Origin of the sequence: Paraniabella hibiscisoli, from assembly GCF_022512515.1 — a bacterium.
GTDB classification, from domain to species: domain Bacteria; phylum Bacteroidota; class Bacteroidia; order Chitinophagales; family Chitinophagaceae; genus Niabella; species Niabella hibiscisoli.
Window position 1 is genome coordinate 1230510 of the sequence record NZ_JAKWBK010000001.1, and the last position, 111118, is coordinate 1341627.

Below are 111118 nucleotides of genomic sequence, written 5' to 3' on the forward strand. Positions count from 1 at the left end.
GCATGTTGCGCTACCTTTTCGTTAAACTTGGTTTCCTTCAGCGTTTTCCAGCGCATTTCGTCAAAGAAGTTTACTCCTTCATTTACAAATTCCCGGCGACGTTCGTCCCGCACATAATTGCGCGCAAGGGTTTGATCAGAAAAAGACAACGCCATTGTAGGTATTCCTGCGCGATTCTTACCAGCTTTACCTTCTCCATTGCCCCATTAAGATCATTTTTTCTACCAGGGCTTCTGCCCACATCAGCAGAACATCAGCATATCGGATAATGGGCTCATCTACAGGGTTACTTTGCCTGCGGGCATATTCAAGGCCTTCGCCTACAAACTTGCGATGAATGTACTTGAACTCTGCCTGGGCATTACAACTACCCGAAGTATAGTAGGTCGCGGGCAGGCTCTTGTTCAGGTTAGGCTCAGCGCTTGCCTGGTCTGAATAATACTTACCAGTCAAAGGAAACCTGTAAGTATACATACCTTCGGCTGTGGAATTGCTGTTTACACCCTTAAAGTCCGCATAGGGTGTAACTACATTATATGCTAAGCGTGGATCCCTGTTGGCGTATGCCTTTTTAAGACGCGCTTCGTTTCCTTCCGGCAGATACAAGGCCTTTACCGTTGCATCCAATTTATTCAGCTCTGTATTAATAGCTGTAGTCACGGTGGCGTGCACATCTGCGCCGTTTACTTTCTGGTCACGGATAAAGAAAACTTTCCTGTTTGCAGTTGCGGACGCACTAACGGCATTCCATTGAGGTAAATAATCTGACCAGCTAAACGGTTTTACCGTATTAGCATCTACTATTACTTCATACAAATTTACTACGGCAGGTGTTACCTGCAGGTCTGTCCAGCAGCCCCTGCTGTCTTTAGATCCCTGGTTCCACGCGGCGCAATATTTTTGCAGGCGCGAACCATACCCGTCAGGTTCCTCAATATATTGTACGCTCATGATCATTTCCTCACAACGCTCGTTGGCTACTTTAAAAAGATCTTTATAGTTTGGAAAAAGCTTGTATCCCATTTCTCCAACTTTAGCGAAATCTGCTACCGCCTGGTCATATTGCTTCGTTAAGAAATATGCTCTCCCCTTAAAGCATAAGCAGCACCCTTGCTGGTTCTACCTTCGCCGTTGATCTGGTTGTTGGGTAGATTAGGATCATTAATGGCATTAAGATCCTGGATGATCTGTGCCCAAACCTCAGCCTCAGGGCTTTGACCTTTGTTGGCTTCCGAAGGGTCTATGGGTTCTGTATAAACAGGTACGCCCAGGCCATCCCTGCCATACAATTCATTCAGCCGCATATAGAAAAAGCACGCAATACTTTACATTCAGCTACCAGGCGATTTTTCTTTGCATCGTTCATGGGCGCCGCAGGTATGTGCGCAATAGCATCGTTAGCGCGGTGTATACCGTCGTAAAGCCATTTCCATTGAAAGGTGAAAGTACCATTGCCCGGATTGACAGCGCTGGAGAACAGATTGTTCAGGTTGTATTCGCCCTGACCACTCATGCCCAACGCTTCAAAACCATAGTAACCCATATTAGCCGCTTCTCCCACAATGCCGGTACTCGGTACAGGCCTTTGTAAAGAATAATAAACCCCTATCACCCCCTGGTCAACCAGGCTCTCGGTTGTCCACATGGTCCCAGAAGAAATCTTGTCGTTTGGAGAAAGATCCAAGATTTTCTTGCAGGATGACATGCTTCCCAACATACCAATTATTGCTATCGAGTATAGTATACTTTTCATGTCTGTATTTTTATTTTTTGGCCATATAGCATCTGCATAAAACCTCTTTACTTTAACCAGGTAAATGGCAGAAACTTTTTATTCTAATTCTTTTGTGTTTGTTAGATCGAGTTGATTAAAAACTAAGCGATATACCTGCTGCGAATAATTTAGCAATAGGGTAAACGATTAGTGAGCTGCCCAATTCAGGATCTACTCCTTCAAAAGCGCTGCTTTTAAAAGTTACCAGGTTCTCCCCGAGAAGAAGATTCGCAGATCATTTATTCGCGCCCGGCCAACCCAGGATTTGGGGAATGTATAACCAACCTGTAAAGATTTTAGCCTGAAATAAGATGAGTTATACAGGTAAAAAGTATTGGAGCTCATTATAGAACTTGCGGAGAGCAGCCTTGGAAACTTTGCGTTAATATTTGCATTGGGATCCGTAGCCGGGTCATAATTTGCGTAATCTGTATGCGCTTTTACAGCGTCATAAGAATAATATTTGGTCCAGGCGTCGGCAGGCATACCATCTCCGGTATTGGCCAGAATGGAACCGTTAGCCCCCGTTCATTAATGTAGTGATAAGAGCCCGTGCGTCCGGCCCAAAGCATATTCAGGTCGAAGCCTTTCCATGCCGCTGTTGTATTAAAACCAAAAGTAAGTTGTGGTGTAGTAGATTTTCCGGTAAACTCCCGGTCGTCGTCATTACCATACCTTCCATCGCCGTTTACGTCGGCCATTAGCGTTTGACCATACCAGATATTGGCGGCACCGGAGCCAACCGTATTGCCCGCTCCGTTACCAAAGCGGTATCCTGCAGCAATCATAGACTTAACCCATTCCAGGTCGGCTTTAGTACGTATCATTCCATCTTTAGGACCTCCGTTGGGATTTACCGATCCGTCGGCATTGGTATAAGTTGCTGTTCCGGAATAAGGTCTGCGCAGGAACCATTCGTCGATCATATGCCCCTCTACGCGGCGGGTATCACCTCCGGTAGAAACATCGGCCAGGTTAATATAGCGCCAGGTAGGATTTCCCCAGATGTCAAGCGTTGCCGGGTCCTGCTCATACTTTAGCGTGCCTTTAAATTTGGTAACATTATTTATATTATAATTCCCATTGATGCTGATGCCATACCTGAAATCACCTACTTTATCATTCCACCCAAGCGTTAAATCAATCCCTGTATTTCCTAAAGAGGCTGTGTTAGACATGGGAGCACTAATATTTCCCATGGTCTGGTAAATAATAGCCGCTGTAAGAATATCTGATGTATGGCGGTAGTACATATCTGCTTCCAGGTTCAGACGTTGCTTTAAAAACCTGGCTTCCAAACCCGCGTTGTACGTTGTCAGCTTCTCCCAGGATAAACCCAGATTTTGAATGGTTTGCTGTATTACGCCATTAGCAACCTGTTCATTAAATACATTGTTCACTTTTTGATACAGGGTTTGCCAGTCGTAATTGCCACCAACCGTATTTCCTAATGTACCATAAGACGCCCTTAATTTCAAGTAGTTAACTGAATTTTTAGCTCCGCTAAAAAAGGCTCATTGCTGATAACCCAGCCGGCAGAAAAAGAAGGAAAGAGGCCGGTGCGGCGACCCGGAGCAAATTTCGAAGAAGCATCTGAGCGGAAATTAGCCTCAAACAGGTATTTGCTGTCGAAAGCATAATTTACTCTTCCGAAGTAGGAGATCATTGAATTCTCTTCTTTTGCGGACCCGCCAATGGCTTCCATTGTAGCTCCGGATGTGATATCCGTTATACTCCAATCGAGCAAACCTCTTTTGGTTGCACTAAACCCGGAATTTTGAGCATAGTATTGCTCGTATCCCAACAGTCCACCAACATCGTGCTTTCCAAATGTTTTTGCATAACGTAATAGAAAGTTGGTAGTATAGCTGGTAGACCTGTAAGAATAACGATAACTGGTAGCCTGGTCTAAATTCCCGATTCCTTCTTTTGGCGTTTCAAAACTTTCGCGAAAGCTGTACCGGGGCAGGTTTTGGCTGTAGTTCTCATCTTCACGCATATACTCACTATAGTTAAACCGGGCTTCTGCCACAATACCTTTCCAGATATCGGCATTAGCATACCAGGTGGTATTGATCCGGGTAAAATTATTCATCCCGCCGTTGGAAGCTACCTGCTGAAGGATATTATCCTTCTGGGTGGTATTAGGTCTTCGCTGGCCCCATATTTTCCATCGTAAATGGGTGTAATTGCAGGAAACGCCTGAAGCAAATAGGTCATTGATGTACTGCCCGGCTGCTTAAACTCTTTGGTAGCGTAGGTTTGCGTACCAAAAGTGATAAGATCTGCAATTTTGGTTTCCAGGTTCACACGCATATTATAGCGTTCCATTCCTGTATTAGAGAGGGTCCCCGGATTGTTTTGATAGCCCAGGGACATAAGATAGGTTGAAGCTTTGCTTCCTCCAGTAACAGACACTCCGTAGCGCTGATAGTATTCCGGCTGGAAAAGGATCTGGGCCCAATCGGTATTTGGATAAGCCAGCCAGTTGGGTATTGTTTGCCCCGTAACCGGATTGGTATAAATACCTCCGGGGTTGGATTCTGCAGCACGCCACTCCTCAATTGTTGCGTAAGCATAATCAGGCGAAGTAGTGGTGGGGTTGGCATTTACCTTTGCTATATTATGTAACTCCATCCAGTCTGCAGTATTGGACATAAACTTCAGATCTGTAATTGCCCTTTCCCTTGCATACAAAGTATTAAAAGTTACCCGGGGTGCTTCATTTTTTTGCCCCTTTTAGTAGTTACCAGAATAACACCGTTGGCGGCACGCGATCCATAGATAGCCGCAGAAGAGGCGTCTTTAAGAATAGAAATACTTTCGATATCGTCCGTATTCACCGGCACCATATCTGCAATGATACCATCCACCAATACCAGGGGAGCGCTGTTATTGAATGAACCGGTACCTCGTATTCGAATAGCAACACTTTCGCTTCCCGGATTTCCATTTCCCTGGGTTACACTTACTCCCGGAGCAGTACCGCCTAAAGCAGCAGCCAGGTTCATGATGGGGCGATTGGTTACTTTATCTGCGCCGACGGTTGAGACCGAACCCGTCATGTTTATTTTTTCTGGGTTCCGTAACCAACAACGACGACGTCTTCCAACGAACCCGATACGGCCTTTAATACAATAGTTATTTCTCCCTGGTCACCAACCATCTGTTCCACAGGTTCATATCCTACGTAAGAAAAACCAATACGCTGCCTTTAGCAGCATTGATGCTAAATACTCCCTCCTCATTGGTATTAGTACCGGTAGCAGCTCCTTTAATAATTACGGATGCTCCCGAAACCGGTTTTCCCTGATCATCCAGCACCGTGCCCGAAACAGGTCCGGTTTGAGCAGCGGCTAAAATGGGCATACAAAACAATAGTTTAAGCAGGACCAAAAAGCGGATCGGTCCAAAAATCTGCATCGTTCTTTTAAATAGCATAGTGATGATTTTTAGAAGTACTGTGTGGTTTTAAGTAGTGCGATCTTGTCGCAGGCAATCTGTTGCAAGATGGTTGCTGTCAATCGTGGGTGGGGGTAATTTCTTAAACGATTAGGGTGAATTTCTTAAACACTATCACAATAGGTTGATTATCAAATAAATTACTTTTTAAACGAAGGCATCTTCTGCTTATTTGCACAAATGTTTTCCTTATTTTGTAACGGTAATCCCGCTCATATATGCCTTTGGTCAGATTGTTTGGATTTTTCTTTTTCTGTTTTGTATCCAACACAGTTGGTGCTCAACCAGTGTCTTTTCATCATTTTTCTGTTGAACAAGGACTGCCTAATTATAGCGTCATTTCTCTTACCCAGGACAAACTGGGTTTTATGTGGATCGGCACGGTTGATGGCCTATGCCGGTACGATGGCCTGCGATTTAAAGTGTACCGGTATAATGCCAAAGACAGTACTTCTTTATCCAGCAATCACGTTATTTCCTTGTTTACTGATTCAAAAGGAGTCGTTTGGGCAGGCACTTCTGCCGGATTGAACAGGTACAATGTAAAACTTGACCGATTTGACCGCATCCCCTTGAACAAGGCAAGAGCGGGTGGTGTTTTTTGTATTTATGAAGATTCACAAGAAAGGATATGGGTAGGTTCTATCATTGGTTTATTTATGATGGATGAAAAAGGAGGCTCAGTAGTTTCCTTTCAAAATAAAACAGCGGGAAATATTATAAAAGCTATTTCTGAAGATAAAAAAAACGGATATGGATTGGCACAGACCAGGGACTTACCTGCATAGAGCCCGCAAAAGAGCCATATCGGTTTTCTCATTTCAGCCCTTTAAAAAGCGGGGCCGGATCACAAAATGCGAATGCTGTAACGGCCATTACACAAGATGAAAATCAGGATCTTTGGGTTGGAACGCTTAACAATGGTATTTATCAATTTAATACGGTTTCAAAAACCGCTTCCATTTTCCAGAGTTCGGGTAAAAAAGTTCCCGGACTGGTTAATAATAATGTGCGGTGTCTCACCTGGCGTAACGGTCAATTATGGATTGGTACACAGGAGGGCATCAGCATTTTAAACCCGTTTTCCAAAACATTTCAAACGGTTGTGCATAAATCCACAGATAAAGCCAGCCTTAGCCAGAATTCTGTATATGCCATTTATAAAGATTCCAACAGCTCCTTATGGATCGGCACTTACTTTGGTGGTGTAAATATCAGCTATGCTTATGATACGCCTTTTTCGGTTATACAAAGTGCCGATGAGCAAAATAGCCTCAGCAATAATGTTGTTAGCAGTATTGTAGAAGATGCGGCACATAATTTATGGATTGGTACTGAAGGAGGAGGCATTAATTACCTGAATAGAAAAACAGGGGTTTTCACTAATTATAAATACCGGCAGGGGCAGGCTAATTCTCTTCGCTCCAACCTGGTGAAAGTATTATACGTTGACGCCGACAACAATCTTTGGGCAGGCACCCATGGCGGCGGATTGAATGTTTTGCAGCCGGGTAGCAATAGCTTTAAACAATATCTCTTAGATACAATTAACAGATCGGAAAATGAGATATCCTCGATTGTTGAGGATTCGCTTCATAATTTTTGGGTTGCATCTAATAGGGGCATCCGGCTATTTAAACGTAATGGCGCTTCATTGATCAACCAGGCATTGGCGAATATAAAGGTTAGAGGTGTTGGAAGACACTTATATAAAGATCGCTTTAATCAAATCTGGATGGCCGGATCGCCAGGCGTTTCCGTTGTTACAGGCTTTGTTTCAAAAGAAATAGATAGTGTTTTGTATGTAAACTGTTTTGCTGAAGGCTATAACAATGAAATTTGGATGGGTGCCGGTGGGGCTGGGGTTGCCTGTTTTGATAGAAGAACACAGCGACTTACAAAATACACGAACACGTTTTTAAATTCACTTAATATTCTGGGCATAATTCCGGGTAATGACCGTTCCTTATGGCTAAGCACCAATAAAGGACTGGTTCATTTTAACCCCAACCTCAATACCTATCAGCTCTATACAAAAAATGATGGTATCGCCGGAAATGAGTTCAACTATAATTCCTTTTTAAAAACCAGTGACGGACTATTCTATATGGGGGGTACAATGGTATAACTTATTTTGATCCCCGCAGCATTAAAAGAAATCCATATGTTGCCCCACTTATTTTTACAAGTCTGAAGCTGAATAATGAAGAGATCGGGATAAAAGATCAGCAAAAGATCCTGGATGAAAACATCGCTCTTATGCCTGACCTGATTTTCGCTCACGATCAAAATGTTTTTACAATAGACTTTGCGCTGCTCAATTATGTAAAAACAAAGAAAAACCGGTACCGTTATATGCTGGAAGGCTTTGACAAAGACTGGAAAGAAACAGCCGAAGGCTCCGTAACTTATACCAACCTGCCACCGGGCAAATACCGTCTGCTGGTTAAAGGAGCGAACAACGATGGGCTTTGGAGTAAAACCGCCGCTTTATCAATAAAAATAAAACCTCCCTTCTGGCTTACCTGGTGGGCTTATTGTTTATACTTTTTAGCAGCGGCAGCCATTGTTTTTATTATTGCCCGTTTTTTCTTTCTCAGAGAGGTAATAAAAAAGAAGATGAGCTGCACCAGGCTAAGCTTAATTTTTTCACCAATGCCTCTCACGAAATACGCACCCACCTTACGCTGATCATGGCTCCGGTAGAACGGCTGCTTTCAGAGAATAAAAAAGAGTCTTTTATACAACAACAACTTACCCAGGTAAGATCTAATACTAACCGGCTTCTAAACCTTGTAAGTGAACTAATGGATTTCCGAAAAGCAGAAACCAACCATCTCCAGCTGAACCCTAAAAAGCAGAACCTTATTTCTTTTTTACAAGATATCTATGAAAGCTTCAGGGAAATGTCGCAATCCAAAAACATTCACATGTCTTTTGTGCATGACACCGATTTTGCGGAGGTAAATTTTGACGAGCAACAACTGGAAAAAGTATTTTTTAACCTCTTAGCCAATGCATTTAAGTTTACTCCCGAAGGTGGCCATATACAACTGTATGTTGCTACTCAAAAAAATGATATCACTATAAAAGTAACAGACAATGGTCGCGGCATTGCTCCTCAATACCTGGATAAACTGTTTACGAACTTCTTCCAGGTAGCCGATCATGGTTTACAAAATACGGGTTATGGAATCGGGCTGGCCCTTTCGAAAAATATTGTAGCACTGCACCAGGGCAGCATTGCTGTGGAGAGCACTCCAGCTCAAAACGATACGGGCGGGCAAACCATATTTACGGTCGTGCTGCCGCGCAATGCGCAGTTTCCCGGGATCGATATAGAAACGGCTGCTGCACCAAGACCCACCCTTATCACTTCCGCCTCGATTAATGATACATTTTCTGAAGCGAATGCTACGGATGCTTCTGATGCAACCCCTCAAACAATTCTTATTGTAGAAGATAATGCAGAACTAAGACAGTTAGTGAGCGAAACGCTTTCTCATCGTTATCGTATTATAACTGCGGAGAACGGCCTGCTGGGCTGGGACGCAGCCTGCACTGAAATACCCGATATCATCATCAGCGATGTAATGATGCCGGAAATGGACGGCTATACGTTTTGCAAAAAAATAAAAACGGATGAAAGAACCAGCCATATTCCCGTTATTCTGTTAACAGCCAAAAGCTCTCAAAACGAACAGGTAACGGGGCTGGAACAGGGTGCCGATCTATACCTCACCAAACCGTTCAGTACAAAAGTGCTGGCACTTAGCGTGCTCAATTTATCAACAGCGCAGGAAAAGCTAAAACAAAAAATTACAAAGGAGCTAACAATCCTGGACCCCCTGCATACAAAACCCGATGATGTATTAGCAGCAGGCACCATTAAAGAAATAGACAAGGCATTTTTGGAAAAGGTTATCGGCCTGATTGAAGAACATATAGATGATCCTTTATTTGGCGTAGAACTCCTTTCAAAAAAGTAGCGATGAGCGCTCCTGTGCTCTATAAGAAATTAAGAGCGCTAACCAGTATGTCGGTAAACGAGTTTATTAAGCTTCACCGGTTTAAAAAAGCCGCCGCCTTATTACAGCAAACTGACATGACAGTGAACGAAGTTTCTTTCGCGGTCGGGTATGATGACAGAAAATATTTTAGCCGCGAGTTTAAAAAATTCTTTCACCTTACACCCAGTGAGTTCAGCGCTAAATTCAAACACTAATACTCCTTCCATTATTGAACCTTTGCTATGGTATAACTATACTTGCCTTTTAACCTGGGGCTTTTAACCACCAATTTTACGCGGTATATTTCGCTTCCCCAAACATTGGAGAGTCTTTTGTCATCTAACGGTATCTTATCTACTAAAACATTGAAAATAGCTTTGGAATAATGAAGTGCTACTTTTTGATTGTTTTTTTCCAATAACACAATTCCTTCTTTGTCAGTAACAGGTTTTGCTGAAACCAGGAAGTGTATTGCTGAAGGCTCTTTTACAGCGGCCAGATCAAATGCGTCTTCTATCGTCAGTTCTTTATCAGATACTGTGTAACTGCGTTGCCAGCTTTTTACCGCTGCTTCCTTATTGTAGGCTCCACTAATATCCAGGCTAAATTTTTTGTGCCGCTGCTAAAACTAACATTACTTGATTTATACTTTGCTCCAAATTGCTGCGCCTCTCCGTTAATCATTGGCAGGCTATGATAGTTGCTTTGCATGGTCCATATAGAATACCGTTCGCGGCCAAAAGTTTGCCGGGTATAAGTACCAACGCCGGCATCAATAAAAAACGGTATGGTATCTACATACAAAGAAAATGTTCCTACATCGTTATGGTTATGGCTTTCATTATTGAAACCTCCTTTTGCAGCAAAGAAGTAGTTTTTTTTTTTACATAACAGAACTCTGTTTGTGGATACCAGGTATAGGGCGCTGAGGGTAAAGCAGGCGTTACATTAATCATCTCCTTATTATAAGCAATGCTTTGCAGGGTTCTAAATATATCGCGGCCAGCTCCAACCCCCAGGTTTCCATTCTGTTGCTGAATAAGATATGCCGCGAAGGATTCCATCTCTTTACTATTCACTGCTTTTCCAAAACGATAGATCAACGGCGCATCACCTCCACCTATTGCCGATGCATCAGCAAAATTCACCACCCAGCCATTACCTACATAACTCCGTGCAATATACTCGCCCATGTTCTTAATAAGCGGCTCCTTAAAGATGGAGATCTTTCCCCGGTGATATCAGACAAAATCTGCAGGTAGTCGTAAAGTTTACCTGCCGCATGGCCCCAGTAAGACGGTCCTTCTTCACAGGCGCCATCTCCTTTATTATAGTCAATAAAAAGGTCAACCGACCTCATCGTTTTATAAACAGCTTTGGCCAGTTGTTCTTTGTCTTCTTCTATCAAAGCAAAGGCCTGCAGTACATTGCTGTTACACCATACATTCCAGTTGTTCACCACGCGTGATGTGCCGAGCTCAAAACCCATCCACCAAAAATGATTCAGGTTCATATAGGGCTCCAATATTCTTCTCTTTATTTCATACTTCAGGCGTTGAGCAATCAGCGGATCGGCTTTGTTAAATTCTTTATTCAGGAAAAAATAGATCCAGGAGAAGGTCGACCCTACATCACCGGCAACCAGGTCAATGATCTGTTGATTATGATCGGGAAAGTGTTTATTTTTTAATTGTATAGAAAGATGGGCGGATAGGGACCAGGAAGTCATTTCGCAGGCAGCAAATACCCCGTTGATCAGTTGATCCATAAACCGGCCCTTGCCCTCGGCCATTTCTGCCAGGAACAAAGTGGCGATAGCGTTAAGATTTTGATTGTAGGGTTCCTCCATTATTACACGGGAGCCGCTGCGGGAAAATTCAAGATAATCCGTGGCTGTTACTACCTGCCATTTATAACCCAGCTGAGCTTCACCCGCTTTAATAATCCCCTCCTTGTTCGCACCCAAAAATTGGTTCCACCCGTTTCTATCGTTATATAAAGGATACTTTATCCATTGCTCCTTTGATAGCAGCGCTTGTTTTACGCCCTGTTCATCCGCCTGCTTTTGTAAAAGGTTTCGCGGTGTTGATCCCAGCACAGTACCAAACAAAAAGATAAAACAGCTTAGAATAAAAAACGATTTGAGGGCGAAGACAATCTTGGTCACACTATAAATTTTACGGGTAAGTTATAAAAAATTGTCGGGGTTGGCCTGATCAACCGTTTGCTCAAGCTCTTTTTTCGGAACATCTATATTATTTAAACAGGTTCCCGATGAATAAAGACTTCGGGGTCTTAAAGAAATGCAATAAATTTATAGTCCCTAAAACTCATCCTATGTCTGTAAAAAAGAAGATGTTCAGCAAGCCGTTTTTGATCTTTATGATGATTATGCCCACAACCGTATCAACCGTCGCGACTTCGTACAAAAGCTCTCGATCTATGCAGTGGGAGGATTGACCGTTACTTCGCTTATGAGTTTCTTAATGCCGGATTACAAGGGGCAGGTACAGATTGCTCCTGAAGATGCACGCGTTAAGTCTGAATATATTGAATATAAATCTCCCAAAGGAGGTGGTACCATCAAAGGGTTGCTTTGCATGCCAGCCGATAACAAAAAAACTGGGTGGGATAGTGGTAGTGCACGAAAACAGGGGACTAAACCCGCATATTGAAGATGTAGCCCGGCGCGCGGCCCTGGCGGGTTTTATTGCTTTAGCACCCGATGCGCTTACGCCATTAGGTGGCTACCCAGGTACCGATGATGCCGGGCGCGAACTACAGGCCAAACGGAACAGAAACGAAATGTTGGAAGATTTTATAGCTGCTTATGATTACCTGAAAAATAATCAGCACTGTAATGGGAAAGTAGGTGTGGTGGGTTTTTGTTTCGGTGGATGGATCGCCAATATGATGGCAGTAAGAATTAGTACGCTAAACGCAGCTGTTCCTTTTTACGGGGGACAGCCAGCTGCTGAAGATGTTCCAAAAATTAAAGCCCCTTGTTAATTCAGTATGCAGAGCTGGATACCCGTGTAAATGAAGGCTGGCCGGCTTATGAAGCTGCATTGAAAGAAAACAATAAGACCTATACGATGTATATGTATCCCAAAGTGAATCATGGGTTTCATAACGATACAACTCCCCGGTATGATAGGGCGGCTGCAGAGCTTGCCTGGAAAAGAACTGTTGATTTCTTTAAGGATAAATTGAAATAGTCCATGGTCTATTGCCCATGGACTATTGATTTATTTAAAACTCCGCGCTCTTCGGCGTTCTTGGGAAAGCAATTACATCGCGAATATTGCTCATACCCGTAACAAACTGTATCATCCTCTCAAAGCCTAATCCAAATCCGGCGTGAGGTACTGTACCAAAGCGGCGGGTATCCACGTACCACCACATTTCCTCCATAGGAATGTTCATCGCCTTCATTTTTTCGAGCAACACATCCAATCTTTCTTCTCTTTGAGAGCCTCCCACAATTTCACCAATGCCGGGTGCCAGGATATCCATTGCTGCCACGGTTTTCCCATCTTCATTCAGCCTCATGTAGAAAGACTTGATCCCCGCAGGATAATCTGTTAGTATTACAGGTTTTTTAAAATGCTTCTCTACCAGGTAACGCTCATGTTCGCTCTGCAGGTCCATACCCCATCCGGTGATAGGGTATTGAAATTTCTTCTTCTTATTGTGATTGCTGTTGGCCAGTATGTCTATCGCTTCAGTATATGTCAATCTTTGAAACTCGTTGTTGATCACAAATTCCAGCTTTTCGATTAATCCCATTTCGCTGCGCTTGTCCTGCGGTAATTGCTTTTCTTCTTCTGCCAGTCTTGTTGCCAAAAAGTCAAGGTCTTCGCGGTTGTTCTCCAAAACATATCGAATGATGTACTTGATGAACTCCTCGGCAAGATTGGCATTGTCCTCCAGGTCATAAAAAGCCATTTCCGGCTCGATCATCCAGAACTCTGCCAGGTGGCGCGCCGTATTACTGTTCTCTGCCCTGAAAGTAGGACCAAAAGTATAAATTTCACCAAACGCTGTTGCCCCCAATTCACCCTCTAACTGACCACTCACCGTAAGATTGGTCGATCTTCCAAAGAAATCTTCTTTAAAGTTGACAGATCCATCTTCATTTCTGGGCGTATTTTCAAAAGGCAGGGTCGTTACCCTGAACATTTCCCCGGCGCCTTCGGCATCACTCGCCGTAACAATCGGCGTATGTAAATACACAAAGCCTTTGTCATTAAAAAATTTGTGCACCGCAAAAGCCAGGGCATGCCTGGTACGAAAAACAGATGCGAATGTGTTCGTTCTAAAACGCAGGTGCGCCTTTTCTCTTAAAAACTCCAGGGAGTGCTTTTTAGGCTGCAGCGGGTAAACCTCCGCATCGCTATCTCCCAGTATTTCAATAGAAGCTGCTTTCAACTCCATAGTCTGCCCCTTTCCTAAAGAAGCAACAATAGCTCCCGTTACTTTTAAAGAAGCAGACGTGGTGATCCTTTTCAAAAGCGATTCGTCAAACTTTCCAAGCTCGGCCACAACCTGCAAATTGGTATTCGTGCTTCCGTCATTTAAAGCTATAAACTGGTTGTTACGAAATGTACGTACCCAACCCATTACCGTTACCTCCTGCTCCCGATAGCTTTCGGGATCCTGCGCCAAAAGCGTTTTAATTTTGATCCTTTTGTTAAACATCTCACTTTATTTAGGGTTGCAAAGATAAGATGAGCAGCCCGTATCCCTGTTTCTGAGATAAAATGCCGGAAAATTTTGCGTTTCTTCCTACAGAAAATATCCGGCAGATACAGTTCTGTCGTAATTTTGCATCGCTGTTATGAGGAACGCTGCTTTTTTACTGTCAATTTTTTTGTGGTGCTCCTGCTCACAATACCCCAAAGCGCCCATTGCTGCTGCGGCAAAACCCAGCCAGGAAAGGGATTCGCTCATTAGTATTATTGCAGTAGGGGATATGATGTTAGGTAGCAATTATCCAAATTCAAAGAGATTGCCAGGCCGGAATATCCTTCACAGGTTAAAAGATACGCTTCAGGATGCAGACATCACCATCGGCAACCTGGAAGGCGTTATTGCAGACTCCACTACGATTACCAAAAAATGTAAAACGGGTAATAATTGCCATGCTTTTAGAATGCCTCCTCATTTTGCGGCTTACTTCAAAGACGCCGGTTTTGACTTTTTGAGCATTGCTAACAATCATAGCGGCGATTTTGGAGACGAAGGCATTGTACAAACCAAAAAAGCATTAGAAGATCAGGGTATCGCATTTTCTGGTCTTAAAAATGATTGTGAAATTGCCTTATTGCAAAAAGGCAGTTCAACACTGGCTTTTATTGGTGTAGGGCACGGCGGCCGGCATGTTTACATTAATGATTATAAGAAAATAAGCACCGTTATAAAAGAAGCCAAAGAGGTGGCAGACATTTTAATTATATTTTTTCATGGGGGGCAGAAGGGGCTCATGCTGAAGCCGTACTGAGAAAGCAGGAAACCAGCTTTAATGAAAGCCGTGGTAATGTATATGAAATGGCGCACCATTGTATTGATGAAGGGGCCGACCTGGTAATCGGTAGCGGGCCTCATGTTACCCGGGGAATGGAAATTTATAAAAACAAGCTGATTGCTTATAGCCTGGGAAACTTTGCTACTTATGGTAATATGTCCTTACACGGACCCATGGGTTATGCGCCATTGCTGAAGATTTACCTGAATAAAAAGGAAACTTCGTAAAAGGTTCTGTTGTTCCCGTTATACAAAAACCGGGAAATCCGATGTACCCGGCCGCTGATACTGAAAGGAATGCAATCACCAAACTTCAGTTTTTAAGTACCCGGGACTTTCCTTCCAGTGTGTTAAACATCGATAGTGAAGGATTTTTAACAATTAAAAATTTTTGAAGGTTGTCGATTTCTCCCTAATTTCGCAAAAGAAATGACCCGAAGGCTTGTGATCATCTCTGCTAATTATTGATTTTCATTTCAATAAGCGTTCACCAAAAAACAATTTCAATCATTTTTTTTGTTAATCAGCATGCTAAAGCCGGTATTTGATTAATTAAGATTACCCTTATGTATGATATTTTACAATTGAACGACATGCTCGTTCCGGAACTGTTGGATATTGCCGAGCAGTTAAATATTCCTGATGCGAAGAAATTAGATAAGCAAACCCTTGTTTACCAAATTTTAGATAACCAGGCAATTGCAGGGTCTAAAACCGCCTCCACGGATGCTAAACCTAAGAGAAAACGTATTGTTAAAGCCACCACCTCTATCGGAACCGAAGAAGCTTTTGTTGAAGACGATGGAACTGAAGAAAAAGAGGAAAAGTCTAAAGGAACTTCTTCTGACAAAGCTAAAGCCCCGGCTAAAAAAGCCAAAGCTGCAGCTAAAAAGAAAAAGCTGTGTCTAAAAAAGATGATGTAGCTGAAACAGGAGATCTTTTTGATGAAGATAAAGGAGTGGAAGAGTATACTGAAGAATCTGCTGGTGATAAAGATGAGTTTAGCCTCGACCCGGCTACTGCTTCTTTTATTGAGCTGGCATTTAAAGCCACAGAGAAATTTGCCAACCCGGCACCTGTTGTAATAGATGAGCCTGTTGTTAAAAGTTTCACACCAAGAAAAGAAAAAGAAACAGCTTTTAACGTAGAATTCGATGGTGTTATTTTAAGTGAGGGCGTTTTGGAAATGATGCCTGATGGTTATGGGTTTTTAAGATCCTCAGACTACAACTATCTTTCCAGCCCTGATGATGTATATGTATCTCCATCGCAGATAAAACTGTTTGGTTTAAAAACGGCGATACGGTTCATGGAGCCGTACGTCCCCCCGCGAAGGTGAAAAATATTTTGCGCTGTTAAAAGTTGATACGATCAATGGTAAAAGTCCTGAAGAAGTGCGCGACCGGGTACCATTCGACTATCTAACTCCTTTATTCCCGTACGAGAAACTGAACCTGTTCACACGTCCGTCAGATCTGTCAACCCGTATCATCGACTTATTCACACCGATCGGTAAAGGTCAGCGTGGTTTGATCGTAGCACAACCGAAAACCGGTAAAACGATGTTGTTGAAAGCTGTAGCTAATGCTATTGCCGAAAACCATCCCGAGTGTTACCTGATGGTAGTACTGGTAGATGAAAGACCGGAAGAGGTTACTGATATGGAAAGAAGCGTAAAAGCAGAAGTAATCGCTTCCACCTTTGATGAGCCTGCTGAAAAGCACGTTAAAGTATCTACAGTAGCCCTGCAAAAAGCAAAAAGGCTGGTAGAATGCGGACATGATGTAATTATTCTTTTAGATTCTATCACACGTTTGGCCCGTGCACACAATACTGTATCTCCCGCATCTGGTAAAGTGTTAAGTGGTGGTGTTGAAGCCAATGCGATGCAAAAAAAACCTAAACAGTTTTTTGGGGCTGCCCGTAAAATTGAAAATGGTGGTTCATTAACCATTTTGGCTACAGCGTTGATCGATACCGGAAGTAAAATGGACGAGGTGATCTTTGAAGAATTTAAAGGTACCGGTAACATGGAGCTTCAGCTGGATAGAAGATTAGCCAACAAACGTGTTTACCCGGCTATTGACCTGACCGCTTCGTCTACACGCCGTGATGATCTGTTATTAGACAGGGATGTGCTGCAAAGAATGAACTTACTGCGCGTTTACCTGGCTGAAATGAAAACAGAAGAGGCAATGTCGGAATTACTGAAGCGCATGAAAGGAACCAAAAGCAATGAAGAATTTTTGGCGAGTATGAACTCTTAATTATAAAACATTTATAGTTAAAGCCCGGTACCGTCAACGTACCGGGCTTTTTTAATGCCGTAGAAAAACCACTAAAATGAAAACAAGGAAATTTTTTAATTTATATATAGACTCTTACCGGGGTTTATCCACTCCTGCCTGGATGCTGGCCCTGGTAATGTTGATCAACAGAACCGGCGCTATGGTGCTACCCTTTATGGCCATCTATATGCGCGACCACCTGCATTTTTCGCTAGAACAAGCCGGTATTGTTTTGAGCTTTTTTGGACTTGGTTCTTTGCTGGGAAATATTGCCGGTGGTTGGCTCACCGATAAGTTTGGCAGCTTCAAAGTGCAATGCCTCAGCTTATTCCTGGCAGCACCCCTGTACGTTTTAATCGGAAAGCTTCATACAGTAGAAGCACTGTCTGCAGGGATTTTTATACTATCATTTATTGCAGACCTGTTTAGGCCGGCCAATTCTGCAGCAATTACCAGTTATGCCAAACCGGAGAATATTACCCGCGCTTTTTCATTAAACAGAATGGCTATTAATCTTGGGTTTTCCTTCGGTCCTTTTTTGGGTGGTTTGATGGCTGCTATTTCTTATGATCTGCTGTTTTGGGGTAATGCCATTGGGTGTTTTATAGCAGCCATACTTTTTTACAGCTATTTTAATAACAGGCGGGGCAGCAATAATAAGCCTGTTGTAACAGTGGCGCCCAAAGAAAACAATACCCGGCATTCTTCCGCATATAAAGACGTTCCTTACTTATTTTTCGCTTTTATCTGTATGCTATATTTTATCCCTTTCTGCCAATTGCTCAATGCAATGCCTCTATTTTTCGACGAAAAAGCAGGCATGAGTAAAGAAGCTATTGGCACATTGATGGGCTATAGTGGGTTTATTATTGTATTAACAGAAATGGTAATCGTGAGTTTGGTTCAAAAACGCTTTTCTATTTACAACAGTATTATACTGGGTACTTTGTTTATTATTCCCGGGTTTTTAATTTACTTGCTTACTACAGAGTTGTGGGCTTTATACCTGGCTATTTCACTAATCAGTTTGTCTGAAATATTGGTACTGCCCTTTACTTCTACTGTTGGTGCCTTGCGCGCAGGATCTAATAATAAGGGATCTTATATGGCGCTGAACTCACTTGGATTCTCTATGGCTTTTATTATTACGCCATTTCTGTCAACAAAAATAATAGAGTCGTATGGATATTACTATTTATGGCTGACCGATGTGCTGTTTATTGTTGCGGCGCTTGCAGGTTTTATTCTTATAAAAAGATGATGCCCCTGAAAGAATACCGGATCGATGCCACAGAAAGTAAAGAGCGGCACTTGAGAAAGCCTGCTAAAACAGAAACCCGCGCCAGTAGACGCGGGTTTCTGTTGTTCTATAAATTGATTACGAGTATTTAATCCTGATCACATTAAAGGAATATCCCTTTACAGTTATTTCCTGTTTTTTATCCGAGATTTTAATTTTATTTTCTTTTGGCGCTACAGCTTCCGGTTCAGCAATTGTATTGATCTTATTGAGATCATCATTTTGTAAAATGGTATGAACTGCAGTACCGGCCAGTTTTTTTACGCCTTCAAAATTCAATGCAATTTTTTGTTCGCCAGGTAGCGCATTCACCACCTTAACGATAATCTCTTTTGATCTGGCGTCGATCGCAGCCGTGGCGTATAAGCTGTCTTTACCATCTATAATTTTGCTATCTCTTTGAATGGGTATCACTTCTGTACCCTTGTTCAAAGAATACAGCTTTTGTACATAATAACTGGGCGATCCTATTATTTGAAGATTATTCAACCATATTAGATCCGGCGCCCACTGCCATCCATCGTAATGTGCAAATAGTGGTGCATAAGATGCCATTTGAACCACGTCAGCATTGCGTTCCAGGCCTGTTAAAAATGCAGCTTCAGAAAGAGCGGCCTGCCAGTTACTTTTTACAGCCCCGTTGGTGTTGGGTACATGTGAAGCATACTCGCCGGCAAAAACCTTCGACCCGTTTCTTGGGTAGTTATCATAGCGGTTGATATTGCTGAAAAAGAACTGGGGAGGACGATAATAGTGTTCATCTATAAAATCGGTATTAATTGCGCGTAGCTCCGTATTCAATAAATTAAACCTATCACCTACGGGGTCTGTGCCCGAACTGGCGATTAGTTTTATTTCAGGATACTTTTCTTTTAACACTTTTTGAAAAACTTTGAAGCGCTCCAGGTATTGTGGTCCCCAATTCTCATTACCCACACCCAGCATTTTCAAATGAAAGGGTTCAGGATGTCCCATGTCGGCACGCAGTTTTCCCCATTTGGTAGTAATAGCACCATTGGCAAATTCTATTAAATCTAAAGCATCATCTATGTAAGGCTGTATCTGATCCAATGGTACTACTTCGCCCGAATTAAACTGGCAGGCCATACCGCAATTTAAAATGGGGAGCGGCTCAGCGCCTACATCGGAACACAGCTGAAAGTATTCAAAAAGCCCAGTCCAAATGTTTGAAAATAATCCGGTGCTGGGCGATGAGCAAATTCTGTGTTCCAGCGGTTAATTATTAATTGCCTTTCCTCAAGCGGTCCCACCGTCTTTTTCCACTGGTATCGCTGTGCCAGATCAAACCCTTCCACAATGCAGCCTCCGGGGAAACGTATAAAGCCAGGTTTCATATCAGCCAGCATTTGCACCATATCAGCTCTCATACCACCCGGGCGATTTTTCCAGGTATCTCCCGGAAAAAGAGAAATCATGTCAAGGTCGATAACACCATTGCCTTCAAAAACCAGTCGCATCGAACCTTTTTCCTCCGTTTGATTGGCAGAAAAACTGGCAGCCATTTTTGACCAGTCTTTCTTTTCGCCGGGAACTATTTCGGTGCTACCTATAATTTCTTTATTAGCATTCAGCAGTTCGACATGCATTTTTACCTTGCCGGATACCATCTTGTACAAAACAGAAAAATCATAACGCAGCCCTTTCTTAATCCCCATTCCTCTAAATCCTTCGTTGGTTAAAGAAAGTGTGCCCTTGTTCCGGTTATTTACGGTTACCCTTACAAAGCGGGGATTGGAATTATAAATACCTGTACGATTTTGAATCAGTACAACACCCTCCTCAACCGGCTGCTGATCTACCTTCCATCCCATCAACGGCCTGGTAAACTCGAAAGAACGGTTTTTAACCATTTCAGCATAAATGCCTCCATCTGCGCCAAAATTAATGTCCTCAAAAAAACACCCCACATGGTAGACTGGATCGGGGCGATGGGTTTATTTACCGAAACAACAAAAGTCTTATCCTGGGCCTGTGTGTAAACCCCGGTTATTAATACCAGTAGCAGAAAAACATTTCTAAGCATTTGTGGTTTTGTTTTTAGAGATGATGCAAATCTTTATTTTAGCGCAAACGCAATTCGTTAAACAAGTGGATCAAATTTAATTGTTTTTATGACAAATAAAATCATTTATTTTTGTCTTTTATTTTTACTTTCATATTCTTTATAACCTTTAATCCATTCAAGCTTTGACTAAGGAGAAAAGATATCAGCACATCACCAAGTTTACCGTAGCTGTAGACTGTATTGTTTTTGGCTTTGATGGAACAAGGCTAAAAATTTTATTGGTAAAACGTGGGCTAGAGCCAGAAAAAGGTAAGTGGAGTTTAATGGGTGGTTTTGTAAACGACAGTGAAAGCACAGACACAGCAGCCAATCGTATTTTAAAAAGCCTGACTGGTTTAGAAGGGATTTACCTGGAGCAGTACCATACATTTTCTTCCCCTGACAGGGATCCGGTGCAGAGAACCATCTCTGTTGCTTATTTTGCGCTGATTGACATCAACAAGTACCAGGAGTCCATCAATACTGATTTTGAAGCGCAATGGTTTAATATCAAAGAGTTTCCGCAGTTAATTTTTGACCATAACGATATGGTGCACCTGGCACAGAAAAAACTACAATACAAAGCAGCTTCTCACACCATTTTGTTTGAACTATTGCCAGAGAAGTTTACGCTTCCTTTATTGCAAAGTTTATTTGAAGATGTTTTTAATACAAGTTTCGATAAAGGTAATTTCAGTCGCAAGATGTTATCTACCAAACTCCTGATCAAACAAAAGGAAAAAGATAAAAGCAACTCTAAAAAAGGCGCTTTTTATTATAAGCTGGATAAAAAGCATTACCAGGAAAACCTGCACAAGATTTTAAAGCTGATCCCTAATCCAAACCAGATTTTATAAGTTATTATAAAAGAAAAAGGAAGCCGGCCGGCTTCCTTTTTGATATAGTACAGCACTACGACTAACTCTTCGGTGGTTCCGTTTCAGTATCTGTTGCCGCTGTTGTGGATTCTTTATTACCAAAAATATCATTCATCCATTTTTCGGCTCCGGGAAAATGCTCTTTAATAGCATCGGTTCCTTTAGTAGTCAGTTCAGAAAAATAGTCTTTTGCCTGCCCTGCAGTTTTTACGGCATCTTCTTTTAGGTTGTTGGCTTTCTCTTTTAAATTGGCCATCATTTTTTCCTTTTCTTCATCACTCATGCTGGCGTATTTACCAGCGGCTAGTCCGGCAAGGGCACCCAGGATAAAAGTTGCAATGTGTTTATTGTTTACCATAGTTGTACTTTTTAGTTTTTCTTAAAGTTAGCGAAATTTTCCGGGCTTACTTTTTTGGATACACCAACTTCATTTCTTTTACCAAATGCCCTGCTCCTGCAAACTTATCCACGATAAACAGCACATATCTGATGTCCACCATAATATTCCTGCAAATAGAAGGATCATAATTCACATCGCTCATAGTGCCTTCCCAAACCCGGTCAAAGTTTAAGCCTACCAGGTTTCCATACGCATCCAGTGCCGGACTGCCGCTATTGCCTCCGGTGGTATGATTGGATGCTATAAAACAAACCGGCATCTTTCCATTCACTCCATATTTTCCGTAATCTTTCTTTTTATACAGTTCCTGTAATTTTTCAGGTACATCAAATTCGTAATCTCCTGGTTTATATTTCTCCATGAGCCCATCCATGTAGGTATAGTATTCATATTTTTTTCCGGTGGGGAGGAATAACCATTTACATTTCCAAAAGCTACTCTTAAGGTGCTGTTGGCATCGGGGGTAAAAAGTCTTATCGGTAAATACTTCCATCTGTGCTTTCATATACTGCCTTTGTAGCTGGTTGATGGATGTCTGTATTTTATTTAGTTCAGGCGCTACCTCATTGTCATATAAATTAGAAATAGACAAAACCAATTGGGCACCCTCATCGGTAGCCAATGCTTCAAATAATTTTTCGGGTTGGGTATTCAACAGCTCCTTTATTTTTTGTTGATTGGCAAAAAGGCTTTTCCCATATAATTCATTGGCCCAGACTTTATAATCTTTAAATTTTGCATACTCCTCTTTTGCCCGCGGTGCGATATACTCAGATGGTTGTTCGAGGTATAATTTCATCATGGCGGAAAAGATGTCTTTATCCACCGTAATGTTCATTTCCTTTAAATAATTGTCCATCCACTTAATTTCTGCTATCAGCGCTTCAGCGTACTCGGGTTTATTTTTTTGGAATTTAAAGCCCGAATTCTTTGTACCACATTGAATAACTCAATTTTGCTGGTCGTTTCAAGATAATAATCGCGCGTTAGCGCGAAATTTTTTATCTTTTTATAGGCCTCATTGAGCTGGTTGAGCACATTACCGTAGTTGGCTTTCAAAGCGGGGTTATTATTTAATAACCGGCTATACTCGGCTTCATAGTTTTGTTTTTTGGCTAAGGCATTGGTATTCGTCAATCCTAAAACCTCTCCCTGCCATTTTTTCCAGGCATTGCTGATGCTGGCATACTTGGAAGCATACTGAATTTTAATAGCTTCATCCGAACGCATATATTGATCAATAACGGCCAGGGCCTTATCTCTTATCGAAATTTTAGCCGGATCATTTACCGTCATTATCTGGTTAACTGCTTCGCTAGGTAAATATTCTGTAGTACGCCCGGGGAAACCAAAAACCATCGTAAAATCACCTTCCTTCATTCCATTCATGGCAATGGATAATGACTTTTTAGGTTTATACGGCACATTTTCGGGCGAATAAGCTGCCGGTTTATTGTCTTTGCCTGCATAAATCCTGAACATACTAAAATCACCGGTATGTCTTGGCCACATCCAGTTATCAGTATCTTTTCCAAAATTACCTATGGAAGATGGCGGCGCACCCACTAGACGTACATCATTATAAGTTTCTGTTACAAACAGGTAGTATTTATTACCATCAAAAAAGGCCGGATAAAGGCGCCCTCGTAAGCTTCTTTTTTACTTCGTTCAGCCTTTGTTTGGCATTTTTATCTACCAATGACTGGCGCATGTTTTCAGCCAGGGAATTATTCACATTTTTCAACACGGCATCCGTCACATCTTCTATTCTTACAATAAAAGTTACAAATAAACCGGCGTTGGGTAATTCTTCGGCATTAGACTTCGCCCAAAATCCGTCTCTTATAAAATTATGGTCGAGTGTAGAATGATTCTGGATGGCGTCAAACCCGCAATGGTGATTGGTTAGCACCAAACCCTGATCTGAAATAACCTCACCGGTACAAAAGCCTCCAAAACTTACAATTGCATCTTTAAGGCTTCCTTTATTCACATTATATATATCACTGGCATCCATTTTCATACCCAGCGACTTCATTCGTTTTTCATTTAAGGCGTCCAGCAGCTGTGGCAACCACATTCCTTCATCTGCTTTAGCAAAAAAGGAAAATAACAGAACATAAAAAATAAAAATTAACTTCTTCATACTAACTTTTTTTGAAAATTTTACCTGCTTATCAACAGGAAGGTCGTTGTACACAACCAGGTTACAGGATTAAAATTAAAAGATGTCTTGCAGCAGGCAACAGGCATAAAGCGACCATTTTTGAAACACTCAGTATTGAAAGAACGGTGTTTATGCCACTATTTCTCCCCAAAGATATGTGAATAGGCCTTCAAAAATGTGGATATCCCCCTGTGGAACGTTTATATGAAATGTGATTATTAGGTCGTAAAAAGTGGACTGCGCTATGAGCCCCGAGAAAAAGTGAGTTACCGTAAAATTATACCTCAGATATTAACACAATGTAAAATTAAAATGAACCGGAATTTTATTAAGAATACATAATCCACATTTTTGTGTATAACAGGGCTAAAATGAGGGCAGGCACCAAATGCCTATGTTAATTACTATTGATTTCCTGTGGAAAACAATAAACTTCTAATTTTGTAATAAATGTGAATTACGAGTTATCCACTAATTCACAATGCTAATAATAATAAGTTTTCTTTTTAAAATAATATATATAATTATTATTAGGATAAAAGGGAAGAGAACAAAAATTGTTTCAAAAAATTTCAAGTTGCAACGTATCATTGCACCGGATTTAAAACTTTTATACCATGGAAGCAGGAGTATTGGAAAGCGCAAAACAGGAACTGGAAGCCAAAGGTTTTTTGGATGTTGATGTGGATCCTACATTGGATCTTTTCGAAGAGATCAACAAACTGAAAAAGGAAAAGAATGCAGTGATCCTGGCGCACTATTACCAGGAGCCGGATATCCAGGATATTGCGGATTACATTGAGATAGTTTGGGCCTGGCGCAGGAAGCTGAAAAGACTGATGCTGATATGATCGTTTTTGCGGGTGTGCATTTTATGGCTGAAACTGCCAAGATTTTGAATCCAACCAAAAAAGTGGTGATCCCTGATTTTAAAGCGGGATGTTCCTTAAGCGATAGTTGTCCGCCACCCTTGTTTCAAAAGTTCAAAGAACAACATCCTGATCATGTGGTGGTAAGTTACATCAACTGCAGCGCTGGCATTAAGGCATTGAGCGATGTGATTGTAACGAGTAGCAATGCACGTATCATTGTAGATAGTTTTCCGAAAGATCAGAAGATCATTTTTGCGCCGGATAAAAACCTGGGAGCTTATATCAACAAGGTAACCGGGCGCGATATGTTATTGTGGAACGGAGCCTGCATGGTGCACGAGATTTTCAGCCTGGAGCATATCACCAAGCTGAAGCAGCAGCATCCGGATGCGAAATTCATTGCACATCCTGAATGTGAGGAGCATATACTGAAAATTGCAGACTTTGTAGGATCTACTACAGGTTTATTGAAGTATACGATCGAAAACGAAGCTACCGAGTTTATTGTGGCTACCGAAACAGGTATTTTGCACCAGATGGAGAAATATAGCCCGAACAAGAAATTTATACCAGCTCCTCCTGATAATGGTTGTGCCTGCAATGATTGTCCGCACATGAAACGCAATACACTGGAAAAGATTTACCTGTGTATGAAATATGAAACGCCCGATATTATTATGGAAGAAGAATTAAGACTGGCAGCAAAAAAGCCTATTGACCGGATGTTGGAGATAAGCAAGCAGGCAGGATTATAAAAAGAAATGATTATAAATAAAAGAGGCAGTAATATAGTACTGCCTCTTTTATTTTATTATAAACTAACTACTCTTTTTCCTTATTACTTAGCAATGCAGCATCTATAATACGCATGGTCAACACAGCATCTGCTGCAGGCACAGGGTTGGATTTGCCATTAGCTAAGGCCTGGTATACATCTTCGTAATACTGCATGTAGTTACCCATTTCAGAACGTGTTTCTTTGCGTACCGTTTCGCCATTGATGGTAGTATGTAAAAGACCATCGAAACCTTCGGGAGTAGGTATCCAGGTTTCTAAAGAAGGTATAGTATCTTCCAGCAGTTTTACCTCCTGAAGGTCTGAGCGTTGCTGCATGAATGTTCCTTTAGAGCCATTGATAATATAGGCAAAGTAGGATTCGCGGGCAAATACAGTTCCCTTTATTCTTACGCGAAAAGGTTTTGGATAATACAGCAGCACTTCAAAATAGTCATTGGCAATCATGTCGTCACGCATGGCAAAAACATCAGCAAATACTGCTTCGGGAAAACCAAATAGCTGTATGGCCTGATCAATGATATGTGCACCCAGGTCATGCAGGTTGCCTGCTCCCGGTTTGTCACCCTCTTTATGATCTTTACCGCTATGACCGGTACGGTAGCGATCAAATCTCATTTCTGCTTCCTTTAGCTCTCTAAGAGATTTTCCTGTACTACATCTTTTATAGCTCTATAGTCGCCATCATAGCGCGGTTTTGATATACTACTAACAGTAAGTTTTTGGCTTTTGCCAGTTCATACAATTCTTTAGCTTCTGCAGCATTTACGGTAAAAGGTTTTTCCACTACAATATGCTTGCCCGCATTCAAAGCAGCTTTAGCATATTCGAAGTGAGTTTGAACGGGTGTGTTTACAACAATCAGTTCCAGTTCATCATCTGCTATCAATTCCTCAAAAGACCGGTATAGTTTAGAATCAGGATATTTGATCCTGGATTCTTCTTTGTTTCTTTCAACAATGGCGCTTAATTCTAGATGAGGGTGAGCCTGTATAAAAGGAGCATGAAACAATTTTCCGCTCATGCCGTAAGATGCGATACCAGTTTTAATAATGCGTGACATAATCTACAGAGTTAATTTAATAATAGAAGTTTAGTATTATCGCTGTTGCGCCCTGAACCATCTTTCAGGTATTTCGTTACTGCCAGCGGCGAGATAATCTTTATAACTGCAGGGAATAAATGTTTTGTCTGGTAATTGCATCCACCAACGCCTTGTTTTCTTACTTTGTAAAAAAGTAGATTCTATTTCGGCAAAAGCCATCTGGTATTCGTTGAAATGTTCCAGCTGATCAAAAGAAGCTTCTTTTAATCGGCGATGGCGACCATCAATAGTATACCAGATCATGTGGCTGATTTGTTTGGCAGTTAACTCGTCACGGTCTTGCTGAGGATTATAGCCATAAATTCCTATGGACTGCATATTGGTGCTCATGCCGGCGTATTGCATTAGTATGCATGCTTCCTCTCCGTTAAAGCCATTTGGTGTAAGTTGGTTGGATGGGGCATAGGCGTTGGCAATAGCATTAATGTCGAACGAAAAAAGATGACTATTGCGTATGGCTGGTTCTACTTCTTCCATATCTTCTTTTACATGCCCAACTCTGAAGAAATCAAATTTAAGCTTGTCTAAGGTTTGCAACATACCAGGGTGTACCAGGTAACTTTGAAAGCCCAGGTGGTTGTAATGTTTTACATAATTAGGTTCACCTGTAAATATCTCCATCAGGAAATTATCGCTTCTGAACGGTGATTCCATATCAAGATCTATAACAGAATCAACGCCGGTTATTTCTACTAACTGTTTAATATTTTTAGAAGCATTGTATTGTGCCAATGTAAGATCCTGCGACCCACCTATAATGATCACTGTTTTATGAAGTGATTGTAATTCTTCCAGCACGGTTTGGAGGGCCGCCAATGTATCATTATAAGTGGCGCCGTGTTTTATATTGCCAATGTCTGCAATTTTTATTTTTTCATGCCAGTAGAAAAGATTGTATAAATTTTTTCTTACCATTTCGGGAGCGTTGCTTGCCGGACCCAGGTAACCACGTCCTCTTTGTTCACCACATCCTACCAAAATAATATCAGCATTTTCTATATCAGGAAAGGTTTCTGTATAGATGTCGATAGTATTACCCAATTGACCGGGTTTATAAGAATCATCACCAATAATATCTGTGATATTTATTTCACTTAAAAAATCAATTATAGACATGGGCGCAATATAGTTTATTTTGATAGTGGTTGATGAGGGCGGCAATTAAAAGGAAATGCAAAAGAATAATTACTTTACTTTGCAAGCATACTAAACATTGTACATGATGAAACTTCTTGAGAATAAAGTTGCGATTGTAACCGGTGCTGCCAGAGGAATTGGCGAAGCTATAGCTATTAAGTTTGCAGAACAGGGTGCTCATGTAGCATTTACTTATGTAAGTGATAGCAGTGCAAATAAGGCAAAAGCTCTTGAAGAGAAGTTGACAGCATTTGGTGTAAAGGCAAAAGCTTATAAAAGCAATGCGGGCGATTTTGAACAATGTGAAGTGTTTGTAAATGATGTTTTAAAGGAGTTTGGTGTTATTGATATCTGCGTAAATAATGCAGGTATTTCGAAGGATAACCTGTTGCTTCGTATGACGCAGGATCAGTGGAATGATGTGTTAAACATTAACCTGAACAGCGTTTTTTATATGACCAAGCAGGTTATTAAACCAATGATGAAGGCCAAAAGCGGTAGTATCATTAACATGAGTTCTGTAATAGGAATGATGGGTAATGCGGGGCAGGCAAGCTATGCAGCCAGTAAAGCGGGTATCATCGGATTTACCAAGAGCGTGGCAAAGGAATTGGGAAGCCGCAATATACGTTGCAATGCTATAGCTCCCGGCTTTGTAGAAACAGATATGACCAGCTACCTGAACGATAATGCAGGAGCAGAAAAGTATTTGTCCGACATTCCTTTGAATCGATTTGCAAAAGCAGAAGACATCGCTAACGTTACTTTGTTTCTTGCTTCAGATATGAGCAGTTATATCACAGGACAAACAATCAGTGCCTGCGGAGGTCTTAATATTTAGAACCTGAAGTCATACTAGATTTCAATAACCCTGAACGATTTGAACAGGTTATTTAAATATTTATTTTTTTATTATATATTATTACTGATTCGTCTGGGGCTTTAGCTCAGACGCAATATGATTATCACCTGGAGGCCGCGCGGGCAACAGGGATACCCCCTTTAAAAAACCAGGCTCATGTAACATCGCTGGTAAGTAAGAAAAAGCTCGTGCTTATTTTTGCCGGTAGAGGTTACACTATTGCAAAGCTCACACATAGCCGCCCTTATTTAAATCCCCGTTCTTATAAAGCGTTAAAAGAAATAGGTGCTGCCTTTTACAACAGGAGTAAGAAAAAGACGTTTACGGTTACTTCCGTTACAAGAACTTTGTATGATCAAAAGAGGTTATCCCGTGTGAATAGTAATGCGGTAACCAGTAAACTCAGTTCTCATAATTATGGATGTTCCTTCGATATATCATATATCCGTTTTAACAGGAGGAAGGCACCCAATGCAAGATTGGAAAAAGCGTTGCAGGATATCCTTACCCAAATGCAGCGCCAGGGAAAGATCTATTTTATTAAGGAATACAGAGAGAAGTGTTTTCATGTAACCGTTAGATAGATAAGTACCACCAATTATTTGATACATTTTTAGGGAGAATCTTTTACCTTTAAGAAGATTATTTATTTATCATTTTCGGCTTCATGCTGCTCCGACATCTTCATTTTTTAAAGCTGGTTTTCTTGCATAGTTTAACTGCCTTTGGTGGTCCACAGGCTCATTTGGCTATGATGATGAAAACCTTTGTAAAGAAGACGCCTTATGTTACCGAACAGGAGCTGATGGAGTACAATGCATTTTGTCAGCTTTTGCCAGGAGCATCTTCTACGCAAACTCTAACACTTATAGGTTATAAAAGAGGCGGGCCTGTTTTGGCAGCGCTTACATTATTGATCTGGATTTTGCCTGCCTGCACTATTATGTGTGGCTTATCTTTTTTGTAGAATATGTGGAAGGTACCACTAAGCACTTCGATGTATTTAAGTTTATCGTACCAATGGCAACCGGGTTTCTGATTTTTGCCTGTATCAGCTCTTTGCCTTATTCAGTAAAAATCTGGTTACATCCCTGATTGCTGTAGGATGTGGTATAGCTACTTTCTTGTTTTTTGGAAAACCTTTTTTGTACCGATCCTGATCTTACTAGGTGGTTTTATTACTAATCTTAGTAGTAAAAGGATACCGCAAATAGATATAAAACCGGGAAAAATAAGGTGGTGGAATATCTGGTTATTCGGAATTATTTTTATAGTGGCCGGGGTGGTAAGCGAGTTGGCGCGTAAAAATGACTGGGCCAACCGGAAACCTGCCAACTTGTTTGAGAACTCTTACCGGATGGGAAGCCTGGTTTTTGGGGGCGGAAATGTATTGATGCCGATCATGTATGAGCAGTATAGTGTTCGTCCTGATGCAGTAAAAAGCAGGAATCCCAACGCTATTCATATTGATAAGAAGGATATGCTTACCGGTATTGGTATTGTTAGAGCAGTGCCCGGGCCGGTTTTTTCTATAGCATCGTACAGTGGCGGACTGGCTTTGAAGGATATGGGACCAGGCATGCAGGCAGTGGGAGGTTTAATTGGTATGGTTGGTATATTTCTACCCAGCGCTTTATTGGTGCTTTTCTTCTTTCCTATCTGGAACCGGCTTAAGAAGTATTCGGTTATATATCGTTCTTTAGAAGGGATCAACGCTTCTGTACTGGGAATAATGGTTGGATCTACCTTTTATATATTGAAAGATATAACCCTTTTTGATGGTACCAGCCAGGGTTTTGTTAATATTGGAGTAGTAGCAGGAACGGCCTTAATCTTGATTTTTACAAGAGTTCCAGCCCCTGTTATAGTGGCGCTCTGTGTAGGTTTGGGTTATTTTCTGTAGTAACCGCCTTTTTCAATCTCTGCAATAACATTCTCTGGCAAGAGATATTTTAAACTTTTCTTTTCCCTGATAAGCTTTCTGATAGCTGTTGCCGATAGTTCCAGCAGTGGAGCATGTAATACCGTTATATTACCAGGCAGTGTTTTATCTATTTCGAACCCTGGTCTGTTGTATACAAGGATCGAATAATTCTCAAGTATGAATTCAAAATTCTTCCATTTCCTAATGTTCTGGAAGCTATCTCCACCCATAATTATCTTAAATTGATATTGAGGATACCTTTCTGTAAGATGTGTTAGCGTTATAGCCGTGTATGAGGGACGGGGAAGTGTAAACTCTATGTCGCTGGCTTTCAATCTTGTATCTTCTTCTATGGCTGTTCTAACCAGGTGTAACCGGTGGTTTTCGTCTAAAAGAGAGCTGGTTTCCTTCAGCGGGTTATGTGGAGATACCACAAACCACACTTTATCTGCCAGATTCTCGTTCAGGATATGATTGGCAATGATTAAATGTGCGTGGTGAATAGGGTTGAATGAGCCGAAGTATAAGCCAATGGTCATCTTGTATATTATATATTAACCACTATTTGTTTTGCCTCATCTGTTCTGAGGCTCAGTAAATAACCTGCCACAGATATAGACATTGGATCGTTAAATAAGGCTTTCTGTATCACTTCTATCTTTTCACCCGGAAGGCAGCCCATTTCCATCAATTTAAGGAAGATTTCTTCAGTTGTAAATTTAACAATGGTAGCTATTTGTCCAGGCTGCAGATCCGATAATAATAATTCATTTACCATTGGGCAAAGCTAAGCATTGTTGTTTGTGTTTTGTTTGCGAATTTTGGAATATGAATGCAAATGAGTTTATTATACAATTCCATTTTCAAAAGAAAGTAGTTTTAAGAGAACGTAGAAGAATGAAGCAGTTTATTGCTGAAAAGCTTTTGAAGGAGGGGCGTAAATGCGGTTCAGAGATCAATTTTGTCTTTTGTTCAGATGACGAACTATTGGATATCAACCGAAAACACCTGGATCACGATTATTTTACAGATATTATCACCTTTGATTTATCTCAAAAGGGTTCATGTATGCTGGTTTCGGATATTTATATAAGTGTTGATAGGGTAAAGGATAATGCCAAAACAGAGGGAGTTTTAATTGGAAATGAGTTACAACGGGTTATTTTTCATGGATTACTGCATTTAATAGGCTATAAAGACAAATCAGTTGGCCAGGAAAGAGAGATGAGGAGGATGGAAGAGCAATGGATGGAAGATTTTTCTTTGTACACACAGTGAATAGGAATGTTCCACGTGAAAAAGTAAAGCTGTTTTGGCCTGAAATAAAACGTTCCACGTGAAAAACGCACCAGGTAGGAAATAGGCCTGCATAAACACATCCTTCTAATAATTCGTACCTTTGCAAACTTATGTTTCCAGAATATGATGTAATAGTTGTTGGCGCAGGCCATGCTGGTTGTGAAGCCGCTGCCGCTGCTGCTAATATGGGTTCTAAAACCCTTTTAGTAACCATGAACATGCAGACCATTGCGCAGATGAGCTGTAATCCTGCGATGGGAGGGATTGCTAAAGGCCAGATTGTACGAGAGATTGACGCCATGGGTGGCTACTCGGGTATTGTTACCGATCTCTCTATGATACAGTTTAGAATGCTGAACCGCTCTAAAGGCCCTGCCATGTGGAGCCCCAGGGCGCAAAGCGATCGAATGGTATTTGCTGCTAAGTGGCGGGAAATGCTGGAACATACGCCCAATCTTGATTTTTACCAGGATATGGTGAAGGGACTATTGGTGAAAGACCAGCGTGTTGCAGGAGTTATTACAGGTTTGGGCCATGAAATAAAGGCGAAAGCGGTTGTATTAACCAACGGAACCTTCCTCAATGGTATTATACATATAGGAGAGAAGCAGTTTGGTGGAGGAAGAGTGGCAGAAAAAGCAGCCAGCGGAATAACCGAACAATTGGAATCCCTGGGTTTTGAAAGCGATCGGTTAAAAACAGGCACACCACCAAGAGTAGATGGAAGAAGTCTGGACTATACAAAAATGGAAGTTCAGGAGGGAGATGAAGATATTGTAGGATTTTCCTTTACCGATACAGAAAAGATCACTGCTAAAAACCAGCGTTGCTGTTGGATTACTTATACCAGTCCGGAAGTTCATGAAATACTAAAAACCGGCTTTGACAGAAGTCCGATGTTTGCCGGCCGTATCGATGGCGTAGGCCCCAGGTATTGCCCGAGTATTGAGGATAAGATCAATCGTTTTGCAGACAGGGATCGCCACCAGCTTTTTGTAGAACCCGAGGGATGGAATACCGTTGAGATTTATGTAAATGGATTCTCTACTTCTTTACCGGAAGATGTACAATACAAAGCTTTAAGAACAGTACCTGGTTTTGAAAATGCCCGCTTGTTCCGGCCGGGTTATGCGATTGAATATGATTATTTTCCACCTACACAATTGACCAGCACACTGGAGACCAAACTGATTGGGAATCTATTTTTCGCCGGACAGATCAATGGGACTACCGGTTATGAAGAGGCTGCCTGCCAGGGATTGATGGCGGGAATTAATGCGCACCTGAACGTAAAAGAACAGGATGCATTGGTATTGAAACGCAGCGAAGCTTATATAGGCGTTTTAATAGACGACCTTATTAATAAGGGGACAGAAGAACCTTATCGAATGTTCACCTCGCGGGCTGAGTATAGAACATTATTGAGACAAGACAATGCAGATGCACGCCTGACACCTTTAAGCTATCAACTAGGGCTTGCAAAAGAAGAAAGAATGGATAAAACCCGGCAAAAAAATGAAAATGTTGCCGGAATTAAGGATATATTAAAGAGTACAGTAGTAACTCCTGATCAAATCAATGGTTTCCTGGAATCTATTGGATCTTCGAAAATTACAGAGAAGCAAAGAGCTGAGAAGATACTGTTAAGGCCCAATATTGAGTTAACCGATCTTTCGGGTGCATTACCTTTTCTCGAGGAGTCGCTTAAAAGCTATTCAAAAGAAGAGATAGAGCAAGCTGCTATACAGGTAAAATATGATACTTATATTGAGAAAGAAAGAGAGATCGTTTCCCGGATGAGTGAAATGGAAAACCTGAATATACCCGACAGCTTCGATTATAGCAAGCTTTCTTCATTGGGTAACGAGGCTAAAGAAAAGCTCAATCGTATCCGCCCAAAAACATTGGGTCAGGCCAGCAGGATATCTGGTATCAATCCGAGTGATGTTCAGATTTTGATGGTGTATATGGGAAGATAATATATTATAATAAATATTAAATTAATAAATTATTTAATATTTATTGTTGTTCTGAAAACTCCGTCTATGGTTAATCCCATTTTATCCAGATCAAGCGTTTCCTGCCGATCGGTGACTTGGTGATAATTATAGTTACGGAAGAAGGCTGTATTAGTTACCATAAGTGCGCTGTATCCGAATTTCCAATAGTTCCTGTGATCTGAAAGATCGATCCCGCCTACAAAGCCTGGTGCTCTGAATGATTTGGCGTCAATAGAATTATTTTCAAAGTATATCTTTTTAAATTGGTTGGCAAAGCTTCCGCTGAAGGAGTTGCGTGCCAGTGTAATATAATCGCCTTTATCGCCATAAATCCATTTCATGAGTCCTACAGGATAAGTTTGAGAACCAGGTATATCAGAATAGTAACCGATCATCTCCAGGGAAACCATCCCTTTGACAGCTTGTTTTTTATCAAACAATGATTTAGCATGTACATAGCTACCCATTTGTTCTGTTCTGAAGAAAGGAGGTTCTTCTAAAGTATATGCTACAAGTTCTATCCTGTATTGCAACGCCTGATTTTTTAAAAGCCTGGCCAGTTCCATGATACCCACTACTCCGCTGGCATTATCATCAGCACCGGCCTGCTCTCCACATACATCATAATGAGCGCCGATAATAATTACTTCACCATCTGATGGTCCGAAAGATGCAAAAACGTTTTTGTAAACCTGTCCCTCCACTTTGTATTCCTGCATTCCGGTGCGATCAGTATATTTTAAAAATTCCCGGCGAATCCTTTCTGCAACCGTATCGAGCACGACTACATTTTTATAATGGCGGGGATACTCAGTATTCAATATCAGGTCAAAGTTTCGTTTTAAGTTCAAAGTATCAGACAAACGAGTTAGGTTTTTTGCAGCAGATGATATGGGGTAATTTTGAATGATTAAGAAGCTAATCAAAATAAGAACGATTATCAGCAGGTATTTCAGAAAGCGTTTCATAGAAAGCGTTTGAATGTCAGATGATTTTTAATGGATCATCTAAAATATTAAAAGATCAAAGGACTTAGATAAGATGATCCATAATTTTTTGATAAGCTCAATTACTAAATCATATTCTGTTTACTACTGTTCAACAATGCTTGCTTTAAAGCCATCACCCGATCTAGGTATTTTTTGGCTCATCAATTATCTACCTTAGTAGAAGAAACCAGAAGGTGATCATTGTTTTATTATTCCATTGTTCAAGATGATTTTCCTGGTTAAAATTACCAATGATAGAAAACGCCCTCATATTACTTCGGGAAGAATTGTCTGCCTACATGATTGCGCATGGCGATCCGCTTCTGTGGTGGTAGAGAATATCAGTTTATTGGGCGCAGGTAAAGATGACCTGCTTCTTGAAAACCTGGTACTTTCGGTGGTGAATATCGAACAGGAAAATTCGTTGAAAAATGCCGCGGTGTATCAAAAAAATGATAGCTCGGCCATCTACGAAAATCCGCCGATCCATTTAAACCTGTATGTATTAGTATCGGCTAATTTCAATTCAGGAACACCACCCAATAATGGTTACCTGCTGGCATTAAGGAGACTTTCATTAGCTATTAAATTTTTCCAGGGCAAATCGGTATTTACACCTGCCTCGTCAACGATTAGTTTACCAACTCCGTTGAACGATTTATCTAACCCTGAGATCAGTTCGTTAAAGCTCGTTTTAGAACTACATTCTTTATCATTCGAACAGGTCAATCATTTATGGGGTTCCCTGGGTGGAAGGCAAATTCCCGCCGTATTATACAAGGTGAGAATGGTCACTATATCAGAAAGAAAACCGTTGAGAGACGCACCACTGATACAAGAAGTACAAATAAAAACACAAATGCCGTAGTAAACAATTCTGTAAACCCACTAATATTTTAGAACCTTAAAACACAATGTTATGCCAGACTATAAAACTCCCGGTGTATACATAGAAGAGATTCCCAAGTTACCGCCTTCTATTGCTCAGGTAGAAACCGCTATTCCTGCCTTTATCGGGTATTCACAAAAAGCACTTGACAGAAATAATGCAAGTCTTATCAATAACCCAACCCGTATTGCCTCATTGCTGGAGTATGAAACATTTTTTGGTAAAGCAGCCAATGAGGATAACCTGGAAGTAACATTGGTACAGGAACAGACAGGCAGCGTTATTACTAAAGAGACGATATCCGTAGCATTTAACGGAGCAGCTTCCCGGCATACCATGTATTATGCCTTGCAATCTTATTTTGCTAACGGAGGAGGGCCTTGCTATATCGTTTCGGTAGGCACTTTTAAAGGAACCCTGGGAGATTCTTTATCACTTGCAGAAATGAGTGCCGGTTTATCAGCTTTGGCTAAAGAAGATGAGCCGACGTTGATTGTTTTTCCTGAAGGGCAAAATATGGATGAGTCAGAATACTACACCTTACAAAATGAGGCACTGGCTCAGTGTAATCTTTTACAGGATCGCTTTAGTATAATGGATCTTCATGATACCGGCGCCGGCCTGCTTACCGCGGGAGATGTTTCTGCAGCAGCAGAATCTTTCAGAGACGGAATTACCAGTCATTTAAAATATGGGGCTGCGTATTTCCCTAATATCAAAACTGTTTTTCCTTATCAGTACAATGAAGATACCATTAACTTGGTGCATACAGTAAACGGATCACCTGGTAGTTTAAATGGGGCTGCGCTCGCCAATCTGAAAGACAGTTCCAATGCAGCTTATAATACAGCAGCTTATGGAAAATTAAAAACCGCAACGAACAACTTTGGTGTAGTGCTTCCACCCAGCTCTACTATTGCCGGTATTTATGCTGCGGTAGATGCTAACAGGGGCGTTTGGAAATCTCCGGCAAACGTTGGTGTTAATGGCGTTCGCGGGCTTACCTATAAAATAACCAATGGCGAACAGGATTTTTAAATGTAGATACTACGAGTGGAAAATCCATCAACTGCATAAGAGCTTTTACAGGAAAAGGAACCCTGGTATGGGGTGCGCGTACATTGGCAGGCAATGATAACGAATGGCGTTATGTATCGGTTCGGCGTTTCTTTAATATGGTGGAAGAAAGTTGTAAAAAAGCCTCAGGCCAATTCGTTTTTGAACCCAACGATGCTAACACCTGGGTAAAGGTGAAAGCGATGATAGAAAACTATTTAACCGTATTGTGGAGACAGGGCGCATTAGCAGGCGCCAAACCCGAACATGCTTTTTATGTTGCCTGCGGACTGAACCAAACGATGACGGCACAGGATATTTTAGAAGGAAAACTGATCGTAGAGATTGGTATGGCGGCTGTTCGTCCGGCGGAATTTATCATATTACGCTTCTCTCACAAAATGCAGGAGTCTTAGATAATGACCAACATAACTACAAAAAATTAATTTAATTTAAAATAATGAATCATGGCAACCTACCCGCTTACTAAATTTCACTTCCAGGTAGAATGGGGCGGAACCCGCATTGGCTTTACCGAAATCTCCGGGCTCGATGTAAGCCTGGATGTTATAGAATACAGGGACGGCGCCAGTCCTGAATATTCTAAAATAAAAATGCCTGGCATGACCAAGTTTTCTAACATAACATTGAAGCGTGGCACTTTTTTAAATGATAATGAGTTTTATGCCTGGTTGAATACGGTGCAAATGACGAAGATTGAAAGAAGAGATATTACTATATCACTATTAAATGAGAACCATGAGCCGGTAATGGTATGGAAGATAAAAAATGCTTTTCCTGTTAAAGTACAATCTACTGATCTAAAAGCCGATGGTAACGAGGTGGCAATTGAAACCTTGGAATTAGCGCACGAAGGACTTAAAATAGATCTGCCTTAAAATACTATCGGTATGAACCAGTACCCGCTTACAGGATTTCATTTTAAAGCCAGCTTTTTGGGTTTGCCCGGAGAAGCACCGGTAGATGTGAAGTTTAAAAACATCAGTGGATTAACCATGAGCCTGAATACCGAACCGTTGAGTGAAGGAGGAGAAAACAGGTTTCAACACAAACTCCCTACCCGTGCCGCATATAGCGATATAACATTGAAGCGGGGATTTTTTATCAATACAGGTTTATACAAATGGTGTAAGAATGCCATAGAACATTTTGAATTTGTACCACTTACTGTTTTGATCAGTTTACTCAACGAGGAGCATCAACCTACGGTTAGCTGGCGTGTGTTTAATGCGATACCCACCAAATGGGAGATAAGTGAGCTCAACGCAGAAGGTAATGAGATCGTTATTGAATCTATTGTTTTAAGTTATAACTATTTCACATCTGTATAATAAAAAGCCATGCCTGTAGAAATCAATGAAATTGTAATTACCGCTACGATAGCTGAAACCGCGTCTGTTGGTTCAGCCAATGTACATGGTATTCAACAAGGCATGAATAACGCAGACATAGTGAAAGCCTGTGTGGAAGAGGTTTTGCGCGTATTAAAAGAAAAAGAAGAACGATAGTATATGTTTGGCATGTTAGAAAAGATGAGGATGGATGGTTTTAGTAACCCGGATTTTTTTCGGGCTACCTGGGAACTTTTTTCGTTCAGGTCAATCCGGAATCATTTGTAAGAAACTATACCATCAATTACCGGGAAGAAGCAGCCGCAGGTAAAGAGGGTACGCAGTCGCAGTACAATTATACCCAACCACAGGTAATGGATATCGAGTTCTTACTGGATGCCACCGGTGTTATACCTTCTAATGGAATACCGGAACCATCTGACCTGGTAAGTGCTGTGGCGCCTTTAGAACTCATGGCAAAAATTGCCTTGCTAAAACGAGTAGCTTATAATTATGTAGGCGATGCCCACGAGCCACCATTTGTAAAACTCACCTGGGCGTTGGAGACCTTTCGTTGCAGGCTACAATCTTTAAACATTACTTATAAGTTGTTTAAGCCAGATGGTACGCCTCTTCGGGCTTTAATAAAATGTTCTTTTAAAGAGTATATCTCCAATAACGAAAATGCCGCAGTAACATTAGCCACCTCTCCCGATCTCACTCATGTGCGTATTGCGAAGCAAGGAGACTCCTTACCGCTGATGTGTTATAATATTTATGGCGACGAAAACCTGTATCTCGAAGTAGCGCGTGTAAATGGTCTGACTGATTTCAGGAACCTGGAACCAGGGCAGAAAATATTTTCCCTCCCATTCAAAAATAAATGCCGCAAACACGAACCATACCAACGAATCCACCAACAGCAAGCCTGGTCACGTTTTCTATAAAAATAGAAGGGCAGGCCATACCAAGGGCAGTAAGTGTGAAAAACCTGGTAGTATCGCGCCAGGTAAATAAAATACCAAAGTTATCATTAGCCATTGTAGACGGCAGCGCTTCACAAAGCAATTTTGATATTAGCAACCAGGACTATTTTGTGCCGGGAAAAAAATAGAGATCAGCGCAGGTTATAATTCGCAGGAAGAACTGTTGTTTGCGGGGATCATTATTAAACATTCCATAAAGATCAACACAAATGAAACAGCACTAATGGTAGAGGCTGCTGATGCGTCCTTCAAAATGTCCCTCAATCCTAAAGAAAAATATTTAATGATACCACTGACGGCCAGCTTATAGAAGAGATTGCCGGATCTTATGGTATCGACACCGATATAGAAAGTACATCGATCAATTATCCTGAACTCATGCAATATTTTGCAACGGACTGGGATTATATTCAAACCCGTGCTGAAGCAGCAGGTAAACTATGTTTCTGTGAGAATGGTAAACTCGTAGTAAAAACACCGGCGCTGGACGCAGAACCTGCGCTGGACCTGGTTTATGGGGCAACGATAAAAGAACTAAATGCAGAAATAGATACAAGGTTTCAATATAGCGGGGTGCAGGGACTATCATGGGATTCATCAACTCAGGATCTGATTAATACTGAAGCAGCAGCACCGCTATAAATGAACAAGGCAATATTAGTTCTGATGAACTGTCGGCTGTAGCACAGGAGGAGCCGGTGATATTAATGCATGGGGGAAATGTAAAAGAACCCGAAATGCAAAGCAGGGTTGATCTGCAACTGTTGAAAAGCCGTCTTGCCAGGATAAGGGGAACTGTTAAGGTATCTGGCTATGCAGGAGTTATGCCGGGTCACATGATAAAGCTCAACGGAGTGGGTGATCGTTTTGCCGGTAATTCTTTTGTGAGTGGTATTCGCCATGAGATCAGCAACGGACTTTGGGAGACCGTGATACAATTCGGAATTAACCATAAATGGTTCGCAGAGGAAAATGATATACAACCCCTGCCGGCAGCGGGTTTTACGCCATCGGTAAAAGGCTTGCAAATAGGTATTGTGACCAATCTCGAAAATGACCCGGACGGGGAAGACCGCATAAAAGTAAAAATACCTGTAGTAGATAACAATGGTGAAGGTTTATGGTGTAAGATGGCCATGCCGGATGCTGGCGATAACCGGGGGTTTTATTTCAGACCCGAGATAGGAGATGAGGTGGTGGTAGGTTTTTTAAGTGAAGACCCAGGTTATGGAATTGTTTTAGGTTGTTTACATAGCAGCGCCAAACCGGCTCCTGTAAAGGGTTCTAATAACAATCATGAAAAAGGGATCATTACCCGCTCTCAAATGAAATGGATGTGGAACGATGAAAAGAAAACTTTAACAATCGATACACCGGCAGGCAATAGTGTGTTGATCAGCGATGATGAAAAAGAAATAAGACTAAAGGATGAGCATGGCAATAGCATCTCTATGAATAGCGATGGTGTTACCATTCAGTCTTCAAAAGATATCATTCTGAAAGCAGCAGTAGATATAACTGTTGAAGCGGGAACAAATGCAGAGATTAGTGCCGGGGCTTCTTTGAAAGCATCGGGCAGTGCCCAGGCAGAAATGAGCAGTAGTGGCACCACAACAATTAAGGGATCGATGGTTATGATAAATTAATCGTTATGCCAGCAGCAGCAAGAATAGGAGATATGCATGTTTGCCCCATGACAACCGGAACGGTTCCACATGTAGGCGGACCGGTGATGAACGCTTCTGCTGCAACGGTGATCATTGGAGGATTACCGGCGGCAACAGTCGGTGATATGCTTACCTGTTCTGGTCCGCCGGATACTATCATAAAAGGATCGGCAACCGTAATGATAGGAGGAAAGCCGGCTGCAAGAATGGGAGATAACACAGCACATGGAGGCAGCATTGTTGCAGGTGCTGCAACAGTAATGATAGGAGGATAAAATATACAATTAAAATATTCACTATGTCAACGCCATTTGGTATAACGGGTCGCGGTTGGAGCTTTCCGCCGGCTTTTCGAAAAACAACAGGAACCGTGGATATGCTTTTGGATGAGGCTGAAATAAATAGCAGCCTTGAAATATTATTGAACACCGCTACAGGAGAAAGAATAATGTTGCCCCGTTATGGCTGCGATTTAAGGGAATTCTTATTTGAACCGCTGACCACAACCTTAAAAACATTAATGTCTGATAAAATAAAAAAAGCAATTCTTTATTACGAGCCCAGGATCATTGCACACGATGTGATAATAAATGAATCAGAAGAATTGGAAGGGAAAATCTCTATCAAAATTGAGTACACTATACGAACCACCAATAGCCGGTTTAATTACGTATACGACTATTATATAACAGAAGGTGCTGAAATAAGAAACAGGTAATTCTTAGTAAATGGCAGAAAAGAAACCATACGATTATATTTTGCGGCGAGACGGCAGCAGTAGTAGACAAAGAGCTAAAACTGTATTACTGCAACCCGATTATTTTAAGCCAGATGAAAGAAGCCTTGATGAGATTTACCAGTTCGCGAAAAATTTTGCAGCTTCAATAAACTTCTATGAGTTTGAGAGCTTTGAACAAAGCATCCTCACAGATAGTATAAAAGTGGCGGACTGTAAAGATGGAGACTGGTCCCAGTTTTTTCAGTCTGTCGATAGCAGCAATTTAGTAACGGGAAAGGACCTGGATCCTCATCTCGCATTGTACTTCGCTTTTCTCAAATTGTTTGCTCATGCGCAGGATCACATGAACCAGTTTACAGAAAAACATATTGACTTTTATTACAATAAAATACTAGGTCTTGAATTGAAGCCTGGCATTGAAGACAATGCTTATGTAATATTTGAGTTGGCAAAAAATGCTAATAATGTAATATTTGAAAAAGGATCGCTACTTGATGCGGGAAAGATCAATAATATACCTGCAACTTATAGCGTAAATAATGACGTAATATTAAACAAATCTGTGGTAGCCGAATTAAAAACCGGCGTTTTGAATAATGATGCAATAGAGTTTGCACACCGTACTGATACTGCAGATGGAGTATCCAAAAAGCTTCCGGTAGGTCATCCATATTTTGACGCCTTTGGCTTGCGCCATATTGCAGAAGCACAAAAGCAAAAAGCTAAAATAGGTTTTGCAATAGCATCACCGGTTTTGCTACTGAAAGAGGGCAACCGAAAAATAACTTTTTCCATTTCTTTATCGGGTTTAAATGCTGATTTGAAAAAGGCCAACGCAATTAATGCGGTGGAATTATTTCTGACAGGAGAGAAAGAATGGCTGGGCGCCTATGAATGCGTACTTACTTTCGGATCCTTTCAGGCCGGCCGGCAAATGCTGATCATTACTTATTCGCTTTCACCAAAAGATCCTGCTGTAACAGGGTACAACCAGGCAGTACATAAAAACACCTTTAATACTTCGAATCCCTTAGCCCAGGTATTAATTGATACGGGTAGAGCCGGGAATATTTTTCTGCACTTAAAAGCCGTTCGGGTAGAGGATATTAAGATCGATGTAGACGTGCAGAACGTGGGGAGTCTGGAAATGGAAAACGACCTGGGCCGCATCGATTCAAAAAAGCCATTTTTACCTTTTGGAACAACACCCAAAAAAGGTTCGGGGTTTGAGATTTCTTACGAGGAGCTGATGCAGAAAGATGTATCTGAATACCAGTTCCAGGTAGATTGGCTGGGCGCTCCATCCAACTTTTCCAGTCATTATAATCTTTATGGAGGATCGAATAGCAATAGTAGTTTCACCGCAAACTATTCTGCCGCCGACGGAAATAGCGGAACCACTATGCTATTTAATGCAACAGATGCCGCTACTACTGTTAAATGGCCGGCATCACCTTTTATTTTTACATGGTCTCAATGGAGGTTCAAGGCATCGCCGATTGTGTATAAAAATTATCATAGCCTATTTAGCAATCCCAATTATATCGGCGTGCTTAAAACACAATCAACGGTACGGGCAGCCAGTAAAGTTAAAGCACAAAATAGTTGGGCACTTAAAGGGTTTGTTCGCTTTGAATTGAACCGGAGCTTCATGCATGAAGTGTACGGTCGTGTTTTTGCAGAGCAGGCTATAGAGCAGGCCCGCAGTAAAACGGTATCATTGCCGAATCAACCTTATCTGCCAACGATCAAACAGATCCGGCTAAGTTATAAAGCGGCAACACAACAAAGCTTTGTAAATAACAACTCGTTCACAGGCTTTAGTAAAAAAGAAATCCAGCTTTTTCATATTGATCTGTTTGGGCAAAGTGAGCAGCATGGGTTTTTAAAAAGCCGTGCCCAGGAGGAAATGGGGAACGATATTGCAATCGATCAGGCCATTTATTTATTGCCACAGCAACGTACTGCGGCCTTCTATATTGGCCTTGCCGATTTAACTCCGGGGCAAAGTGTAAGCTTGTTGCTGCAATTGGCAGAAGGTACATCTAATGCTGATGCCGAGCCACTGACTATCGGCTGGCATGTGCTCTGCAATAATGAATGGAGGCCATTTACAGGAAGAGAAGTGTTAAGAAATGAAACCAATAGTTTGTTACAAAGCGGAATCGTAACATTAGCTATTCCTGAATCTGCAACGTTAGACAATACTTTGATGGATGAAGGATTCGCATGGATCCGGCTCTCATTATCCGGCGACCCGGGATCAGTTTGCTTGTTTGAAAAAGTATTGGCACAGGCCGCCAAATCAGGATATTACGCTGGTGAGGCTTTCGCCGGATCGGGCAGTATTGAAGCAGGTTCTATCAAAAAGCTGGTAAAGAAAATGGCAGATATCAAACAGGTGTCTCAGCCGTTTTCTTCATTTGGTGGCAAGCCTACAGAAAGTAATCAGGCGTTTAGGTTGCGGGTAAGCGAACGCTTAAGGCATAAACAAAGAGCGGTTAACAATTGGGATTGGGAACACATGGTGTTACAGGAGTTTCCGGAGCTGTACAAAGTAAAATGTTTGAATCATTTTAATGATGAAGATGATTGCTGCAAAGCCAGTCATCCAGGCTCAGTAACGCTGGTTGTTGTTCCCAATGTGGAGGGCAGGAACTTTTATAATCCCTTACAACCTAAAGTGAGCACCCTGGTTCGCCAACAAATAAAAACATTTTTACAGCCCCGGGTATCACTCTTCACGCAACTATTCGTATCCAACCCAGATTATGAAACAGCGCTGCTCGACTTTAAAGTTCGTTTTCTTTCAGCAGGAGATTTCGGTGTATATCGGGACCAACTCAACAGTGCAATAAAAAAATTTCTAACCCCTGGGCTTTCAACAATCCGGAAACCTTATACTTTGGAGGAACGATCAATAAATCAATAGTATTAAATTTTATAGAAGAGCAACCTTATGTAGATTTTGTGACGGATTTGAAATTGTATCACATAGATGAAACTGGTAACCGAAGCGCAGATGTAGATACTATTAACATTATTAATCCCAAAGCTATATTGGTGAGCGCCCTTCAGCATAATATGCTGCCCTTCACAAGCTAAGCTTTATTGTAAATGGACACTGCATCAACCATATCAAAAATTCCGCCAATAGAAAAGACCCTCAACTACTCCGGTTTACGGGAAGAAGGGTTGAAATATATAGAAGCGCTGGGGAGCGATTTTTGGACGGATTATAACGAACATGATCCGGGGATTACGATACTGGAACTGCTTTGTTATGCCATAACAGACCTCGGTTACAGAACGAACCTGCCGATACAGGATCTGCTCGCTTCCAAAGAACATAATGAAGCCAATCTTCAAAAGCAGTTTTTTACTCCGAGGGAAATGCTGACTACAGAACCGGTGAGCGAACTGGATTTAAGAAAACTATTGATCGATATAGATGGGGTTAAAAATGCGTGGCTTTTTAAATCGAAGCAAACCCTGTTCTTTGATAAAAAGGAAAGCCGTATTTTTGGCGCAAAACCTGTGTCTAATCACGCTTTCAGCACATTCGACCTGAATGGACTTTATGATATAAAGATTGAACTGGACGAGGAACCTGTTGCAAAAAACTGTGACGATGATACGGCTCCTACAGAAGAAGAGATCAATGCACGGACAGAAAAAATAAACGAAATGATCCGTCGCGTGCGTCAGGTATTTCATCAACACCGCCCGTTGTGCGAAGACCTTGCTAATGTATCCATAGTAGAAGAACAGAGGATCCGCTTTTGCATGGATATTCAACTGGAAGCAAATGTGGATGCGAACGAGGTATACCCCAGGGTGTTTTATTTGTTAAGCCACTATTTGTCACCGGCTTCACGCCAGTATTCGTTGAAGGAGATGACCAGTGCGCGAAAGGCAAATGGGGACGGGTACACGATGGACGAAATATTCAACGGTCCGGTGTTAGACCATGGTTTTTTTAAAGACGAAGAATTGCTGAATGCAGGTCTGCGGCAAACGATTTACGGGTCGGATATTATCAATCTCTGATGGATATACCCGGGATAAAATCGATCCATCATTTCATGATGAACTATTGCGACGGAGCTAAAGCAGAAAAGAATGAATGGATATTGCCGGTGGCTCCCGGAAAGAAGCCGGTGTTATGCTATTGCAAGTCGGCAATAAATTTTTATAAAGATGTTATACCGGTAAAAGCGCCACGGCAACAGGCCATAGAGAAATGGATAGCACTTTTACAGGAAGATCGGGCAATGTCTTTATCGGTTACTTACGATGACTATCAGTATTCCGGAGGGTCATGGAGTAGCCTGGATGCTTATACATCCATCACTAAAAATCTACCTCAGTGTTATGGTGTTGGCGATGAGGGGCTTTCTCCATCCGTAGCTTTTTCACAAACAATAAAAGCGCTGCAGCTAAAAGGGTTCTTACTATTTTTCGACCAGGTGCTGGCAAATTATATTGCACAGCTGAACCAGCTCAAACATTTATTTCAACTAAAGGAAAGCCCTATTGCCGACATGGACACAGGGACCTACTTTTTAAAAGTATAAAAGAGGTTAAAGAAATAGAATGGCTCATTGATGAATATGCAACAATGGATGCGGCAGGAGGTTTGTTAGCCGGGTTGGTCAATCAGTATGATCATGTAACAGACCGGAAGAACCGGTTATTGGATCATCTGCTCTCAAGATTTGCAGAAAATTTTACAGAATATGTACTTCAAATGTATTCATTGGAAGGACAGCAAGCTGCAGAAAAAGTGATCCTATCCAAATCTCTTTTATTAGAAGAATACCCGCAGATAAGTTCGCGTAGAGCCACCGCCTACGATTATTTTAACAGCACTGATAATAACGGAAATGCGATTGCTGTATGGGACAGTAAAAATGTTACAGGAATGGAGCACCGGTTGAGCAGGCTGCTCGGTATTGAGGATTACAGCAGAAGAGGGCTTTCTGAAAATAATGAGGAAGGAATGTTTGTAATAGAACATATTTTATTGCGGCCTGATATTAATTTTCTACAGGAGCAGGATGGCTTGTTTGAGCCCCGGAATTTTATAGCTGTTTGCAGCGGAGCTGATTGTGATGATTGTGAGGTAGATGCCTATTCCTTTAGAATTACTGTAATTCTACCCGCAGAAACCGTTCGTTTCAAGAATGAAGATTTCAGGAATTACATAGAAAAAACTATAAGGCTTGAAACCCCCGCACATATTTATCCGCGTATATGCTGGTGGAGTAAAGACTCCCTTGCGGCTTTTGAACCGGTGTATAAGCAATGGTTAGAACTGAAGCAGACGGGTAATGATGCAACAACTGAGGGCTTAACTGTGTTACAGCAGCTGATCCAATTATTAAACGAAAGAAAAAGCATTTATCCGCCAGGCATACTAAGCGATTGTGATAACCCGGTTGAAAACCCTGTGATACTAGATCAAACTAATTTAGGCAATTTAAAAACCTGATAACATGGCTACGAATATTAAACTGACGCATCCCGTTAACGGTTATTCTATATTTAAAACCAACCAGCTTTTAACTGCAGAGCATTTAAATAGTATCGGCCGTTTCTTCGACTACCAGGATCGGCTTACCAGGGCACGAATGTTGGGCGTGGGTATCGTTTGCGGACTTAACGTAAGTTTCGGACAACGTTCTGTAACGGTTAGTAAGGGCGTGGGTGTTACCAGTGACGGAGACCTGCTATCCTTTGATGCAGACCAGACGTTTTCAGGCATGGCGCCGTTTGATGATAAGGATGCCCAATACGACTGGTTCCGTCCCCTGTTGGAGAACCGGGATACGCCGGCGCTCTGGTATCTGACACAGGATCAGCAGGAGGATGGCTTTACGACCGTATCTGCTTTTTTGAAAGAGAAAATGCTCCTTCAGATTATGTGGCTGTTTTGTATAATAGCCAGTTTGTAAAAGATACCGATAATTGCTCGGGCGAGGACTGTGACGGGAAGGCAGATATGTATAACAATAGTGTACGTGTTATACTGCTACATAGAAAGGAGTATGATGCCATTGTAAAAGAGCATAAATGCAGTGAAGAATATTACCTGCCTGAGCTCGCTATTCCAAGAGTTTTGCTTAATGAGAAGGACAGTATTTTCAGTTATGGAGATTTGCTAACCGCCTACACAACGGGTATCAATAGCGGACTCAATATTTTACAAGAGCCGTTAAAAGCAGCAACAGAAGCCGCTGTGATTTTGCAGGAATGCTATATAGCAGCTGGCGGAAAAAAAGTTTTTTACAAGCAAAGAAGTCTCGGTTCTCGCACAGTTGAACGAATTGGTTAAAACAGTCCTTACCGAAAACAGGCAGGGTGTACAATATGTATATGATCTGCTAAAAGATGTGAACCAGGCCTATGACGACTTTAAAGACAGTACTTACGATTTATGCTATGGATGCTGTGTGGCGTCCGATGCCTTTCCCAAACATCTAGCGTTGGGCTTATTGCAGAATATGACAAACGGGTATTCGAAGTATCGCCAGGAGTTTATTGAATCGCCCATACTGAACAATAAGAATGAAGAGGTAGAGCAGGCATTAAAGTTATTTGCGCGCCTCGCAAAACTGGTCGCCACCTTTTCAATTCCTGCAAGACCGGTTATCAGGATAACCCCATCAGTAGCAATACATGAAAAGCTGGAAAACAAGCCCATTCCATATTACTATGATGTAGAAAACCTGGTGGACGACTGGTCGCCAGTTCTTAGCAGGCGCAATAGAAACAATGCGATTCTTTCTTACCACGCTGCATCCTATTCTTCTTTGCCTCATATAACGCAACCACTGGCTTACAATATCGATAAGTACTCCTTCTTTAGAGTCGAAGGACATGTAGGCAAGACTTATGACAATGCTTACACAACTATCGATAACCTGCGAAAGCAATACGATCTGCCGTTTGACATAGCAGGCGTCCAGTTACAAAAAGAAAGAATAAGGTTCATTCCTCCCCGTGCGATTAAGCCAGGCTTGCTGGATATTTTATACGACAAAGAAAAACTATTGCTGGGTAGCAAGCTCGATTTTATAAAGAAATATAATGATTCGATTGCCATCAATCTTCCTGATGATAATGAATTGGCTCAACCGGCCATAACAAAGGAGTATGGTGACCCCAAAACATTAAAAAATATGGTGCTTACAAAAAAGTAGAGCTGGAAAATCAGATCACCAATGCCAAAACGTTACTGGCAAAACCTGTTTTAGAAACCGCCGGAAAAGTAGATTGGGATGATATGCATATTACCATGGCTAATGCAGGTGCGCAGATCAACAAGAACTCCAAGCTATTTACCACTGCTGCTTACCGTTCACCTATAGAAAACCTGGCCATATTGGAACAGCCCAAAGCTTTGCTGTGGTTAGGTGATCTTTTGGTGAAACAAAAACAACAGGTGGAAGACGGATACATCTTTAGCAACTTCCTCAAACAAAACCCCTCTATGTTGCACAATGCGGTGTTTGTAAAGGCGGTACGTTTGTTTTGGTGTATGAAAAAACGGGTGATGTAGAAACGGTAGTGGCAGACTTTTACCTACCTTATATTGCAAAAGCAGATCTCGTAGAAGCATCGGTTGATACGTCGAATCTTCCTGTAAGGCCTATAAGAGAAATAGATTTTACTATCTCGAAAGACATCATCAAACGCCCTATATTAAATGTTGATATTTTTAATATTAATGACCAGCTTGTAAAAGTCAAAGATCTAACGCAACAATCAGAACGTGTATTGAATCAGAAGATAAACGAGTTTGATGGAAGGATAAATAGAGTTGGTGAGCAGGTATTAAAAAATGAACAGAGCATTATTCAAAAAGTAGATGTAGTAAAAGACCGCTATGAAAGTTCATTCTCAAAGCTAATCTCGTCTTATGACACCGTTGTTACAAAATCAAATGTAAAAGTAAACGGAACACAACTGGGCGAATTTACACGAGAAGAATTTGATTCAATGGTTACAGGAGTTCGAACCGAGTTTAACGGAAAGCTGGGCGATTTCGAAACCAATATGAACAGCAGGTTCAATGCCGTAGCAAAAGACATTACGGAAAGTAAAGCATTGATTCAAAAAGCAAATACCGATATTAATTCGCTGGATGTTAAGATCACATCAACAAGAAGTGAAATATTAACAAAAGCAGACCAGGATATTAAAACGGTGAATGATAGGGTAACTGCAGTTAACAACACACTTGATGCAAAAATCGGTCAGTCGGTAGCTTCTAATGATGCCAAATTGAATAGTGCTATCGCGGGAATTAATCAATCTATTAGTAATAATGCCAACAGCTTCGATCAGAAACTGGCGACAACAAGAACGGAAATTTTAAATACGGCCGATATAACTGCGACCACTAAGTTAAATGCGCAGAAGGAAAGCTTTGACACCTCCATTACAAAGATCAATAATGATATCGTTAAAATAAGACCACGCTAAAGTGTCGAAACAAAGCACATAGTAAATAGGGTTGCGGTAAATACTTTGGGTATTGCTACAGAAAATGCTTTTAAGTGGAGGGCAGAGGTGGCAGATTATTTGAGTGATGATTTTCCGCGACAATTACAAATAATCCTGGATGAATTCTATGGTGCGGATGAACAAGTGCGTATAGACCGCTTGGAACTTAATATTAATCTCGCAAAAGCCGGGGAACAGAATTGTTTCAAAGAGAACTGATATTAGCCTTAAGAAGAGAGCTAACCGATCAAAAGCAGAAAGCGATATTGATGAATTTCAGGACGGTGTAACCGCTGAGCCAGCTATTTCAAACAGATTGCTGGATGCCTGGTTTTTTTATCTCCAAAAAGGATATTATCCCTGGTTTCACCAGCAGGTACTAAGTGCAAAAGAATTAGAGTTATTAGTTCTGGAACATGCTAAAGCCATTGCCCATCAACTTCCCGTGATATTAGAATCATCGCAGGCGCAGCAACGGTTTATATTTGAAATGAACGAATCTATATTACTGTTATTGCTTCCTTTTTTGTGAAGGTAAACCCGCATGATGATCATTGGAAGACGCGTTTGTTGATGAAACAAAACAGGAAGAAAGAGATCATAAAAGCAGGTCAGCTTCTTGTAAAGGCCATAGCAAATAAAGAAGAAATCGATGAACAGCTGTTTATGGAAATGATGGACATTACCAATGATCCAGACGAGCAGGAACCAGGAGAAAATAAAGCGGAGGCAACAGTTCAGCAAGTAGCGCTAAAAAAGAACACCCTATCAGTTCGAAAGCGGAAGATGTTGAGACCGCTATTTGGATACAAAATGCAGGACTTGTTTTGCTGCACCCCTTCCTGCCGGTTTTATTTGATAGGTTATCGGTAACAAATCAAAAAAGCAAATAACGAATAGAGCGAGGGCATTAGCCCTGATCCACTATCTCTTATACCTCGAAGAGGATTATTCAGATGCAAAAATGGTCTTGCCGAAGATCCTTTGCGGCATTTCCTATAATGATCCCGTATCAATAGATTGTGAAATAAACGACGAAGAAAGTAAAGAATGTGATGAGCTTTTGCTTTCAGTGATAGAGTACTGGAATGCTTTAAGAAATACATCAATCAAAGGTCTTTTAGAAGCGTTTGTTTTGAGGAAAGGAAGCTAAGGTTAGAAGACAATGCTTGGCGATTATTGGTGGAGAAGCGAACAGAAGATGTTTTACTCGACCGCCTGCCCTGGGGCATTGGCTACATAAAATTGCCCTGGATGACAACACCTGTTACAACGGAGTGGGGGTGAGAAAATGCTTAAAACAGTAAATGATGCACACATTACAAACAAAAACGAAAGAGAAAAAATCGGCAAATGTCGGTAACCGCTTTTTTGCACCGCTGCAGGCGAAGCTAACTGTTAATCAACCCAATGATGTGTATGAACAGGAGGCAGATGCCGTTGCAGATAAAGTAATGCGTACGATGGATCACTCAACAAAAAGCCCGTTGTTCTTTCCTCCGGTAGGCGCACCACTACAACGTAAAGAACAAAACAGTTCAGAAGCGGCGGCGCCTGATCAGCTAACCGATTATGTAGGGGTTTGAATAATAAAGGCGCCGCGTTAGAGCATCAGACGCAGCAATTTTTTGAATCGCGTATGGGCCATGATTTTTCAAATGTGCGGATCCATTCAGATAGTGTAGCTGCTCAATCTGCCCAGAGCATTGATGCGCTGGCCTATACTTCGGGGAATAATATAGTGTTTAATCAAAACCAGTATCAGCCAGGAACAGATGCGGGAAAAAAACTACTGGCTCATGAATTAACGCATGTGGTGCAGCAAAGCCCGAACATACAACCCTATAGAAGTAAAAAAGCCTTCAACTTCGGAAAAAATGATACAACAACGCTTGTCGAAGATTCCTTTTCCTATAAAAAAGACAAAGACACCAAACCCTGGATAGAGGCGATAACGCTGACCCTGGATACAACAATTACTGATGTGAATGGCTATACAACATATACAGGAACCGGAAAAGCAAGCTATTACAATAATGCTGTAAAGCTGCCAGACATCACATTTACTGCAACGGCCGGGTCTGAGAATTTAGGAATGACTTCAGCGGGCTCCTTTAAAGTAACCCGCATAGAAGGAATTGGTTACAATAGCGGAAAGTATTCTGGTAAAGTAGATAAGAAAAATAGGGAGGGACCTAATAAAAGGTATTCAAAGGACTTGTCGGCAAACATGAGCTTTGCCGTTTTCTTCCATGGAGGAGAGGCATTGCACCAGGGTCCTTTAGATTGGAGCTCGCACGGATGTGTACATGTGGATTGGGGAACCAACGAAATGCAACAGATCAATTATCATAGTGTAATAGGGCACACGAAAGTGGATGTGAAATACTAACAAAGATTACCGGGACAGTGGGAGTAGAAAAAGCTCAAATTAAAATAATACCAATCGGGGAACGATGCACAGCAATTTCGCCATAACCGGACAGCACGGCAATAAACAATCCGCCACCAATCAAGGATTGTTTATTCAGCCTAAGCTGACTATCAATCAACCTGGTGATAGCTACGAGCAAGAAGCGGATGCGGTTGCTGAAAAAGTAATGCGAAAAGATAATGCGGGTAGTGGGGGCGCTGCTTTTTTAAGCCGTTGCATCAGCAGGAGGAGAAGCAAGTGCAGCAACCAAGACTGCAGCTAAAAAAATCGGATACGGTTGAGCCAGACATCCCTGAAAACACGGAAAAGTTTATTGGCAACATGAATAGTTCTGGTCATTCATTGCCGACACGCACCCGATCTTTTTTGAGGAGAGAATGGGGCAGGACTTTTCAAACGTAAAAGTTCATACCGGAGTTGTTGCCGCTAAATCAGCACAGAGTATTAATGCGCTGGCTTATACAACCGGAAGCGATATTGTTTTTAATAAAGAACAGTATCAACCGGAAACAGAGAAAGGCAAACGATTGCTGGCTCATGAATTAACACATGTGGTGCAGCAAAAGAGTACAACCAAAGGCGTGCAGCGCAGTTTAGCGAACATAGGAGCAACCATTTCGGCGACCAACCAACAGGCCATCAGGAACAGAATAAGTTTTTGGGACGTGCCATTGGCGCCAGCAGTGGTTTCTACCGGGGCACTTGAAGACTATTTCAGGAAATCTCCACCCAATGCATCCATCGGGTTCTCCGGTACAACAGTGATCGACGCATCTGTTACCCAGACAACCGCAACGCCACAAAGTGCAACATTTGATGTTGCAAGAGGGCTAAGTAGTTTACCCGGCCACTTTGTAAGTACGCATAATATGCCGCAGAACTCAACAGCTACCATCAACATGGATCTTTCTTCCTTTGGCGGCCAAGCGGGTATTTTTAGAATTACTTATTTGAACGCTAATCCCGGTTCCAGCGGAGCGGCTCAGCCGCAATTTCACCTGGAATTTGTGTCTGCAGCAAGAACTACTCCTGCATTGACAGCCCGCCCGGGTACATTTGCCGTTGGCGGACACGATTTTACAGCGATAGGCTGGCCAGATGATCGCTATGACGAATTAATCGATGTAATGAACCGCGTTCCGGCCACCGCTTTGAGCCAAATAGCCGGGATGAGATTTAGGTATAGAAGCCAGCTTCTTCAAACCATAACACAATTAGGAGAAGACGGAGAAGCATTATTACAAACAGGTGTGTCGGCAAATCAGAGAGAGATAATAGTATGGAGTACTGTTACCAGACCTACAATACTTAACTATAGCGGTTTTACACGAACAGCCTATGTGGTAGCGCATGAAATAGGTCACTGGCTTGACTTTAACCCCATTTTCCTGGCTGCAAGCGGCACTGCCGCAGACTCTGCGTCGGGTTTTTACAGGTTGGGGGCCAATGGTGCTTTAACAGAGGGGCAAACAGGCGTACCCGGTTCAGCCGGTTAAACAGTGCTAACCCCTCGGTTACTAATTATGGAACAACCGACCTTAAAGAAAGCTTTGCCGAGTATTTTGCCATGTATGTTACCGACCCGGCACAGTTAACACTTTTGAGGCCAGATGTTTTCGCATACTTCCAGTCTGCCTACCCGTAAAAAGGAAGGTTAAAGAATACTCTGGAGTGAACCCAACAAAGTACATATTCAATTTAATATGGCGAAGGAATTAAACCATTTACGCGAAGGCCTCGACCTTCTGAGCACGGCGATAAGTCAGCGTCTGTACTACTTTTTCAGCAAGCAAGAGCAGGCCCCGGCCAAGATCTTACCCACAGATATTGCGGTTCCTAAAATAAAATCAATGCCCGCTCTAAATGCAGAAGAGTTCGTAATTATAACAATGGCCCTGGCGCCGCATATTGTTCCCGGCTTTTTCGATACTGCAATTCAGCAGTATTTACCGCAGGGTGGGGAGTTCCCCGAATTAGGGGGAATAAAAACAGGTAATCAGCGAGGAATGCAACCCACGGGCGAAACGGCTTTATTTGTATTGGCAGGAATGGATGTAAGCGAGCGGCTAAGGGTTTCCCGGTATTTCTCCGCCGACCATTTTTTTATAAAAAAATATTTTGTGGTTGGATACAACACTGTCGGGCGAACCCACGTTCAGTGCTAAACTGGTTTTATCACAGGAGTATGTGGATCTGTTATTGATCGGAAAGGCTTCAAAGCCCCGTTTCAGCAGCAGTTTTCCTGCAAAACATATTGAAACCGGATTAGGATGGGATGACCTGGTATTAAGTGCTGAGGCGATGCACCAGGTGCAGGAATTGCAAAACTGGCTGCAGCATAAAAAGACCTTAATGAGTGGTTTAAAAATGGATAAAAAGCTGAAGAAGGGCTATCGTGTGCTTTTCCATGGTCCGCCCGGAACCGGTAAAACGCTAACGGCAACTTTACTGGGGAAACATACAAAGCGGGAAGTTTATCGTGTTGACCTCTCTATGGTCGTGTCGAAGTATATCGGGGAAACGGAGAAGAACCTCGAAGCTCTTTTTAACAGGGCAGAAGCCAAAGACTGGATACTCTTTTTTGATGAGGCTGATGCTTTATTTGGTAAAAGAACAGGAGTGCGTGATGCGCATGACAAATATGCCAACCAGGAAGTATCCTATTTATTACAACGGGTTGAAGATTTTGATGGGCTGGTAATACTGGCATCTAATATGAAAAGCAATATTGATGAAGCTTTTATAAGACGGTTTAACGCGATTATCAAGTTTATGCAACCCACTCCAGATGAGCGGGAAAAGATCTGGAAAAATACTTTCCCCGAAAAAATGGAGTTTGGTAACAATGAGGATGTTCCGGCACTGGTAAAGCAATACGAGCTTTCAGGAGGAAATATCGTAAACGTGGTTCAGTATGCTTGTCTTACAACACTGGCGAAAGGGAAAAAGAAATTTTTTAGGAGATGTAGTTGAGGGAATAAAAAGAGAAATGCATAAAGAAGGTAAGCCGTTTTGAATGGGTGATACTTGGGGCAATCGATCAATTTTTAGGACTGGGCAAACTCAATTAGTGGGCCAATATCTCCGCTGTCTGCTTTATGTAATGCCTTAAGATATAATATTCTGAGCTCACTACTCTTCGAAAGGCTTCGGCTGCCATGTAAATACTGGTCCGTTAAAAACTTTTTCAATAATGACGTCTGCCATGAGGCGGGAATGTCTGCCGTTGCCATTAGGAAAACAATGAATAGAAACTATCCTGTGCTTGAAGCGAACTGCAATTTCTATTTCGGAAAAGATCTTGTTATCAATCCAAAAAACGCAATCATCAAGCAATGACCTTAGCTCTATCCCGATTTGATATTTATCTACACCGATGTTTTTATTACTTTTTCTAAAGGCGCCTGCCCATCCCCAAACGGACCCATACATTCTTTTATGAAGCAGTTTTATAAACGTTTCTGTAAAAACCTCCTTTAGGGTGAATTTTTTGCGTCGTTCAATTGTCCAGCGTATTGCTTCTTCAATATTGCGTTGCTCTAGCTCATCCAATTCGCTACGTGTTGAAATAGTTGGGAGAAGTAAACCTTCTTTTTCGTCCAAATCAAGAGGCGTTTGCCCTTCTTCATATTTTAGGTAATCTAATCCCATAGCGACCTGGGCATTTCTTTTTTAGGTCCTCCGTCATATCAACAATCGCTTCTTTAATACGTTGATGGCTATTTTCCTGGTCTTCCAGTATCATTGTGGTAGAAGTACGCATAACGATCTTTTGAGCCAATTCTCTAGCCCTGATTTCTATCATTTGCTCAAGTGACCCTTCTTTAGGAATGAATCCGTAGACCAGCTTCATATCTAGTGCATTTCCAGCTTCACGAAGACTATTAAGACTAATGCTTCCCTCAGCTTCATTCTTTTCTATTTTTTCACGCCTTGTGGAGTAATTAAAAGTCGGGTACCCAACTGTTTTAATGAAATGTTGAGCGTTTTTCGAATGAGGTTCACCCATCCTTCTTTGGGCTGTTCGATGTTATAAAGAGGCCTGATAGATTGCAGTCTATTGTCAAGAAGTTTGATAACAAGTTTATTGTTTTTCATTTTTCAAAAGTAAACCAATAAGTTTAAAGACAAAATTATTTTTAAACTTATTGGTTTAAAAATATGACATATAGTTAACTCTAACCAAAACTTTCAGAATATCAGCACAATAGGCATCAGAGATATCAACTTTTCCTTTTTCGATTAGCAAAAATTTATGCTTAACCTCCACAATTATCCAAATTATTTGACCTGATCCAAAAAAGGATATATACAGAATGCATCGCGTATGGAGTTATGGTGTATAGGTTCAGAAAAGCAAAAATCCACTCTCAAAGAGTGGATTTTTTGTGGTGTGGGCCGGCTCCGAAACTTCGGAGGAATCGGCGATGATCCTAGCCACCAATTTCAATATCGAAACGTTGCTTTACAATAATTTTAAAGTTCGAAAAGAAAACAGGATCGTTAATAAGCTGTTCAGTAAACTTTCGGGATTTCATTGATTTAATATATCGCTCAATCTTTAGTGCATTGGTTCTGTTTGCACAGTTAATGAGTTTTACTATAACCCAGTCGTTGGTAAACCTGGTACTGGCCGCAGCATATTTTGCAGTATTATGTTCGGCCAACCTGTTTTCGGGAAAAGCAGACTCCCCGATATAATATTTCTGCGTTGCAATCGAAAAAAGGATATATACATAATGCATCGGGTATGGTGTTATAAGTTCAGAAAAGCAAAAATCCACTCTCAAAGAGTGGATTTTTTTGTGGTGTGGGCCGGGATCGAACCGGCGACACAAGGATTTTCAGTCCTTTGCTCTACCGACTGAGCTACCGCACCATCCGTAATCGGGTTGCAAAAATAGTGGTTTTTTTATAACAATGTGAATAATTGTCAAAAAAATGTTAGTTACATCCCATATTCAGCTAAAAACTTGATTCGCATGATCTTAAGCTGCTCCCAATTGAAGTCAAATTCTGCCAGTTCCTGCTGTGCTACGTCCAGGGACGAGGTTTCGCAGGTTTTGAAGTATTCGATAATTTCCTCCTGGTCAGCTTCGTCAAGCATTTCGTCGATCGCATAACCGAGATTGAGTTTGGTTCCACTGGCGGCGATGGTTTCCATTTCCTCCAGGAGTTCCGAGATCTTCCATCCCTTGTTCTTGGCAATGGTTTCCAACGGTATTTTTTATCCGTTTGCTGTATAATATATACCTTGTTGCCGCTCTTGTTTACCACGCTCTTCATCACGAAATCATCCGGCTTCACGATATTGTTTGCCTCTACATACTGTGCAATCAGTTCAATAAAGGGTTTGCCGTAGCGCCTGGCTTTGGGACCGCTTACGCCCTGGCATTTCTCCAGCTCCTGTAGTGTGGTAGGGAACATGGTTGCCATATCCTGCAACGATGTTTCCAGGAAAATTACCCAGGGAACCAGGTTTACTTTCTTGGCCTGCTTCTGGCGAAGTTCTTTCAGCATTTCAAAGAGTTTGTCATCTGCTGCAGCACCTTCCCCGTTTCCTTCTCCAGCCTCTTCATCATCACCCACAGCGTCTTCAAACTTATTATTAAGAACGATAGTAAAGTTTTTGGGTTTTTTCGTAAAGTCATTGCCCTTGTCAGTAAGCTTTAATACGCCGTACTCTTCTATGTCTTTCCTGATCAGCCCTTCCAGGATCATCTGCCGTACAAGAGAATTCCAGAAATGAGCGTCACGACCCTTACCAGCTCCAAAACAGGTTAACCCTTCGTGCCGGAACATTTTTACCTGCGGGGTAAGTTTACCACTAACGATATTAACCACGTAATCTGTGGCAAATTTCTCATCCAGCTCCTTCAGTGCTTTAAGTGCTACTACAACTTCGGCTTTGGCTTCAATCTTCTCTTTCGGATGTTTACAGTTATCGCAATTACCGCAGTTTTCTTCCAGGTAATGTTCGCCGAAATAACTCAGGATCACTTTTCTCCGGCACACGCCGCTTTCAGCGTACGCAACCGTTTCATTGATCAGCTGGGCCCCCACTTCGCGCTCACTCAAAGGCTTATCGCGCATTAAGTGCTCCAGCTTGCTAACATCTTTATGAGAATAATACAACACACACTTGCCTTCCAGGCCATCTCGTCCGGCCCGGCCTGTTTCCTGGTAATAATTCTCAATCGATTTGGGAATATTGTAATGAATAACAAACCGGATATCTGGTTTATCAATACCCATTCCAAAGGCAATGGTGGCTACAATAACCTGTACATCTTCGCTTAAAAAGTCATCCTGTCTTTTAGAACGCAATTTTGCATCAAGACCAGCATGATAAGCAACTGCAGTAATGCCATTGGCTTCGAGTATACTGGCAAGTTCTTCGGTAGTTTTACGGTTAAGAGTATAAATGATCCCGCTTTTATTCTTCATCCCCTTAATAAAACGAACAATGCTTTCGTCCGTTTGGTTCTTTTTTATCTTGGGAAGAATTTCGTAATAAAGATTTTCCCTGTTGAAGGAAGAAATGAAAATGTTAGGATTACGCAGATCAAGGTTTTTTACAATGTCGCTCTGTACCTTAGAGTGGCCGTAGCCGTTAAGGCGATAACCGGCACTTCTGCATTGATCTGGTCCATCATTTCCCTTAATCTTCTGTATTCGGGGCGAAAGTCATGGCCCCATTCACTGATACAATGCGCTTCATCTACCGCGAAAAAGGAAATATCCAGGTCGCTGAAAAAGGCAAGGTTTTCCTGTTTGGTTAAGGTTTCCGGCGCCACATAGAGCAATTTTGTTTTGCCCGAAAGCAGATCGTCATGAACCTCTTTTATTTCCTTCTTATTTAAAGTAGAATTGAGAAAGTGAGCTACTTCGTCATTGCTATTATAACCCCTCACCAGATCCACCTGGTTTTTCATCAAAGCGATAAGCGGTGAAACAATGATGGCTACTCCTTTTAATATTACTGCCGGCAACTGGTAGCATAAACTTTTTCCTCCACCGGTTGGCATTATTACAAATGTATCATTTCCTGCAAGTAAAGACTCTATAATGGCCTCCTGCTTACCTTTAAACTGTTTGAATCCAAAGTTCTTCTGCAATTCTTTTTGCAGATCTATTTTAGCCTTCGGCTTTTGCTCAGGTTCTTTTTTGGCTTTTTTGGAGCCGCTTTTGCTGATTTAACTCCCATTATATCAAATCCATAATATTTAAAAAATCAAGTGTAAAAAGATACACCAGTTCACCCTAATAAAAAAATATTCTTTAGAAAGGGGGTGCTAAGTTAGTCTAACTAATGAAACGATTAAAAGCAAAAAAGGTTAAAGTTTCTTTTGGCTGTTGACGCGTGTAGAATATTTCAGGCAAAATAATCTTTCCGATGTGTTTATTCATTGAAAGTCAGCTAGTCCCGTTTTCTTTTACATCATTCAAATTGATTAAAGAAAGCTTTTTCTTTTTAAATGTATAAACCGATATTTTTGCCTTTTGCTGTAAATCATGCCACAATCACCTAAAAATATAGCCCTCCGTGTAATAGCAATGGAAGCTTCGGCTATCAGCGACCTGGGGTTGTTGATTGACGATCATTTCGACAAAGCCATTGAGTTATTACAAAACTGCAGGGGGCGCGTTGTTTTGAGCGGAATTGGTAAAAGCTCTCTGATTGCACAGAAAATAGTAGCAACATTTAACTCTACCGGAACGCCATCTATTTTTATGCATGCCGCAGATGCCCTACATGGTGATTTGGGAATTGTGCAGGATGAAGATGTAGTTATTATTTTAAGCAAAAGTGGCAATAGCCCTGAAATAAAGGCACTGATACCACTTATTAAGAATTTTGGTAACAAGCTGATCGCAATTTCAGGAAACAATCAATCTTTACTGGCTCTGCAGGCAGATGTTTTTTTAGACACAACTGTACAACAGGAGGCTTGCCCTAATAACCTGGCGCCCACCACCAGCACCACAGCACAGCTGGTAATGGGTGATGCTTTGGCTGTTTGCTTAATGGAATTGAGAGGTTTCAAAGATGGAGACTTCGCAAAATTTCATCCGGGGGCACTTTGGGGAAGAAACTATACCTGCGCGTGGCCGATGTTTGCGCCCATAATGAAAAGCCCTCAGTATTAGCAGACCAAACATTGAAAGAGGTTATTGTGGAAATAACCAAAAAGCGGCTGGGCGTTACAGCAGTAGTAGACGAGCAACAAAATTTGATCGGTATTATTACCGATGGCGACCTGAGAAGGATGTTGGAAAAAAATGCAGATATTGAAAATATTGCAGCAAAAGATATTATGACGCGCGCGCCCAAAAGTATTATTGCAGAAGAGCTGGCAGTTACAGCATTAGACATGATGCGCAGAAACTCCATTACCCAATTAGTGGTTACCAATGGAACAAAATACTCGGGTATTATACACATTCACGATTTATTAAAAGAAGGGTTAATTTAATTTATGAATAAGAACCATTATGTGGCAATTATGGCGGGTGGCATTGGAAGCGGTTTTGGCCAAAGAGCAGAACGAGTTTTCCAAAGCAGTTTTTAGATATATTAGGTACAGGTAAAACCCTCATACAGGCTACATTTGCACGCTATAGTAAAATTGTTCCTGTAGAGAATATCTTTATAGTAACTTCTGAAGATTACGCCAATATTGTTCACGATCAACTGCCTGAACTACCACAGCAAAATATTGTGGCAGAGCCGTTCAGAAAAAATACGGCGCCCTGCATTGCGTATATCGCATTTAAAATTCATGAGCTAAATCCGGATGCGGTGATGATTGCAGCGCCCGCAGATAATCATATACTGGACGAAGAAAATTTCGGCGGTGTAATGCATAAAGCCCTGGATTTTGTATCGCATGTAAATGCATTAACCACCGTAGGCATTATGCCCACGCACCCCAATACGGGTTATGGTTATATTCAGCACGAGGGCCCCGAAGCGGCACCTGGAATTTACAAGGTAAAAACCTTTACCGAAAAGCCTAACCTGGAGCTGGCAAAGACCTTTATAGAGAGCGGTGATTTTTTATGGAACAGCGGTATTTTTACCTGGAAGTGTAAAACCATCATAAGCGCGTTTGAGCAGCATCTGCCCGAAATATTTGAGCTATTCGATGGAGAAAAAGATAAATTCAATACGCCGGAGGAAAAAAGATAATAGAATCTATTTACTCTCAGTGTCCGAGTATTTCTATCGATTTCGGAATCATGGAAAAAGCGAACAACGTTTACATTATTCCGGCTTCTTTTTCATGGAGTGATCTGGGTACCTGGAACAGTGCCCATGCAAATATGGAAAAAGATTATTTTGATAATGCTGTTGTGGGTAGTAATGTAATGGTTTTTGATACCCACCATTCTATGATCCATACTTCTAACAAAAAACTGATATTGGTACAGGGGCTCGAAGACTATATAGTGGTAGATACAGATGACGTACTGATGATCTGTAAAAAGGAAAAGGAACAGGAAATAAAAGACTATGTTTCTGAGATCAAAAGAACCAAAGGTGATAAGTATTTATAAAATTACCGCATATTCGGCGTAATTTTAAGTAACTATGTTAAGCAGCTACCCGGTACAAAACATTCTGTTTTTGGATATTGAAACGGTGCCACAGCACCCAACCTACAACCAATTGGCTGAAGATTGGAAGGGGCTTTGGGACAACAAGGCCGGCATGTTATTAAGGAACAGGGAAGAAGAAACTCCTGAAACCATTTATGAGCGGGCAGGAATTTATGCCGAATTCGGCAAGATTATCTGCATCAGCTGTGGCGTTATACAGGGACCGGAAAATAACAGGAAACTGGTAATTAAGTCCTTTGCAGGTACAGATGAAAAAGAGTTGCTCAGGAATTTTAGCGAAATGCTGGCTAAATGGAGTCCCCCGCCGGTAGAAGCAACAGCGAACCCAAATACCTTTGCGCCCATAACGGGAAAGAGTTTGACTTTCCCTATATATGCAGGAGGCTTATAATCAACTACTTACCAATCCCGTTGCTGTTAAACATTGCCGGAAAGAAGCCTTGGGAAGTGAACCACCTGGATACGATGGAGTTGTGGAAGTTTGGAGATTACAAAAGCTACACTACGCTTAACCTGTTGGCTCATAGCCTGGGGATACCCACTCCTAAAGATGATATTGACGGCAGTATGGTAGCTAAAGTGTACTATGAGGAGAAAAACCTCGATCGTATTGTTACCTATTGCCAAAAAGATGTGATAACGCTGGCGCATATATTTCTTCGCTTTATGGGAGAAAGCCTCTTGCCGGCAGAATCGGTCGAAATAAAATAACAATCTGGCTACGCCAGGCCAGTAGCTTTCTTGATAAAATATACTCGTTCTGCCAGACACAAAAACACAGATATACTCCCATATTTAAAAATGTTATGGCCTGCAAGCCTGCATTAACCTATTTTTAACCGAAATAAAAATATATTTGCGCCAATCTAAAATAGTTATGAAGAAAATTTTATTTGCTGCATGCGCTTTATTTTTGCAGGAAGTGTATTTGCCCAGTTTGATACTACAAGTACACCCGAATTGGTGGTGAGCGAGCCAGCTAAAAAACCAAAGAAAAATACAATCTTACCAACCGCGCTAACGACCATTTTTTAGTGCAGTTGGGTTATACTAACTGGATGGATGCGCCTGATAGTATTGCAACGAAAGGTTTGTCAAGGAGCATCAATGCTTATTTTATGTTCGACTTTCCTTTTAAAAGCTCTCCCAAATTAAGTGCTGCCATTGGTGCGGGTGTGGGTACAGACCATGTTTTCCTGGATGGGAGCTTTGCCGATGTAAAAGGAAGAACCACTACCATGCGCTTTTATGGTGGTGATACTGCGAATGTGGATGTGAAAAAGACAAAAGTAGTTACCAGCTACCTTGAAGCGCCAATTGAACTCCGCTATACTTCAAACCCGGAGCAGAGCGACAAAAGTTTCAAAGTGGCAATTGGTGTAAAAGTAGGAACCATGTTGAAAGGCGGAACAAGAAGCCGTATCACAGAACCCGCTTCAAGCCCTAATTACCTGCTAAAAGAGTCGAGCAAAACATATTTCAATACTACCCGTATCGTAGGTACTGCCCGTATCGGCCTGGGACACTTTACATTGTTCGGAACCTACCAGTTTACCAGCTTACTGAAAGCGGCGCTGGTCCTCAGCTAAAGCCGTATACAATAGGTCTTAGCTTTGGAGGGTTGTAAAAAGAAAAAACTACATTTTTTAGAAAAGCGGCAGAAATGCCGCTTTTGTTTTGAAAAGAAGTCTGCTTAAAACAGAAAAAATTAGTATTACATTCGACATGTTATAATAGAGACCAACACAACACATGCAGTTTCACGATATCAGCTATTTAAAGAACGGAACGCGCCGGCAGCAGGAGGTGTACACCGTTTTACACCAAAATAAGATTTTGGAAACGCTGCAGGCATTCAACCCGGTTTTGGTAGGAACGATACCTATTAATGTAGATATTGAGAACAGTGACCTGGATATTATTTGCTGCTTCGAAGACAAAAACCTTTTCAGAGATACAATACTGAACCTGTTTAAAACGAGTCAAGATTTTTCTATTAGGGAACGCGAAGGCGAGGAGGAGACCATTATCGCCGGCTTTTACGCTGATGGCTTTATGGTTGAGCTATTTGGCCAGCATATCCCCTGCTGGCAACAATCGGGCTACCGGCACCTGTTGATAGAGCATCGGTTGCTGAACAAATATGGAAATACATTCCGGGAAAAAGTAATTGCTTTGAAAAACCAGGGTTATAAAACAGAGCCTGCGTTTGCGAAGTTGCTGGGGCTGCAGGGCGATCCATACCAGGCACTGCTTCAACTGGAAGTTGATGCGGAAGAGCAGTTAAATAACACCAATGCATATTGATTTAATACTGGATGCCATTTATTCGCTTCCCCCCGAATCCAGGGGCAGGCTTACTCAAGATATAAAAGAGGTCTCTTATCCAAAAGGGTATATCCTGCTCCGGGCGCAAAAAATAGAAAACTCCATCTACTTTATCAAAAAGGGAATAGTAAGAGCCTATGAAAGCAGTACCGAAAACGAAGTTACTTTCTGGTTTGGGCAGGAGGGCGATCCTGTAATTTCTATGAAAAGCTATATAAAAAGCCAGAAAGGATATGAAGATATTGAGCTGCTGGAAAATACCGAACTCTACCAGATCTCAACCCAAAAACTACAAGCGCTTTTTAATGAAGATCTGCATATTGCCAATTGGGGAAGAAAGCTGGCAGAGCAGGAACTGATCAAAACAGAAGAGCGGTTGATTGCCATGCAGTTTAAAACGGCAACGCAGCGATATAAAGACCTGCTGGAGCAACAACCCGGATTATTCAACAGGGTTTCCTTAGGTCATATTGCATCTTACCTTGGCATCACACAGGTGAGTTTGAGCCGAATCAGGGCCGAAATACGATAGCTCGTTTTTATCATTTGTAAAAAAATCGTCGGGCTAATAACAGACCTTTGCAGTAAATTAAAAATATGAACTGGATTATTTTAATCATCGCCGGATTATTTGAAGTAGCATTTGCCTCCTGCCTGGGCAAGGCCAAAGAAACATCTGGTACGGAAATGTATGCCTGGTATGGAGGGTTTTTGGTAACGCTTACTATAAGCATGTTGTTATTGATAAGCAACGCAAACATTGCCTATTGGTACAGCCTACGCCGTTTGGACCGGTATAGGAGCCGTTGGTACGGCACTAATGGGAATGTTCTTTTTTAAAGACCCGGCCAGCTTCTGGCGCATCTTTTTATCATAACCCTGATAGGTTCTATTATAGGATTAAAATCTGTATCCCATTAAACTAAGCGTCGGACAAGTTTGCAGCATATTTGCTGCAGGCCTTTGAATGGTTTCTTCTAAAGGGGTGTAGGCAAAACCTGGCAAAGCCTTGAGTAGTTTAGCATTATCAAACCGTGTAAAGCTGTTGGCTACTTTAGCGCTTTCCCTGGTAAGCAATGGCTTTTGACCGCTGAAGAATGATTTAAGCTTTTCTAATCTCCAGGCTACACCCGACAGAAAGGGTGTAGCTTCTTTGTAAGGTCGTTTCTTTCCAAAATTGTCGGCCATGGTGTCGAACAATTTACGGAAGGCCAGTTGTCATTGCAAACAATATAGCGTTCTTCCGTAATGGGGCTTTTTAGCAACATTACTGCGGCCCTGGCTACATCTTCCACATCCGTAAAACCATTAACGCCGTTAGTATACCATTTAAACTGGTTGTAAGCACTTTTAAAAATACCGCTGCTGCTTTGGTTCCAGTTGCCATAGCCCAAAACGGTGGCCGGGTTTAATACAACACCCTCCAGTCCTTCGGCAAAGCCTCTCCATACTTCCAGCTCGGCCTTAAACTTACTGATTGCATAATGGGTGTTAGCATTGGAGTCTTCCCATTGGGCCTTTTCATTCACCGTTCCACCCGTTAGCTTTCGGCCTATAGCCGCAACCGAGCTTATGTAAATGAGCTTGCGAACACCAGTTTCCAGTGCCGTGTTCACTACATTTTTTGTACCCTCTATATTCACATGGTACATATTGCTTCTTTCTTTTTGCTAAAAGAAACAATGGCCGCGCTATGTATCACTGCATCTATACCCTGCATGGCATCTTCCAGGGCAATAACATCTAAAATATCCCCCTCCACCCAGTCTACTTTATCAAAAATGGCTGGCTCAATAAACTCAGGCAAACGAGCAGTTGAACGTTTAATAGCTCTTACAGAAAAGCCTTGTTGTACCAGTTCTTTAATAATATAGGCGCCTACAAAACCAGTACCACCGGTAACAAGAATATTTGAGATTTGAGGTCTGATGTTAAATATTTGGCGCAAAAGTAAAATATTATCTGCTCTTACTGCTATTTGATATTAAAGTAGCCGGTTCCATGGTCTTATTGAATATAATGGCATCGAATACTTGGGGCCAGCTTAACTTTTTCAAATAAGTATATCCAAAGGGACGCATTTCCATTGTTTCATTCAACCATTGTCCATTTTTTGTTTTACTCAGGGTCTTTAGGTCAAGGAAAAAATCATCATACCCCGTTTTTTCAAAATAATTTTCCAGTGAAGTGTTTGAGGCTTCTTCAATATTACCAGAATAGCGCTTGTTTACCCATTCATATCTACCTTTAAACGCCGTAAATCCAATTGAATAGATATCGTTTAAACCATTTTTTTCAATAAAATCTCCCATGGTAGCCTCGCCGGGTGAAAGAAGTGCCTGTCTGGAAATATGAGAACTTGCAGCCCAAACTATTATTTTTTTACCAGGGTACATTGTTTTTTGCAGCCAGATTAAATTTTCTGCCATCAGGGAGTCTCTGACTAATCCATAGTTTACATTAGGGAGATTATTTACACCGGCATTTTTAAGTGCGCAGGAAGAAAGGCGATAATATTCTTTAAATGTTGACTGAAACGCTTTGCCTGAACCTCCTTTATCGTGTCTAGCCGGGGAATTAGTTCGCTTGTAAAGGATAAGAATACCTGCTGTTTCTTGAATAGTGTGTCGAGTAACGCTATTTTTTCATCTCCCTTTTTGTTTCGTAGCGTTTGACCCAGAAATAGTAAGCCGTAGTAATATTTTACAAACTCCTGTTTTGTTTCAACTTTACCAAACTCCAATTTTTTTGAAGAAATATAATTGAAAAACGGGAGTATAAAATCATGGCTCAGGAAGGAGCCCTCAAGTTGACAGTCTATACCAGTAACAATAAGGGGGCGTTCTGATTTGATGGCGTCGTTTATATAATGAAAAAGGGGTTGTACCTGTTCCGCCTTACCCCACAACCCGTACGTGCATAGCTGTAGCTTTTCTAAAGGAGTAGGGTCGGTTTGCGCAATTTGATAAGCTGCTTCGGCGTTAAAAAAACTGCTTTCCCACGCTAATACGTCAAAGCCCATTTCTCTATGTAAGAATTTTACCAGTTCAACCTTGCTTTTAAAGGCTGTACCATCGCCATGTGTTTCCTCACCCAACATTACAATTTGAGCATCACCAATATATTTTTTCAATTGGCTAAAATCGTTTTTTACAGATAAAGAGGGGTCTGGCGAAAATGGAACTACATGTTTCTTGAGCCACAAAACATTCTGCTGAGCTGTGCAAAAATAAAAGCAGAACATTAACGCGGTAATAAAGATTGATTTCATAGTTTTATTTTTTAAAAATGTTGGGATAATAGCATGCCCTATGATGAGTTTCATCAAAAAAGCAACAATATATGATCAGGTTATTATTTAATCAGGTTCAATATCTATGATATCTCCGGGTTTACAATCCAATACTTTGCAGATAGCTTGCAGGGTATCAAAGCGCACACCCTTTGCTTTACCGGTTTTTAAAATGGAAAGGTTGACAATAGTAAGGCCTACTTTCTCTGACAGTTCAGTAAGGCTCATTTTTCTTTTGGCAAGCATTACATCTAAATTTATGACAATGGGCATTGATTTTTTTTAGATGAAGGATTCGTTTTCTTTCTGAACGTCGGCTCCAACTTTAAAAACCAGGGAGAAGACTATCATCATTAGTCCAAATATTGTTTCTGAGGATAAGAAGTTAAAGTAAGAATCAAGATGATATGTAGAATCATTCATTCGTAACGTATTGATGGTTTTAATAAAATATTCTCTTTGCAAACTGTTTATGATGGGAATTAACAGGAAAAAAATACCAATTAACATTAACCTTCTTGTATTCCCGGTCGTAAATATCTCATTTCGACATAAGGCACCGAAAAACATTTTTAATTGCCAGGCAGACAACATAATAATAAAATAGTACAGATAGTACAGTAATTGAAATAAAATGGCAACGGGGTGAAAAAGCTCCTTATTAGATCTAAATCTTAAATTGACCAGAGCTCTATTATGTGGCTGAACTACTGTTGTACTATTGAACCAGTTAAAGAGCCGTTTATTAGCATCAACAGTATCGGTATTTGTTTTGAGCGGCTTAGTCTGTATATGATTTACCTGATACCCTCGTTTACTATGGCTTAAAGACGGAGCGCCGTTGGTAAAAATTTTAATAAGCAAAAGCAAAAGGGTGAATAGAAATACAGCACCCGTTATTCTATCCAACAATTTAATAATTTTTGAATTTGCTATATTCATTTGTTAGGATTTAAAATAAAAATAATTTTAAAACAAAACAAATAATATTTATTGTTTTATTTTAAAAAATTAAACCATGACGACAAATTGAAAAAAATAAAAACCCCAAGGTGTTAGCACCCCAGGGTTTAAAATATCATAAGTAAGTAAAAATTATTTCTTCCCGATTCTGTACAACTTTCCATGTGCACCATCACAAACCGCGTAGAGCGCTCCATCCTTTCCCTGCTGCACATCCCTGAAGCGGTCCTGGCGGTCGGTTAATAATCGCTCTTCACCCACCACTTTATTATCTTTTATTTCAAGCCTCACAATATGTGACCCGCTCAAACAGCCGATGAAAAGGTTATTCTTCCACTCTGGAATAAGATCACCCGAATAAAAAGTCATACCACTGGGAGATACTACCGGATCCCAGTAATAAACCGGTTGTTCCAGGCCCTCTTTCTGAGTAAGGCCCTCTCCAATTTTACCGCCACTATATTCTAAACCATAACTGATGGTGGGCCAACCATAATTTTTGCCTGCTTCAATACGGTTTACCTCGTCACCACCACGGGGTCCAAATTCGTTTTCCCACAAATCTCCGGTTTGAGGATGAATAGCGAGGCCTTGTACGTTTCTATGGCCGTAAGTATAATTTTCCGGCATCGCGCCAGCTGTATTGATAAACGGATTTCCATTGGCTGGCTTACCGTCTTTGGTAATCCGTACAATTTTGCCCAAACCGGTAGCAAGGTCCTGCGATTTTGGCCTGGTTTGAAGGTCGGAGCGCTCTCCGGTGCTCACAAAAAGGTGTCCACTTTTGTCAAAAAGAATACGGCCTCCATAGTGAAGCGTACCTGCAAAAGCAGGGGTAGCTCGATAAATCACCACAGGATTATCAATCTTTTTTCGTCATCTGCCAGTCGGCCTTTGGCCACAGCAGTTAGATTTCCGCCTTCAGCTTTTTCTGAAAATACCCAATAAACCATACGATTACTGCCAAAATCCGGATCCAGGGTTATACCTAATAAACCACCCTGACCTTCCGAACTTACGGCGGGCAAACCTAAAATAGGTGTGGACAATTCGCCGCCGGTAGTTGCGATACGCAGGGTTCCGCCCTTTTCCGTTATTAATAACCGGCCATCCGGTAAAACCGCAATTCCCCAGGGGTTTACCAGCCCTTCCGAAATTACTTTGATATCCAGCTCTGTAGATGTTTTCATTCCTGCAACCCGGGTTTGTCCCTCAAATGCAGGTTGGAAAGTACTATTAGCTTCTTTGGTTTCAACCGGAGCTAAATTACGGTGTGGAGTCTTTTTCAGCCGTTGCGTCGGGCTTAGGCTCATGGCTGTTACCGCTACAGCTGATCAGAACCGCAGAGCTAACTACCGCGAAAATTTTGGGGATCATTGACGTCATTTTTATTTTAAAAATAGGTTTAAAGGTGTATTATTAATGCAACTGCAACAAATAAAAAGCAGAAATCCTGCCGGGCTATCGCTTAATTTCACGAATTTCGCGAAAATTTTTACCGGGCCTTTTACCGGCATACCGCATAAAGATCCGTTCACTAAATACATCATTTACCTTGAGTAAAAAAGGTTTATATGCTGTTTTGATGGCATTATTACTGCCCCTGGCTTGTTATTTAATTATCCGCCACTACAGCAATGAAGCAACATCGATGCCGCGGCATTATATGCCCGACAGTGTGAGTACGCGCCTGGAAAACGGCAAACAGGTTACGGATACCCAATGGCATAAAGTACCAGATTTTGCGTTGATCAACCAATTGGGCGATTCTGTTCGTTTAAGCGATTACGAAGGAAAGATCATTATTGCAGATTTCTTCTTTACGCATTGTCCGACTATTTGTCCGGCTTTAACTACCAATATGCGTACGCTCGAAAAAGCGATTACCAATGCGCAAAGAGTAGGTGATAAAACCAATACCAATATACACTATATGTCGTTTTCGGTTGATCCCGAGAGAGATTCCGTTGCCCAGCTGAAAAAATGGGCGGATCGCTTCCAGATCAATCCCGAACAATGGGACCTGCTTACGGGAGAGAAGAAAACGATCTATGATCTGGCGATTAACGATTTAAAGTTAGGCCTGGTAGACGGAAAGGGAATTGATACCTCGTTTATACATACCGATCACTTTGTGTTGATAGACGGCAAGCGCAATATCCGGGGCTACTACCATGGGCTCGATTCTGCCGATCTGAAAAAGCTTTCCCGCGATGCAGTGTTGCTGACGCTTGAAAAAGACAGGAGCAAAAAGGGGGATTGCCCGTGAAATTGCTGGCGATTGTTTTCTTAATTGCTGCAGTTGCTGTGGGTTTATTTATGATTTTATTTAAAAAGAAAAAGAATGCTGAAGGCTAGTTGGAAGAAAAATGATAAAAAGGCGAATTGGCTGATCTTATCCTTTTCGGTAGTGGTTTTTTTAATTATCGCTGCTTTAGGACGTGTGCACCTGAAGGTGGACCTGGGTTTTGATGTGCATGTTTTTGCGTTGGCCAACGCAGTGATCAACTCTATAGTAGCTGTGTTACTAATTGCCGCATTGGTGGTAGTTAAAAAAGGGAACTACGAGCTTCATAAAAAAATCATGCTTTTTGCCATGGTTTTATCCATTCTCTTCCTGGTAAGTTATATCTGTCATCACCTGTTTGCAGGGGACACAAAATTCGGAGGCTCAGGAGGATTAAAAACCTTTTATTATATCATCCTTTTTACACATATCCCTTTGGCAGGTATTATTCTTCCTTTTATTTTATTCACCGCTTACAGGGGTTTGGTGGGAGAATATCCACGTCATAAAAAAATTGCCAGGATCACCTGGCCGCTCTGGTTATATGTTGCTGTTACGGGTCCGATCATATATATACTCATCAGTCCGTATTATTAAAAAATATTTACAACAGGTTTAAAATGGCCATCCCCGCAGGACGGCCATTTTTGTGTAAACACATCAGCGGGGGAAATAAGTTTCCTCCTATCTTCGTTTTAATATAAATAAGAAATCAATGAACGTATTTGAAGTACGCGGAGGCAAGAAGCTACAGGGGGAAATAACACCACAGGGCGCCAAAAATGAGGCCTTGCAAATAATAAGTGCGGTGCTGTTAACACCCGAAGAAATTACTATTAATAATATACCTGATATATTGGATGTAAACCTGCTCATAGAATTACTTTCAGAAATGAACGTAAAAGTGAACAGAACCAGCCGCAGTACCTGCATTTTTAGGGCAGATGATGTGAACATAGATTATTTGCACAGCCCTGAGTTTAAAAAGAAAAGCGGCCGCCTTCGCGGAAGCGTGATGTTGGCTGGCGCGATGCTGGCGCGCTATAAAAAGGCCTTTATTCCTAAACCGGGGGAGACAAGATCGGGAGGAGAAGGTTGGATACCCATGTGATCGGGTTTCAGAAATTAGGCACGCAGCTCGATTATAACCAGGAAGATGGCTTCTTTCATCTTACAGCTGACGAGCTCAAAGGTACTTATATGTTGTTGGATGAGCCTTCTGTAACAGGAACAGCCAATATTGTTATGGCTGCAACCATGGCAAAGGGAACTACTACCATTTATAATGCAGCATGCGAACCCTATTTACAACAATTATGTAAAATGCTTAACCGCATGGGTGCTAAGATTAGCGGAATTGGCAGCAACCTGTTGGTGATAGAGGGCGTGGATTATCTCGGTGGTACCACACATGCGATGTTGCCCGATATGATTGAAGTAGGCTCTTTTATTGGCTTAGCTGCTATGACAAAAGGAGAGATCACCATTAAAAATGCAGGGATTAACGATCTGGGAATTATCCCTGAAAAGTTCAGACAACTGGGTATTGCCATGGATTTTAAAGGCGACGATATACATATACCATCGCAGGATAATTATACCATACAAAAATACCTGGATGGGGGCGTTCTGACTGTTTATGATAATCCCTGGCCTGGCTTTACCCCCGATCTGTTGAGTATTGTGCTGGTAACGGCCATACAGGCAACGGGAGTGTTTTAATACACCAGAAAATGTTTGAAAGCCGTTTGTTTTTTGTAGATAAGCTGATCGAGATGGGCGCACAGATCATCCTTTGCGATCCGCACCGAGCCGTAGTTATTGGTTTGGAGAGAGAACACCAATTAAGGGGTATAACGATGAGTAGTCCGGATATACGTGCTGGTGTGGCTTTGTTGATCGCAGCGTTGAGCGCAGAAGGAAAAAGCACGATTCAGAATATAGAGCAAATAGATAGAGGGTACCAGAATATTGATGCGAGATTACAGGCTCTTGGAGCAGACATTAAACGGGTAGCGGGCTAATCCGGTTAACAAGTTGATAAGTTTAAAAGTTGATAGGGTTTTTATACTCGTCAACAAATTAACAAGTCAACATATCAACTTAACGAATGAAATACTACAATACAAAAGACTGGATCGGCATTCTTTTTAAAGTAACAAAGGCAGATGTACTAAGAAAGCTCTGGTGGATTTTGTTGATCATTGCAGCGTATTCTGGCTTTATTGCCTACCTGGAGCTGGGATATTGGAAACTCTCCGATAAAAGTGTGATCAAAAACCTGCCCATACTTCATTCTTTGTTAGGCTTTGCAATTTCGTTGGTATTGGTATTCAGAACCAATACCGCCTACGACCGGTGGTGGGAGGGACGTAAGCTTTGGGGTGCATTAATGAATAATTCCCGCAACCTCGCCCTAAAGCTATCGGTAGTATTAAGAGAAGATCAAAAGGAAGAGCGCGAGTTTTTTAGAAAGATCATACCGGGTTATGCGCAGGCCCTGCATCAGCATTTATTGAAAGAGCGTACCAGGGTGATGTTGTTTGATGAAAATGAACAAACAAAAAAATTATCTCGGCAATTGATACGGATAAGCACGTACCCAACCAGGTGGCCGGTTTAATTTATGAACATGTAAAAAAACTGTATAGAGATGGAACCATAAGCGGAGAAGTATTGCTTTTTTTAAATAACGAGCTGCAATCTTTTAGATGTATGTGGCGCCTGCGAGCGTATTAAGAATACACCCATCCCATCATCCTACGGTATTTTTATTAAAAGATTTGTGCTTATTTACCTGCTTACTTTACCCTGGGGCTATGTATTTCAGCTAGGTTATTGGGTAGTGCGGTTGTTGTTTTTATCGCTTATGTGCTTGCCAGTCTTGAGTTAATTGCAGAAGAAATAGAAGACCCCTTTGGTGGTGATGAAAATGATCTGCCCACACATAAAATGGCCGATAATATCAGGATAAGTGTAGAGGAGATATTGTAGCAAATAGCTGCAATGCAAAAGGCCATGGATTTAATCCATGGCCTTTTGCATTGATATCAATATCAAGCTGTATACATAGTCTTATCCTTTGCTTAACCGTCTCTCACAAACTTAATCCTTCAAATTTTTTACTCCCGGCACAAATACCGTAATTTGTGTATGGCTTCCCACAACAAAAAAATTATCATTATTACCGCTCCGTCCGGAGCAGGTAAAACCTCTATCACGCATTTTTGCTGGAAAAATACCCGCAGCTTGCGTTCTCCATTTCTGCTGCCACCCGTTCTCCGCGAGGTAATGAGGTAAATGGTAAAGATTATTATTTTATGAAAGTGGATGAGTTTCAGCAAAAAATACAGAAAGGTGAATTTGTTGAATGGGAAATGGTATATGAAGGCAAATACTACGGAACGCTCAAAAAGAGCTGGACCGGCTCTGGAAGGATAACAGGTGTCCCTTATTGGACATTGATGTAAAAGGCGCCATACATGTACAAACCCAATACCCTCAAACGTCTCTGTCTATTTTTATTGAACCGCCATCTGTAAGAGAACTGGCAAGAAGACTGGCCAGCCGCGGAACCGAAACAGAAGAGTCCTTACAAACCCGGGTAAATAAAGCAGAATATGAAATGTCCTTCAGCAGCCATTTCAATCATACTATTGTAAATGATGATTTGCAGGAAGCCTGCGAAGAAGCTGAAAAGCTGATTACCGAATTCTTATCCAAATAATTGATCTCTACAAATAAGCGGAGTATCAGGTATTGGTGAATGAATTAAAATCCCCTGGCAGCCCCTTTTTTATAGATAATTGGTTAGTAGAGGAACTAAAAATTTTACAGTTAATATTTGGCTTACAACACTCGTTATTCAAACCCGCCGTTGTATCTTTAGAATATGGATATGACACTTATTTCCTGGTGCGCCGCATTGTTCTTTATGATGTTTTTTGCGGGCATAGAAATGGCTTTTTATAGTGCCAGCCGGCTGAACATTGAATTAAAAAGAAAGCAGGATACCGCAACCGGCAATCGCCTTGGGCGTTTTATTGATTCACCCGCTGTGTTCCTTGGTGTAGCTATTACAGGCTACATTATTGCGTTAACTATTTTTGTGTTACTCACTGCTGAAGTGGCTGAGCCGCTTTGGGAAAAGCTACCTGTGAATGCCCGGTGGGTGCAAATTATACTGGAAGTTCTTTTTAATGTTGGCGCTCATTTTTGCTGAGTTTATTCCCCGGGCGCTGTTCAGAGCTAAAAGCAATGCCTTACTCAGTGGGTTTTCTCTTTTTTCAGTTTCTTTTTCTGGCTGTTTGCACCTTTTGTGCGCGGCATGTTCCTGCTTACTAACTGGGTCCTTAAATATGTTTTTAATGTTCGCCTGGATAAGAGCAAATCTCCGTTGAGTAAAAATGAACTGCGTTTTGTTTTTTCAGACGGCATTAAAGAAAGCTCCAAAGCAGAAACCAGCACGCAATTGCTGGAGAACGCACAAGAGCTGCCACATATCAAAATCAAACAATCGATGGTGCCCCGCAAAGAGGTAATTGGCGTAGATGTGAAGACATCTATCAATGACCTGCTGCAAAAGTTTATCGAAACCAAAAGAACGCGGATCATTATTTACGAAGATTCCATTGATAATATCCTGGGCTATGTACACCAGCTGGATTTGTTTAAAAAACCCGAAGATATCAGGAGCATTCTCATCAATATCCTGGCGGTTCCGCAGAGTATGAATGCGGCAGACCTCATTTATAAGTTTAGCCACGACGCCAAAAGCATTGCCTGGGTGGTAGATGAATTTGGTGGCACAGCAGGGATCATTACTATGGAGGATGTGCTGGAAGAGCTTTTTGGAGAGATCCTGGATGAGTATGATACCGAAAAATTTGTGGAGAAACAGATCGCAGAAGGCGAGTACATATTTTCCGGAAGACTGGAGCTGGACTATATCGAAAAAAATACGACCTCAATTTTGAAGGGCACGATACCGAAACCCTCTCGGGCTATATCATCAACCATCATGAAACCATTCCTTTACAGAAAGAGCGCATCATTATTGGCGACTACGAATTTGATGTGCTGGGTGTAACCCATACCCGTATTGAAATGGTAAAGCTCAAAAAACTAAAATAATCCGTTACAGAAAGATCATGGAAGATGGTTTACGGAAAATATTGCTTTGTCATAACTCAGGATTTTTAATAGGAAAAGGGATATCGCATCCAATGAACAATCAACCATAAACTATTAACTATAAAGTCGCATCTTTGCGTACTTATTTTACGTACATGGCTATAATGGATTTTTTTAAGAAGAGAAATCGGGGTAATGAAGATGAAATGTCCTTCATTGATCACCTTGAAGAATTGCGCTGGCACTTAATACGGTCGGTTTTAGCTGTTGTTATAGGGGCAATCATCGTTTTTGTGTTTACCGACTTTTTTGTTGATGATATTGTTTTTGGTCCCACAAAGGCAGACTTTATTTCTGCGGAGTGGATGTGTAAAATGGGCCAGGCCGTTGGAGTAGGCGAATCACTTTGCTTTAAAAATGGCGATACCCCTCAGTTCATCGAAACCACCATGACGGGCCAGTTTATTGCCAACTTTACGGTGGCGTTTATAGGAGGTTTTGTATTAGCGTTTCCTTATATATTCTGGGAAATATGGAAGTTCGTAAAGCCGGCGCTTTCTGATAAAGAGAACCGCCAGGCATCCGGAATCATCTTTTGGGTATCCCTGTTGTTTTTTATCGGTGTGGCATTCGGGTATTTTATACTAATGCCCCTAATGGTACAATTTTACTTTAATTATAAATTAAGTGATAAGATCACGATCATGCCTACGTTTTCAGATTACCTGGAGAATATGACCTATACAACAGTAGGCGTGGGGCTGCTCTTTCAGTTACCTTTATTGATATTGTTACTCGCAAAAGCCGGCATTGTAACAGCGGCTATTCTTCGTAAATTCAGGCGTCATGCTTTTGTTGTAATTTTGATTGCAGCAGCAATTATCACTCCCACCACGGATCCGTTTAGCCTCGCAGTAGTAGCAGCGCCATTATACCTGCTATTCGAAATAAGTGTTGCATTGGCGGCGAAGGGTGAAAAAAGAATGCTGAAAAAGCCACCGAAGAGTGGAGCTAAATAAAACCGATCATTATGGAAACAACATTTGATCTAAGCAAACCGATAGCGATAGCCTCCGATCATGCGGGTTTTGAAATGAAAGAATTTGTTATTTCATTCATTGAAGGGAAAGATCTGGGCTTTAAAGACTTTGGTCCTCCCTCCGATGATGCCGTAGACTACCCTGATTTTGCGCATCCTGTAGCACAGGCTGTAGAATCCGGCGCTTGCGGTTTTGGTATTTTACTTTGTGGCAGCGGTAACGGAGTTGCCATAACGGCTAATAAGCACCAGGGTATTAGGGCAGCGCTTTGCTGGGACGATGAGATTGCCGCCCTCGCGCGTAAACATAACGACGCCAATATTCTTTGCATTCCTGCTCGATTTGTTTCAGAAAGTACAGCCGAAGAAATGGTAGAGGTATTTTTAACTACTGCTTTTGAAGGTGGCCGCCATGCTACCCGGGTCGACAAGATCTCCGGAACCTGATGGGCAACAAAACCATCTGCATACTTCATTTGGTAGTTTAGAAATATACCATTCAGCTTACGTCTTAATGTGCCTTAGGCCCAAAATGATTAATATAGCTGTAGCCATCCTGCCTCCATCTACGACACAGGAAACAGAGTGTTGTATTCCTTTTTATATTTTGATAAACGGTAGGCATTTATTACCTGTTGTTGGTTACATTTACAACTCAACAAGCAATTTTATATGGGAAAGAATTTTCTATTAGCTGTATGCGCGCTTGCCAGCGTTAGCGTTCAGGCACAAAAACCGGCAGATCCCCAACCTTTTGCCAAAACAATCACCACGACCGACCTTAAAAAACATCTCAATATTATTGCCGGTGCAGAAATGGAAGGTAGAGATACCCCTTCTCCGGGACTGGAAAAAGCCGCAGTGTATATTGAAACTCAATTTAAAGCCTTTGGTGTACAGCCAGGTAATAAAGATAGTTATCGCCAGTTTTTTGATTTGGAAAAAGATAGCGCGTCTACACTTACCTTAAATATCGGAGGCATTGCTTTTAATCCCTGGTCCGATTTCGCTCCGTGGATGCAGATGCCGCAGCAAGCAGACCTGAAGTTCAGTGAGTACGTTTTTGTAGGCTATGGTATAGTAGATGAAAAGAGAGACGATTATAAAACAACGGATGTAAAAGGCAAACTAGTTATCCTGCTATCTGGTCAGCCCGATGGTTTCAAAACAGATAAACCCCGGAGACAATCACCGGTTTTTACCGCTAATAAAATAGCCAATGCAAAAAGAAAGGTGCTGCAGCGGTGCTGATTATTGCAGATCAGCTGCCTTCACAACAACAGCTCAACAATTCATACAGGCCTAAACCCGATGTAGCAACACAGGAAGAAAGTAAAGCTATCCCGGCTTTTTTGTTAATGATAATGTGGTTAAAAAAGACGGGCATTCCATCAGCGAGATCAAAGCTGCTTTGGGCAACGGTGTTGCAGACCCCATCATTCGCCAGATGCCGGTGACCCTGCAATATTCATCAGGCAAAAAAATAGCTACGGTTAGCAATGTGGTAGGGCTGGTAGAAGGTTCTGATAAGAAAAATGAATACCTTTTTGTTACGGCGCATTACGATCATGTTGGAATGGACGAAAAAGGAAATATTTATTATGGGGCAGATGACGATGGCTCAGGCACCGTAAGTGTAATGAAAATGGCGGAAGCTTTCGCGAAAGCAAAAAAGAAGGAAAGGGCCCTCGCCGCACTGTGGTGTTTATGCTGGTTGCCGGAGAGGAAAAAGGTTTGTGGGGCTCTGAGTATTATTCAGAACATCCTATTTTTCCTTTGGACAAAACAACGGCAGACCTGAACATTGATATGATTGGTCGTATTGATACCGAAAGAATGACCGCCGATACACAGAACTATGTATATGTAGTAGGTCACAACAAGCTAAGCACCGACCTTCCTAAAATAAACGAGGGCGCCAATAGTAAATACACGAAGCTGGTACTGGATTACAAATTTGATGATCCTAATGACCCTAACAGGATTTACTACAGAAGCGATCACTACAACTTTGCAAGAAAAGGAGTACCCGTTTTTTTTTTTATGATGGTATGTTAAAGGCCGATTATCATAAACCAACGGATACCGTGGACAAAATCAACTTCCCCTTAATGGCTAAAAGAGCCCAGATGATATTTTATACAGCCTGGGAAATGGCTAACAGGACCGATATGTTGAAGCGCGATTTAAAATTGACGCAATAAGAAATAAAACGTAACTTACGGTTGGTCTTTTAAACAGGATCAAAGAAACCGAAACCCATCATAACAACAAAGGGACGCGATAAGCGTCCCTTTGTGATTTTAGAAGCTATCAATGATTCTTATGGGGCCGTATATTTTTTCAATTCTCTTTTACTCATCTCCTTTGTAATTATTTCTTTGCTGGAGTAAGAAGTGTACGTTTTTCTGTGCAATACTTCTTTTTTAACCTCTCATATAACGAATTATGATGAAACTTTTTATACAAATCAAATCCAGCTGTTCTTAGCTTATTATTATAGAAATGAACTGAATATGTGAGGTTTGAAAACTTTATATACGAGTTTTGAAATAAAATTTCGGATGTGGAAAGCGAAATGGGTGTAAAGACATTTGGATCTCGAATGTAATCCTCCAGAGAATTTTTACAGATTTTCTCAGACAAAAGGTGTGCTCCTATTTCGAACCAGTTAATTGACGGTAAGTCCTCAATTTTTTGAATGGCGTCCAAGCAATCTTCCATAAGTTTTGATTTGGGAGGTACTTTAATATTTGATGTAGCAACTACACAATTATCAATACCAAAAAGCTCCGTAGCAAAAGCATAATCTTCTTCTGTATTGAAATGCTTAAGACACACAACATCCATATCTGTCCACCAGCCTCCATATTTGTAAAGCAGCTCATAACGAAACCAATCTGAAAAAGCTGCATAGCTCCCATATTTATCTTTGAAAATTTGATGTTGCGGTAAGATATTAGTAGCATCTCTTAAAATAATACCTTTAGGAACTTCAATTTTTTCGTAAACATATAAATGAAATTCATGCCCATGAAAAAGATATGAGTTAATGCATAATAAAGCTAAAGGATTAAGAGGGCCTCCGACCCAAAGACTTTGAATAATTCTGTTTGAAATCATAATACTATTTATATTTTTAGTTTTTGGAATTTCTAACAGTGACATTTTACAGCATTATTGCTGATAGAATCTCATATAACATATGCTTATATCTAAACTCATGAGTAACCCCTACATTTGGTATTTGTTTAGATATCTAATTAAAAGTACTTAATATAGGTAGGGTTACTAAACAACCTAAAACCTACTTATTGAGTGAGGTTGACTTTATAATACTGTTATATACTCTTTTCAACATCCGCATATCCTTAGTAATAATGAGAGCCTGGGCTTTTAATCCAGGTCTATACTGCAATACCATATGCTGATTTGTAGTAAGGCCTCTATCCAATCGTACGGTTCCTAGAAATCCACTGTCAATAGCAACCGTAGATATATAGTCTAATGTTCCTGAAACAAAACCTGTTTCGTGGTAAGGATATGCATGAAACCGTAATTGAACTTTCATTCCGGTATCTACTTTCCCAAAATTATTTTGAGATAGTTTTACTTCAGCATAATATTTACTATCTGAGGGCTTTACATAACCTAAAAGTTTTCCTTGTTCAAAAACTGGTTTTGCTGAATTGGCAACACAAAAACCACTTGTCCATCAATTGGTGATTGAACAGTGTACTTACTCAACCAACTATCTACGTTACTTTTAAGTGTGTGTAGTGCTTGTTCGAATATCTTTTGTTGTTGAAAAATATCATGGTTTAGCTGGTCTATATCTTTTTGTTTATCTCTAATTTGGCTTTCTTGAGAAATGATATCTACATCAATTTGATGTTGAGCTTTTTGCTTGTTTATGAGGGTTGATTGAGCTTGTCGATATTCCTCAGAAGAGATAACTTTTTCCTTGTACAAAATCTCGTTCATTTCAAACGTTTTTTTCGCCAAGTCATTTTCCTTTTGAGTGAACTTTCTTTGGTCCGCGGTCTTCCCTTTTATTTGCGTTAACGATAAAATGTCACTTTGTAGCATGCTTTTTCTTTTATAAAAGAAGCCATTTACCAAATAATCATTATATTGTTGCCAGGCGGTTATAAAAGTTTGATATGGCACCTGTAATTCTCCAAGATTTTTAAATCGATCATTAAACAATGCTGAAAGTTTAACAGGATTATTTTGCTCTAGAAAAGCGGAGCTGTTTAATTTTTGGATAGGCTTATTATTTCTTGTGTATTCGCGTTACTTTCTATCCACGCAATAATCTCTCCTTGTTTTACTTTTTGGTTATTTTTCACCAAAAGTGCTATTAGGTGGCCACTTTGTCGGGAAATGATTTCTTTAGGAGCATTCTCTCCTATTAAGATTGCATTAGCTTCTATAATATCCGGATATCGAATAAACCATGAGGCGCCGATCAATGATAATATCACCATCAAAAATAATAGGAGGGACCATTTCTCGAAGAAATCGGGTTTACGGCTAACAATCTCTTGAGCAATTTCTGATCTTTCCCAGAAGTTTTTATTCAATGCGACCTCATACATCTCTTCATTGGAAAGTTCAGCAATATCTACTTTTGAGTCTTTCATAGGTTAATTTTCTGATTTGTAACTAATTCCCCAGCTCAAGTTGATTTTTTACTAGTTCATAGTATTTTCCTTTAAACGCCGTCAATTCTTCATGAGTGCCTTCTTCTGCAACCTTGCCTTCATTCAATACTACTATCTTATCAGCATTTTTTACAGTACTTAATCTATGGGCTACAACTATTACAGTTTTTCCCTCAAAAAAGTGATGAAGGTTTTCAACAATTTCTTTTTCGTTATTGGCATCTAAAGAGTTAGTGGCTTCGTCGAAAAACATATATTCTGGATTTTTATATACAGCTCTTGCTATCATAAGTCGTTGCTTCTGTCCTTGGCTGACGCCCATCCCTTCCGCACCCAGTTTCGTATAATAACCGTTTGGAAGTGACTCAATAAAAGAATCTATATATTTGCAATTTGACAACTTTGAAGTAAACGATTTGTATCTATGAGATCATCCCCTACTGCTATGTTACGAGCAATACTTTCGTTAAAAATATAGCCATCCTGCAATACTGCGCCGCAAGTGCTACGCCAGTATTTGTGACTAATGAAACTGAACTTAGCTCCTGCTTTACCCTGTTTATTATCAGAATTATTTTCTCCTACACGGATATCCCCTTCATATTGTTCATAAACTTTAAGTAAAATTTTGACAAGCGTAGTTTTTCCACTTCCGCTTGTACCAACGATTGCAGTGACTTTATTTTCTGGTATTAACAAGTTAATATTTTCCAATACCGGACTATTTCCCCCGGATAGGTGAAGGAAAGGTTTTTAATAAGGATGCTTTTGTTTTCGGGCAATTGAGATATGTAGTTTTTTCTAGCATCTTCTTCATCATCTAATTGATGAATTTCATTTAGCCGTTCCATACTTATTCTAACGTCCTGTAAACTTTGAAAAAGCTTACCCACTGCTCAATAGGTCCGTTCAACTGACCAATTACATATTGCACAGCAAGCATTGCGCCTAATGTCAACCGCCCATCGATTACTAGTGTGGCTACAATAAAGCTAATAGTAATACCTTGTATTTGGCTGATAAAAATAGCCCCAGCGCTTTGAATTTGACTATAATTGAGAGTTTTAAATCCGAGTCTAAATACATTGGCCTGTATATTCTCCCATTCCCAGCGCTTTAGTTTTTCGGCATTATTTAAACGTATTTCTTGCATACCTTGAATCAATTGCAAAGTAGCACTATTCTCTTTCACAGAAAGACTAAAGGTTTCATAGTTTAATTTTCTTCGGATTCTTAAAAACATCTGCACCCACGCGAAATAAACAACGCTACCGATGCAAAAAACAAAAAATAGCTGCGAGCTATAGATAACTAGTACTATAGCATATATAATGAAATTAAAAAAGAAAATAACGTACTTAAAGCTGTCCAGTAAGAAACCCCTGTATAGTGCGATGATCTCCTATTCTTTGAAGTGTATCTCCTGTTGGATGAACATCAAAATAGGAGATTGGCAATCGGGTAAGTTTTATCCAAAAATCTGATAGAATCTGTATGTTGAGAATATTCGATATTCTCAACAATATCCTGCTTCGTATAAAGCCTACAATTGTTTGGCTGAAACTTAGCATTATTTGGGCTAGTAGAACAATAACTACAAATTGAAGATTTTGAGTATTGATACCTGTGTCTACAACACTTTGAGTGAGGAAAGGAAAAATCAGGGAAAGTATAGACGTGATAATTAATGCTAAAAATACTTGCATTAATTGCAATCGAGCAGGTCTCAAATATTGTAATACAAGGCCCCAATTGAGTCTATTTTGCTTCTGATTCTCTAACTCATAAAATTCGGAAGTGGGCTCTAAAAGGAGCGAAATTCCAGAGTCCTCTCCTTTATCATTTTGAGAAGAAATCCAATACTTTTTGAAATCGGATATGGCATATCGGATAATGCCTTTTTCTGGGTCTGCGATTGAAACTTTACGGCGCCCCATTTTTATAAGCACAACAAAATGATTGTGATTCCAATGTAATATAGCGGGTAAAGGAACTTCTTCCAATTTTCGCATGTCGACTTTAATACCTCTAGTTCTGAATCCTATTTTCTCAGCTGCGTCGCTAATACCCAGCAAAGAAACTCCTGTTTTATTGAAGCCTCCCATTTGACGAAGCTTGTCTGCATTAAAGTGTTTTCCGTAATACCGAATAATCATCCTAAGGCAGGTTGGCCCACAATCCATAGCGTTTAGCTGGCGATAAAAGGTAAAGCGTCTCATAGCGTTTCGAAAATCATAAACAAATATTAAAAAATATTTTGAAAAAGAAAAGCAAAATTATCTATATCTTTAAATCTATGTTTTAACGAAACGACTAACACTTATGAAATTGCTAAGCTTGCTTACTCAACCAATGGATCACTGTGAAGACGCAACGGCACGTTTGTTGAAAGAGTTGAATATACAATATACGAAATCCCATTTGCAGAAAGAGCTAATAGAACATCCTAATTATCCTTCTCTAGCTTCAATAGTAGATGTAATGGGTATTGTTTATAATATATCGAGCGTGGCGATTAGAATTTCGGCTGAAGATTTTAAAAAGAGTTCGGATTTAGACTACCCACTTCTAGCTCAAATTAGGAACCGAAATATGCCTCATGATGTTTTTGTTGTCGTTACAGGTTTTTCCAACGATACTGTCACGCTATATAATTCAGGAACAAAGAAAAATGAAACGCTAAGTTTTGACACCTTTAAAACAGTTTTTAAGGAAGTGATTCTAGCTGTAGAAACTGGAAGTAAAACAAAAGAACCCAACTATGAGAAGCATTTGAAAGCTGAGCAACAAATACTTTTGATTAATTCAGTGGCGTTATGGTTACTTCCTTCTATAACGTTGACGATAAGTTTAATTTATTTGTACGGTAGTTTTACAGGGTATGCACTTACAGCTCTTGTTACATTGATTTTGATATTATCAGGCTCTTTCATAACTTCTATTTTGTTGTGGCATGAAATAGATGAATTTAACCCTGTTATTAAGCAAGTTTGTCAAGCTAGCACAAAAGTAAATTGCTCCGCGGTTCTTAATTCTAAAGCTTCAAAAATTCTAGGACTAAGCTGGAGCAGTATTGGGTTCGCATATTTTACTGGAATGCTTCTTTGGCTGTTAGTGACAGGTGTTTCTCATACTTCACTTGTTCTTTCTGCATGGTTCAATCTTGTAACATTAGCGTATCCCATATTTTCTATATACTACCAATGGAAAGTAGTTAAGCAATGGTGTTTGCTTTGCTTGGGAGTTCAAATAATTTTGCTATTCTTGTTTATCACGGCACTTGCTGGAGGTCTTTATAATACATCGTCATTTTCATCATTGACAATTCTTTCTTTATTTAGTTTTTTAGCTTCTTTCAGTTTTACTTTTGTTGCTATTCTTGTACTTATTCCTGTGTTACAAAAGGCAAAGACAAGTAAGCAAAAGACGATTGAATTACAACGTATAAAGCATAATCCTTTAGTATTTGAAGGAGTACTTGCGAAGCAAAAAGAAATAAAGAAACCATCTTACGATTTAGGAATAAGTATGGGTAACCCCGGTAGTACTTACAGATTGATAAAGGTTTGCAATCCCTATTGCGGCCCTTGCTCTGAAGCACATCCAATAATCGACGATTTGATAGCCAGCAATGATGAAGTAAGTTTGCAAATCATTTTTACGAGTACAAATGATGAGAATGATAGCAAAAAAGACCCGTAAGCCATTTGCTAGCTATTGCATCTGAAAATCATGAGGATTTGACAAGGCTCGCTTTAGATGATTGGTACCTAAGCGAACAGAAACATTACGAAACATTTGCAGCCAAATACCCGATTGATAATGAGCTTTATATGCAAGAGGACAAAATTTCAAAAATGCGAGAGTGGTGTGAGAAAGCCGAAATTAAATTCACCCCAACGTTTTTTATAAGCATCAACAATAGTAGTAGTACTCCAAAATTTTTTCAATTACCCGAAATTTATTCAGTAGCAGACCTAAAATATTTTTTCAGCATTTAATAACACGTCTAATGTCGTTAGTAAAATCGATTAAGCGATTAGAATATGCTAATTTCCTAATTAGAAAAAAAGCAACCGGCGATTTAAAAACCTTTGCAAAGAAAATGAAGCTTTCAGAACGTGCGGTAAAGATTTTGGTATCTGAAATGCGGGAGATGGGAGCTTCAATACAATATGATCGATCTAGAAAATCTTATTATTATTTGGAAGAGGGGGAATTTTGCATCTCTAAGTTTATAAAGTATGGGGAAATTTTAAGCAGCAACGAGGCTGCCAAGGTGGGAAAACCCGAAGAGCTATGTTTTTCAGAAAAAGCCATTTTCATATTATGTAAAGACACCTAGAATTTTATTCGGGGCATTTATACTGCCTTCAGCCACTTTAGTTTTGCGTTGTTATTTAACATTTAAATACGAAATAAAACAAAAAATGAAAAAGTTAAAATTAAGTCTTTCAAACATGAAGGGAGCAGAATTGCTAACAAGAGAACAGTTAAAGAACGTTATGGGAGGAAGTGGCGGAACGGGAGGTGGAGGTGGCGTTTGTAATTGGGGGCCCTGCACTTTGTCGATTCAAGACTCTAGTGGTAATTGGAAAACAAGTAGTGGTTCTTGTACGTATGGTATGATGTGGAATAGTCCTGGTACTTGTTATTGCGAGACTGGCTCAGGAATTATTCCTGTATATACAAACAATTCCACTAGTCGCTGCAATCCTTAGAAGATTCGTTCGACGCTGTTGATAATAGACCATTAGAATTGGTGTATAAGTTTCTAATGGTCTATTAGTATTATCAACAGAATGATAAATCTCATAACATTCGATTTATATTACTGCAATACAATAATAGTCCTTGATATACGAAAAAGCTATTTGCAATAAAATACTTAATCGGCGATGGCTATTACTATAGTAGAACGCTAAAAGTTGTAGATTGAAACATTTGTTCTCTACTGGTAGAAAAAGTTGAAGTCTCGCTTCAATATTTTTAACCTTCGAGGGAAAGATATTCCTGCTTATTTATTTGCTTTTAAAGCTTAACCATTTCCGTCGGAGAACGTTTGTACACAATTAATAACAGCGGTCTCAGTTTACAAAAAGACACTTCATACTATTTTTAAGCAAACTAAAGTAGGAAATCGCTTAATTATAGTAGTCAACTTAATAGTATTTAATATATGGTTATTTGCCAAACTCTATGGACCCAAAAAAGAATCTTATTAGTGAAAATTTTGGGTGGCTCTCTCCTCAATACCATTTAATGGGTTGGGCTCTCAGTTGTTTGAAGCTTACTAAGAACTATGAAAATGTAAAACTTTATACGGACCTCAGTGGGAAACGTGCTTTAATTGACCTACTAGGCCTGCCATACACGGTTGTATTCACAGACTATGATGACTTGGATATTCCGCAACATTTGTGGGCATTACCCAAACTACTTACTTACGCAAAACAGGAGCAGCCTTTTTTACATGTGGATGGAGATGTAATGCTTTGGGAGCCAATTGATGGAACTGTTCTAAGTGGTGAGATAATTGCTCAAAACCTTGAAATAGGAACGGACTATTATAAAAGTCTTTTCGAGCCTTTAATTAGTAAACTGGATTACGTACCTCCAATTTTAAAGAAAAACCTTACTTCCAGAGATATGAGGTCATATAATGCTGGAATCATAGGTGGGAACGATCTCATTTTTTTTAAAAAATTTGTTTCACATGCCCAACGATTTGTTGCGATAAATAAGAATTGTAAATCAAATGACAATTTAAATATAATTTTTGAGCAACTACTACTATTCTCACTATCAAAAAAACATAAGAAAAATGTTACATGCCTCAAAATGGAGGGGATTCCTGATTTTGGATATAAGTATAAAGATTTCGCCGATTTTTATAATGTTGATAGATTAAAATATTTGCATTTAATTGGAGAGTTTAAGCGAGACAAAGGTGTTTGCGACATGATGTCTCGACATCTTTTGCAAGAAAATGAAGAGATTTTTTTAAGGATTGTAAGCCTTTTTAAAAAGCAACATTATTTTTACAATACCAAAATAAAACAAGAGCGTATTAAAAACGACTACAACTTTTTTACATTTCAGAACACCAACAACTTCTTAAAGAGTTTAAATAAAAATTATGTTTTTAAAACCAACCATATGTTGGCTAAAGATGTTTCAAATTCGAAAAATGAACTCTTAAAAGAGTTATTCAAGTATGAAAAGAAAATAAAAAAACATGTTCTAAGTTTAATAGACTTGGGCCTATCACTTTAAGGCAGTTAGAAGATAAAGCGATGGCATCAATTAATTTCATTAATGCATCATTTAACGAGCGCATGTTGATAAAACTTCAAAGAAATGATTATGCAGAAATATTATACTCAGTTTTTGAATGGCCAACTATGAACATAACGGAGAACGGCATGCTGAGTATTAGAAGCTCAGATAAGTCTAATATTGCCATAGGTATTATTCCAGAACTTTTTTTTCAGGGCACAGAGAGATCGTGTTAGACGAGACCTGTATAAACATTATAGTTCTTACGAAGGAAGAAATTTCATTTGAAGAATTATTAAATAAGATTAGCTTTTTATTCGCTCCTTCCGAAAATGAGGAAGAATATAAAGCTTTTTGCGAACTAATAGTTATTAAAGTTAATTTTTTAATTCAGAACAAATTATTATTTGTAACTAATAATAGTTAGAGTGTAATCATCAAGAGCTTACATCTAGAAATGCTTTGGAATACAAAAACACAGCCTCCATATAACAAGGAAGACTAAGGCAAGAAAGCAGGCAGGTTTAGGTACCCGCTGTAAGGCAGGCCCGAACAGCTTCTAGAGTGAAATATTTCCTGTTCTCTATCTGCTGTCTGCACTATGAAGATATAACCAAAGTTTTAGAATAAAATCAAGCTGAACAGTTTTATATGAATGAATATTCAAAAAATAAACCAAGAAAGTATAAGGAACGGTCAATTTCTGTTATTATGCCTACCTATAACAATGGGGCGTTTATTCGAAGGGCACTGGCGAGCCTTTTTGCTCAAACCATTCAAGATTGGGAGCTAATACTAATTAATGATGGTTCAAATGACTATACAGAAGACGTGATAGAGGACTATAGGCAAGATAGCCGTGTACGATACTATAGGAATGACCAAAATAAAGGTTTAGGAAATTGCTTAAATATGGGTATAGAATATGCCAACTGTAACTATATCTGTTATCTGCCTTCGGATGATATCTACTTCACTGATCATCTATCGAACCTTTATAACAGTTTGTCGGCATCTCAAAACATAATACTTAGTTATTCTGGGTTATACTATGACAATACTGATAACTTAGGTTCTGGGTTATCTACTAAAAAGACTCTTGGCTTAATTCCTAATAGCTCTCTTCAGCTCGTACAGGTTATGCATAGAAAGGGTTCTTGTAAATGGATTGAACGAAATGAATTAGTAACTGCAGATCTTGACAAAATGTATTGGGGTCAATTACGCGAAGAAGGAACATTTGTTGGAACCAATATTATATCCTGTGAATGGGTAAGTCATCCTTTCCAGCGTCATAAAATAATTAGTACAACAAAAGGCGGAGGATTGGCTTTTTACAAAAAGTATTACCAGGTAACCGAGCAAATAAAGTTTCACAATGTTAACGATACTTGTATAGATGAGAACGAGAATGCCATCAAGTTTCAGCAGGCACATTCATCTCCTGGAAAATTAAAAATTCTTATAGTAGGCGAACTTGGGTTTAACCCAGAAAGAATTTTAGCCTTTGAAGAAGATGGACACCAATTATACGGGTTGTGGATTAGCAATCCTGAAATTCATAACGCAGTAGGTCCTTTTCCTTTTGGGAATATAGTCGATTTGGACATCAATAATATACAATCTCAAATTGAAAAAATCCAACCTGATATTATTTATGCACTGTTAAATTCTCAAGCTGTTAAATTAGCCCATTATATAATGGTCTCTAATCCCCAAATCCCCTTTATTTGGCACTTCAAAGAAGGGCCCCTTTTTTGCCGAAATTATGGTATATGGAACGAAATGGTTGAATTGTTTTACAATGCAGATGGTCAAATATTCATCAATAAAGAGTGTAAAGATTGGTTCAGTCAAATCATTGGAGATGTCAACTCCCAATCCCTTATTTTAGATGGAGACCTTCCTCCGTCAAAATGGTTTATTAAAAAGAGGTCTTGCCTATTGTCAGAAACAGATGGCGCAATACATACGTTAGTTTCTGGAAGGCCTTACGGTATCAAGCCACAAGATGTTGCTATATTGTCTAAATACAATGTTCATTTACATTTGTATGGTGAGTTTTATCACTCTATGTGGTCTGGATGGGTTGATCAGGTGAATCAAGTTGCAAAGGGACATCTTCATGTTCACCCTCATTGTAAACCCGAAAATTGGGCGAAAGAGTACTCAAAATATGATGCTGGTTGGCTGCACTGTTTTGATAGCCTAAATAATGGAGAGTTAATGAAATGCTCTTGGGATGATTTAAATTATCCTGCAAGAATGTCTACCTTGGCTGCTGCAGGCCTTCCGATGATACAGAAAAATAATGAGGGCCATATAGTAGCAACACAAGATTTAATAACAAACCTTAAAACCGGACTAATATTCGATACATTTGATGAGCTTGGAGAATTATTAAATAACAAGTCTATAATGGATGAAACCAGAAAAAATGTTTTCAAACAAAGGCTGAATTTTTCATTTGATCACTATTTCCATGAGTTGATTCACTTCTTTGAAGAAGTGATAAAAAACACCGGGAAAATAATTGTAAATCGTGACCTCTTAAAATCGATTATTGCCAAATATTTCAGGTAGACAACCAACATCTTCTTCACAAATCTGGGTTAGACAAAAGGCTAGAGTATTTAAAGGCTTTTGTTGCTAAGATCAACAAAACTTCAATGTTTTCCGCTCAAAAGTATGACTATTTGATAGTTGGAGCTGGACTTTTCGGTTCAGTGTTTGCTCATCAGATGAACCAAATAGGAAAAAAATGTCTGGTCATTGATAAACGCAGTCACTTCGGTGGAAATGTTTATTGCGAAAATTACGAAGGAATAAATGTACACTGCTATGGGGCACATATCTTTCATACCAATGATGAAACGATATGGAACTTTGTAAATTCCTTCGTAAAATTTAATAAATTTGTAAACAGCCCTCTTGCTTATTTTAATGGTAAGATGTATAACCTCCCCTTTAACATGAATACCTTTAGTCAGTTGTGGGGAGTGACTACTCCAAAACAAGCCGAGGAAAAAATACGACATCAAACGTTACCTTATTTAGGTAAAATACCCCAAAATCTCGAAGAGCAAGCACTTGCTCTGGTAGGAGACGATATATATTATTCTTTTATTAAAGGTTACAGTGAGAAGCAATGGGGAAAGAGAACAACAGAACTTCCTGCTTTTATTATTAAGCGGATTCCGCTTCGATTTACGTATGATAATAACTACTTTAACGATAAATATCAAGGAATACCTATTGGCGGTTATAATGGATTGACTAAAGAGTTATTGAAAAGTGTAGAGGTTAGGCTAAATACTGACTACTTTGTCGATCGTGCTAGTTTCGACACACTAGCAAACAAAATAGTTTTTACAGGCACTATCGATTCTTTCTTTGAGTATAAATTGGGTAAGCTTGAATACAGAAGCTTAAGATTTGAACACGAAACGAAACAAATTGAAAACTTTCAGGGGAACGCGGTAATTAATTATACACAAAGAGCAATACCATACACGAGAATTATAGAACACAAACACTTCGAATTTGGTAAGCAACCACATACAGTCATTACTAAAGAGTTTCCTCAGCCTTTTTCTAATCATGCTGAGCCATATTACCCAATAAATGACATATATAACAATAAACGTTACAATCAATATAAAGAGTTGGCAAGCACAAAAAAAAACATCCATTTTGGTGGGCGTCTAGGAAATTATCAATATTTCGATATGCATCAGGTGATAGCTGCAGCTCTAAAACTCGCAAAATCGGAGGCAACTCAGTTATGAAAGATTTCTTCTTTTCTTTATTGTTAAAATGAAGATTGCTGAGTAATTGATTACATGGTATAATAGCCGGGATCTGTTTTCTTGTAGGAGATTTCCACCGACTTGTCGCTCTTGCGTTCAGAGGTAAGCTCTAATTTTCTCTCTTGTGCGTAGCCCGTAAAAATAGAGAAGGATAGCCCTAAAATAATAGGTAGCTTTTTCATAGCAGTTTTTTGTTTTAATAAAAGCAAAAATAATTAATGGCATTTATATAATGCGAAAAAGCATAATGAGTTCTTTTAAAATTAATAAAGGCCTTACCTACATTTTTCCAATGTAAGTAAGGCCTGATTCTATAAATTGTAATTAACGTTACCAGCCCAGTATCCAGGCAAACATCAGCGGAGCAACAATAGTTGCATCGCTTTCTACAATAAACTTGGGTGTGTGTATGTCGAGCTTACCCCAGGTAATTTTTTCGTTAGGCACCGCACCGCTGTACGATCCATAAGATGTAGTGCTATCACTGATCTGGCAGAAATAGCTCCAGAAAGGAACATCATGCCACTCAAGATCCTGGTACATCATCGGAACCACACAAATAGGGAAGTCTCCGGCAATACCGCCCCCGATCTGGAAGAAACCAACACCTTTTCCAGATGAATTATTGCGGTACCACTCGGTAAGCCATACCATATATTCGATACCGCTTTTTACAGTAGATGCCTGCAGCTCACCCTTCACCACATAGCTGGCAAAAATATTACCGGTGGTGCTGTCTTCCCAACCCGGGCAAACGATCGGCAGATTTTTTCTGCGGCAGCTACTATCCAGCTATCCTTCGGATCAATCTCATAATACTGCTCCAGCTCTCCGCTTAAAACGGTTTTGTATAGAAACTCGTGAGGGAAATAACGTTCTCCATTCGCTTCAGCATCTTTCCATTGTTTGACCAGGTGCTTTTGCAGGCGGCGGAAAGCTTCCTCCTCAGGAATACAGGTATCTGTAACACGGTTATAGTGGTTCTCCAGTAAATCCCACTCTTCCTGTGGCGTCAGATCGCGATAGTTGGGCACTCTTTTATAGTGGCTATGCGCCACCAGGTTCATTACGTCTTCTTCCAGGTTGGCGCCGGTGCAGCTAATGATATGTACTTTGTCCTGGCGGATCATTTCGGCAAGCGAAATGCCCAACTCGGCAGTGCTCATAGCTCCGGCCAATGTCACCATCATTTTGCCTCCTTCCAGCAAATGGGTTTCATAACCCTTTGCGGCATCCATTAATGCTGCTGCATTAAAATGGCGGTAATGATGTTGAATAAAATTTGAAACGGGTCCTTTGTTCATGATTCAAAACTTTTGATTCGCCTTCAGATCACAAAAGCGTGAGACATTGCGGACCGCAAAAATATCTATTTTTGATATGGAAGAAGGTTATTCTTTTCTTAACTTACCTGCTTAATAAGATCCTATGTATAGACTATTGACGCTCTTCATTTTTCTCTTTTTCAATAATGTGTTATCGGCACAAACGGAAGAACCGGTTACTTTACATACAGCAACCGGAGATCTTTACGGCAGTCTTATATTGCCTGCAAATAAAAACAAGTTCGACCTCGTTATATTGCAGGTTGGCTCCGGTCCCACCGACAGAAAGGGCAACAACCCGTTGGGTGTCACTGCTGACAGCTACCTGATGCTGGCTCATGAGCTGGCGAAAAACAATATAGCCACGCTACTGTTTGATAAGAGAGGTGTGGCTGCAAGCAGGGAGGCCGGCAAAGATGAATCGAAGTTGGTTTTTGATGATTTTATAAAGGATCTGGAAGAATGGATAGAGCTTCTAAGAAAAGACAACCGGGTTAAAAAATTAATAGTAGCGGGGCACAGCGAAGGCTCTTTGATAGCCATGGTTGCCGTGCAGCACGTAAAAAGCGATAAATACATATCTATTTCAGGACCTGCAAAAGCAATTGACGAAATTATAACCTGGCAGCTCAAAAAGCAGGCGCCCGCATTGGCTTCTGCCGCCGATTCTCTTTTTAATAAAATGAGAAAGGGAGAAAAAATAGACTCTGTTCCCCCATGCTATTTACACTTTTCAGGCCGGGCATACAATCCTATATGAGCTCCTGGATGAAATATAGTCCTTGTGAGGAAATAAAGAAAGTGCGTATACCCACACTAATAGTACAAGGAACAACTGATTTTCAAGTGCAAACCAGTGAAGGACAGGAGCTAAAAGCATGTAAACCTGGGGCTCAGCTTGCTCTGATAGCAGGAATGAATCATGTGTTGAAAACCGCTCCGGAAGATATTAATCAAAACCGGCTACCTATACGCAACCATCCTTACCCATTGTACCCCAGCTGGTAACAGATATTGTAACGTTTATAAAGAAATAATATGAATTACTTAGCTCATGCGTATTTATCATTTGGCAACGAAGAAATTTTGCTGGGCAATATGACGAGTGATTTTATAAAAGGCAAAAAGCAGTTCCTGTATCCGCCCGTGGTGCACAAAGGCATTTTGTTACACAGGGCTATAGATGATTTTACAGATACCCATCCCGTAACACAAAAAGCCAAATCGGTTTTCAAAGCTGCATACAGGTTATACAGCGGCGCATTTATAGATGTTGTATATGATCATTTCCTCGCAATAGAACCAACCTCTTTTGCCAATGAAGCGGCTTTGTATGATTTTTCGCAGGCAACTTACCAGCAATTGGAGAAGCAAAAACCAATCATGCCTCCCCAGTTTGAACACCTGTTTTTTTATATGCAATCGCAAAACTGGTTATACGGGTACAGAACTTTGCCGGATTTATCAAAGTTTTGGAGGGTTGGTGAAAAGAGCCGCATATTTGCAGGATAGTGCCCCGGCAATAAAGATTTTTGATCAGCATTACCATTTTTTGCAAAGTTGCTTTGATGAGTTTTGGGAAGAAATCAGGCTTTTTGCTTTTAATAAAATGAAGCAACTATTGTCAGATAACCGAACTTTGCCTGGTTAAGTCGCAAAAGCCTGGTGCTTTACATTATATTGAAGAAGATCGCCAAATAAAAAAGAAGATGAAAAAATGGATGTTTCTGGCAGCCAGCGTTATTGCCGGCTCGCAGTTTGTCGTTGCGCAGCAGTGGGCGCCTGTAGATAAGTCCCCCTTGACCAGATCTACTTTCCCCTGGACTACCCATCGCTTAAAGTAAAAGGAACAAAGGAGCCCTTAAGGCTGAGGGTTATTTACAGCCGTCCCAATAAAGCCAACCGCCAGGTTTTTGGTTCCGAAATGGTTCCTTATGGTAAAGTGTGGCGATTGGGTGCGAATGAAGCAACCGAGCTGGATCTTTTTACCGAAGCAAAAATCGGGGGTAAAAAGTGCCTGCGGGCAGGTATACCATATATGCGCTGGTAAGTGAAAAAAACTGGACATTCATCATCAACAAAGAAACAGACACCTGGGGAGCATTCAAATACGATCCTGCCAAAGATGTGTGCCGGGTAACCGCCCCTGTGGAAAAACTGGAGAAGCCCATTGAATCACTCACTATCGATCTGGAAAAATCGGGAACCGGAGTAAACCTGGTAGCCGGCTGGGATACCGTTTCTGCCACTTTACCCATCTCATTTTAATTTATTATACCCAAGTACATGTCCGTATTTTGTAAATGTTTATTTGCCTCCTCCTTAGCGATCAGTTTGTTGATGGGGTGTAAAGAAAAGCCCGCCACATCCGGTACTACAACACCAACACATCAGTCAGCAAACACTGATTCTACTGCAATACGGCACCGGTTATAGAAGACAACAATATTTATGCAGATGTAGATATCTCACCCATGGATATGAGTTATTTTCCTGCTAAATACCCCCAGCAAAAAATTGCTGACCCAGCAGTGCCGCCACCGGTAATGCGGGTCATATACAGCCGTCCCCATTTGCAGGGCCGCAAGCTTTTTGAAGAAATTCTTAAATATGGACAAACCTGGAGACTTGGGGCAAATGAAGCTACCGAACTGGATATTTTTCAGCCGGTTACGATCGGCGATAAAAAAATACCGGAAGGACGATATACCCTATATGCTATTCCTAAAGCCGGTTATTGGACGATTGCTATTAATAACGACCTGGATTTATGGGGCTTAAGGCAGGACACATCCAAAGACCTGGTAAGGGTAGAAGTGCCTGTTACCTATTACAATCCTGTAATGGAATACTTTACGATGGTGTTTGAAAAATCCAATAGCGGGGCCAACTTGATTATTGCCTGGGATGATGCTTTGGTGAAACTTCCGGTTAAGATATAGAACCCTCTAAAAACAAAAAGGGAGAAGATAAGAATACCCCCTCCGTTGTTTTACATGAGAAAATTTTGAAGCTAATTATTTGTCGCCTCTTTTATATTTTGATACTACTTCTGTTTCACCAACACTATTGGCATTAACATGTGTGTAGTTTTTGTCATCTCTTAAAACGATCCGGTAGTTTACACCATTTTTGTTCGACACTTCGGTAACACCCCAGATCTCTCTATCCTTAAATTCTTTTTCACAGCATAAAGCACGTTAGACGGTAAATCTTCTTCTTTATAGTAACGAATAGTTTGTACCAGATTGCCTTTTGCATCCAGTAAAGCGCGTGTTTTTACATTGTTATCACCTACAAAATAGGCTTCAAAATGATCGCCGGTATTGGTCCAGCTTACATTGATGGCCTCTTTAAAGATCTGGCCAAAAGTTTTCAGTACATATTCATTAGCTGGTTCCACTGTACTGGCGGAGGCGCTGCCAATTACGGCTAACATAAAAGCGGTTGAAAGAATTAAGTTTTTCATTTTATTAAGTTTTAATTGTTTAGAGATTGTTGTATTCTTTTTATTTGTTTCACAAACATACATCAGCTTGAAGCCTCCTGTCTAGCACTTATGGGTGAACGATCCTAAAACTCCCGGTGAATGACGGATTTTCTACCGCCAAACCCACCTTCATCATGCAACCTTTCTATCCTCATTATCTGCGCTTCAACAAGGTAAAGGTATCCGCAGCGGTAGCGCTTTGGCAAGTGAATATTGACCAACGGCAAGCCCTTTCCTGTTAAATATTTTTAACGAATGGACAGATTGATTGAAAATTATCAATGAATGGTCAAAAAACCGTTTAAACGGTAACGGACTTATTAACTGTTTGTCAGCGCGATACGCCCGTTTTAGGACGAACGGCAAACAACTACGAAGATTTTCATAGATTGATTTGAATCAAGGCGTAGGGTTGAAGGATTTCAAGATCGTCTTACTACTTTGCAGGCTCGTGTAAAGGCAGTTTAATTACCCATACATTCGTTATTTTCTTTTTACCTTGCGCTAACCGGCTACCCTAACAGCCGGTATAAAAAAGAAAATAAATGAAACGAGATACCAAGATCATCCACGCGGGCGTGGAGCCGGATCCATCAACCGGTGCTATTATGACGCCAATTTTCCAAACCTCTACTTATGTGCAAACCGGTCCCAATGAGCATAAGGGATACGATTACTCCCGTGCTGGTAATCCTACGCGCACGGCGCTCGAAAATGCTTTTGCTTCATTGGAAAACGCGAAGCATGGCTTAGCCTTCAGCAGTGGGGTTGCTGCAACAGATGCGGTGATCCGTTTATTGAAGCCGGGAGACGAAGTGATTGCGGCAAGTGATATGTATGGAGGTACTTATCGGCTATTTTCCAAATTATGGGCCGATTTTGGTATAAAATTCATTTACATTGATACAACCCAAGTGGAAAATATCAGCGCGGCCATTACAGGTCAAACAAAAATGATTTGGGTAGAAACGCCAACAAACCCGTTGATGAATATTACGGATATTGAAGCTGCAGCTGTAATAGCAAAGAACGCTGGGGCGTTACTGGTGGTTGATAACACTTTTGCATCTCCCTATTTACAAAACCCCTTAGACCTGGGCGCTGATATCGTAATGCATTCGGCGACCAAATATCTGGGAGGGCATAGCGATGTAATTATGGGTTCCCTGATGATGAATGATGATGAGTTAAGGGAAAAGCTGTTTTTTATACAAAAAGTAGTGGTGCAGTGCCGGGGCCCGTAGATTGTTTTTTGGTTTTACGGGGCATTAAGACCCTGCATGTTCGTATGCAACGGCATTGCGAGAACGGCAGAAAAGTGGCTGATTTCCTGGCCCAACACCCCAAAGTGAAAAAAGTATATTGGTGTGGATTTGAAGACAATATAGGTTATACGATAGCCCGGAAGCAAATGCGCGATTTTGGCGGCATGATGAGTTTCGAACTGGCCGATGAATCTATGGATGCCGCAGTAAAGGTTTTAAAAGGAACCCGGGTAATAGCCCTGGCAGAAAGTTTAGGGGGAGTGGAGTCGCTGATCAACCACCCTGCAACCATGACCCATGCATCAGTACCCCGCGAGGAAAGAATAAAAAATGGATTAAGTGATTCGCTGATCCGGCTGAGTATCGGCATTGAAGACGCCTACGACCTGATAGAGGATCTGAAGCAGGCGATAGGATAAACGATCTTCAACGTCTAATTAAATTAAAACCTGGCAGACTTTAGGACCCGCCAGGTTTTATTGTAAATGTCCAAATTTTACCGAAATTAGCCGATTATTTAGAATAAAAGAGACATGACGCAACCATTAAACGATGATTCTGCAAGAAAGCTGATCTCCAATCTTAACAATAATTATGTTCATTGGGATAAGTTTAAAGACATGCAAATACCCGAGCCAGATTACAGGATGGATATCTGGTCAAAAGTCTTACGCGAACGGGATCAGGGCTTTTACCGCTGCCTGTCTTTTCCTTCTTTCAGCATCAAATGGTGGGTTAGCAACAGCCTGGAATCGCAATTGCACAAATTGGATATCGGGCTCGCGGGCGGCCGCGATTTGCAGGTATTGCTTGAACCCAGGCATATACACCGGCATAAAACAAACGCCCTGCTGGATGAAAGTATCAGTTCGGCGCAACTGGCGGGTATAACCGTATCGAAAAAAGCGGCTAAAGAAATGCTGCTTAAAAAGCGGGCACCCCGGGATGTAAATGAGCAGGCTTGTGTAAATATCTATAAGGCGTTACAACTCGCGTATGCAAAAAAGAAGAAAACCTGACAGAAGCATTATTGCTCCAGTTGCATCAGGCGCTTACCAGAGACACGATAAAGCTGAAGGGTATAGGTCAGTATCGCACCAATAATAAAGTAGATCTTTCTACGGTAGACCTTTCGGGCGGATACAATCCAGCTGATTTGACCTTTATCCCAGCGATAGCAGAACAGCTGATATCCTTTTATAATGATGATACCGAACCATTCTTTGTACATCCACTGGTAAAAGCTGGTCTTATCCACTACATTATTACAACAGCGCGTCCTTTTAAAGACGGTAACGGCCGTATCGCAAGGTTGCTGGCGCAAATGTATTTGTTGAAAAAGAGTATTGGGTGGCAGAATTTATTTCAGTTTCCAATGTTATTTCCAAATTCAGACAACAGTACCATAAAACTTTTTCACAAGGGCAAACAGACGAAAATAATGCGGGATATTTCATCCAGTTTTATATACAGTCGGTGCAGATGGCATTTAAATCGCTGCGAGACTTTGCGCTGCGTATCAGCAAAGAAAAAGTAGAAAAACCAGCACAAAAAATACCAGGTTATAACGAAAGGCAAACCACTGTATTGCAATGGCTCAGGGAAGATGGAGAGAAAATGATCACCATACGTGAGCTGCGTTCCGTTTATGGTGTATCTAAAGAAACAGCCCGTACCGACCTTACTGTATTGGTTGAGAAAGGATGGATTAAGTACTACAATATCAACAAAAAGACCTACGCTTTTGTAAAAGGCGAGGGATTTGATGAGCTGGCAACAACAATAGAGGCATTCTAAAATACGACAACATAAAAAAGAGATTTTGAAAATAATAGAAGGCGGGCTAAAAGAATTCCTGGATAAAAAAGTGGCGCAGTACGAAAAGCCTGACTTTATAAAGGATGACCCTATTTGTGTACCTCACCGTTTTTCTAAAAATCAGGATATTGAAATTGCAGGTTTTTTAGCTGCAATTTTGGCCTGGGGTAATCGTAAAAGCATTATCAGCTCCTGCAACCGGCTATTAGCGGCTATGGACAATGCTCCCTACGACTTTATTTTGAACTTTGAAGAGCAGGACCTGAAGCCCTTCCTGGGGTTTGCCCATCGCACGTTTAATGCAACCGACCTTTTTCATTTTTTAGACTTTCTGCAATATCATTATAAAGCAGCTGGTTCAATATCGCTTGAAACAGCTTTTTCAAAATACCTGAAAAAATCCGATGCAGATATAGAGCCCGCCTTGGTTAGTTTCTATAATTCCTTTTTTGACGAAGATATTTTTCCCGACTATCCCAGGCGCACCCGCAAGCATATTGCAACACCGTTTAAAAAGTCGGCTTGTAAACGGCTCAATATGTTTTTGCGGTGGATGGTAAGAAGCGATGCTAAAGGAGTAGATTTTGGTATCTGGAAAACGATAAAACCCTCGCAGCTGGTTTGTCCGCTCGATGTTCATGTAGCCCGGGTTGCGAAGCATTTTAACTTATTACAGCGACCCGGCAACGATTGGTTGGCCGCTAAAGAGCTTACTCAAAATCTGAAATCGCTGGATGCCAAAGACCCGGTTAAATATGATTTTGCATTATTTGGACTGGGGGTAGTGGAAAAATTTTAAATGTATGGCAAAAAAATCCCGGCCGAAACCGGGATTAAAGGTCTCATCGAAAATCGATTTATTTCTTTCCAAACATCAACTCCTGCACTTTCTCTTTGTCTTCTTTCTCTTTTTCAGGTCGAACATGGTGCCGAATACATGATCCCAGGTTGTGCTGCTTACGCCAAACCCTTTATGCTCATCTTTATAATGATGTAAATGATGATTACGCCAAAGTCCTTTCATCCATTTAAATGGCGGGTTCCATGCATGAATAGCATAGTGCATCGTGCCATACATCAGGTAACCCAACATAAAGCCCGGGAAGAACATAAAACCATAACGACCCATGATGAGGTAGAAGAGGCTGAATAAAACGGAAGCGATAATAATACTTGGAACCGGCGGCATAAATAAACGCTGCCTGTCTCGTGGATAATGGTGGTGATTACCATGCATAACGTAGGCTATCTTTTTGGCCGTTGGGTTATCGCTTACCCAATGAAAAATAAACCGGTGCGCGATATATTCAAAAAACGACCAGAAAAAATGCCACAAAAAATATAAGAAATACATACCCCACAGAAAAATTAAGCGTAGTGGCACTATAATACAGCAAATAAGAAATCACCGGAATATAAATACCCCAAATAACCAGTGGATGTGTTTTTGTAAGCATCTCCAGGTAATCATTTTTAAAAAGCCTGGCTTGTCCTTTATTATGAATTTTTTCAAACTTCATGCGGTAAAAGTAAAATAAAATTGAAAAACGTTAAAGCATCCCTGCTTCAAACTCAGTATATACCTTGTTCTTATTAACAAAAATGATGCAAATCAATGAAGTTCAGAACAAATAGATGATCAAAAAGTTCTGAAACACCGTATTAAAAACTACCTAGTCATATTCCAGTTTCCATTTACTAAGGTCAGGGCTTCCATCTCTTTTTCTTTTTAGTTCGTATTCGTAGATCTTTTCGCCAATTTCCCTGAAGAATGGGTAACCTGTTTCAATATATTCGTACTTGTTATCGTTAAGTACCTCGTCTTTGTTTACATAAATACAGGCACTTAGCATAAACTCTACGTTGTTTTTAAAATCAACGATATAGCAAACATCTGTAAGAAAACCATGACTCCAACCTGTTTTATTGAAGCTGCGGATATGATCCGGTATTTTTTGCTTTCCGTCCTTAAAAAAAAAAACTTGGTATAGCTATCAAAAAATTCAGCCGTATCATATTGTGGGAACCGGCTTTCGGACGGCATCTCCGACATGTATTGATATAGCTTTTTATAATCATCCTCGGTCAGGTTAAATCGTTGTTTTTTGGGAATGGATTCCGGAAATAAGGCTGACTGCATCATTTGCTGCAAATCGGTTAGTGTAGCTTTATTGTGAGCAGTAAAATCATAAGGCTCATTTACCAGTTGATCATCCTGGTCCAGGTGGGCTTTACCTATTAATATTTTTTTATTAAAGTCGAAAATTGCATTACTTGCCGCCGCGCTTGAGTATAAAGAGTATGGCCATCTTTCCGGAAACGGATAGCATTAGTATGGCGGTTTTCTTCCGGGGTCATTTTTACGAACCGCCGTGTAATACGCATGTTTTTATAGCCCTTTTTCCAAAGCGTTTCATTTAAATACTGCTGACCGCAAAATTCATACAAACGGTTATAGGCATCGTTATCGCTTACTACAAATATCTTTTTTACATAGTGATCGATTGTTGGCATACCGGAAGCGGATGTTGGATCAGCAATTACCCCGGTTTGGCCGCTATAACTGCTATCAGTAAGCATGGCAGTATATTTATCAATACCCTTACTTTTTAAGGAATTGATCTTTTCCAGTGCTGCCAGAGCCGTAGGCAACTTAACCATGGACGCCGGGTAGAAGTAAGAGTGATCATCAACATTGAGATAGAAGTTGGTGAATTTGGGCAAATTGTTTTTATTCCGGTCTATTTTGGTGTAAATGATCTGGTACCTGAAGGTATCGGGTTGATCCAGGATCTTTATTAATAGTGGAGATGCGTTAGATCTAAGCTGGTCTTTCAGCCATTGGCTATTTTTTGTTTGTGCCTGTACCATTGTAAAACAGATGAAGAATAAACCAGTAAGTTTAAGCCTTTTCATTAGTAAAAGTTAAACCAGAATTTTCAAACAAACTTAAAGTGTTTGGGTGCCACAAAGCGCAGTTTATACCGTTTGCTGACAAATAAAAAGTATTAGCGAAATTTCAAATCGCAAATAGCCATTACCTTTGGCGCGCAAAAGTTATATGAAGGATGCGTCCGGCAATTAGTAGTTGCAGGATATAACAGCCTTTACCGTCCGTCCGTCGGGTATCAGACACATTAAAATAAATACATGAAGCAGACCCCTTTCACACAGAAGCACATTGATCTGGGAGCAAAAATGGCCGAATTTGCTGGTTATAATATGCCCATTAGCTACAGCAGTATTAACGAAGAGCACCATACGGTAAGAAAAAATGCCGGTGTTTTCGATGTGAGCCACATGGGTGAGTTTATTTTAAAAGGAGAGAATGCTTTAGACCTGATACAGAAAGTAACCACCAACGATGCGTCTAAGTTGAAAAACGGACAAGCGCAGTACAGCACATTTACCAACGAGCAGGGTGGCATTGTGGATGACCTGATCGTTTATTGCGTTGAAGAGAATAAGGTATACATGCTGGTGGTTAATGCAGCCAATATTGACAAAGACTGGAACTGGGTGTCGCAACACAATAGCGACAATGTGGAAATGCACAATATCTCTGAAAAAACAGCTCTTCTGGCTATTCAGGGGCCGCAGGCAACAGCAATTTTACAACCGCTTACAGATATCGATATTTTAAACCTAAAATACTACACGTTTGCGAAAGGCAACTTTGCAGGCGTACCTAATGTGTTGGTAAGCGCTACGGGGTATACCGGAGCCGGAGGTGTAGAGATCTATTTCGAGGATAAAGATGGCGCTGCCGAAAAGATCTGGAATGCTATTTTTGAAGCTGGCACACCCAAAGGGTTAAAACCTATTGGTTTGGCAGCCCGCGACACGTTAAGATTGGAAATGGGCTATAGCTTATATGGCAACGACCTTGATGATACAACAAGTCCGCTGGAAGCTGGTTTGGGCTGGGTAACTAAGTTTACCAAAGATTTTACGGCAAAAGAATTACTGCAGCAGCAAAAAGCAGAAGGTGTTAAACGTCGCCTGGTAGGATTTGAGCTGGCCGACAAAGGAATTCCCCGTCATGGTTATGAAATAGTGGATGACGCTGGTAATGTTATAGGGGTGGTTACATCTGGCACCCAATCTCCCACTTTAGGAAAAGCCATTGGCCTGGGCTATGTACAAACAGGCAAAACGGCAATTGGCTCCAATATTTTTATAAAAGTTCGCGATAAGCAATTGGCTGCTACTGTTGTTAAAATGCCGTTTGTTTAAAGCCTCAACTATAGATAAGCGAATGCACCTATTTTTTTAACCAAAGAATTCGGGCCTGCCCGTCCAGATCAGGCGGGCATTCGTGGCATCATAATTTCTAAAAGAATGTCTCAAAAACCTACCCTTTATACATCTTTGTCCCCCGCACTTTTACATTTATACGATGTAAAAGATACCGTTGTGGTAGTGATCGATGTTTTTCGCGCTACATCTACGATAGCTTCAGCGCTGCATAATGGCGCTCAATATATCATACCGGTAGATGCTGTTCCCAGGGCTGTGGAAATCAGCCGGGAGGTTGGTGGAATAGCCGCCGGCGAACGGGACGGCAAGCTGGCAGAAGGGTTAAGCCACGGTAATTCTCCATTGGAGTATACCAAAGATTTTATAGAAAATAAGATACTGGTACTCACCACCACCAATGGTACCAAACTCCTGCACATGGCATTGGCAAACGGTGCAGATGATATCATTACAGGCTCATTCCCCAACCTGAGTTCTGTTTGCAATTACCTGGTCAAACAAAATAAAAATGTGATTCTGGCCTGTGCCGGATGGAAAGACCGCTTCAATATAGAAGACACTTTATTTGCAGGGGCTGTGATCGACAACGTAAAAGATTATTTCACCATTCATTGCGACAGCTCATTAATGGCGCATAATCTTTATACACAAAATAAATCCGATCTTTTAAAATTCGCCGAAAATCTTACCCATTACCATCGGCTGGTAAACCGTTTTGGCTATATCGAAGATATTGAGTTTTGCCTGACAGCTGATGTGGCCGACGTATTGCCGCTGTATAAAGAGGAAAAGCTGGTAAGGGGCTAAATGCTCTTTATCAGGGATTAATATCGGGGCTTGATAGGCTCCGGCAGTGATAACGAATGATTCTCGGTCGGTCCGTAACACCGTATAATTTGTCCAACAGTTATTCCCATCGGAGGGAGAATCAAAAATCTTCCGCTGAGTGCATTGCCATTATGCGAAAAGAGAGATTCAAATCTTCCAAAGACATCCCATTCGCCGATGGCGTCTTTAATTAACTCACTTTTTATAATGAAGGGAATAATTAATTTTCCGCTGTGTTTTCTTGTTTTTGCATACTGGCTAATCGCATTCAAATCAATTTTTGGAAGAACTCTTTTTAACTCTGCTTTTTGCCAATCGGGAGCGCTGTCCGTAAAAAACACGCTGTCACAGTTATATTTATTGTTTATTTGAATTACCAGCAATGCTTGTGTGAAAAGTGCGGTATCATTCTCATGAGAAGCAAAGGCATCAAATCTTCTCATCAAGCTATGGGTAAATCTTGTTATGTTAGTATCTGTTTGCGATAAGCCGGTTTGACAAATATGAAGCAGTAGGAAAAAAAAGAAGCAGGTTTTGCTAAGCAGGTTGAAATTTTTCATAATACATCTTTCAATGTAAGATGCTCAGAATTGTTTTTTTCATAAAAAACGTACAAAGATACAGCTTTCTTTTCACCTCCTTTCCGGAAATAAAATATTCATCAAAACCTATGGAAAAGCGGAAATCTTTCTTTTATTTTTGCCGATTGTCCCATTTGCACGGCATTGCGGTGGTACCCCTTAAAAGGTTTGTGGGTATTCAAAATACAGATGAGCATTAGTACAATACAATTAATAGACGACCCTATAAATTAAAAGAACAAGTTTTGGCATTACCCCATATTTTAAAGCACGTTTATACCAACGGAACAGATGAAGTGATCAGGCGCGGAAAGAAAACCCATGCATTGGGCTTCGTAGAGTTGGTGGAGTTTGATAAGCTAACCGGCAATATTGTTTTCCGGGTAAAAGATGATACTTACAGCAGTTTCTACAAAGTATATATTCAAAAGTACAGCGACCCTAAACAGATATCGCTACGCTGTACCTGCCCTTATAACCTGGGGGATATTTGCAAACACGAAGTGGCTTCCCTGTTCCAGCTTCAGGAGCTTTTAGATAAAGGACAATTAGGCGACGAGGAAGTGTACTACGATCAGCGTCACACCGTAGTAAAACTGCGCAATTTCGACCTTCGCTCTTTAAGGTCCCTTTGCAGCAGCGAAAGCTTTAATGATGCAGAAAAATTTTTGCAGAAAAAGAAAGTAAAAATTATTTCGGCTAAGGATGAAACGGTGAAGGCTAATGTAGTGTTGCCGGATAAAGACTACATAGTGGTTATCCGTAAAAACGACGAAAGAAATTTTGATACCAGCTGTGAATATGAAGACACGGAATTTCCGCTTTGTTTGCCCAAGGTGATGGTCTTTATGCAGTTAATGAAGCAACACGGGGCGGAATACTTTGATACCATTCGCAACCGGGACGTTGAAAAGAACAAATTGCTGGAAGCCTATGGCTACTCGCTGGCCGATGACCTGAAAGGTAAATTTGAATTTGTATTTAAAGATGGCAAGCCTTTTTGCGTGTACTGGATGTTAAAATAAAGCGGGTTAATACACCCGGCGCACTTGTGGCTAAACCCATAACAGCACAACCGGTAGCAGAGGCTGTGGCCGAAGCGGATGTAGCGGTTGAAACCGCCAGGAAGTCGACAACCAGGCTCGGATTTGTACTGAACTTTAATAAAAAGATATACCCCTATTTTTCGATTGATACGATAATTGGGGAAGCTAACGAAGACCAGAGCGGCTTTGCCGGCAAGGTAGAATTACTGGATATCGCTAAATATATTGACACAGCTAACTACGATCCTGCAGATGTTACGCTATTGAACAATGTACGGAAACTTCAGGATGCCGAGCTTAAAAAATATATTATCCGCAACACACCCTTTACCGACTCACTGGAAGAGCCTACGCTTACCGGTGAACTGGATGAAGAGCAGCAGAAATTAGCAGCCGAATATTTATTGCCCCGCATTAAAAAACTATTGGCTGATGGAGGTGAAAATCCTTTAGCATTTATACTACCTGCGGGCAAAAAGTTTATTACGCAAAACCTCCAGGGAGTAGATGCAATGGATAGCCCGGCGACCATTGAGTTTTTTATAGATAAGAATGGCGATGAGTTTACCTGCGAGTGTTTGGTGCGTACCCGTGGCATGGTACATGGAATTGAAGAGAATGAAGCACCAACCTCATTGGTATACGTGTATAACCATCAGTTGTTTGCCATGCCCGATGCAGATACCGTTGCATTGGTACAACCGTTCACTAAGGATGGGAAAATTACAATGTCACTGGAAGAGTGGCCATTAAAGCTGCACGAGTTTATTCTCCCGGTTTCAAAAGATTATAAAACCGACTTCGATCCGTCTCTTTTACAAACAATTAAAGGCGCTGAGCCAGAGGTAAAGCTGTTTTTAACCGAAAGAGGCGATTACCTGGTGTTCAAACCGGTTTTTTCATACAAAGGACATGAAACCAGCGCTTCCGGTAAACCGGTAATGTTGATCCCCGAAGGAGGAAAAGTACTGGCCATACACCGCAATAAAGAGAAAGAAGAAGCTTTTGTACAAAGACTGCAAAACCTGCATTCTAACTTTGTGGTGAATGAAGAAGACGGAACCTTAGCATTGAAAGGCGTAGAAATATTAAAGGAAAACTGGTTCTTTTTGTTTGTAGATGCGATGAAGGAAATGCAGGTACCGGTATTTGGCCACGAAGCACTGCGCAACTTTCGCTTTAATACCGCTAAGCCGCAAACCAAGATCTTCATCAGTAGCAATACCGATTGGTTTGATGCCAAGGTAGACATTATGTTTGGCGAGCAAAAAGTATCTATTTCTGAGGTAAAGCGCGCATTAGCAGCTAAACAGCAATATGTACAATTAAATGATGGAACCCTGGGTATTTTGCCTGACGAGTGGCTGAAAAAGTACTCGTTGCTATTCAGGGTAGGAGAAGGCTCTAACAATAAATTAAAGCTTTCACAGTATCATAAGAATGTAATAGATGAGCTTTTTGAACTGAAGAATGAAGAGGAGTTGCAGTTTGAGCTGGAAGAAAAATACAACCGCCTGAAAGATTTCGAAAAAATCTATGAAGTAGATGCGCCCGAGCATCTGCAACCTATTTTAAGGCCCTACCAGTTGGCCGGATTTCAGTGGTTAAACTATCTCCAGCATATTAACTGGGGTGGTATCCTGGCCGATGATATGGGTTTGGGTAAAACGATACAGGCCCTGTCCTTCCTGCAGCACTACAAAAGCAATCACCCGGACATGAAAGCCCTGGTAGTTTGTCCCACCACACTTATTTATAACTGGGAGAATGAGATCAAAAAATTCGCACCATCTATAACTTATTGTATTCACCATGGTAGTACCAGAACCCGTAGTTCTGACGAGATCATGAAGCACGATATTACCATCACTACCTACGGTACCTTGAGAAGTGATATCAAGCTTTTCCTCAACGTTAAATTCGATTACCTGGTATTGGATGAAAGCCAGGCGATAAAGAACCCGGCCAGTAAAGTAACCCGTGCCGCATCGCTATTAAACTCCAAGCATCGCTTATGTATGAGCGGTACGCCTTTACAGAATAATACATTCGACATCTACGCCCAGATGAACTTCTTAAACCCGGGTATGCTGGGTAGCATGGAGTTCTTCCGGCAGGAGTTCGCAATCCCTATAGACAAATTGGGAGAGCAGGAAAGAAAAGAGCATCTGCGAAAGATCCTTTATCCATTTATTTTACGTCGTACGAAAGAACAGGTGGCTAAAGACCTGCCTGAAAAGCAGGAGATGATCCTTTGGTGCGAAATGGGAGATGAACAGCGCCGTATTTACGATGCTTACAGGAACGATTACCGGGATAAGATATTAGGTACTATCGACAACCAGGGTATTGGTAAGTCACAGCTGACCATTCTGCAAGGTTTGATGAAGCTGCGCCAGATATGCGACTCTCCGGCCATACTGAACGAAGAAGATGTTTTTGAAAATCATTCTATCAAGATTGAAGAACTTTCAAGAGAGATCACCGAAGACATGAGCGATCATAAAGCCCTGGTGTTTTCGCAGTTCCTGGGTATGCTGGGACTGATTCGTCAGAAGCTCGATGAACTGGGAGTAAAATATGAGTACTTCGATGGCAGCACTTCCGCTCCCGATCGTGAAAAAGCGATACAGAATTTTCAGAAGAATGATGAAGTGCGCGTATTCCTGATTTCTTTGAAAGCGGGAGGTGGGTTTGAACCTTACGGCAGCAGATTACGTGTATATCGTAGATCCCTGGTGGAACCCTGCGGTTGAACAACAGGCGATAGACCGTACACACCGTATCGGTCAAACCAAGAATATTTTTGCCTACCGGATGATCTGTAAGGATACCATTGAAGATAAGATACTGAAGTTGCAGGAAAAGAAGAAAGCGCTGGCAAAAGACCTGATCTCCGACGAATCGGGATTTGTAAAATCGCTGACCAAAGAAGATGTAGAGTATTTATTCAGTTAGATCGTTAACCAGTAATGGAAATGCCGCAGAGTGAAGTAGAGGGATTAAGCGACCTGTTTGATGATGGACGTAAACCCTTGAAGAAACTTTCGACAATACGTAATATCGGTATTTTGTTATGCTCCTGTATCATCGCTGGGAGCGTACTCTATGCAGTGGTACCCAAAAGAAATGGAACCAGGGACTTTTTTGGAAAACTATTAACCGAAAGAGAACTGACACGAAATTTAATACTGGGGATTACTGTTTCTTATCCGGTTATCGCGTTTGTTATTGGGCTCTTAGTAGGTCTTTTGCCTTACAGAAAAGCAGCGTTTAAAGACAAGTACGTTCCCTTTTCCCTGGTTACGCTGCTTGTTTTGTATTTATTAATAATTTTTTGGGTGTTAGCTTCTTTATTAATGTCATAGAATAATAGTTATGAAATTCCGTCGTCTTATTTCTTTACTGATCATTACTGCTATTTTGGTTGCTTTTTTTACCAATCCTAAAGAAGCAGATTTTAGTAAGTTTGTTCAGCCAACTGCTGCAAGGGTAAGCTCCCCTCCATTGATTGAATACGAAAGCAGGCTGATTTACTCCAATGCAACCGTAACATATTTTAGTCGGGTATCAGAACAGGGTAAGTTTGTGGCTGCTGCCAGTAAGGAAAAATATATCGGCTTATTCGGGCGATTCTGGCGCATTAATAACTAGCGGCATTTTTTAATGATCTTCTGAGAAGACTGGTAATACGCACTGCTCTCACTCACCTGTTTAGCAAATGCCAGCGCCTCCGGCTTCCGGTTGAGTTTATAGGCCGATAAGGCTGCAAAAAATGCTGCGTCTTCTTTATAGGCAGACTCGCCTTCCGATAACGGTTTCAGCACCTTCAGGGCTTCGTCATATTTTTCGTCTTTACCAGTGTAACCCCATAAAAGAAATTTGCTGTAGCATCTCCAGGTTCTGATGATGCCTGCTCCCTCAGCAACAATAAGGCTTCTTCATATTTTCCCTCGTTAAATAATTGAGCGCCTTTATTAGATAACTCTTCTGATCCCCTAACCACAGCCTGTGGCATATCTGGAACAGTATAGTTCTCAATCCCACCCGGTAAAGAGAGGTAAAGAATGAATATCGCCGCAGCAGCAATAGCGGCCACCAGGTATTTTTTAATAGAAACTACTTTTGTTTTTGGAGCCCCCTCTGTTTTGAAATGTTGCTGCGTAAGGGGGTCCAGTATTTGCTTCAGGTTGGTAATATCAGGCTGGTTACCGATCTGTCGTTTTAGAATATCATCAGCCTGTAACCAATCTGCATAATCCTGTTTCAATTGGGCATCGGCTTGCAATTCTATTTCAAAAGCAGTGCGTTCCGGCTCGCTCATCCATCCCTCCGTATAAGCTTCTATTTTTTCAAAATTGCTCATGCTGCATGATTTTTATTGTTTCTTACCAATGCGATCAATTCTGCCATGCAAAGAGACTTCTTCTTCCTCAGGTAGGCATAACTTACACCAAGTTCGTCAGCGAGTTCTTGCTGCGATTTGTCGGTATAACTGCCAATGATGACTTCACGGCACCGCTCACTGATTTTTTGAAGCATGGCTACCACCATTTCCTCTTTTTCTAAAGTGGCAGTGAAAAACGCCGCGGCTTCA

146 protein-coding genes, 1 tRNA gene and 16 pseudogenes (1 of these 163 running past the window's edge) are annotated in these 111118 nt (G+C 40.8%); 102 read left to right on the plus strand and 61 right to left on the minus strand.

Annotated features, from left to right (window positions below; translation table 11 throughout):
- The 10 genes from MKP07_RS37945 to MKP07_RS08020 all read right to left on the minus strand — a co-directional run.
- Positions 1-155: the 5' portion of a RagB/SusD family nutrient uptake outer membrane protein gene (locus MKP07_RS37945; protein WP_262919198.1), read on the minus strand. 133 nt of this gene lie to the left of the window's left edge; 155 of the gene's 288 nt are visible here — the first part of the coding sequence; it begins with the start codon at positions 153-155; its stop codon lies off the left edge, out of view.
- Positions 156-186: 31 nt separating this feature from the next.
- Positions 187-1023 carry a RagB/SusD family nutrient uptake outer membrane protein gene (locus MKP07_RS07980; RefSeq protein WP_262919199.1) on the minus strand — a complete coding sequence of 279 codons (837 nt, stop codon included), beginning with the start codon at positions 1021-1023 and terminating at the stop codon, positions 187-189.
- 47 nt (positions 1024-1070) lie between these two features.
- Entirely contained in the window at positions 1071-1304 is a 234-nt protein-coding gene (locus MKP07_RS07985; RefSeq protein ID WP_240846520.1) for a hypothetical protein, read from the minus strand.
- Complete coding sequence (locus MKP07_RS07990; protein ID WP_240846523.1) at positions 1295-1753, minus strand: RagB/SusD family nutrient uptake outer membrane protein; 459 nt, start codon at positions 1751-1753, stop codon at positions 1295-1297. Before MKP07_RS07990 ends, MKP07_RS07985 begins: the two co-directional genes overlap by 10 nt.
- 222 nt (positions 1754-1975) lie before the next feature.
- Complete coding sequence (locus MKP07_RS07995; protein ID WP_240846525.1) at positions 1976-2260, minus strand: hypothetical protein; 285 nt, start codon at positions 2258-2260, stop codon at positions 1976-1978.
- Positions 2215-3252, minus strand: a complete 1038-nt coding sequence (locus MKP07_RS08000) for a SusC/RagA family TonB-linked outer membrane protein (protein WP_240846527.1) — start codon at positions 3250-3252, stop codon at positions 2215-2217. The genes MKP07_RS07995 and MKP07_RS08000 overlap by 46 nt, the downstream gene beginning before the upstream one ends.
- Entirely contained in the window at positions 3249-3869 is a 621-nt protein-coding gene (locus MKP07_RS08005; protein ID WP_240846529.1) for a hypothetical protein, read from the minus strand. Before MKP07_RS08005 ends, MKP07_RS08000 begins: the two co-directional genes overlap by 4 nt.
- 14 nt (positions 3870-3883) lie before the next feature.
- Positions 3884-4471 (minus strand): hypothetical protein, encoded by a 588-nt coding sequence (locus MKP07_RS08010; RefSeq protein WP_240846531.1) that lies wholly within the window; start codon positions 4469-4471, stop codon positions 3884-3886.
- 11 nt (positions 4472-4482) lie between these two features.
- On the minus strand, positions 4483-4839 hold the full coding sequence (locus MKP07_RS08015) for a TonB-dependent receptor plug domain-containing protein (protein WP_240846532.1): 357 nt from the start codon (positions 4837-4839) through the stop codon (positions 4483-4485).
- A 121-nt stretch (positions 4840-4960) separates the two neighbouring features.
- The gene (locus MKP07_RS08020) at positions 4961-5215 is read right to left on the minus strand and encodes a carboxypeptidase-like regulatory domain-containing protein (RefSeq protein ID WP_240846534.1); all 255 of its coding nucleotides are present in this window, start codon (positions 5213-5215) and stop codon (positions 4961-4963) included.
- 308 nt (positions 5216-5523) lie between these two features.
- Between MKP07_RS08020 and MKP07_RS08025 the strand changes: the two genes are divergently transcribed.
- From MKP07_RS08025 to MKP07_RS08045, 5 genes are all read left to right on the plus strand, one after another.
- The gene (locus tag MKP07_RS08025; RefSeq protein ID WP_240846537.1) at positions 5524-6024 is read left to right on the plus strand and encodes a ligand-binding sensor domain-containing protein; all 501 of its coding nucleotides are present in this window, start codon (positions 5524-5526) and stop codon (positions 6022-6024) included.
- On the plus strand, positions 6021-7364 hold the full coding sequence (locus tag MKP07_RS08030; RefSeq protein ID WP_394803637.1) for a ligand-binding sensor domain-containing protein: 1344 nt from the start codon (positions 6021-6023) through the stop codon (positions 7362-7364). The genes MKP07_RS08025 and MKP07_RS08030 overlap by 4 nt, the downstream gene beginning before the upstream one ends.
- Positions 7365-7495: 131 nt before the next feature.
- A complete protein-coding gene (locus MKP07_RS08035; RefSeq protein WP_240846542.1) occupies positions 7496-7927 on the plus strand; it encodes a triple tyrosine motif-containing protein in 432 nt (143 codons plus the stop codon).
- 2 nt (positions 7928-7929) lie between these two features.
- Complete coding sequence (locus MKP07_RS08040; RefSeq protein ID WP_240846545.1) at positions 7930-9225, plus strand: ATP-binding response regulator; 1296 nt, start codon at positions 7930-7932, stop codon at positions 9223-9225.
- A gap of 2 nt (positions 9226-9227) precedes the next feature.
- The gene (locus MKP07_RS08045) at positions 9228-9461 is read left to right on the plus strand and encodes a helix-turn-helix domain-containing protein (protein WP_240846547.1); all 234 of its coding nucleotides are present in this window, start codon (positions 9228-9230) and stop codon (positions 9459-9461) included.
- 11 nt (positions 9462-9472) lie between these two features.
- On the opposite strand, the gene MKP07_RS08050 is transcribed toward MKP07_RS08045, so the two are convergent.
- From MKP07_RS08050 to MKP07_RS08065, 4 genes are all read right to left on the minus strand, one after another.
- Entirely contained in the window at positions 9473-9670 is a 198-nt protein-coding gene (locus tag MKP07_RS08050) for a hypothetical protein (RefSeq protein ID WP_240846549.1), read from the minus strand.
- Positions 9671-9807: 137 nt separating this feature from the next.
- Positions 9808-10050, minus strand: a complete 243-nt coding sequence (locus MKP07_RS08055; RefSeq protein ID WP_394803541.1) for a heparinase II/III family protein — start codon at positions 10048-10050, stop codon at positions 9808-9810.
- An 11-nt stretch (positions 10051-10061) separates the two neighbouring features.
- Positions 10062-10439 carry a hypothetical protein gene (locus MKP07_RS08060; protein WP_240846551.1) on the minus strand — a complete coding sequence of 126 codons (378 nt, stop codon included), beginning with the start codon at positions 10437-10439 and terminating at the stop codon, positions 10062-10064.
- Positions 10409-11413, minus strand: coding sequence for a hypothetical protein (locus MKP07_RS08065; RefSeq protein ID WP_240846554.1), 1005 nt, complete (start codon positions 11411-11413; stop codon positions 10409-10411). The genes MKP07_RS08060 and MKP07_RS08065 overlap by 31 nt, the downstream gene beginning before the upstream one ends.
- A 190-nt stretch (positions 11414-11603) precedes the next feature.
- On the opposite strand from MKP07_RS08065, the pseudogene MKP07_RS43660 reads away from it, so the two are divergent.
- Positions 11604-11921: pseudogene (locus MKP07_RS43660) on the plus strand (hypothetical protein); the annotation flags it as partial.
- Positions 11887-12464 (plus strand): annotated as a pseudogene (locus tag MKP07_RS42255) (dienelactone hydrolase family protein). The pseudogenes MKP07_RS43660 and MKP07_RS42255, both read left to right, overlap by 35 nt.
- A 34-nt stretch (positions 12465-12498) precedes the next feature.
- On the opposite strand, the gene asnS reads toward MKP07_RS42255, so the two are convergent.
- Both asnS and MKP07_RS08080 read right to left on the minus strand, forming a co-directional pair.
- A complete protein-coding gene (gene asnS, locus MKP07_RS08075) occupies positions 12499-13947 on the minus strand; it encodes an asparagine--tRNA ligase (protein ID WP_240846556.1) in 1449 nt (482 codons plus the stop codon).
- A gap of 87 nt (positions 13948-14034) precedes the next feature.
- Positions 14035-14199: a hypothetical protein gene (locus MKP07_RS08080; RefSeq protein ID WP_240851117.1), complete on the minus strand. Its 165-nt coding sequence runs from the start codon at positions 14197-14199 to the stop codon at positions 14035-14037.
- A gap of 58 nt (positions 14200-14257) precedes the next feature.
- On the opposite strand from MKP07_RS08080, the gene MKP07_RS37950 reads away from it, so the two are divergent.
- The 6 genes from MKP07_RS37950 to MKP07_RS08100 all read left to right on the plus strand — a co-directional run bounded on the left by MKP07_RS37950 (position 14258) and on the right by MKP07_RS08100 (position 18321).
- Positions 14258-14749 carry a CapA family protein gene (locus MKP07_RS37950; protein WP_394803542.1) on the plus strand — a complete coding sequence of 164 codons (492 nt, stop codon included), beginning with the start codon at positions 14258-14260 and terminating at the stop codon, positions 14747-14749.
- A 47-nt stretch (positions 14750-14796) separates the two neighbouring features.
- Positions 14797-15000 carry a CapA family protein gene (locus tag MKP07_RS37955; RefSeq protein ID WP_262919201.1) on the plus strand — a complete coding sequence of 68 codons (204 nt, stop codon included), beginning with the start codon at positions 14797-14799 and terminating at the stop codon, positions 14998-15000.
- A gap of 338 nt (positions 15001-15338) precedes the next feature.
- Complete coding sequence (locus tag MKP07_RS08090; RefSeq protein ID WP_240846558.1) at positions 15339-15695, plus strand: Rho termination factor N-terminal domain-containing protein; 357 nt, start codon at positions 15339-15341, stop codon at positions 15693-15695.
- Entirely contained in the window at positions 15674-16111 is a 438-nt protein-coding gene (locus tag MKP07_RS43665) for a hypothetical protein (protein ID WP_449588842.1), read from the plus strand. The genes MKP07_RS08090 and MKP07_RS43665 overlap by 22 nt, the downstream gene beginning before the upstream one ends.
- Positions 16112-16142: 31 nt before the next feature.
- Complete coding sequence (gene rho / locus MKP07_RS08095; RefSeq protein ID WP_449589532.1) at positions 16143-17039, plus strand: transcription termination factor Rho; 897 nt, start codon at positions 16143-16145, stop codon at positions 17037-17039.
- A 76-nt stretch (positions 17040-17115) separates the two neighbouring features.
- A complete protein-coding gene (locus MKP07_RS08100) occupies positions 17116-18321 on the plus strand; it encodes an MFS transporter (RefSeq protein ID WP_240846560.1) in 1206 nt (401 codons plus the stop codon).
- A gap of 117 nt (positions 18322-18438) precedes the next feature.
- Here the strand turns inward: MKP07_RS08100 and MKP07_RS42260 are convergent, their stop codons facing one another.
- Positions 18439-19080, minus strand: coding sequence for an alpha-L-arabinofuranosidase C-terminal domain-containing protein (locus MKP07_RS42260; RefSeq protein WP_394803638.1), 642 nt, complete (start codon positions 19078-19080; stop codon positions 18439-18441).
- Positions 19081-20231: pseudogene (locus MKP07_RS42265) on the minus strand (alpha-L-arabinofuranosidase C-terminal domain-containing protein); the annotation flags it as partial.
- 337 nt (positions 20232-20568) lie between these two features.
- Between MKP07_RS42265 and MKP07_RS08115 the strand changes: the two are divergent.
- The gene (locus MKP07_RS08115) at positions 20569-21282 is read left to right on the plus strand and encodes an NUDIX hydrolase (RefSeq protein ID WP_240846567.1); all 714 of its coding nucleotides are present in this window, start codon (positions 20569-20571) and stop codon (positions 21280-21282) included.
- Positions 21283-21343: 61 nt separating this feature from the next.
- Here MKP07_RS08115 and MKP07_RS08120 read toward each other — a convergent pair whose 3' ends face one another.
- The 4 genes from MKP07_RS08120 to MKP07_RS37970 are packed head-to-tail and all read right to left on the minus strand — an operon-like array spanning position 21344 to position 23849.
- Positions 21344-21661 (minus strand): hypothetical protein, encoded by a 318-nt coding sequence (locus MKP07_RS08120; RefSeq protein ID WP_240846570.1) that lies wholly within the window; start codon positions 21659-21661, stop codon positions 21344-21346.
- Between the two features lie 46 nt (positions 21662-21707).
- On the minus strand, positions 21708-22562 hold the full coding sequence (locus MKP07_RS37960; protein WP_262919202.1) for a S46 family peptidase: 855 nt from the start codon (positions 22560-22562) through the stop codon (positions 21708-21710).
- Between the two features lie 17 nt (positions 22563-22579).
- Positions 22580-23305, minus strand: coding sequence for a S46 family peptidase (locus tag MKP07_RS37965; RefSeq protein ID WP_262919648.1), 726 nt, complete (start codon positions 23303-23305; stop codon positions 22580-22582).
- Between the two features lie 16 nt (positions 23306-23321).
- On the minus strand, positions 23322-23849 hold the full coding sequence (locus MKP07_RS37970) for a S46 family peptidase (protein ID WP_262919203.1): 528 nt from the start codon (positions 23847-23849) through the stop codon (positions 23322-23324).
- 638 nt (positions 23850-24487) lie between these two features.
- Between MKP07_RS37970 and nadA (MKP07_RS37975) the strand changes: the two genes are divergently transcribed.
- The gene (nadA, locus tag MKP07_RS37975) at positions 24488-24721 is read left to right on the plus strand and encodes a quinolinate synthase NadA (RefSeq protein WP_262919204.1); all 234 of its coding nucleotides are present in this window, start codon (positions 24488-24490) and stop codon (positions 24719-24721) included.
- Positions 24679-25497 carry a quinolinate synthase NadA gene (nadA, locus tag MKP07_RS08130; RefSeq protein ID WP_262919205.1) on the plus strand — a complete coding sequence of 273 codons (819 nt, stop codon included), beginning with the start codon at positions 24679-24681 and terminating at the stop codon, positions 25495-25497. Before nadA (MKP07_RS37975) ends, nadA (MKP07_RS08130) begins: the two co-directional genes overlap by 43 nt.
- Before the next feature lie 67 nt (positions 25498-25564).
- Here the strand turns inward: nadA (MKP07_RS08130) and MKP07_RS08135 are convergent, their stop codons facing one another.
- The 3 genes from MKP07_RS08135 to MKP07_RS08145 are packed head-to-tail and all read right to left on the minus strand — an operon-like array spanning position 25565 to position 27758.
- Positions 25565-26155, minus strand: coding sequence for a Gfo/Idh/MocA family oxidoreductase (locus MKP07_RS08135; protein ID WP_240846573.1), 591 nt, complete (start codon positions 26153-26155; stop codon positions 25565-25567).
- 46 nt (positions 26156-26201) lie between these two features.
- Entirely contained in the window at positions 26202-26600 is a 399-nt protein-coding gene (locus tag MKP07_RS08140) for a Gfo/Idh/MocA family oxidoreductase (RefSeq protein ID WP_240846576.1), read from the minus strand.
- 36 nt (positions 26601-26636) lie between these two features.
- Positions 26637-27758: a formimidoylglutamase gene (locus MKP07_RS08145; RefSeq protein WP_240846579.1), complete on the minus strand. Its 1122-nt coding sequence runs from the start codon at positions 27756-27758 to the stop codon at positions 26637-26639.
- Positions 27759-27861: 103 nt separating this feature from the next.
- Between MKP07_RS08145 and fabG the strand changes: the two genes are divergently transcribed.
- From fabG to MKP07_RS08165, 4 genes are all read left to right on the plus strand, one after another.
- Entirely contained in the window at positions 27862-28620 is a 759-nt protein-coding gene (gene fabG, locus MKP07_RS08150) for a 3-oxoacyl-[acyl-carrier-protein] reductase (RefSeq protein ID WP_240846582.1), read from the plus strand.
- Between the two features lie 128 nt (positions 28621-28748).
- Positions 28749-29225, plus strand: coding sequence for a DUF5715 family protein (locus tag MKP07_RS08155; RefSeq protein ID WP_262919649.1), 477 nt, complete (start codon positions 28749-28751; stop codon positions 29223-29225).
- 122 nt (positions 29226-29347) lie between these two features.
- Positions 29348-29608, plus strand: a complete 261-nt coding sequence (locus tag MKP07_RS08160) for a chromate transporter (RefSeq protein ID WP_240846585.1) — start codon at positions 29348-29350, stop codon at positions 29606-29608.
- A gap of 138 nt (positions 29609-29746) precedes the next feature.
- Complete coding sequence (locus tag MKP07_RS08165) at positions 29747-30544, plus strand: chromate transporter (RefSeq protein ID WP_240846588.1); 798 nt, start codon at positions 29747-29749, stop codon at positions 30542-30544.
- On the opposite strand, the gene nadD is transcribed toward MKP07_RS08165, so the two are convergent.
- The gene (gene nadD, locus MKP07_RS08170; RefSeq protein ID WP_240846590.1) at positions 30532-31104 is read right to left on the minus strand and encodes a nicotinate (nicotinamide) nucleotide adenylyltransferase; all 573 of its coding nucleotides are present in this window, start codon (positions 31102-31104) and stop codon (positions 30532-30534) included. The genes MKP07_RS08165 and nadD overlap by 13 nt on opposite strands.
- 8 nt (positions 31105-31112) lie before the next feature.
- Positions 31113-31343 carry a FeoA family protein gene (locus tag MKP07_RS08175; RefSeq protein WP_114790289.1) on the minus strand — a complete coding sequence of 77 codons (231 nt, stop codon included), beginning with the start codon at positions 31341-31343 and terminating at the stop codon, positions 31113-31115.
- A gap of 50 nt (positions 31344-31393) precedes the next feature.
- On the opposite strand from MKP07_RS08175, the gene ybeY reads away from it, so the two are divergent.
- Positions 31394-31843: an rRNA maturation RNase YbeY gene (gene ybeY / locus MKP07_RS08180; RefSeq protein WP_240846591.1), complete on the plus strand. Its 450-nt coding sequence runs from the start codon at positions 31394-31396 to the stop codon at positions 31841-31843.
- Positions 31844-31974: 131 nt separating this feature from the next.
- Complete coding sequence (gene mnmG, locus MKP07_RS08185) at positions 31975-33843, plus strand: tRNA uridine-5-carboxymethylaminomethyl(34) synthesis enzyme MnmG (protein ID WP_240846593.1); 1869 nt, start codon at positions 31975-31977, stop codon at positions 33841-33843.
- Positions 33844-33872: 29 nt separating this feature from the next.
- On the opposite strand, the gene MKP07_RS08190 is transcribed toward mnmG, so the two are convergent.
- Positions 33873-34727: a M28 family peptidase gene (locus MKP07_RS08190; protein WP_240846596.1), complete on the minus strand. Its 855-nt coding sequence runs from the start codon at positions 34725-34727 to the stop codon at positions 33873-33875.
- A 352-nt stretch (positions 34728-35079) separates the two neighbouring features.
- On the opposite strand from MKP07_RS08190, the gene MKP07_RS08195 reads away from it, so the two are divergent.
- From MKP07_RS08195 to MKP07_RS08335, 31 genes and pseudogenes are all read left to right on the plus strand, one after another.
- Positions 35080-35721, plus strand: coding sequence for a DUF4255 domain-containing protein (locus tag MKP07_RS08195; RefSeq protein WP_240846599.1), 642 nt, complete (start codon positions 35080-35082; stop codon positions 35719-35721).
- Positions 35722-35772: 51 nt separating this feature from the next.
- On the plus strand, positions 35773-36780 hold the full coding sequence (locus tag MKP07_RS08200; RefSeq protein WP_240846602.1) for a hypothetical protein: 1008 nt from the start codon (positions 35773-35775) through the stop codon (positions 36778-36780).
- A gap of 83 nt (positions 36781-36863) precedes the next feature.
- Positions 36864-37214 carry a phage tail sheath C-terminal domain-containing protein gene (locus MKP07_RS08205; RefSeq protein WP_240846605.1) on the plus strand — a complete coding sequence of 117 codons (351 nt, stop codon included), beginning with the start codon at positions 36864-36866 and terminating at the stop codon, positions 37212-37214.
- Positions 37215-37265: 51 nt separating this feature from the next.
- Positions 37266-37697: a phage tail protein gene (locus tag MKP07_RS08210; RefSeq protein ID WP_240846608.1), complete on the plus strand. Its 432-nt coding sequence runs from the start codon at positions 37266-37268 to the stop codon at positions 37695-37697.
- Positions 37698-37709: 12 nt separating this feature from the next.
- Positions 37710-38150 (plus strand): phage tail protein, encoded by a 441-nt coding sequence (locus MKP07_RS08215; RefSeq protein WP_240846609.1) that lies wholly within the window; start codon positions 37710-37712, stop codon positions 38148-38150.
- Positions 38151-38159: 9 nt separating this feature from the next.
- On the plus strand, positions 38160-38327 hold the full coding sequence (locus MKP07_RS08220; protein ID WP_240846612.1) for a DUF5908 family protein: 168 nt from the start codon (positions 38160-38162) through the stop codon (positions 38325-38327).
- A 68-nt stretch (positions 38328-38395) separates the two neighbouring features.
- Entirely contained in the window at positions 38396-39097 is a 702-nt protein-coding gene (locus tag MKP07_RS08225; protein WP_262919650.1) for a CIS tube protein, read from the plus strand.
- A 35-nt stretch (positions 39098-39132) separates the two neighbouring features.
- Positions 39133-39264, plus strand: coding sequence for a hypothetical protein (locus MKP07_RS37980; RefSeq protein ID WP_262919206.1), 132 nt, complete (start codon positions 39133-39135; stop codon positions 39262-39264).
- Between the two features lie 250 nt (positions 39265-39514).
- A complete protein-coding gene (locus MKP07_RS08230) occupies positions 39515-39778 on the plus strand; it encodes a hypothetical protein (protein WP_240846613.1) in 264 nt (87 codons plus the stop codon).
- A 56-nt stretch (positions 39779-39834) separates the two neighbouring features.
- Positions 39835-40782: a type VI secretion system tip protein VgrG gene (vgrG, locus tag MKP07_RS08235; protein ID WP_240846616.1), complete on the plus strand. Its 948-nt coding sequence runs from the start codon at positions 39835-39837 to the stop codon at positions 40780-40782.
- A 5-nt stretch (positions 40783-40787) separates the two neighbouring features.
- Positions 40788-41078, plus strand: a complete 291-nt coding sequence (locus MKP07_RS08240; protein WP_240846619.1) for a PAAR domain-containing protein — start codon at positions 40788-40790, stop codon at positions 41076-41078.
- 23 nt (positions 41079-41101) lie between these two features.
- On the plus strand, positions 41102-41521 hold the full coding sequence (locus tag MKP07_RS08245) for a GPW/gp25 family protein (protein ID WP_240846621.1): 420 nt from the start codon (positions 41102-41104) through the stop codon (positions 41519-41521).
- A gap of 10 nt (positions 41522-41531) precedes the next feature.
- Entirely contained in the window at positions 41532-44474 is a 2943-nt protein-coding gene (locus MKP07_RS08250) for a baseplate J/gp47 family protein (RefSeq protein ID WP_240846623.1), read from the plus strand.
- A 185-nt stretch (positions 44475-44659) separates the two neighbouring features.
- Entirely contained in the window at positions 44660-45592 is a 933-nt protein-coding gene (locus MKP07_RS08255; RefSeq protein WP_240846625.1) for a hypothetical protein, read from the plus strand.
- Positions 45593-45627: 35 nt separating this feature from the next.
- Positions 45628-46119 (plus strand): hypothetical protein, encoded by a 492-nt coding sequence (locus MKP07_RS08260; protein WP_240846628.1) that lies wholly within the window; start codon positions 45628-45630, stop codon positions 46117-46119.
- Positions 46120-46163: 44 nt separating this feature from the next.
- Positions 46164-47036: a hypothetical protein gene (locus tag MKP07_RS08265; RefSeq protein WP_240846630.1), complete on the plus strand. Its 873-nt coding sequence runs from the start codon at positions 46164-46166 to the stop codon at positions 47034-47036.
- A 4-nt stretch (positions 47037-47040) separates the two neighbouring features.
- Positions 47041-47499: a hypothetical protein gene (locus tag MKP07_RS08270; protein WP_240846632.1), complete on the plus strand. Its 459-nt coding sequence runs from the start codon at positions 47041-47043 to the stop codon at positions 47497-47499.
- Positions 47469-47879 (plus strand): hypothetical protein, encoded by a 411-nt coding sequence (locus MKP07_RS08275; RefSeq protein ID WP_240846634.1) that lies wholly within the window; start codon positions 47469-47471, stop codon positions 47877-47879. The genes MKP07_RS08270 and MKP07_RS08275 overlap by 31 nt, the downstream gene beginning before the upstream one ends.
- Positions 47863-48747, plus strand: a complete 885-nt coding sequence (locus MKP07_RS08280; protein ID WP_240846637.1) for a hypothetical protein — start codon at positions 47863-47865, stop codon at positions 48745-48747. Before MKP07_RS08275 ends, MKP07_RS08280 begins: the two co-directional genes overlap by 17 nt.
- An 83-nt stretch (positions 48748-48830) precedes the next feature.
- Positions 48831-49106, plus strand: coding sequence for a hypothetical protein (locus MKP07_RS08285; protein WP_240846640.1), 276 nt, complete (start codon positions 48831-48833; stop codon positions 49104-49106).
- On the plus strand, positions 49079-50032 hold the full coding sequence (locus MKP07_RS08290) for a hypothetical protein (protein ID WP_240846643.1): 954 nt from the start codon (positions 49079-49081) through the stop codon (positions 50030-50032). Before MKP07_RS08285 ends, MKP07_RS08290 begins: the two co-directional genes overlap by 28 nt.
- An 18-nt stretch (positions 50033-50050) precedes the next feature.
- A complete protein-coding gene (locus MKP07_RS37985) occupies positions 50051-50272 on the plus strand; it encodes a contractile injection system tape measure protein (RefSeq protein WP_317235966.1) in 222 nt (73 codons plus the stop codon).
- 46 nt (positions 50273-50318) lie between these two features.
- Positions 50319-50585 (plus strand): contractile injection system tape measure protein, encoded by a 267-nt coding sequence (locus tag MKP07_RS37990; RefSeq protein ID WP_317235967.1) that lies wholly within the window; start codon positions 50319-50321, stop codon positions 50583-50585.
- On the plus strand, positions 50582-50926 hold the full coding sequence (locus MKP07_RS08300; protein ID WP_240846646.1) for a hypothetical protein: 345 nt from the start codon (positions 50582-50584) through the stop codon (positions 50924-50926). Before MKP07_RS37990 ends, MKP07_RS08300 begins: the two co-directional genes overlap by 4 nt.
- A pseudogene (locus MKP07_RS08305) lies at positions 50821-51340 on the plus strand (contractile injection system tape measure protein). The gene MKP07_RS08300 and the pseudogene MKP07_RS08305 overlap by 106 nt, the downstream one beginning before the upstream one ends.
- Before the next feature lie 20 nt (positions 51341-51360).
- A complete protein-coding gene (locus tag MKP07_RS08310; protein WP_240846648.1) occupies positions 51361-51639 on the plus strand; it encodes a hypothetical protein in 279 nt (92 codons plus the stop codon).
- The gene (locus MKP07_RS08315; RefSeq protein ID WP_240846650.1) at positions 51636-52445 is read left to right on the plus strand and encodes an eCIS core domain-containing protein; all 810 of its coding nucleotides are present in this window, start codon (positions 51636-51638) and stop codon (positions 52443-52445) included. Before MKP07_RS08310 ends, MKP07_RS08315 begins: the two co-directional genes overlap by 4 nt.
- A gap of 64 nt (positions 52446-52509) precedes the next feature.
- Positions 52510-52749 carry a hypothetical protein gene (locus MKP07_RS08320; protein WP_240846653.1) on the plus strand — a complete coding sequence of 80 codons (240 nt, stop codon included), beginning with the start codon at positions 52510-52512 and terminating at the stop codon, positions 52747-52749.
- Between the two features lie 97 nt (positions 52750-52846).
- Positions 52847-53983: an eCIS core domain-containing protein gene (locus MKP07_RS08325; protein WP_317235968.1), complete on the plus strand. Its 1137-nt coding sequence runs from the start codon at positions 52847-52849 to the stop codon at positions 53981-53983.
- A 207-nt stretch (positions 53984-54190) separates the two neighbouring features.
- Positions 54191-54652 carry a hypothetical protein gene (locus MKP07_RS08330; protein WP_240846657.1) on the plus strand — a complete coding sequence of 154 codons (462 nt, stop codon included), beginning with the start codon at positions 54191-54193 and terminating at the stop codon, positions 54650-54652.
- Positions 54612-55460 (plus strand): ATP-binding protein, encoded by an 849-nt coding sequence (locus MKP07_RS08335; protein WP_240846658.1) that lies wholly within the window; start codon positions 54612-54614, stop codon positions 55458-55460. Before MKP07_RS08330 ends, MKP07_RS08335 begins: the two co-directional genes overlap by 41 nt.
- 159 nt (positions 55461-55619) lie before the next feature.
- Here the strand turns inward: MKP07_RS08335 and MKP07_RS08340 are convergent, their stop codons facing one another.
- The 7 genes and pseudogenes from MKP07_RS08340 to MKP07_RS08365 form a co-directional block, all read right to left on the minus strand.
- Positions 55620-56138 (minus strand): mobile mystery protein B, encoded by a 519-nt coding sequence (locus MKP07_RS08340; RefSeq protein WP_240846660.1) that lies wholly within the window; start codon positions 56136-56138, stop codon positions 55620-55622.
- The gene (locus tag MKP07_RS08345) at positions 56113-56496 is read right to left on the minus strand and encodes a helix-turn-helix domain-containing protein (protein WP_240846663.1); all 384 of its coding nucleotides are present in this window, start codon (positions 56494-56496) and stop codon (positions 56113-56115) included. Before MKP07_RS08345 ends, MKP07_RS08340 begins: the two co-directional genes overlap by 26 nt.
- A gap of 424 nt (positions 56497-56920) precedes the next feature.
- Complete coding sequence (locus MKP07_RS08350) at positions 56921-57232, minus strand: GIY-YIG nuclease family protein (RefSeq protein WP_240846666.1); 312 nt, start codon at positions 57230-57232, stop codon at positions 56921-56923.
- Between the two features lie 61 nt (positions 57233-57293).
- Positions 57294-57366, minus strand: a tRNA-Phe gene (locus MKP07_RS08355).
- A 69-nt stretch (positions 57367-57435) separates the two neighbouring features.
- A complete protein-coding gene (locus tag MKP07_RS42270; RefSeq protein ID WP_394803543.1) occupies positions 57436-57705 on the minus strand; it encodes a hypothetical protein in 270 nt (89 codons plus the stop codon).
- 176 nt (positions 57706-57881) lie between these two features.
- A pseudogene (locus tag MKP07_RS08360) lies at positions 57882-59162 on the minus strand (RecQ family ATP-dependent DNA helicase); the annotation flags it as partial.
- Positions 59063-59605, minus strand: a complete 543-nt coding sequence (locus MKP07_RS08365) for a DEAD/DEAH box helicase (protein WP_240846667.1) — start codon at positions 59603-59605, stop codon at positions 59063-59065. The pseudogene MKP07_RS08360 and the gene MKP07_RS08365, both read right to left, overlap by 100 nt.
- Positions 59606-60002: 397 nt before the next feature.
- Here MKP07_RS08365 and MKP07_RS08370 point away from each other — a divergent pair, with 397 nt between their 5' ends.
- The 10 genes from MKP07_RS08370 to MKP07_RS08415 all read left to right on the plus strand — a co-directional run bounded on the left by MKP07_RS08370 (position 60003) and on the right by MKP07_RS08415 (position 65316).
- Positions 60003-60638 (plus strand): KpsF/GutQ family sugar-phosphate isomerase, encoded by a 636-nt coding sequence (locus MKP07_RS08370; RefSeq protein ID WP_240846670.1) that lies wholly within the window; start codon positions 60003-60005, stop codon positions 60636-60638.
- Between the two features lie 11 nt (positions 60639-60649).
- Entirely contained in the window at positions 60650-60964 is a 315-nt protein-coding gene (locus tag MKP07_RS08375) for a CBS domain-containing protein (protein WP_240846672.1), read from the plus strand.
- A gap of 98 nt (positions 60965-61062) precedes the next feature.
- Positions 61063-61680 (plus strand): mannose-1-phosphate guanylyltransferase, encoded by a 618-nt coding sequence (locus MKP07_RS08380; protein ID WP_240850706.1) that lies wholly within the window; start codon positions 61063-61065, stop codon positions 61678-61680.
- Positions 61681-61730: 50 nt separating this feature from the next.
- A complete protein-coding gene (locus MKP07_RS08385) occupies positions 61731-62048 on the plus strand; it encodes a hypothetical protein (RefSeq protein WP_240846675.1) in 318 nt (105 codons plus the stop codon).
- Positions 62049-62118: 70 nt separating this feature from the next.
- Complete coding sequence (locus MKP07_RS08390) at positions 62119-62502, plus strand: 3'-5' exonuclease family protein (protein WP_240846678.1); 384 nt, start codon at positions 62119-62121, stop codon at positions 62500-62502.
- Positions 62403-62822, plus strand: coding sequence for a ribonuclease H-like domain-containing protein (locus tag MKP07_RS08395; RefSeq protein WP_240846680.1), 420 nt, complete (start codon positions 62403-62405; stop codon positions 62820-62822). The genes MKP07_RS08390 and MKP07_RS08395 overlap by 100 nt, the downstream gene beginning before the upstream one ends.
- Before the next feature lie 323 nt (positions 62823-63145).
- Complete coding sequence (locus tag MKP07_RS08400; protein WP_240846682.1) at positions 63146-63700, plus strand: outer membrane beta-barrel protein; 555 nt, start codon at positions 63146-63148, stop codon at positions 63698-63700.
- A gap of 163 nt (positions 63701-63863) precedes the next feature.
- A complete protein-coding gene (locus MKP07_RS08405; RefSeq protein WP_240846685.1) occupies positions 63864-64418 on the plus strand; it encodes a DUF4269 domain-containing protein in 555 nt (184 codons plus the stop codon).
- On the plus strand, positions 64408-64971 hold the full coding sequence (locus MKP07_RS08410; RefSeq protein ID WP_240846688.1) for a Crp/Fnr family transcriptional regulator: 564 nt from the start codon (positions 64408-64410) through the stop codon (positions 64969-64971). Before MKP07_RS08405 ends, MKP07_RS08410 begins: the two co-directional genes overlap by 11 nt.
- A 228-nt stretch (positions 64972-65199) precedes the next feature.
- Entirely contained in the window at positions 65200-65316 is a 117-nt protein-coding gene (locus MKP07_RS08415) for a DMT family transporter (RefSeq protein ID WP_240846690.1), read from the plus strand.
- A gap of 23 nt (positions 65317-65339) precedes the next feature.
- Here MKP07_RS08415 and MKP07_RS08420 read toward each other — a convergent pair whose 3' ends face one another.
- From MKP07_RS08420 to MKP07_RS42275, 7 genes and pseudogenes are all read right to left on the minus strand, one after another.
- The gene (locus MKP07_RS08420) at positions 65340-65627 is read right to left on the minus strand and encodes a hypothetical protein (protein ID WP_240846692.1); all 288 of its coding nucleotides are present in this window, start codon (positions 65625-65627) and stop codon (positions 65340-65342) included.
- Positions 65564-66294 (minus strand): annotated as a pseudogene (locus MKP07_RS08425) (NAD-dependent epimerase/dehydratase family protein); the annotation flags it as partial. The gene MKP07_RS08420 and the pseudogene MKP07_RS08425, both read right to left, overlap by 64 nt.
- Positions 66295-66397: 103 nt before the next feature.
- A pseudogene (locus tag MKP07_RS08430) lies at positions 66398-66901 on the minus strand (erythromycin esterase family protein); the annotation flags it as partial.
- An 11-nt stretch (positions 66902-66912) separates the two neighbouring features.
- Positions 66913-67572 (minus strand): TraB/GumN family protein, encoded by a 660-nt coding sequence (locus MKP07_RS08435; protein ID WP_240846694.1) that lies wholly within the window; start codon positions 67570-67572, stop codon positions 66913-66915.
- Positions 67573-67797: 225 nt separating this feature from the next.
- Complete coding sequence (locus MKP07_RS08440; RefSeq protein ID WP_240846696.1) at positions 67798-67977, minus strand: helix-turn-helix domain-containing protein; 180 nt, start codon at positions 67975-67977, stop codon at positions 67798-67800.
- A 36-nt stretch (positions 67978-68013) separates the two neighbouring features.
- A complete protein-coding gene (locus tag MKP07_RS08445; protein ID WP_240846699.1) occupies positions 68014-68673 on the minus strand; it encodes a DUF2975 domain-containing protein in 660 nt (219 codons plus the stop codon).
- A 153-nt stretch (positions 68674-68826) separates the two neighbouring features.
- Positions 68827-70007 (minus strand): annotated as a pseudogene (locus tag MKP07_RS42275) (PQQ-dependent sugar dehydrogenase).
- A gap of 272 nt (positions 70008-70279) precedes the next feature.
- Here MKP07_RS42275 and MKP07_RS08460 point away from each other — a divergent pair.
- From MKP07_RS08460 to MKP07_RS38010, 16 genes and pseudogenes are all read left to right on the plus strand, one after another.
- Positions 70280-70963 (plus strand): SCO family protein, encoded by a 684-nt coding sequence (locus MKP07_RS08460; protein ID WP_240850708.1) that lies wholly within the window; start codon positions 70280-70282, stop codon positions 70961-70963.
- Between the two features lie 75 nt (positions 70964-71038).
- A complete protein-coding gene (locus tag MKP07_RS08465; protein WP_240846706.1) occupies positions 71039-71578 on the plus strand; it encodes a DUF420 domain-containing protein in 540 nt (179 codons plus the stop codon).
- Between the two features lie 118 nt (positions 71579-71696).
- The gene (locus tag MKP07_RS37995) at positions 71697-72092 is read left to right on the plus strand and encodes a hypothetical protein (protein ID WP_262919207.1); all 396 of its coding nucleotides are present in this window, start codon (positions 71697-71699) and stop codon (positions 72090-72092) included.
- The gene (locus MKP07_RS38000) at positions 72077-72703 is read left to right on the plus strand and encodes a UDP-N-acetylglucosamine 1-carboxyvinyltransferase (RefSeq protein WP_262919208.1); all 627 of its coding nucleotides are present in this window, start codon (positions 72077-72079) and stop codon (positions 72701-72703) included. Before MKP07_RS37995 ends, MKP07_RS38000 begins: the two co-directional genes overlap by 16 nt.
- An 11-nt stretch (positions 72704-72714) precedes the next feature.
- On the plus strand, positions 72715-73005 hold the full coding sequence (locus MKP07_RS08475; RefSeq protein ID WP_240846709.1) for a hypothetical protein: 291 nt from the start codon (positions 72715-72717) through the stop codon (positions 73003-73005).
- 86 nt (positions 73006-73091) lie between these two features.
- Positions 73092-73604, plus strand: coding sequence for a bestrophin family protein (locus tag MKP07_RS08480; RefSeq protein ID WP_240846712.1), 513 nt, complete (start codon positions 73092-73094; stop codon positions 73602-73604).
- 126 nt (positions 73605-73730) lie between these two features.
- Positions 73731-73975: pseudogene (locus tag MKP07_RS43670) on the plus strand (hypothetical protein).
- Positions 73976-74208: 233 nt separating this feature from the next.
- A pseudogene (gene gmk / locus MKP07_RS08490) lies at positions 74209-74708 on the plus strand (guanylate kinase).
- Positions 74709-74879: 171 nt separating this feature from the next.
- Positions 74880-75203, plus strand: coding sequence for a CNNM domain-containing protein (locus MKP07_RS08495; protein ID WP_240846714.1), 324 nt, complete (start codon positions 74880-74882; stop codon positions 75201-75203).
- A 297-nt stretch (positions 75204-75500) separates the two neighbouring features.
- A pseudogene (locus MKP07_RS08500) lies at positions 75501-75773 on the plus strand (CBS domain-containing protein); the annotation flags it as partial.
- A 218-nt stretch (positions 75774-75991) separates the two neighbouring features.
- A complete protein-coding gene (locus MKP07_RS08505; RefSeq protein WP_240850710.1) occupies positions 75992-76114 on the plus strand; it encodes a hypothetical protein in 123 nt (40 codons plus the stop codon).
- Between the two features lie 134 nt (positions 76115-76248).
- The gene (gene tatC / locus MKP07_RS08510; RefSeq protein ID WP_240846716.1) at positions 76249-77133 is read left to right on the plus strand and encodes a twin-arginine translocase subunit TatC; all 885 of its coding nucleotides are present in this window, start codon (positions 76249-76251) and stop codon (positions 77131-77133) included.
- Between the two features lie 11 nt (positions 77134-77144).
- On the plus strand, positions 77145-77600 hold the full coding sequence (rpiB, locus tag MKP07_RS08515) for a ribose 5-phosphate isomerase B (RefSeq protein ID WP_240846718.1): 456 nt from the start codon (positions 77145-77147) through the stop codon (positions 77598-77600).
- Positions 77601-77825: 225 nt separating this feature from the next.
- Positions 77826-78404: a protease-associated domain-containing protein gene (locus MKP07_RS08520; protein WP_240846720.1), complete on the plus strand. Its 579-nt coding sequence runs from the start codon at positions 77826-77828 to the stop codon at positions 78402-78404.
- A gap of 115 nt (positions 78405-78519) precedes the next feature.
- A complete protein-coding gene (locus MKP07_RS38005) occupies positions 78520-78954 on the plus strand; it encodes a M28 family peptidase (RefSeq protein ID WP_317235791.1) in 435 nt (144 codons plus the stop codon).
- Complete coding sequence (locus MKP07_RS38010; protein ID WP_262919209.1) at positions 78861-79211, plus strand: M28 family peptidase; 351 nt, start codon at positions 78861-78863, stop codon at positions 79209-79211. The genes MKP07_RS38005 and MKP07_RS38010 overlap by 94 nt, the downstream gene beginning before the upstream one ends.
- 315 nt (positions 79212-79526) lie before the next feature.
- Here the strand turns inward: MKP07_RS38010 and MKP07_RS08530 are convergent, their stop codons facing one another.
- The 8 genes from MKP07_RS08530 to MKP07_RS38030 form a co-directional block, all read right to left on the minus strand.
- A complete protein-coding gene (locus MKP07_RS08530) occupies positions 79527-80321 on the minus strand; it encodes a glycosyltransferase (protein ID WP_240846722.1) in 795 nt (264 codons plus the stop codon).
- 139 nt (positions 80322-80460) lie between these two features.
- Positions 80461-80724: a hypothetical protein gene (locus tag MKP07_RS08535; RefSeq protein ID WP_394803545.1), complete on the minus strand. Its 264-nt coding sequence runs from the start codon at positions 80722-80724 to the stop codon at positions 80461-80463.
- Between the two features lie 80 nt (positions 80725-80804).
- Entirely contained in the window at positions 80805-81362 is a 558-nt protein-coding gene (locus tag MKP07_RS08540) for an HlyD family secretion protein (RefSeq protein WP_240846725.1), read from the minus strand.
- A 47-nt stretch (positions 81363-81409) separates the two neighbouring features.
- On the minus strand, positions 81410-81799 hold the full coding sequence (locus tag MKP07_RS08545) for an HlyD family secretion protein (RefSeq protein ID WP_240846727.1): 390 nt from the start codon (positions 81797-81799) through the stop codon (positions 81410-81412).
- 22 nt (positions 81800-81821) lie between these two features.
- Complete coding sequence (locus MKP07_RS38015) at positions 81822-82220, minus strand: ATP-binding cassette domain-containing protein (RefSeq protein ID WP_262919210.1); 399 nt, start codon at positions 82218-82220, stop codon at positions 81822-81824.
- Positions 82199-82534, minus strand: a complete 336-nt coding sequence (locus MKP07_RS38020) for an ATP-binding cassette domain-containing protein (RefSeq protein ID WP_262919211.1) — start codon at positions 82532-82534, stop codon at positions 82199-82201. The genes MKP07_RS38015 and MKP07_RS38020 overlap by 22 nt, the downstream gene beginning before the upstream one ends.
- A gap of 139 nt (positions 82535-82673) precedes the next feature.
- Positions 82674-83219, minus strand: a complete 546-nt coding sequence (locus MKP07_RS38025) for an ABC transporter transmembrane domain-containing protein (RefSeq protein WP_317235970.1) — start codon at positions 83217-83219, stop codon at positions 82674-82676.
- On the minus strand, positions 83179-84039 hold the full coding sequence (locus tag MKP07_RS38030; protein WP_262919212.1) for a cysteine peptidase family C39 domain-containing protein: 861 nt from the start codon (positions 84037-84039) through the stop codon (positions 83179-83181). The genes MKP07_RS38025 and MKP07_RS38030 overlap by 41 nt, the downstream gene beginning before the upstream one ends.
- A gap of 103 nt (positions 84040-84142) precedes the next feature.
- Between MKP07_RS38030 and MKP07_RS08560 the strand changes: the two genes are divergently transcribed.
- The 6 genes from MKP07_RS08560 to glf all read left to right on the plus strand — a co-directional run bounded on the left by MKP07_RS08560 (position 84143) and on the right by glf (position 91887).
- Positions 84143-85522: a vitamin K epoxide reductase family protein gene (locus MKP07_RS08560; RefSeq protein ID WP_240846729.1), complete on the plus strand. Its 1380-nt coding sequence runs from the start codon at positions 84143-84145 to the stop codon at positions 85520-85522.
- A 5-nt stretch (positions 85523-85527) separates the two neighbouring features.
- Positions 85528-85821, plus strand: a complete 294-nt coding sequence (locus MKP07_RS08565; RefSeq protein ID WP_240846730.1) for a hypothetical protein — start codon at positions 85528-85530, stop codon at positions 85819-85821.
- A gap of 11 nt (positions 85822-85832) precedes the next feature.
- Complete coding sequence (locus tag MKP07_RS08570) at positions 85833-86165, plus strand: hypothetical protein (RefSeq protein ID WP_240846732.1); 333 nt, start codon at positions 85833-85835, stop codon at positions 86163-86165.
- Between the two features lie 854 nt (positions 86166-87019).
- A complete protein-coding gene (locus MKP07_RS08575; protein WP_240846734.1) occupies positions 87020-88096 on the plus strand; it encodes a DUF6734 family protein in 1077 nt (358 codons plus the stop codon).
- Between the two features lie 654 nt (positions 88097-88750).
- Positions 88751-90682, plus strand: coding sequence for a glycosyltransferase family 2 protein (locus MKP07_RS08580; protein ID WP_240846735.1), 1932 nt, complete (start codon positions 88751-88753; stop codon positions 90680-90682).
- An 86-nt stretch (positions 90683-90768) separates the two neighbouring features.
- Complete coding sequence (gene glf, locus MKP07_RS08585) at positions 90769-91887, plus strand: UDP-galactopyranose mutase (RefSeq protein ID WP_240846737.1); 1119 nt, start codon at positions 90769-90771, stop codon at positions 91885-91887.
- Positions 91888-91937: 50 nt separating this feature from the next.
- Here glf and MKP07_RS08590 read toward each other — a convergent pair whose 3' ends face one another.
- Together MKP07_RS08590 and MKP07_RS42285 are read right to left on the minus strand one after the other, a co-directional pair.
- Positions 91938-92090 carry a hypothetical protein gene (locus MKP07_RS08590; protein WP_240846740.1) on the minus strand — a complete coding sequence of 51 codons (153 nt, stop codon included), beginning with the start codon at positions 92088-92090 and terminating at the stop codon, positions 91938-91940.
- Positions 92091-92238: 148 nt separating this feature from the next.
- Positions 92239-93212: pseudogene (locus tag MKP07_RS42285) on the minus strand (deoxyhypusine synthase family protein).
- Between the two features lie 124 nt (positions 93213-93336).
- Here MKP07_RS42285 and MKP07_RS08605 point away from each other — a divergent pair.
- From MKP07_RS08605 to MKP07_RS08625, 6 genes and pseudogenes are all read left to right on the plus strand, one after another.
- Entirely contained in the window at positions 93337-93993 is a 657-nt protein-coding gene (locus MKP07_RS08605) for an alpha/beta hydrolase (RefSeq protein WP_240846745.1), read from the plus strand.
- Positions 93990-94241 carry an alpha/beta fold hydrolase gene (locus tag MKP07_RS08610; RefSeq protein ID WP_240846748.1) on the plus strand — a complete coding sequence of 84 codons (252 nt, stop codon included), beginning with the start codon at positions 93990-93992 and terminating at the stop codon, positions 94239-94241. Before MKP07_RS08605 ends, MKP07_RS08610 begins: the two co-directional genes overlap by 4 nt.
- 30 nt (positions 94242-94271) lie before the next feature.
- A complete protein-coding gene (locus MKP07_RS08615) occupies positions 94272-94745 on the plus strand; it encodes an acyl carrier protein phosphodiesterase (protein ID WP_240846751.1) in 474 nt (157 codons plus the stop codon).
- A gap of 197 nt (positions 94746-94942) precedes the next feature.
- Positions 94943-95077 carry a hypothetical protein gene (locus MKP07_RS38035; protein WP_262919213.1) on the plus strand — a complete coding sequence of 45 codons (135 nt, stop codon included), beginning with the start codon at positions 94943-94945 and terminating at the stop codon, positions 95075-95077.
- 32 nt (positions 95078-95109) lie between these two features.
- Positions 95110-95501, plus strand: a pseudogene (locus tag MKP07_RS08620) (DUF2911 domain-containing protein).
- A 212-nt stretch (positions 95502-95713) separates the two neighbouring features.
- The gene (locus tag MKP07_RS08625) at positions 95714-96175 is read left to right on the plus strand and encodes a DUF2911 domain-containing protein (protein ID WP_240846754.1); all 462 of its coding nucleotides are present in this window, start codon (positions 95714-95716) and stop codon (positions 96173-96175) included.
- Between the two features lie 75 nt (positions 96176-96250).
- Here MKP07_RS08625 and MKP07_RS38040 read toward each other — a convergent pair whose 3' ends face one another.
- Positions 96251-96376 carry a hypothetical protein gene (locus MKP07_RS38040; protein ID WP_262919214.1) on the minus strand — a complete coding sequence of 42 codons (126 nt, stop codon included), beginning with the start codon at positions 96374-96376 and terminating at the stop codon, positions 96251-96253.
- On the minus strand, positions 96355-96702 hold the full coding sequence (locus MKP07_RS08630) for a hypothetical protein (RefSeq protein WP_240846757.1): 348 nt from the start codon (positions 96700-96702) through the stop codon (positions 96355-96357). The genes MKP07_RS38040 and MKP07_RS08630 overlap by 22 nt, the downstream gene beginning before the upstream one ends.
- Positions 96703-97331: 629 nt before the next feature.
- On the opposite strand from MKP07_RS08630, the pseudogene MKP07_RS08635 reads away from it, so the two are divergent.
- The 5 genes and pseudogenes from MKP07_RS08635 to MKP07_RS08655 all read left to right on the plus strand — a co-directional run bounded on the left by MKP07_RS08635 (position 97332) and on the right by MKP07_RS08655 (position 100605).
- Positions 97332-98407, plus strand: a pseudogene (locus MKP07_RS08635) (trans-sulfuration enzyme family protein).
- Between the two features lie 114 nt (positions 98408-98521).
- Entirely contained in the window at positions 98522-99007 is a 486-nt protein-coding gene (locus tag MKP07_RS08640) for a hypothetical protein (protein WP_240846759.1), read from the plus strand.
- A gap of 20 nt (positions 99008-99027) precedes the next feature.
- Positions 99028-99261, plus strand: a pseudogene (locus MKP07_RS42290) (Fic family protein); the annotation flags it as partial.
- A 77-nt stretch (positions 99262-99338) separates the two neighbouring features.
- On the plus strand, positions 99339-99785 hold the full coding sequence (locus MKP07_RS08650; RefSeq protein WP_240846765.1) for a DeoR family transcriptional regulator: 447 nt from the start codon (positions 99339-99341) through the stop codon (positions 99783-99785).
- 25 nt (positions 99786-99810) lie between these two features.
- On the plus strand, positions 99811-100605 hold the full coding sequence (locus MKP07_RS08655) for a TIGR02757 family protein (protein WP_240846767.1): 795 nt from the start codon (positions 99811-99813) through the stop codon (positions 100603-100605).
- Positions 100606-100680: 75 nt separating this feature from the next.
- Here the strand turns inward: MKP07_RS08655 and MKP07_RS08660 are convergent, their stop codons facing one another.
- The 3 genes from MKP07_RS08660 to MKP07_RS08670 all read right to left on the minus strand — a co-directional run bounded on the left by MKP07_RS08660 (position 100681) and on the right by MKP07_RS08670 (position 102722).
- A complete protein-coding gene (locus MKP07_RS08660) occupies positions 100681-101160 on the minus strand; it encodes a sterol desaturase family protein (protein WP_240846770.1) in 480 nt (159 codons plus the stop codon).
- A gap of 319 nt (positions 101161-101479) precedes the next feature.
- Positions 101480-101659 (minus strand): hypothetical protein, encoded by a 180-nt coding sequence (locus MKP07_RS08665; RefSeq protein WP_240846773.1) that lies wholly within the window; start codon positions 101657-101659, stop codon positions 101480-101482.
- A 385-nt stretch (positions 101660-102044) separates the two neighbouring features.
- Positions 102045-102722, minus strand: a complete 678-nt coding sequence (locus MKP07_RS08670; protein WP_240846775.1) for a serine hydrolase — start codon at positions 102720-102722, stop codon at positions 102045-102047.
- A 234-nt stretch (positions 102723-102956) separates the two neighbouring features.
- Between MKP07_RS08670 and gcvT the strand changes: the two genes are divergently transcribed.
- Complete coding sequence (gcvT, locus tag MKP07_RS08675; protein WP_240846777.1) at positions 102957-104042, plus strand: glycine cleavage system aminomethyltransferase GcvT; 1086 nt, start codon at positions 102957-102959, stop codon at positions 104040-104042.
- A gap of 105 nt (positions 104043-104147) precedes the next feature.
- Positions 104148-104873: a 2-phosphosulfolactate phosphatase gene (locus tag MKP07_RS08680; protein WP_240846780.1), complete on the plus strand. Its 726-nt coding sequence runs from the start codon at positions 104148-104150 to the stop codon at positions 104871-104873.
- Positions 104874-104890: 17 nt separating this feature from the next.
- Here the strand turns inward: MKP07_RS08680 and MKP07_RS08685 are convergent, their stop codons facing one another.
- Positions 104891-105454 (minus strand): hypothetical protein, encoded by a 564-nt coding sequence (locus MKP07_RS08685; RefSeq protein ID WP_240846783.1) that lies wholly within the window; start codon positions 105452-105454, stop codon positions 104891-104893.
- A gap of 266 nt (positions 105455-105720) precedes the next feature.
- On the opposite strand from MKP07_RS08685, the gene MKP07_RS08690 reads away from it, so the two are divergent.
- The 4 genes and pseudogenes from MKP07_RS08690 (at position 105721) to MKP07_RS08710 (ending at position 110175) form a co-directional block, all read left to right on the plus strand.
- Positions 105721-106500, plus strand: coding sequence for a hypothetical protein (locus tag MKP07_RS08690; RefSeq protein ID WP_240846785.1), 780 nt, complete (start codon positions 105721-105723; stop codon positions 106498-106500).
- 533 nt (positions 106501-107033) lie between these two features.
- Positions 107034-109479, plus strand: a pseudogene (locus tag MKP07_RS08695) (SNF2-related protein).
- 20 nt (positions 109480-109499) lie between these two features.
- A complete protein-coding gene (locus tag MKP07_RS08705) occupies positions 109500-109889 on the plus strand; it encodes a hypothetical protein (RefSeq protein WP_240846794.1) in 390 nt (129 codons plus the stop codon).
- 10 nt (positions 109890-109899) lie between these two features.
- Positions 109900-110175: a hypothetical protein gene (locus MKP07_RS08710; protein WP_240846797.1), complete on the plus strand. Its 276-nt coding sequence runs from the start codon at positions 109900-109902 to the stop codon at positions 110173-110175.
- Here the strand turns inward: MKP07_RS08710 and MKP07_RS08715 are convergent.
- From MKP07_RS08715 to MKP07_RS08725, 3 genes are read right to left on the minus strand one after another with little or no spacing between them, the layout of a single operon-like run.
- On the minus strand, positions 110172-110348 hold the full coding sequence (locus MKP07_RS08715) for a hypothetical protein (RefSeq protein ID WP_240846800.1): 177 nt from the start codon (positions 110346-110348) through the stop codon (positions 110172-110174). The two genes, MKP07_RS08710 and MKP07_RS08715, sit on opposite strands and share 4 nt — an antisense overlap.
- Before the next feature lie 2 nt (positions 110349-110350).
- The gene (locus tag MKP07_RS08720; RefSeq protein ID WP_240846803.1) at positions 110351-110887 is read right to left on the minus strand and encodes a hypothetical protein; all 537 of its coding nucleotides are present in this window, start codon (positions 110885-110887) and stop codon (positions 110351-110353) included.
- A complete protein-coding gene (locus MKP07_RS08725) occupies positions 110884-111075 on the minus strand; it encodes an RNA polymerase sigma factor (protein WP_240846805.1) in 192 nt (63 codons plus the stop codon). The genes MKP07_RS08720 and MKP07_RS08725 overlap by 4 nt, the downstream gene beginning before the upstream one ends.
- Positions 111076-111118 lie beyond the last annotated feature (43 nt).

Excerpts from the sequence above, each read along its gene's own strand:
- MKP07_RS08080 (WP_240851117.1), bottom strand. The coding sequence starts at position 14,199 with ATGAGCGAATCCCTTTCCTGGCTGGGTTTTGCCGCAGCAGCAATGGGC.
- MKP07_RS08420 (WP_240846692.1), bottom strand. The coding sequence starts at position 65,627 with ATGGCCGACAATTTTGGAAAGAAACGACCTTACAAAGAAGCTACACCC.
- MKP07_RS08265 (WP_240846630.1), top strand. The coding sequence starts at position 46,164 with ATGGATGCGGCAGGAGGTTTGTTAGCCGGGTTGGTCAATCAGTATGAT.
- MKP07_RS08680 (WP_240846780.1), top strand. The coding sequence starts at position 104,148 with ATGTCTCAAAAACCTACCCTTTATACATCTTTGTCCCCCGCACTTTTA.
- MKP07_RS08570 (WP_240846732.1), top strand. The coding sequence starts at position 85,833 with ATGTCGTTAGTAAAATCGATTAAGCGATTAGAATATGCTAATTTCCTA.
- MKP07_RS08640 (WP_240846759.1), top strand. The coding sequence starts at position 98,522 with ATGACGCAACCATTAAACGATGATTCTGCAAGAAAGCTGATCTCCAAT.
- MKP07_RS08240 (WP_240846619.1), top strand. The coding sequence starts at position 40,788 with ATGCCAGCAGCAGCAAGAATAGGAGATATGCATGTTTGCCCCATGACA.
- MKP07_RS08165 (WP_240846588.1), top strand. The coding sequence starts at position 29,747 with ATGTGGTATAGCTACTTTCTTGTTTTTTGGAAAACCTTTTTTGTACCG.
- MKP07_RS07980 (WP_262919199.1), bottom strand. The coding sequence starts at position 1,023 with ATGGGATACAAGCTTTTTCCAAACTATAAAGATCTTTTTAAAGTAGCC.
- MKP07_RS08705 (WP_240846794.1), top strand. The coding sequence starts at position 109,500 with ATGCCGCAGAGTGAAGTAGAGGGATTAAGCGACCTGTTTGATGATGGA.
- MKP07_RS38030 (WP_262919212.1), bottom strand. The coding sequence starts at position 84,039 with ATGAGACGCTTTACCTTTTATCGCCAGCTAAACGCTATGGATTGTGGG.
- MKP07_RS08135 (WP_240846573.1), bottom strand. The coding sequence starts at position 26,155 with ATGAGATTTGATCGCTACCGTACCGGTCATAGCGGTAAAGATCATAAA.
- MKP07_RS08610 (WP_240846748.1), top strand. The coding sequence starts at position 93,990 with ATGAGCTCCTGGATGAAATATAGTCCTTGTGAGGAAATAAAGAAAGTG.
- MKP07_RS08060 (WP_240846551.1), bottom strand. The coding sequence starts at position 10,439 with ATGGGCGAGTATATTGCACGGAGTTATGTAGGTAATGGCTGGGTGGTG.
- MKP07_RS08175 (WP_114790289.1), bottom strand. The coding sequence starts at position 31,343 with ATGGTAAATGAATTATTATTATCGGATCTGCAGCCTGGACAAATAGCT.
- MKP07_RS08005 (WP_240846529.1), bottom strand. The coding sequence starts at position 3,869 with ATGAATAATTTTACCCGGATCAATACCACCTGGTATGCTAATGCCGAT.
- nadA (WP_262919204.1), top strand. The coding sequence starts at position 24,488 with ATGGAAGCAGGAGTATTGGAAAGCGCAAAACAGGAACTGGAAGCCAAA.
- MKP07_RS08035 (WP_240846542.1), top strand. The coding sequence starts at position 7,496 with ATGCCTGACCTGATTTTCGCTCACGATCAAAATGTTTTTACAATAGAC.
- MKP07_RS08340 (WP_240846660.1), bottom strand. The coding sequence starts at position 56,138 with ATGGGATTAGATTACCTAAAATATGAAGAAGGGCAAACGCCTCTTGAT.
- gcvT (WP_240846777.1), top strand. The coding sequence starts at position 102,957 with ATGAAGCAGACCCCTTTCACACAGAAGCACATTGATCTGGGAGCAAAA.
- MKP07_RS08215 (WP_240846609.1), top strand. The coding sequence starts at position 37,710 with ATGAACCAGTACCCGCTTACAGGATTTCATTTTAAAGCCAGCTTTTTG.
- MKP07_RS08270 (WP_240846632.1), top strand. The coding sequence starts at position 47,041 with ATGGCTACGAATATTAAACTGACGCATCCCGTTAACGGTTATTCTATA.
- MKP07_RS08100 (WP_240846560.1), top strand. The coding sequence starts at position 17,116 with ATGAAAACAAGGAAATTTTTTAATTTATATATAGACTCTTACCGGGGT.
- MKP07_RS08200 (WP_240846602.1), top strand. The coding sequence starts at position 35,773 with ATGCCAGACTATAAAACTCCCGGTGTATACATAGAAGAGATTCCCAAG.
- MKP07_RS08535 (WP_394803545.1), bottom strand. The coding sequence starts at position 80,724 with ATGAAAGTTCAATTACGGTTTCATGCATATCCTTACCACGAAACAGGT.
- MKP07_RS07995 (WP_240846525.1), bottom strand. The coding sequence starts at position 2,260 with ATGCCTGCCGACGCCTGGACCAAATATTATTCTTATGACGCTGTAAAA.
- MKP07_RS08670 (WP_240846775.1), bottom strand. The coding sequence starts at position 102,722 with ATGAAAAGGCTTAAACTTACTGGTTTATTCTTCATCTGTTTTACAATG.
- MKP07_RS08330 (WP_240846657.1), top strand. The coding sequence starts at position 54,191 with ATGGCGAAGGAATTAAACCATTTACGCGAAGGCCTCGACCTTCTGAGC.
- MKP07_RS08370 (WP_240846670.1), top strand. The coding sequence starts at position 60,003 with ATGCCACAATCACCTAAAAATATAGCCCTCCGTGTAATAGCAATGGAA.
- MKP07_RS08625 (WP_240846754.1), top strand. The coding sequence starts at position 95,714 with ATGAGTTATTTTCCTGCTAAATACCCCCAGCAAAAAATTGCTGACCCA.
- MKP07_RS08090 (WP_240846558.1), top strand. The coding sequence starts at position 15,339 with ATGTATGATATTTTACAATTGAACGACATGCTCGTTCCGGAACTGTTG.
- MKP07_RS08220 (WP_240846612.1), top strand. The coding sequence starts at position 38,160 with ATGCCTGTAGAAATCAATGAAATTGTAATTACCGCTACGATAGCTGAA.
- MKP07_RS08710 (WP_240846797.1), top strand. The coding sequence starts at position 109,900 with ATGAAATTCCGTCGTCTTATTTCTTTACTGATCATTACTGCTATTTTG.
- MKP07_RS37970 (WP_262919203.1), bottom strand. The coding sequence starts at position 23,849 with ATGAAGAAGTTAATTTTTATTTTTTATGTTCTGTTATTTTCCTTTTTT.
- MKP07_RS08230 (WP_240846613.1), top strand. The coding sequence starts at position 39,515 with ATGCAATATTTTGCAACGGACTGGGATTATATTCAAACCCGTGCTGAA.
- fabG (WP_240846582.1), top strand. The coding sequence starts at position 27,862 with ATGATGAAACTTCTTGAGAATAAAGTTGCGATTGTAACCGGTGCTGCC.
- MKP07_RS08685 (WP_240846783.1), bottom strand. The coding sequence starts at position 105,454 with ATGAAAAATTTCAACCTGCTTAGCAAAACCTGCTTCTTTTTTTTCCTA.
- MKP07_RS08045 (WP_240846547.1), top strand. The coding sequence starts at position 9,228 with ATGAGCGCTCCTGTGCTCTATAAGAAATTAAGAGCGCTAACCAGTATG.
- MKP07_RS08245 (WP_240846621.1), top strand. The coding sequence starts at position 41,102 with ATGTCAACGCCATTTGGTATAACGGGTCGCGGTTGGAGCTTTCCGCCG.
- MKP07_RS08460 (WP_240850708.1), top strand. The coding sequence starts at position 70,280 with ATGGCATTATTACTGCCCCTGGCTTGTTATTTAATTATCCGCCACTAC.
- MKP07_RS38035 (WP_262919213.1), top strand. The coding sequence starts at position 94,943 with ATGAAAAAATGGATGTTTCTGGCAGCCAGCGTTATTGCCGGCTCGCAG.
- MKP07_RS08320 (WP_240846653.1), top strand. The coding sequence starts at position 52,510 with ATGCACAGCAATTTCGCCATAACCGGACAGCACGGCAATAAACAATCC.
- glf (WP_240846737.1), top strand. The coding sequence starts at position 90,769 with ATGTTTTCCGCTCAAAAGTATGACTATTTGATAGTTGGAGCTGGACTT.
- MKP07_RS08015 (WP_240846532.1), bottom strand. The coding sequence starts at position 4,839 with ATGACGGGTTCGGTCTCAACCGTCGGCGCAGATAAAGTAACCAATCGC.
- MKP07_RS08720 (WP_240846803.1), bottom strand. The coding sequence starts at position 110,887 with ATGAGCAATTTTGAAAAAATAGAAGCTTATACGGAGGGATGGATGAGC.
- MKP07_RS08725 (WP_240846805.1), bottom strand. The coding sequence starts at position 111,075 with ATGGTGGTAGCCATGCTTCAAAAAATCAGTGAGCGGTGCCGTGAAGTC.
- MKP07_RS08495 (WP_240846714.1), top strand. The coding sequence starts at position 74,880 with ATGACACTTATTTCCTGGTGCGCCGCATTGTTCTTTATGATGTTTTTT.
- MKP07_RS08250 (WP_240846623.1), top strand. The coding sequence starts at position 41,532 with ATGGCAGAAAAGAAACCATACGATTATATTTTGCGGCGAGACGGCAGC.
- MKP07_RS37995 (WP_262919207.1), top strand. The coding sequence starts at position 71,697 with ATGAACGTATTTGAAGTACGCGGAGGCAAGAAGCTACAGGGGGAAATA.
- MKP07_RS08530 (WP_240846722.1), bottom strand. The coding sequence starts at position 80,321 with ATGTCACTGTTAGAAATTCCAAAAACTAAAAATATAAATAGTATTATG.
- MKP07_RS08345 (WP_240846663.1), bottom strand. The coding sequence starts at position 56,496 with ATGGGTGAACCTCATTCGAAAAACGCTCAACATTTCATTAAAACAGTT.
- MKP07_RS08255 (WP_240846625.1), top strand. The coding sequence starts at position 44,660 with ATGGACACTGCATCAACCATATCAAAAATTCCGCCAATAGAAAAGACC.
- MKP07_RS08350 (WP_240846666.1), bottom strand. The coding sequence starts at position 57,232 with ATGCATTATGTATATATCCTTTTTTCGATTGCAACGCAGAAATATTAT.
- MKP07_RS08590 (WP_240846740.1), bottom strand. The coding sequence starts at position 92,090 with ATGAAAAAGCTACCTATTATTTTAGGGCTATCCTTCTCTATTTTTACG.
- MKP07_RS08630 (WP_240846757.1), bottom strand. The coding sequence starts at position 96,702 with ATGAAAAACTTAATTCTTTCAACCGCTTTTATGTTAGCCGTAATTGGC.
- MKP07_RS08145 (WP_240846579.1), bottom strand. The coding sequence starts at position 27,758 with ATGTCTATAATTGATTTTTTAAGTGAAATAAATATCACAGATATTATT.
- asnS (WP_240846556.1), bottom strand. The coding sequence starts at position 13,947 with ATGTTTAACAAAAGGATCAAAATTAAAACGCTTTTGGCGCAGGATCCC.
- MKP07_RS08605 (WP_240846745.1), top strand. The coding sequence starts at position 93,337 with ATGTATAGACTATTGACGCTCTTCATTTTTCTCTTTTTCAATAATGTG.
- MKP07_RS08545 (WP_240846727.1), bottom strand. The coding sequence starts at position 81,799 with ATGAAAGACTCAAAAGTAGATATTGCTGAACTTTCCAATGAAGAGATG.
- rpiB (WP_240846718.1), top strand. The coding sequence starts at position 77,145 with ATGGAAACAACATTTGATCTAAGCAAACCGATAGCGATAGCCTCCGAT.
- ybeY (WP_240846591.1), top strand. The coding sequence starts at position 31,394 with ATGAATGCAAATGAGTTTATTATACAATTCCATTTTCAAAAGAAAGTA.
- MKP07_RS08615 (WP_240846751.1), top strand. The coding sequence starts at position 94,272 with ATGAATTACTTAGCTCATGCGTATTTATCATTTGGCAACGAAGAAATT.
- MKP07_RS08580 (WP_240846735.1), top strand. The coding sequence starts at position 88,751 with ATGAATGAATATTCAAAAAATAAACCAAGAAAGTATAAGGAACGGTCA.
- MKP07_RS08520 (WP_240846720.1), top strand. The coding sequence starts at position 77,826 with ATGGGAAAGAATTTTCTATTAGCTGTATGCGCGCTTGCCAGCGTTAGC.
- MKP07_RS08120 (WP_240846570.1), bottom strand. The coding sequence starts at position 21,661 with ATGGTAAACAATAAACACATTGCAACTTTTATCCTGGGTGCCCTTGCC.
- nadD (WP_240846590.1), bottom strand. The coding sequence starts at position 31,104 with ATGACCATTGGCTTATACTTCGGCTCATTCAACCCTATTCACCACGCA.
- MKP07_RS08210 (WP_240846608.1), top strand. The coding sequence starts at position 37,266 with ATGGCAACCTACCCGCTTACTAAATTTCACTTCCAGGTAGAATGGGGC.
- MKP07_RS08405 (WP_240846685.1), top strand. The coding sequence starts at position 63,864 with ATGCAGTTTCACGATATCAGCTATTTAAAGAACGGAACGCGCCGGCAG.
- MKP07_RS08480 (WP_240846712.1), top strand. The coding sequence starts at position 73,092 with ATGAAATACTACAATACAAAAGACTGGATCGGCATTCTTTTTAAAGTA.
- MKP07_RS07985 (WP_240846520.1), bottom strand. The coding sequence starts at position 1,304 with ATGCGGCTGAATGAATTGTATGGCAGGGATGGCCTGGGCGTACCTGTT.
- MKP07_RS37960 (WP_262919202.1), bottom strand. The coding sequence starts at position 22,562 with ATGGACAATTATTTAAAGGAAATGAACATTACGGTGGATAAAGACATC.
- MKP07_RS38010 (WP_262919209.1), top strand. The coding sequence starts at position 78,861 with ATGCTGGTTGCCGGAGAGGAAAAAGGTTTGTGGGGCTCTGAGTATTAT.
- MKP07_RS08020 (WP_240846534.1), bottom strand. The coding sequence starts at position 5,215 with ATGCTATTTAAAAGAACGATGCAGATTTTTGGACCGATCCGCTTTTTG.
- MKP07_RS08660 (WP_240846770.1), bottom strand. The coding sequence starts at position 101,160 with ATGTATTTCTTATATTTTTTGTGGCATTTTTTCTGGTCGTTTTTTGAA.
- MKP07_RS08385 (WP_240846675.1), top strand. The coding sequence starts at position 61,731 with ATGGAAAAAGCGAACAACGTTTACATTATTCCGGCTTCTTTTTCATGG.
- MKP07_RS08560 (WP_240846729.1), top strand. The coding sequence starts at position 84,143 with ATGAAATTGCTAAGCTTGCTTACTCAACCAATGGATCACTGTGAAGAC.
- MKP07_RS08260 (WP_240846628.1), top strand. The coding sequence starts at position 45,628 with ATGATGAACTATTGCGACGGAGCTAAAGCAGAAAAGAATGAATGGATA.
- MKP07_RS08665 (WP_240846773.1), bottom strand. The coding sequence starts at position 101,659 with ATGCTAAGTGCCTGTATTTATGTAAACAAAGACGAGGTACTTAACGAT.
- MKP07_RS08395 (WP_240846680.1), top strand. The coding sequence starts at position 62,403 with ATGGAGTCCCCCGCCGGTAGAAGCAACAGCGAACCCAAATACCTTTGC.
- MKP07_RS37955 (WP_262919201.1), top strand. The coding sequence starts at position 14,797 with ATGGCGCACCATTGTATTGATGAAGGGGCCGACCTGGTAATCGGTAGC.
- MKP07_RS08195 (WP_240846599.1), top strand. The coding sequence starts at position 35,080 with ATGATTTTCCTGGTTAAAATTACCAATGATAGAAAACGCCCTCATATT.
- MKP07_RS08040 (WP_240846545.1), top strand. The coding sequence starts at position 7,930 with ATGGCTCCGGTAGAACGGCTGCTTTCAGAGAATAAAAAAGAGTCTTTT.
- MKP07_RS08445 (WP_240846699.1), bottom strand. The coding sequence starts at position 68,673 with ATGAATATAGCAAATTCAAAAATTATTAAATTGTTGGATAGAATAACG.
- MKP07_RS08140 (WP_240846576.1), bottom strand. The coding sequence starts at position 26,600 with ATGTCACGCATTATTAAAACTGGTATCGCATCTTACGGCATGAGCGGA.
- MKP07_RS08440 (WP_240846696.1), bottom strand. The coding sequence starts at position 67,977 with ATGCTTGCCAAAAGAAAAATGAGCCTTACTGAACTGTCAGAGAAAGTA.
- MKP07_RS08465 (WP_240846706.1), top strand. The coding sequence starts at position 71,039 with ATGCTGAAGGCTAGTTGGAAGAAAAATGATAAAAAGGCGAATTGGCTG.
- MKP07_RS08410 (WP_240846688.1), top strand. The coding sequence starts at position 64,408 with ATGCATATTGATTTAATACTGGATGCCATTTATTCGCTTCCCCCCGAA.
- MKP07_RS08475 (WP_240846709.1), top strand. The coding sequence starts at position 72,715 with ATGTTTGAAAGCCGTTTGTTTTTTGTAGATAAGCTGATCGAGATGGGC.
- MKP07_RS08285 (WP_240846640.1), top strand. The coding sequence starts at position 48,831 with ATGCATATTACCATGGCTAATGCAGGTGCGCAGATCAACAAGAACTCC.
- mnmG (WP_240846593.1), top strand. The coding sequence starts at position 31,975 with ATGTTTCCAGAATATGATGTAATAGTTGTTGGCGCAGGCCATGCTGGT.
- MKP07_RS08310 (WP_240846648.1), top strand. The coding sequence starts at position 51,361 with ATGATGCACACATTACAAACAAAAACGAAAGAGAAAAAATCGGCAAAT.
- MKP07_RS07990 (WP_240846523.1), bottom strand. The coding sequence starts at position 1,753 with ATGAAAAGTATACTATACTCGATAGCAATAATTGGTATGTTGGGAAGC.
- MKP07_RS08575 (WP_240846734.1), top strand. The coding sequence starts at position 87,020 with ATGGACCCAAAAAAGAATCTTATTAGTGAAAATTTTGGGTGGCTCTCT.